Origin of the sequence: Streptomyces sp. YIM 130001 (genome assembly GCF_003574445.1) — a bacterium.
Taxonomy (GTDB): Bacteria; Actinomycetota; Actinomycetes; order Streptomycetales; family Streptomycetaceae; genus Streptomyces.
This window is the reverse complement of the sequence record NZ_KZ984552.1, coordinates 286,794-399,369: the sequence shown is the minus strand read 5'-3', so window position 1 is coordinate 399,369 and position 112,576 is coordinate 286,794. Positions and strand designations below refer to the sequence as shown.

106 protein-coding genes, 1 tRNA gene, 1 pseudogene and 1 riboswitch (2 of these 109 only partly in view) are annotated in these 112,576 nt (G+C 71.1%); of the genes and pseudogenes, 51 read left to right on the top strand and 57 right to left on the bottom strand.

Annotation, left to right across the window (positions count from 1 at the left end):
* On the bottom strand, positions 1–93 hold the 5' end (the start) of the coding sequence (locus tag DSC45_RS11755; protein ID WP_119289833.1) for a VIT1/CCC1 transporter family protein. 579 nt of this gene lie to the left of the window's left edge; the window shows 93 of its 672 coding nt (coding positions 1–93); the start codon lies at positions 91–93; the stop codon falls past the left edge of the window.
* A gap of 286 nt (positions 94–379) precedes the next feature.
* Here DSC45_RS11755 and DSC45_RS11750 point away from each other — a divergent pair, with 286 nt between their 5' ends.
* The 4 genes from DSC45_RS11750 (at position 380) to DSC45_RS11735 (ending at position 3,365) form a co-directional block, all read left to right on the top strand.
* Positions 380–1,366, top strand: a complete 987-nt coding sequence (locus DSC45_RS11750) for a DEDDh family exonuclease (RefSeq protein ID WP_119289831.1) — start codon at positions 380–382, stop codon at positions 1,364–1,366.
* Between the two features lie 63 nt (positions 1,367–1,429).
* Entirely contained in the window at positions 1,430–1,663 is a 234-nt protein-coding gene (locus DSC45_RS11745; protein WP_119289984.1) for a hypothetical protein, read from the top strand.
* 81 nt (positions 1,664–1,744) lie between these two features.
* The gene (locus tag DSC45_RS11740; RefSeq protein ID WP_119289982.1) at positions 1,745–2,533 is read left to right on the top strand and encodes an SURF1 family cytochrome oxidase biogenesis protein; all 789 of its coding nucleotides are present in this window, start codon (positions 1,745–1,747) and stop codon (positions 2,531–2,533) included.
* A 76-nt stretch (positions 2,534–2,609) separates the two neighbouring features.
* Positions 2,610–3,365, top strand: coding sequence for an SDR family oxidoreductase (locus DSC45_RS11735; protein WP_119289829.1), 756 nt, complete (start codon positions 2,610–2,612; stop codon positions 3,363–3,365).
* 59 nt (positions 3,366–3,424) lie between these two features.
* On the opposite strand, the gene amaP is transcribed toward DSC45_RS11735, so the two are convergent.
* The 5 genes from amaP to DSC45_RS11710 are packed head-to-tail and all read right to left on the bottom strand — an operon-like array spanning position 3,425 to position 5,751.
* Positions 3,425–4,003: an alkaline shock response membrane anchor protein AmaP gene (amaP, locus tag DSC45_RS11730; RefSeq protein WP_119289827.1), complete on the bottom strand. Its 579-nt coding sequence runs from the start codon at positions 4,001–4,003 to the stop codon at positions 3,425–3,427.
* 3 nt (positions 4,004–4,006) lie between these two features.
* Positions 4,007–4,681, bottom strand: a complete 675-nt coding sequence (locus DSC45_RS11725; protein ID WP_119289825.1) for a DUF6286 domain-containing protein — start codon at positions 4,679–4,681, stop codon at positions 4,007–4,009.
* Positions 4,678–5,028 (bottom strand): Asp23/Gls24 family envelope stress response protein, encoded by a 351-nt coding sequence (locus tag DSC45_RS11720; RefSeq protein WP_119289824.1) that lies wholly within the window; start codon positions 5,026–5,028, stop codon positions 4,678–4,680. The genes DSC45_RS11725 and DSC45_RS11720 overlap by 4 nt, the downstream gene beginning before the upstream one ends.
* Positions 5,028–5,213: a hypothetical protein gene (locus DSC45_RS11715; RefSeq protein ID WP_119289822.1), complete on the bottom strand. Its 186-nt coding sequence runs from the start codon at positions 5,211–5,213 to the stop codon at positions 5,028–5,030. The genes DSC45_RS11720 and DSC45_RS11715 overlap by 1 nt, the downstream gene beginning before the upstream one ends.
* Before the next feature lie 40 nt (positions 5,214–5,253).
* Entirely contained in the window at positions 5,254–5,751 is a 498-nt protein-coding gene (locus DSC45_RS11710; protein WP_240434581.1) for an Asp23/Gls24 family envelope stress response protein, read from the bottom strand.
* An 87-nt stretch (positions 5,752–5,838) separates the two neighbouring features.
* On the opposite strand from DSC45_RS11710, the gene DSC45_RS11705 reads away from it, so the two are divergent.
* Positions 5,839–6,588 carry a nucleopolyhedrovirus P10 family protein gene (locus DSC45_RS11705; protein ID WP_119289820.1) on the top strand — a complete coding sequence of 250 codons (750 nt, stop codon included), beginning with the start codon at positions 5,839–5,841 and terminating at the stop codon, positions 6,586–6,588.
* 10 nt (positions 6,589–6,598) lie between these two features.
* Here DSC45_RS11705 and DSC45_RS11700 read toward each other — a convergent pair whose 3' ends face one another.
* The 3 genes from DSC45_RS11700 to abc-f form a co-directional block, all read right to left on the bottom strand.
* Positions 6,599–7,414, bottom strand: coding sequence for an enoyl-CoA hydratase/isomerase family protein (locus tag DSC45_RS11700; protein ID WP_119289818.1), 816 nt, complete (start codon positions 7,412–7,414; stop codon positions 6,599–6,601).
* Positions 7,415–7,522: 108 nt separating this feature from the next.
* Positions 7,523–7,744 (bottom strand): helix-turn-helix domain-containing protein, encoded by a 222-nt coding sequence (locus tag DSC45_RS11695; RefSeq protein ID WP_205571304.1) that lies wholly within the window; start codon positions 7,742–7,744, stop codon positions 7,523–7,525.
* 365 nt (positions 7,745–8,109) lie between these two features.
* Positions 8,110–9,708 (bottom strand): ribosomal protection-like ABC-F family protein, encoded by a 1,599-nt coding sequence (abc-f, locus tag DSC45_RS11690; RefSeq protein WP_119289816.1) that lies wholly within the window; start codon positions 9,706–9,708, stop codon positions 8,110–8,112.
* A gap of 336 nt (positions 9,709–10,044) precedes the next feature.
* Here abc-f and DSC45_RS11685 point away from each other — a divergent pair, with 336 nt between their 5' ends.
* Together DSC45_RS11685 and DSC45_RS11680 are read left to right on the top strand one after the other, a co-directional pair.
* Positions 10,045–10,935: a KPN_02809 family neutral zinc metallopeptidase gene (locus DSC45_RS11685; RefSeq protein WP_119289814.1), complete on the top strand. Its 891-nt coding sequence runs from the start codon at positions 10,045–10,047 to the stop codon at positions 10,933–10,935.
* A 121-nt stretch (positions 10,936–11,056) separates the two neighbouring features.
* Complete coding sequence (locus DSC45_RS11680) at positions 11,057–11,467, top strand: VOC family protein (protein ID WP_119289813.1); 411 nt, start codon at positions 11,057–11,059, stop codon at positions 11,465–11,467.
* 38 nt (positions 11,468–11,505) lie between these two features.
* On the opposite strand, the gene DSC45_RS11675 is transcribed toward DSC45_RS11680, so the two are convergent.
* The 3 genes from DSC45_RS11675 to DSC45_RS11665 form a co-directional block, all read right to left on the bottom strand.
* The gene (locus DSC45_RS11675) at positions 11,506–12,930 is read right to left on the bottom strand and encodes a hypothetical protein (RefSeq protein ID WP_162929191.1); all 1,425 of its coding nucleotides are present in this window, start codon (positions 12,928–12,930) and stop codon (positions 11,506–11,508) included.
* Positions 12,931–13,110: 180 nt separating this feature from the next.
* Positions 13,111–14,238: an alpha/beta hydrolase family protein gene (locus tag DSC45_RS11670; protein ID WP_119289808.1), complete on the bottom strand. Its 1,128-nt coding sequence runs from the start codon at positions 14,236–14,238 to the stop codon at positions 13,111–13,113.
* Between the two features lie 111 nt (positions 14,239–14,349).
* Complete coding sequence (locus DSC45_RS11665; RefSeq protein ID WP_119289806.1) at positions 14,350–15,045, bottom strand: class II aldolase/adducin family protein; 696 nt, start codon at positions 15,043–15,045, stop codon at positions 14,350–14,352.
* A 291-nt stretch (positions 15,046–15,336) separates the two neighbouring features.
* Between DSC45_RS11665 and DSC45_RS11660 the strand changes: the two genes are divergently transcribed.
* The 7 genes from DSC45_RS11660 (at position 15,337) to DSC45_RS11630 (ending at position 24,131) form a co-directional block, all read left to right on the top strand.
* Complete coding sequence (locus DSC45_RS11660; protein WP_119289804.1) at positions 15,337–16,599, top strand: inorganic phosphate transporter; 1,263 nt, start codon at positions 15,337–15,339, stop codon at positions 16,597–16,599.
* 39 nt (positions 16,600–16,638) lie between these two features.
* Positions 16,639–16,860, top strand: coding sequence for a hypothetical protein (locus DSC45_RS11655; protein ID WP_119289802.1), 222 nt, complete (start codon positions 16,639–16,641; stop codon positions 16,858–16,860).
* Between the two features lie 160 nt (positions 16,861–17,020).
* Positions 17,021–17,152, top strand: a riboswitch (cobalamin riboswitch).
* A 151-nt stretch (positions 17,153–17,303) separates the two neighbouring features.
* Positions 17,304–18,338 (top strand): cobalamin biosynthesis protein, encoded by a 1,035-nt coding sequence (locus DSC45_RS11650; RefSeq protein ID WP_119289800.1) that lies wholly within the window; start codon positions 17,304–17,306, stop codon positions 18,336–18,338.
* Positions 18,335–19,909 carry a cobyric acid synthase gene (locus DSC45_RS11645; protein ID WP_119289798.1) on the top strand — a complete coding sequence of 525 codons (1,575 nt, stop codon included), beginning with the start codon at positions 18,335–18,337 and terminating at the stop codon, positions 19,907–19,909. The genes DSC45_RS11650 and DSC45_RS11645 overlap by 4 nt, the downstream gene beginning before the upstream one ends.
* Positions 19,910–19,958: 49 nt before the next feature.
* On the top strand, positions 19,959–22,109 hold the full coding sequence (locus DSC45_RS11640) for a putative cobaltochelatase (protein ID WP_119289796.1): 2,151 nt from the start codon (positions 19,959–19,961) through the stop codon (positions 22,107–22,109).
* Positions 22,109–22,708 (top strand): cob(I)yrinic acid a,c-diamide adenosyltransferase, encoded by a 600-nt coding sequence (gene cobO / locus DSC45_RS11635; RefSeq protein WP_119289795.1) that lies wholly within the window; start codon positions 22,109–22,111, stop codon positions 22,706–22,708. The genes DSC45_RS11640 and cobO overlap by 1 nt, the downstream gene beginning before the upstream one ends.
* A gap of 28 nt (positions 22,709–22,736) precedes the next feature.
* Complete coding sequence (locus tag DSC45_RS11630) at positions 22,737–24,131, top strand: cobyrinic acid a,c-diamide synthase CobB (protein WP_119289976.1); 1,395 nt, start codon at positions 22,737–22,739, stop codon at positions 24,129–24,131.
* A gap of 25 nt (positions 24,132–24,156) precedes the next feature.
* Here DSC45_RS11630 and DSC45_RS11625 read toward each other — a convergent pair whose 3' ends face one another.
* Complete coding sequence (locus DSC45_RS11625) at positions 24,157–24,903, bottom strand: ZIP family metal transporter (RefSeq protein WP_119289793.1); 747 nt, start codon at positions 24,901–24,903, stop codon at positions 24,157–24,159.
* A 101-nt stretch (positions 24,904–25,004) separates the two neighbouring features.
* On the opposite strand from DSC45_RS11625, the pseudogene DSC45_RS36295 reads away from it, so the two are divergent.
* Both DSC45_RS36295 and cobC read left to right on the top strand, forming a co-directional pair.
* Positions 25,005–25,319: pseudogene (locus DSC45_RS36295) on the top strand (precorrin-3B C(17)-methyltransferase); the annotation flags it as partial.
* Between the two features lie 42 nt (positions 25,320–25,361).
* Entirely contained in the window at positions 25,362–26,876 is a 1,515-nt protein-coding gene (gene cobC, locus DSC45_RS11620) for an Rv2231c family histidinol phosphate aminotransferase CobC (protein WP_240434592.1), read from the top strand.
* Here the strand turns inward: cobC and DSC45_RS11615 are convergent.
* The 3 genes from DSC45_RS11615 to DSC45_RS11605 all read right to left on the bottom strand — a co-directional run bounded on the left by DSC45_RS11615 (position 26,848) and on the right by DSC45_RS11605 (position 29,623).
* On the bottom strand, positions 26,848–27,267 hold the full coding sequence (locus DSC45_RS11615) for a group I truncated hemoglobin (protein WP_205571303.1): 420 nt from the start codon (positions 27,265–27,267) through the stop codon (positions 26,848–26,850). The two genes, cobC and DSC45_RS11615, sit on opposite strands and share 29 nt — an antisense overlap.
* A gap of 124 nt (positions 27,268–27,391) precedes the next feature.
* The gene (locus tag DSC45_RS11610) at positions 27,392–28,348 is read right to left on the bottom strand and encodes an SCO1860 family LAETG-anchored protein (RefSeq protein WP_240434580.1); all 957 of its coding nucleotides are present in this window, start codon (positions 28,346–28,348) and stop codon (positions 27,392–27,394) included.
* Positions 28,349–28,531: 183 nt separating this feature from the next.
* Positions 28,532–29,623, bottom strand: a complete 1,092-nt coding sequence (locus DSC45_RS11605) for an amidohydrolase family protein (RefSeq protein WP_119289787.1) — start codon at positions 29,621–29,623, stop codon at positions 28,532–28,534.
* A 78-nt stretch (positions 29,624–29,701) separates the two neighbouring features.
* Between DSC45_RS11605 and DSC45_RS11600 the strand changes: the two genes are divergently transcribed.
* The 5 genes from DSC45_RS11600 to thpD all read left to right on the top strand — a co-directional run bounded on the left by DSC45_RS11600 (position 29,702) and on the right by thpD (position 34,609).
* Entirely contained in the window at positions 29,702–30,802 is a 1,101-nt protein-coding gene (locus DSC45_RS11600; RefSeq protein ID WP_119289785.1) for a pyridoxal-phosphate-dependent aminotransferase family protein, read from the top strand.
* Positions 30,803–31,158: 356 nt separating this feature from the next.
* Positions 31,159–31,734, top strand: a complete 576-nt coding sequence (gene ectA / locus DSC45_RS11595; RefSeq protein ID WP_119289783.1) for a diaminobutyrate acetyltransferase — start codon at positions 31,159–31,161, stop codon at positions 31,732–31,734.
* An 86-nt stretch (positions 31,735–31,820) separates the two neighbouring features.
* Positions 31,821–33,089: a diaminobutyrate--2-oxoglutarate transaminase gene (gene ectB / locus DSC45_RS11590; RefSeq protein ID WP_119289781.1), complete on the top strand. Its 1,269-nt coding sequence runs from the start codon at positions 31,821–31,823 to the stop codon at positions 33,087–33,089.
* Positions 33,090–33,145: 56 nt separating this feature from the next.
* Positions 33,146–33,556, top strand: coding sequence for an ectoine synthase (locus tag DSC45_RS11585; RefSeq protein WP_119289779.1), 411 nt, complete (start codon positions 33,146–33,148; stop codon positions 33,554–33,556).
* Positions 33,557–33,709: 153 nt separating this feature from the next.
* On the top strand, positions 33,710–34,609 hold the full coding sequence (gene thpD, locus DSC45_RS11580) for an ectoine hydroxylase (protein WP_119289777.1): 900 nt from the start codon (positions 33,710–33,712) through the stop codon (positions 34,607–34,609).
* 103 nt (positions 34,610–34,712) lie between these two features.
* Here thpD and DSC45_RS11575 read toward each other — a convergent pair whose 3' ends face one another.
* The 3 genes from DSC45_RS11575 to DSC45_RS11565 all read right to left on the bottom strand — a co-directional run bounded on the left by DSC45_RS11575 (position 34,713) and on the right by DSC45_RS11565 (position 38,298).
* Complete coding sequence (locus DSC45_RS11575; protein WP_119289775.1) at positions 34,713–35,765, bottom strand: aminotransferase class V-fold PLP-dependent enzyme; 1,053 nt, start codon at positions 35,763–35,765, stop codon at positions 34,713–34,715.
* A gap of 119 nt (positions 35,766–35,884) precedes the next feature.
* On the bottom strand, positions 35,885–36,640 hold the full coding sequence (locus DSC45_RS11570; RefSeq protein ID WP_119289773.1) for a DsbA family oxidoreductase: 756 nt from the start codon (positions 36,638–36,640) through the stop codon (positions 35,885–35,887).
* A 128-nt stretch (positions 36,641–36,768) separates the two neighbouring features.
* Positions 36,769–38,298, bottom strand: coding sequence for an aldehyde dehydrogenase family protein (locus DSC45_RS11565; protein WP_119289771.1), 1,530 nt, complete (start codon positions 38,296–38,298; stop codon positions 36,769–36,771).
* Between the two features lie 114 nt (positions 38,299–38,412).
* On the opposite strand from DSC45_RS11565, the gene DSC45_RS11560 reads away from it, so the two are divergent.
* The 6 genes from DSC45_RS11560 (at position 38,413) to DSC45_RS11535 (ending at position 44,363) form a co-directional block, all read left to right on the top strand.
* On the top strand, positions 38,413–39,186 hold the full coding sequence (locus tag DSC45_RS11560) for an IclR family transcriptional regulator (protein ID WP_119289769.1): 774 nt from the start codon (positions 38,413–38,415) through the stop codon (positions 39,184–39,186).
* Positions 39,186–39,656: a GNAT family N-acetyltransferase gene (locus DSC45_RS11555; protein WP_119289767.1), complete on the top strand. Its 471-nt coding sequence runs from the start codon at positions 39,186–39,188 to the stop codon at positions 39,654–39,656. The genes DSC45_RS11560 and DSC45_RS11555 overlap by 1 nt, the downstream gene beginning before the upstream one ends.
* A gap of 126 nt (positions 39,657–39,782) precedes the next feature.
* Positions 39,783–40,859, top strand: coding sequence for a hypothetical protein (locus DSC45_RS11550; protein WP_119289765.1), 1,077 nt, complete (start codon positions 39,783–39,785; stop codon positions 40,857–40,859).
* A complete protein-coding gene (locus tag DSC45_RS11545) occupies positions 40,859–42,151 on the top strand; it encodes a sensor histidine kinase (protein ID WP_162929190.1) in 1,293 nt (430 codons plus the stop codon). The genes DSC45_RS11550 and DSC45_RS11545 overlap by 1 nt, the downstream gene beginning before the upstream one ends.
* Positions 42,148–42,813, top strand: a complete 666-nt coding sequence (locus tag DSC45_RS11540) for a response regulator transcription factor (RefSeq protein WP_119289763.1) — start codon at positions 42,148–42,150, stop codon at positions 42,811–42,813. The genes DSC45_RS11545 and DSC45_RS11540 overlap by 4 nt, the downstream gene beginning before the upstream one ends.
* A 104-nt stretch (positions 42,814–42,917) precedes the next feature.
* Positions 42,918–44,363, top strand: a complete 1,446-nt coding sequence (locus DSC45_RS11535) for a peptidoglycan D,D-transpeptidase FtsI family protein (RefSeq protein ID WP_119289761.1) — start codon at positions 42,918–42,920, stop codon at positions 44,361–44,363.
* A 77-nt stretch (positions 44,364–44,440) separates the two neighbouring features.
* On the opposite strand, the gene DSC45_RS11530 is transcribed toward DSC45_RS11535, so the two are convergent.
* From DSC45_RS11530 to DSC45_RS11520, 3 genes are read right to left on the bottom strand one after another with little or no spacing between them, the layout of a single operon-like run.
* Positions 44,441–45,019 carry a TIGR03086 family metal-binding protein gene (locus DSC45_RS11530; protein WP_119289759.1) on the bottom strand — a complete coding sequence of 193 codons (579 nt, stop codon included), beginning with the start codon at positions 45,017–45,019 and terminating at the stop codon, positions 44,441–44,443.
* Positions 45,020–45,058: 39 nt separating this feature from the next.
* Positions 45,059–46,219 (bottom strand): hypothetical protein, encoded by a 1,161-nt coding sequence (locus DSC45_RS11525; RefSeq protein ID WP_119289757.1) that lies wholly within the window; start codon positions 46,217–46,219, stop codon positions 45,059–45,061.
* Positions 46,216–47,181 carry a 5-dehydro-4-deoxyglucarate dehydratase gene (locus DSC45_RS11520; RefSeq protein ID WP_119289755.1) on the bottom strand — a complete coding sequence of 322 codons (966 nt, stop codon included), beginning with the start codon at positions 47,179–47,181 and terminating at the stop codon, positions 46,216–46,218. The genes DSC45_RS11525 and DSC45_RS11520 overlap by 4 nt, the downstream gene beginning before the upstream one ends.
* A 356-nt stretch (positions 47,182–47,537) precedes the next feature.
* Here DSC45_RS11520 and DSC45_RS11515 point away from each other — a divergent pair, with 356 nt between their 5' ends.
* From DSC45_RS11515 to DSC45_RS11480, 8 genes are all read left to right on the top strand, one after another.
* Positions 47,538–48,362: an NAD-dependent epimerase/dehydratase family protein gene (locus tag DSC45_RS11515; protein WP_119289753.1), complete on the top strand. Its 825-nt coding sequence runs from the start codon at positions 47,538–47,540 to the stop codon at positions 48,360–48,362.
* 374 nt (positions 48,363–48,736) lie between these two features.
* Entirely contained in the window at positions 48,737–49,501 is a 765-nt protein-coding gene (locus tag DSC45_RS11510) for a DeoR/GlpR family DNA-binding transcription regulator (protein ID WP_119289751.1), read from the top strand.
* 105 nt (positions 49,502–49,606) lie between these two features.
* Positions 49,607–50,968, top strand: a complete 1,362-nt coding sequence (locus DSC45_RS11505; protein WP_119289749.1) for an ABC transporter substrate-binding protein — start codon at positions 49,607–49,609, stop codon at positions 50,966–50,968.
* Positions 50,965–51,909, top strand: coding sequence for a carbohydrate ABC transporter permease (locus DSC45_RS11500; RefSeq protein ID WP_119289747.1), 945 nt, complete (start codon positions 50,965–50,967; stop codon positions 51,907–51,909). The genes DSC45_RS11505 and DSC45_RS11500 overlap by 4 nt, the downstream gene beginning before the upstream one ends.
* Positions 51,906–52,802 carry a carbohydrate ABC transporter permease gene (locus tag DSC45_RS11495; protein WP_240434579.1) on the top strand — a complete coding sequence of 299 codons (897 nt, stop codon included), beginning with the start codon at positions 51,906–51,908 and terminating at the stop codon, positions 52,800–52,802. The genes DSC45_RS11500 and DSC45_RS11495 overlap by 4 nt, the downstream gene beginning before the upstream one ends.
* Positions 52,799–53,788 (top strand): zinc-dependent alcohol dehydrogenase family protein, encoded by a 990-nt coding sequence (locus DSC45_RS11490; RefSeq protein WP_119289745.1) that lies wholly within the window; start codon positions 52,799–52,801, stop codon positions 53,786–53,788. Before DSC45_RS11495 ends, DSC45_RS11490 begins: the two co-directional genes overlap by 4 nt.
* A gap of 82 nt (positions 53,789–53,870) precedes the next feature.
* Positions 53,871–54,095 (top strand): hypothetical protein, encoded by a 225-nt coding sequence (locus DSC45_RS11485; protein WP_119289743.1) that lies wholly within the window; start codon positions 53,871–53,873, stop codon positions 54,093–54,095.
* A gap of 96 nt (positions 54,096–54,191) precedes the next feature.
* A complete protein-coding gene (locus tag DSC45_RS11480; RefSeq protein WP_119289742.1) occupies positions 54,192–55,463 on the top strand; it encodes a TerD family protein in 1,272 nt (423 codons plus the stop codon).
* Between the two features lie 81 nt (positions 55,464–55,544).
* Here the strand turns inward: DSC45_RS11480 and DSC45_RS11475 are convergent, their stop codons facing one another.
* The 3 genes from DSC45_RS11475 to DSC45_RS35680 all read right to left on the bottom strand — a co-directional run bounded on the left by DSC45_RS11475 (position 55,545) and on the right by DSC45_RS35680 (position 58,514).
* Positions 55,545–56,186, bottom strand: coding sequence for an HAD family hydrolase (locus tag DSC45_RS11475; protein ID WP_119289740.1), 642 nt, complete (start codon positions 56,184–56,186; stop codon positions 55,545–55,547).
* 281 nt (positions 56,187–56,467) lie between these two features.
* Positions 56,468–58,072, bottom strand: coding sequence for a TROVE domain-containing protein (locus DSC45_RS11470; protein ID WP_119289738.1), 1,605 nt, complete (start codon positions 58,070–58,072; stop codon positions 56,468–56,470).
* A 376-nt stretch (positions 58,073–58,448) separates the two neighbouring features.
* Positions 58,449–58,514, bottom strand: a tRNA-Arg gene (locus DSC45_RS35680).
* 166 nt (positions 58,515–58,680) lie between these two features.
* Between DSC45_RS35680 and DSC45_RS11465 the strand changes: the two genes are divergently transcribed.
* Positions 58,681–59,448, top strand: coding sequence for an SDR family NAD(P)-dependent oxidoreductase (locus tag DSC45_RS11465; protein ID WP_119289736.1), 768 nt, complete (start codon positions 58,681–58,683; stop codon positions 59,446–59,448).
* Between the two features lie 102 nt (positions 59,449–59,550).
* On the opposite strand, the gene DSC45_RS11460 is transcribed toward DSC45_RS11465, so the two are convergent.
* Positions 59,551–61,029, bottom strand: a complete 1,479-nt coding sequence (locus DSC45_RS11460) for a hypothetical protein (protein ID WP_119289734.1) — start codon at positions 61,027–61,029, stop codon at positions 59,551–59,553.
* A 277-nt stretch (positions 61,030–61,306) separates the two neighbouring features.
* Here DSC45_RS11460 and DSC45_RS11455 point away from each other — a divergent pair, with 277 nt between their 5' ends.
* The gene (locus tag DSC45_RS11455; protein ID WP_119289733.1) at positions 61,307–63,169 is read left to right on the top strand and encodes an endonuclease/exonuclease/phosphatase family protein; all 1,863 of its coding nucleotides are present in this window, start codon (positions 61,307–61,309) and stop codon (positions 63,167–63,169) included.
* 43 nt (positions 63,170–63,212) lie between these two features.
* Here the strand turns inward: DSC45_RS11455 and DSC45_RS11450 are convergent, their stop codons facing one another.
* Positions 63,213–63,902: an antibiotic biosynthesis monooxygenase family protein gene (locus DSC45_RS11450; protein WP_119289731.1), complete on the bottom strand. Its 690-nt coding sequence runs from the start codon at positions 63,900–63,902 to the stop codon at positions 63,213–63,215.
* Between the two features lie 125 nt (positions 63,903–64,027).
* Here DSC45_RS11450 and DSC45_RS11445 point away from each other — a divergent pair, with 125 nt between their 5' ends.
* Both DSC45_RS11445 and dapA read left to right on the top strand, forming a co-directional pair.
* Complete coding sequence (locus tag DSC45_RS11445; RefSeq protein WP_119289729.1) at positions 64,028–64,756, top strand: VOC family protein; 729 nt, start codon at positions 64,028–64,030, stop codon at positions 64,754–64,756.
* Between the two features lie 97 nt (positions 64,757–64,853).
* Positions 64,854–65,738, top strand: coding sequence for a 4-hydroxy-tetrahydrodipicolinate synthase (gene dapA / locus DSC45_RS11440; protein ID WP_119289968.1), 885 nt, complete (start codon positions 64,854–64,856; stop codon positions 65,736–65,738).
* Between the two features lie 403 nt (positions 65,739–66,141).
* Here the strand turns inward: dapA and dapD are convergent, their stop codons facing one another.
* The 3 genes from dapD to DSC45_RS11425 form a co-directional block, all read right to left on the bottom strand.
* Positions 66,142–67,131 (bottom strand): 2,3,4,5-tetrahydropyridine-2,6-dicarboxylate N-succinyltransferase, encoded by a 990-nt coding sequence (gene dapD, locus DSC45_RS11435; RefSeq protein WP_119289727.1) that lies wholly within the window; start codon positions 67,129–67,131, stop codon positions 66,142–66,144.
* Between the two features lie 64 nt (positions 67,132–67,195).
* Positions 67,196–67,735 carry a TetR/AcrR family transcriptional regulator gene (locus DSC45_RS11430; RefSeq protein ID WP_119289726.1) on the bottom strand — a complete coding sequence of 180 codons (540 nt, stop codon included), beginning with the start codon at positions 67,733–67,735 and terminating at the stop codon, positions 67,196–67,198.
* On the bottom strand, positions 67,735–68,055 hold the full coding sequence (locus DSC45_RS11425; RefSeq protein ID WP_119289724.1) for a DMT family transporter: 321 nt from the start codon (positions 68,053–68,055) through the stop codon (positions 67,735–67,737). Before DSC45_RS11425 ends, DSC45_RS11430 begins: the two co-directional genes overlap by 1 nt.
* A gap of 187 nt (positions 68,056–68,242) precedes the next feature.
* Between DSC45_RS11425 and DSC45_RS11420 the strand changes: the two genes are divergently transcribed.
* Complete coding sequence (locus DSC45_RS11420) at positions 68,243–69,271, top strand: DUF7847 domain-containing protein (protein ID WP_119289722.1); 1,029 nt, start codon at positions 68,243–68,245, stop codon at positions 69,269–69,271.
* Here the strand turns inward: DSC45_RS11420 and DSC45_RS11415 are convergent.
* From DSC45_RS11415 to DSC45_RS11375, 9 genes are all read right to left on the bottom strand, one after another.
* The gene (locus tag DSC45_RS11415) at positions 69,202–70,845 is read right to left on the bottom strand and encodes a carboxylesterase/lipase family protein (RefSeq protein WP_119289720.1); all 1,644 of its coding nucleotides are present in this window, start codon (positions 70,843–70,845) and stop codon (positions 69,202–69,204) included. The two genes, DSC45_RS11420 and DSC45_RS11415, sit on opposite strands and share 70 nt — an antisense overlap.
* A gap of 148 nt (positions 70,846–70,993) precedes the next feature.
* Positions 70,994–71,329: a metal-sulfur cluster assembly factor gene (locus tag DSC45_RS11410; RefSeq protein WP_119289718.1), complete on the bottom strand. Its 336-nt coding sequence runs from the start codon at positions 71,327–71,329 to the stop codon at positions 70,994–70,996.
* A complete protein-coding gene (sufU, locus tag DSC45_RS11405; RefSeq protein ID WP_119289716.1) occupies positions 71,326–71,799 on the bottom strand; it encodes a Fe-S cluster assembly sulfur transfer protein SufU in 474 nt (157 codons plus the stop codon). Before sufU ends, DSC45_RS11410 begins: the two co-directional genes overlap by 4 nt.
* Before the next feature lie 16 nt (positions 71,800–71,815).
* On the bottom strand, positions 71,816–73,084 hold the full coding sequence (locus DSC45_RS11400; protein WP_119289714.1) for a cysteine desulfurase: 1,269 nt from the start codon (positions 73,082–73,084) through the stop codon (positions 71,816–71,818).
* Positions 73,081–73,845, bottom strand: coding sequence for a Fe-S cluster assembly ATPase SufC (sufC, locus tag DSC45_RS11395; protein WP_119289712.1), 765 nt, complete (start codon positions 73,843–73,845; stop codon positions 73,081–73,083). The genes DSC45_RS11400 and sufC overlap by 4 nt, the downstream gene beginning before the upstream one ends.
* Positions 73,846–73,853: 8 nt before the next feature.
* A complete protein-coding gene (locus tag DSC45_RS11390; RefSeq protein WP_119289711.1) occupies positions 73,854–74,171 on the bottom strand; it encodes a non-heme iron oxygenase ferredoxin subunit in 318 nt (105 codons plus the stop codon).
* On the bottom strand, positions 74,171–75,349 hold the full coding sequence (gene sufD, locus DSC45_RS11385; RefSeq protein ID WP_119289709.1) for a Fe-S cluster assembly protein SufD: 1,179 nt from the start codon (positions 75,347–75,349) through the stop codon (positions 74,171–74,173). The genes DSC45_RS11390 and sufD overlap by 1 nt, the downstream gene beginning before the upstream one ends.
* A gap of 60 nt (positions 75,350–75,409) precedes the next feature.
* Complete coding sequence (gene sufB / locus DSC45_RS11380) at positions 75,410–76,834, bottom strand: Fe-S cluster assembly protein SufB (protein WP_119289707.1); 1,425 nt, start codon at positions 76,832–76,834, stop codon at positions 75,410–75,412.
* A complete protein-coding gene (locus DSC45_RS11375) occupies positions 76,831–77,601 on the bottom strand; it encodes a helix-turn-helix transcriptional regulator (protein WP_119289705.1) in 771 nt (256 codons plus the stop codon). The genes sufB and DSC45_RS11375 overlap by 4 nt, the downstream gene beginning before the upstream one ends.
* A 168-nt stretch (positions 77,602–77,769) precedes the next feature.
* Here DSC45_RS11375 and DSC45_RS11370 point away from each other — a divergent pair, with 168 nt between their 5' ends.
* From DSC45_RS11370 to DSC45_RS11360, 3 genes are all read left to right on the top strand, one after another.
* Complete coding sequence (locus DSC45_RS11370) at positions 77,770–78,693, top strand: ABC transporter ATP-binding protein (RefSeq protein WP_119289704.1); 924 nt, start codon at positions 77,770–77,772, stop codon at positions 78,691–78,693.
* Complete coding sequence (locus tag DSC45_RS11365) at positions 78,690–79,457, top strand: ABC transporter permease (protein WP_119289702.1); 768 nt, start codon at positions 78,690–78,692, stop codon at positions 79,455–79,457. Before DSC45_RS11370 ends, DSC45_RS11365 begins: the two co-directional genes overlap by 4 nt.
* Before the next feature lie 97 nt (positions 79,458–79,554).
* Positions 79,555–80,541 carry a COX15/CtaA family protein gene (locus DSC45_RS11360; RefSeq protein WP_205571309.1) on the top strand — a complete coding sequence of 329 codons (987 nt, stop codon included), beginning with the start codon at positions 79,555–79,557 and terminating at the stop codon, positions 80,539–80,541.
* A gap of 33 nt (positions 80,542–80,574) precedes the next feature.
* Here the strand turns inward: DSC45_RS11360 and DSC45_RS11355 are convergent, their stop codons facing one another.
* The 3 genes from DSC45_RS11355 to DSC45_RS11345 all read right to left on the bottom strand — a co-directional run bounded on the left by DSC45_RS11355 (position 80,575) and on the right by DSC45_RS11345 (position 83,190).
* Positions 80,575–81,684: an amidohydrolase gene (locus tag DSC45_RS11355; RefSeq protein ID WP_119289698.1), complete on the bottom strand. Its 1,110-nt coding sequence runs from the start codon at positions 81,682–81,684 to the stop codon at positions 80,575–80,577.
* A gap of 116 nt (positions 81,685–81,800) precedes the next feature.
* Positions 81,801–82,139 carry a hypothetical protein gene (locus DSC45_RS11350; protein ID WP_119289696.1) on the bottom strand — a complete coding sequence of 113 codons (339 nt, stop codon included), beginning with the start codon at positions 82,137–82,139 and terminating at the stop codon, positions 81,801–81,803.
* A 94-nt stretch (positions 82,140–82,233) separates the two neighbouring features.
* Positions 82,234–83,190, bottom strand: a complete 957-nt coding sequence (locus DSC45_RS11345; RefSeq protein WP_162929189.1) for a heme o synthase — start codon at positions 83,188–83,190, stop codon at positions 82,234–82,236.
* Positions 83,191–83,494: 304 nt separating this feature from the next.
* Here DSC45_RS11345 and tkt point away from each other — a divergent pair, with 304 nt between their 5' ends.
* Genes tkt through pgl form a run of 5 tightly spaced genes read left to right on the top strand, consistent with a single transcriptional unit; the run spans position 83,495 to position 90,086 of the window.
* Positions 83,495–85,582, top strand: a complete 2,088-nt coding sequence (tkt, locus tag DSC45_RS11340; protein ID WP_119289692.1) for a transketolase — start codon at positions 83,495–83,497, stop codon at positions 85,580–85,582.
* 43 nt (positions 85,583–85,625) lie between these two features.
* Positions 85,626–86,744, top strand: coding sequence for a transaldolase (gene tal, locus DSC45_RS11335; protein ID WP_119289690.1), 1,119 nt, complete (start codon positions 85,626–85,628; stop codon positions 86,742–86,744).
* A 5-nt stretch (positions 86,745–86,749) separates the two neighbouring features.
* A complete protein-coding gene (zwf, locus tag DSC45_RS11330; RefSeq protein ID WP_119289688.1) occupies positions 86,750–88,288 on the top strand; it encodes a glucose-6-phosphate dehydrogenase in 1,539 nt (512 codons plus the stop codon).
* Positions 88,285–89,304 (top strand): glucose-6-phosphate dehydrogenase assembly protein OpcA, encoded by a 1,020-nt coding sequence (gene opcA, locus DSC45_RS11325; RefSeq protein WP_119289686.1) that lies wholly within the window; start codon positions 88,285–88,287, stop codon positions 89,302–89,304. Before zwf ends, opcA begins: the two co-directional genes overlap by 4 nt.
* Positions 89,301–90,086 carry a 6-phosphogluconolactonase gene (gene pgl / locus DSC45_RS11320; protein ID WP_119289684.1) on the top strand — a complete coding sequence of 262 codons (786 nt, stop codon included), beginning with the start codon at positions 89,301–89,303 and terminating at the stop codon, positions 90,084–90,086. Before opcA ends, pgl begins: the two co-directional genes overlap by 4 nt.
* A gap of 93 nt (positions 90,087–90,179) precedes the next feature.
* Here the strand turns inward: pgl and pgi are convergent, their stop codons facing one another.
* From pgi to uvrA, 13 genes are all read right to left on the bottom strand, one after another.
* Positions 90,180–91,832 carry a glucose-6-phosphate isomerase gene (gene pgi / locus DSC45_RS11315; RefSeq protein ID WP_119289966.1) on the bottom strand — a complete coding sequence of 551 codons (1,653 nt, stop codon included), beginning with the start codon at positions 91,830–91,832 and terminating at the stop codon, positions 90,180–90,182.
* Positions 91,833–91,913: 81 nt separating this feature from the next.
* Positions 91,914–93,107 (bottom strand): MFS transporter, encoded by a 1,194-nt coding sequence (locus DSC45_RS11310; protein WP_240434591.1) that lies wholly within the window; start codon positions 93,105–93,107, stop codon positions 91,914–91,916.
* Positions 93,108–93,306: 199 nt separating this feature from the next.
* Positions 93,307–93,642: an RNA polymerase-binding protein RbpA gene (locus tag DSC45_RS11305; RefSeq protein WP_078077905.1), complete on the bottom strand. Its 336-nt coding sequence runs from the start codon at positions 93,640–93,642 to the stop codon at positions 93,307–93,309.
* A gap of 169 nt (positions 93,643–93,811) precedes the next feature.
* Entirely contained in the window at positions 93,812–94,042 is a 231-nt protein-coding gene (secG, locus tag DSC45_RS11300; RefSeq protein ID WP_119289682.1) for a preprotein translocase subunit SecG, read from the bottom strand.
* A gap of 180 nt (positions 94,043–94,222) precedes the next feature.
* Positions 94,223–94,999 (bottom strand): triose-phosphate isomerase, encoded by a 777-nt coding sequence (gene tpiA / locus DSC45_RS11295; RefSeq protein WP_119289964.1) that lies wholly within the window; start codon positions 94,997–94,999, stop codon positions 94,223–94,225.
* Positions 95,000–95,015: 16 nt separating this feature from the next.
* Positions 95,016–96,227: a phosphoglycerate kinase gene (locus DSC45_RS11290; protein ID WP_119289680.1), complete on the bottom strand. Its 1,212-nt coding sequence runs from the start codon at positions 96,225–96,227 to the stop codon at positions 95,016–95,018.
* Between the two features lie 113 nt (positions 96,228–96,340).
* Positions 96,341–97,345: a type I glyceraldehyde-3-phosphate dehydrogenase gene (gap, locus tag DSC45_RS11285; RefSeq protein WP_119289679.1), complete on the bottom strand. Its 1,005-nt coding sequence runs from the start codon at positions 97,343–97,345 to the stop codon at positions 96,341–96,343.
* 198 nt (positions 97,346–97,543) lie between these two features.
* Positions 97,544–98,545 carry a DNA-binding protein WhiA gene (whiA, locus tag DSC45_RS11280; protein WP_119289677.1) on the bottom strand — a complete coding sequence of 334 codons (1,002 nt, stop codon included), beginning with the start codon at positions 98,543–98,545 and terminating at the stop codon, positions 97,544–97,546.
* Positions 98,536–99,552 (bottom strand): gluconeogenesis factor YvcK family protein, encoded by a 1,017-nt coding sequence (gene yvcK / locus DSC45_RS11275; RefSeq protein ID WP_119289675.1) that lies wholly within the window; start codon positions 99,550–99,552, stop codon positions 98,536–98,538. The genes whiA and yvcK overlap by 10 nt, the downstream gene beginning before the upstream one ends.
* Positions 99,549–100,445, bottom strand: a complete 897-nt coding sequence (gene rapZ, locus DSC45_RS11270) for an RNase adapter RapZ (RefSeq protein ID WP_240434578.1) — start codon at positions 100,443–100,445, stop codon at positions 99,549–99,551. The genes yvcK and rapZ overlap by 4 nt, the downstream gene beginning before the upstream one ends.
* Before the next feature lie 35 nt (positions 100,446–100,480).
* Positions 100,481–102,559 carry an excinuclease ABC subunit UvrC gene (uvrC, locus tag DSC45_RS11265; RefSeq protein ID WP_119289671.1) on the bottom strand — a complete coding sequence of 693 codons (2,079 nt, stop codon included), beginning with the start codon at positions 102,557–102,559 and terminating at the stop codon, positions 100,481–100,483.
* A 176-nt stretch (positions 102,560–102,735) separates the two neighbouring features.
* Complete coding sequence (locus DSC45_RS11260) at positions 102,736–103,167, bottom strand: Rieske (2Fe-2S) protein (protein ID WP_119289962.1); 432 nt, start codon at positions 103,165–103,167, stop codon at positions 102,736–102,738.
* Positions 103,168–103,325: 158 nt separating this feature from the next.
* Entirely contained in the window at positions 103,326–106,292 is a 2,967-nt protein-coding gene (gene uvrA, locus DSC45_RS11255; protein WP_240434577.1) for an excinuclease ABC subunit UvrA, read from the bottom strand.
* A 190-nt stretch (positions 106,293–106,482) separates the two neighbouring features.
* Here uvrA and DSC45_RS11250 point away from each other — a divergent pair, with 190 nt between their 5' ends.
* The 3 genes from DSC45_RS11250 to DSC45_RS11240 all read left to right on the top strand — a co-directional run bounded on the left by DSC45_RS11250 (position 106,483) and on the right by DSC45_RS11240 (position 108,960).
* A complete protein-coding gene (locus tag DSC45_RS11250; protein ID WP_119289667.1) occupies positions 106,483–107,169 on the top strand; it encodes a maleylpyruvate isomerase family mycothiol-dependent enzyme in 687 nt (228 codons plus the stop codon).
* A 9-nt stretch (positions 107,170–107,178) separates the two neighbouring features.
* Complete coding sequence (locus tag DSC45_RS11245; RefSeq protein ID WP_119289665.1) at positions 107,179–107,835, top strand: MBL fold metallo-hydrolase; 657 nt, start codon at positions 107,179–107,181, stop codon at positions 107,833–107,835.
* Between the two features lie 63 nt (positions 107,836–107,898).
* Positions 107,899–108,960, top strand: coding sequence for a S66 family peptidase (locus DSC45_RS11240; protein WP_119289663.1), 1,062 nt, complete (start codon positions 107,899–107,901; stop codon positions 108,958–108,960).
* Between the two features lie 140 nt (positions 108,961–109,100).
* Here DSC45_RS11240 and DSC45_RS11235 read toward each other — a convergent pair whose 3' ends face one another.
* Both DSC45_RS11235 and DSC45_RS11230 read right to left on the bottom strand, forming a co-directional pair.
* Positions 109,101–111,542 carry an RICIN domain-containing protein gene (locus tag DSC45_RS11235; protein ID WP_119289961.1) on the bottom strand — a complete coding sequence of 814 codons (2,442 nt, stop codon included), beginning with the start codon at positions 111,540–111,542 and terminating at the stop codon, positions 109,101–109,103.
* A 228-nt stretch (positions 111,543–111,770) separates the two neighbouring features.
* A protein-coding gene (locus DSC45_RS11230; protein WP_119289661.1) for a TerC/Alx family metal homeostasis membrane protein crosses the window boundary here: on the bottom strand, positions 111,771–112,576 show its 3' portion. The gene runs 205 nt beyond the window's last position; only the last 806 of its 1,011 coding nucleotides appear in the window; the start codon falls outside the window, past its right edge — the gene reads right to left on this strand; its stop codon occupies positions 111,771–111,773.

Sequence of the window (112,576 nt, the reverse complement as noted above, 5' to 3'; positions counted from 1 at the left end):
ACCCGCGACACCGACCACCAGGCCCGCGGTGGAGACGATGCCGTCGTTGGCCCCGAGCACGCCTGCCCGCAGCCAGTTCAGACGGGTACTCATGGCCCCGCCGTGGTCCTCGGCGTGCCCGGACGGATCGCTCACCCGGGGAGGGTCTCACGCACGGCGGGGGCAGCCGCCGGATCCGGTGCGGGTGTCATCGCGTCCCGCGCACCGAAACCTCACGGGACCGCGAGCCCTGCCCGGCCGAACTCGTAGCTCGGGGAGGGCAGTTCGGCCTCGCCCTCCCCCGCGCGGGCGGCCGGCGCTTCGTGGTCCCCCGTCTCACGAGGCCGGCACGGCCGGGTGGGGTCGGTGGTGTCAGAGGCGGGCCGTATCCTCAGTGACCATGCTCGAAGACCACCCGACCGCAGCCCCTTGGCCGGCCGCCTACCCGACCGGATACGCGGTCGTCGACGTGGAGACCACCGGCCTGGCCCGGCACGACCGCATCGTGTCGGCAGCCGTGTATCAACTGGACGCCCACGGCGAGGTCGAGGACCACTGGTACACCTTGGTCAATCCGGAGCGGGACCCGGGGCCGGTCTGGATACACGGCCTGACGAGCGCGGAGCTGGCCGGCGCACCACTCTTCGGCGAGATCACCGAGGAGTTCTCGGCCCGCCTCGCGGACCGTGTACTCGTCGCACACAACGCGGTCTTCGACTGGTCCATGATCGCCCGGGAGTACGCGCGCGCGGAGCGCACCGCCCCGGTGAGCCAGCGCCTGTGCACCATCGCCCTGTCCAAGGAGCTCGGACTCCCGCTGCCCAACCACAAGCTGGAGTCCCTGGCCGCGCACTTCGGCGTCGTGCAGCAGCGCGCGCACCACGCCCTCGACGACGCCCGGGTGCTCGCCGAGGCCTTCCGGCCGAGCCTGCACGCCGCGGCGGGCGGCGGCGTGCGGCTGCCGCTCCTGGAGTGCCTCCCGCTCACCGAGTGGAGCGCGAGCCCGCCCCCGGCCCGCATCGGACGCCAGTCCTCGTACGGCAGTTGGCGTCCTTCCCGGAAGCGGCCGGCCTGCCCGTACCCCAACCCCGGACGCTACGAGACGGACAAACCACTCAAGCAGGGCATGCGGGTGGCCTTCTCGGGCGACACCTCGGTGGAGCGCGAGCTCCTCGAGGACCGGGCGATCGAGGCAGGACTGCACGTCGCCACCAGCGTCTCCCGCCTCACCAGCCTCCTGGTGACCAACGACCCGGACGCCGGCACCTCGAAGACCGTCAAGGCCAAGTCGTACGGCACCCCGATCATGGACGAAGCGGCCTTCGGCCAACTGTTGCGCGACGTGTCTCCCGCCGAGAAGCTGCCGGCCCGGCCGTCAGACGGGTGATTGTCCGACCGCACCCCGCATGCCGACCGCACCGGGCACTGCGGGCGGCCGACCCTGTGGCGCATGGCACGTTGTGAAGTCTGCGGAAACGACTACGGCATGTCCTTCGAGGTGCACGCGCAGGGCGCGATGCACGTCTTCGACTGCTTCGCCTGCGCCATCCACCGGATGGCACCGATCTGCGAGCACTGCCGGGTCCAGGTCATCGGGCAGGGCGTCGAGGTGGAGGGGCGCTGGTTCTGCGGCGCCCACTGCGCCCGCGCGGAGGGGAAGGTGGGCATCGTCGACAAAGTCTGAATCCCCCGCGGCCGGCCCCGGCGGGCCGGACCCGGCACCCCTCCCGGCAGGCACCCCATGGCCGAGTTGTACGGTCATGGGGTGTACCGCTTCCTGTTGTCCCGGCAGTGGGTGATCGTCACCCTCGTCGCCCTCGTCCTCATCCCCGTGATGATCGAGCTGGGTTTCTGGCAGCTGCACCGCCACCAGAGCCGCGTCGCGCAGAACGGCCTGATCGCGAAGAGCCTCGACGCGAAGCCGCAACCCGTGGAACGCCTCACCGCCCCCGGCCACACCGTCCCGCGCGCCGACTACTGGCGTCCGGTGACCGCCAGGGGCACCTTCGACACCGAGCACGAGGTCGTCGTACGCCGCAGGACCAACGCGGACGACCGGGTCGGCGCCCAGGTCCTGACCCCCTTCGTCCTGGACAGCGGCCGGGTGCTGCTCGTCAACCGCGGCTGGGTGGAGTCCGCGGCGGACCAGCAGGCCTACCCCAAGGTTCCGCCGCCCCCGAAGGGCGAGGTCACCCTGACCGGCCGTCTCAAGGCCGACGAGACGACCGACGCCAGCGGCATCAAGGACCTGGCCGGCCTGCCGCCTCGTCAGACCATGCTGATCAACAGCGAGCAGCAGGCCAAGGAACTCGACCGCACGGTCCTCGGCGGTTACGTCGAGCTGATCACACCGAAGCCGAACGACGGCTCACCCGAGCTCGTCCCCGAGCCGGACCACGACTCCATCGGCAATCACATGGCGTACGCGGTGCAGTGGTGGCTGTTCACCGCGGGCGTCCCGGCCGGCTGGATCATCCTGGTACGCCGCGAAGTACGCGACCGCAGTGAACGGCCGGCCGAGGAAGAACCCGAACCGGCGACCGCTCCGGCCTGAGCAGCAGCCCGCGGCCGGCGTCTCACAGGACAACCGCCCTCGCGACCCGCGGGGCGCACACGGCAGGATGGTGCCCATGGATCTTGGACTGAAAGACCGCGTCTACGTCATCACGGGTGCCACCCGGGGCCTGGGCAACGCGACCGCCCATGAACTGGTCGCCGACGGAGCGAAGGTCGTCATCAGCGGACGCGACGAACAGCGCGTCGCCGCGGCCGCGGCCGACCTCGGTGACGGAGCCGTCGGTGTCGTCGCCGACAACGCCGACCCGGCGGCGGCCGAGTCGCTGATCGCCACCGCCAAGAGCCGCTTCGGCCGGTTCGACGGTGTCCTGATCAGCGTCGGCGGTCCGGCCCCCGGTTCGGCCGCGGACAACACCGACGAGCAGTGGCGGTCTGCCGTCGACTCGGTGTTCCTCGGCGCGATCCGGGTCGCCCGTGCGGCTGCCGCCGAACTCGGCGAGGGCGGCGTGATCGGTTTCGTGCTCTCCGGCTCGGTGTACGAACCGATCGCGGGACTGACCATCTCCAACGCCCTGCGCCCGGGCCTCGCCGGCTTCGCCAAGTCACTCGCGGACGAACTCGGTCCCCGCGGCATCCGCGTGGTCGGCGTGCTGCCGGGCAGGGTCGACACCGACCGGGTGCGCGAGCTGGACGGTCTCGCGCCCGACCCGGCCGCCAACCGCGCGGCCATCGAGTCGCGGATCCCGCTGCGCCGCTACGGGACGCCCGAGGAGTTCGGACGCACCGCCGCGTTCCTGCTGTCACCCGGCGCCTCGTATCTGACCGGGATCATGGTGCCGGTGGACGGCGGCGCACGGCACGGGTTCTGAAGCCGGGAGGTGGCCGCCCCTGAGTGGCGGCCACCCCCCGAAGTTCCGGCGGTCCGGCGTCAGTTGACGCGCTCGGCCCGGTGGCGCACCGCGCGCATCCGGACCTCCGCCGGGAGCTCCGCGAGCCCCGCCGAGTCCCGGGCGCGTGCCACCGTCTCGGCGCTCAGCCTGTGCAGGGTGTCGGCGGGCTCCGCGTGCGCCTCCAGGAGCAGCCGGATCCGGGCGCGCGGCTCGGTGCGCCGGCCGGTCAGCGCCACCCTGGCACGCGCCACCCCTTCGACGGCCTCCGCGTCACCGGCCAGTACGGACTCCATGGCCGGCCCGCGCAGCAGCGCGCCCTCGCCGTCACCGCTGTCGACCAGCACCTCGCGGAGCCTGCGGCGCCGCGCCTGGGCGAGCAGCCACCACAGCATCAGGATCACCAGGACCGCCAGGGCGGCGATGACCGCCGGCCACCAGTAGCCCTCGTCCCGCCACCGGGTGCGTGCGTCGTCGCCGAGCAGCACGTCGCCCTGGCCGTCGTAGACCCACCAGGACGGCAGTCCGGCGCCGAGTCCCGTGGCGAGCACCGCGCCGCCGAGGACGAGCAGCACCAGGCCCGCGAGGGCGAGCACGATCCGGTTGACCGACTTCAGCATGGCTCAGCCCTTCCTTCCCGGGCGGGTGACCGACACCGCGAGGTTCAGGCCGTGCGCCAGGCCGAGCCGGCCGAGGCCGGCACCGACCGCGGTGTCCAGATCGGCACGTACGTCGTCCAGTTCGCGGAAGTGCGAGACGGCCTTGACGTCCACCTTGCGCCGCTTGACCTTGACACGTACGGACTGCACGCCGGAGACCTGCATGGCGCGGTCGCGAAGCACCAGGGCCGCGGCGTCCCGGTCGAGCCAGGACCGCACGCCGGGGTTCGCGCTCGCCATCGGCAGCACGTCACGGCGACCGGGAGTGAGCGCGAGGATGAGCAGCCAGAGCCCGATCGCGGCCGCGGCGGCCGCACCGGCAAGGACGGCCACGTCGTCGAGCCGGCGCTCCGCCAGCTCCTCGGCCAGCGTGCGCCGCCAGGCCATCGCCGGCCGGTCCGCGCGCACCGCGGCCACGTCGTACAGGAGCAGCCCGGCCGCGCCGAGCACCAGCAGGCCGAGCAGGGTGGCCGGGATCCTCCGCGTCGACCACAGGCGGCGGCGTTCACCCCCGTCCGCCGGGGTGAGCACCGGGGTGTAGGAGGCGGCCGAGGCCGACTGGTCGAACTCCGGGCCGTCCTTCTCGATCACCGGCAGCGGCCGGGTACCGCCCGCCGGTGTCTCAGGGGCCTCGCTCATCGGGTCCTCCCCCGGTCCGCGCCGCGCGAGTGTGCCGAATGGAGCCGCTCCACCGAGACGGTGACCTCGGGCACCTCCATCCCCGCCAACGCCTTTACCCGCTGGGCGACTTGACGACGCACGGCACCGCACTGCCGGCCGATGTCAGCGGGGTACTCCAGCTCGAGGCTGACCCGGACGCGGGCCGTGCCGTGCTGCACCGACACGGTGGCGAGCGGGGCCTGCCCGTCCTCGGGCACACCGGACGGCAGCGCCTCGCGTGCCGCCCGTGCGGCGATCTTGGCGACGACCCGGTCGGCGATCCGGGTCGATCCGCGTTCGGCGGGCTCGACCGTCAAGGACGTCACTAGCGCCGCCGGTCGTCGCGCGTCCGGAAGAGATCACCGGGCTCGAGGTCCCCGTCGACGTAGCGGCCGACCAGAAACCCGATCGCCCCGAGTGCGGCGACGAGCAGAAAGGCTCCGAACCCGCCGAAGTACGCGGCGAATCCGAGACCCATGCCGGCGATCAGGCCGACCAGTGCCATGCTCATCGCGGCCTCCTGGCTACGTGGACGGACCGTGCCGAGCGGTTCACTGGAGCCTGCCCTCCGGCTCGTCGTCGTCCTCCTCGTCGGGCAGCTTCACATCGCCGACCGCGATGTTCACCTCGACCACTTCGAGGCCGGTCATGCGTTCCACCGCGGCGATGACGTTCTCCCGTACGGCACGGGCCACGTCGCCGATGGACACGCCGTAGTCGACGACGATCTCCAGGTCGAGCGCGGTCTGCACCTCGCCGACCTCCGCCTTGACGCCGCGGCTGACCGACTTGGCGCCGCCGGGCACCCGGTCGCGTACCGCGCCGAAGGTACGTGAGATGCCGCTGCCCATCGCGTGCACGCCGACCACGTCACGAGCGGCGAGCCCGGCGATCTTCTCCACCACCCCGTCGGCGATGGTCGTACGGCCACGGCTCGCGGGGTCGCCGCCGCCTCGTTTGGTGGGGCCGGTGCGTGTGCTGTCACCGGACAGGGTCTTCGCGCCCTGCTCGCTGCTTCCGGACGTGCCGCGCTCTGCTGTGTCTGCCATGGCGTCGTTCCCTTCGGGGTTGCACTCCTCAGCTCACCGTAAGCGCGTGTTCCCGATATCGCTCCGGGGATGCGGCAGGCTGGGGCAATGACGGTTGACCGATGGACCCTGGCGGTGCGGCAGCAGCTGGGCCTGGGGCGTCTGCTGCCGTTGGGCGGCGCGGCGGACGGCACCTGGATCACCGAGCAGGCGGCGTCCCGCGTACTGCGCGAAGCCGCCTCCCGGGTGGCCGGCGTACGGCTGGAATCGCTGCGCCTGGACACGTCCGGTACGGGGGCGGAGCCCGCGGTACCGGCACCGCCGAGTTCGCTGCCGCCCGGGCCGCTGCGCCTGGAAGCGGACTTCTCGGCGACGACCCGTGAACCGCTGCCCGCGGCCGCGGAGCGCCTGCGGGCAGCACTGACCGCGGCGGCCGACCACCGCCTCGGCCTCGCGCTCCTGACGGCGGACCTGCGGGTGACGGCGCTCGAGGACGAACTGGCGGAGCAGGCAGCGGCCGACACCGGTACGGGGCCGGAAGACTCCGCGGACGGGCACGGTGACGGCGACGGCACGGCCGGGGTGGCAGCGGCCGTCCTCGCCGTACCGGGCGTGGCCGAGCTGACCGGGGTGCTCGGCGGGCGGGGGCGCGCGGTGCACCTCACCGAGCACGGCGAGGGCGACACCTCCACCTCGCTCCCTCGCCGCCACCTCCGCATCGAACTGGCCACCACGAGCGACCACCGCGCGCTCGACGTGGCCCTGGCGGTACGTCAGGCAGCGACGGCAGTGCTGCCTGACAACCCGACTGCGGCGGTCGTCATCACGGCCGTGCAGCGGTCGTCACCACAGCCCTGAGAGCGCGCGCTCAGTCTCCGAGCCCCGCGAGATCCCGAAGCCGCCGGCCCTGTGCCGCCCGCTCGGCGTTCCGCTGCTCCTCGTACGTCCGCCCGGACACTCCTTGCAGCAGCGCCTTCGTCTCGATCACCGCGTCCCGCGGCGCGGCGAGCAGTGCGCCGGCCAGGTCCTGGACCGCGGCGTCGAGTTCGGCGGCGGGCACCGCGATGTTCGCGAGCCCGGTGCGCGTCGCCTCGTCCGCGTGCACGAAACGGCCGGTCGCGCAGATCTCCAGGGCACGGGCATAGCCCACCAGGGAGACCAGGGGATGCGTACCGGTGAGGTCGGGGACCAGACCGAGGCTGGTCTCGCGCATGGCGAACTGCACGTCGTCGGCGACGACGCGCAGGTCACAGGCGAGTGCCAGCTGGAATCCGGCACCGATGGCGTGCCCCTGGACGGCCGCGACGGTCACGATGTCGCTGCGCCGCCACCAGGTGAACGCCTCCTGGTACTCGGCGATGATCGCGTCGAGTTCGGCCTCCGGCCCACGGGCCATGTCGAGGAACGACGGCTCCCCGTCGAAGCCCTCGGGCGTGAAGGCCTGCCGGTCGAGTCCCGCGGAGAACGACTTGCCCTCGCCGCGCAGCACCACGACACGGACCGTGCCGGGCAGCAGACGCCCGGCCTCGGCCAACGCGCGCCACAGAGCGGGGCTCTGGGCATTGCGCTTGGCGGGATGGGTCAGCGTCACCGTCGCGACGGCGTCGTCGACGGTGAGACGGACACCGTCCCGGTCGAGTACGGCTGCGGATTCGGTCGTCGATTCGGTCTCGGACGAAGCCATGGGTGCCTCCGGTGAGCTGCGGCAACTAAGTGACCGCAGAGTAACCACCCGGCCGGTCGTCGGACCGACCGGGTGGTCTCTCACCGGAAAGCGATGAGCAGACCGCCGTCAGGCGCTGGTGGTCTTCTTGCCCCGCGTCGCCCCGCCGCGTCCCCGCAGCGTGACACCGGACTCGCTGAGCATCCGGTGAACGAATCCGTAGGAACGGCCCGTCTCCTCGGCCAGCGCCCGGATGCTCGCACCGGAGTCGTACTTCTTCTTCAGGTCTGCCGCGAGCTTGTCGCGCGCGGCGCCGGTAACCCGGCTGCCCTTCTTCAGAGTCTCGGCCACCCGTGCCTCCTCGTGGGAAGTGCGCTCTGGACTTCTCATGATCACCCCTCCCGGGCTTCCTGGCCACCCATTCGGCAAGGTCCGTACGCAGAGCTACGGCGCCCGGCAGTCGGTCACCACGAGCGGAACGTCCGCGTCCGGGCGACCTTCCCGCGTACCGCCGAACGGGTTGACGCACGAAGGTCCAGGTCAGGACCGGCGCCGGGAACGGCAGCCGGCGCCGCGCGGGCGCGACCGCCGAAACGGTGAACTGCGCGCCCAGGTACGAGGCCGTCTCACACAGATGAAGGATCACGCATCGGGCGAATGATCCAGATGGAGTTGATCACGCATTCGGTCCGGTGGTGACCACCGGATCCGGGCCGTCAGGCGAGGGCCACCAGATCCGCGTAGTCCGCGCCCCACAGGTCCTCGACACCGTCGGGCAGCAGGATGATGCGCTCCGGCTGCAGCGCCTCGACGGCGCCCTCGTCGTGGGTGACGAGGACGACCGCGCCCTTGTACGTGCGCAGCGCGCCGAGGATCTCCTCGCGGCTGGCCGGGTCGAGGTTGTTGGTCGGTTCGTCGAGCAGCAGGACGTTGGCCGAGGAGACGACCAGGGTGGCGAGCGCGAGCCGGGTCTTCTCGCCACCGGACAGAACGCCCGCGGGTTTGTCCACGTCGTCGCCCGAGAAGAGGAACGAACCCAGCGTCTTGCGCACCGCGACCAGGTCGAGGTCGGGGGCGGCCGAGCGCATGTTCTCCAGGACCGTGCGGTCCGGATCGAGAGTCTCGTGCTCCTGGGCGTAGTAGCCGAGCTTGAGGCCGTGGCCTTCGAGGACCTCGCCGGTGTCCGGCTTCTCGGCGCCTGCAAGGAGCCTGAGGAGCGTGGTCTTGCCCGCGCCGTTCAGGCCGAGGATGACGACGCGTGAGCCCTTGTCGATGGCCAGGTCGACATCGGTGAAGATCTCGAGCGATCCGTACGACTTCGACAGGCCCTCCGCGGTCAGCGGCGTCTTGCCGCAGGGCGAGGGATCGGGGAAGCGGAGCTTGGCCACCTTGTCGGACTGCCGGACCTCCTCGAGGCCGGAGAGCAGACGCTCGGCGCGCTTGGCCATGTTCTGCGCGGCCACGGTCTTCGTGGCCTTGGCGCGCATCTTGTCGGCCTGCGTGTTGAGCTGGGCGGCCTTCTTCTCGGCGTTCTGCCGCTCGCGCTTGCGGCGCTTCTCGTCAGCCTCGCGCTGCTGCTGGTAGAGCCGCCAGCCCATGTTGTAGATGTCGATCCCCGAGCGGTTGGCGTCGAGGTAGAAGACCTTGTTGACCACGGTCTCGACGAGGTCGGCGTCGTGGGAGATCACGATGAAGCCACCGCGATAGCTGCGCAGGTAGTCGCGCAGCCAGACGATCGAGTCGGCGTCGAGGTGGTTCGTCGGCTCGTCGAGCAGCAGGGTGTCGGCGTCCGAGAACAGGATCCTGGCCAGCTCGACGCGGCGTCGCTGACCGCCGGAGAGCGTGTGCAGCGGCTGGCCGAGCACCCGGTCGGGCAGGCCGAGCGCGGCGGCGATGGTGGCGGCCTCGGCCTCGGCGGCGTAACCGCCCTTGGTGAGGAACTCCGTCTCCTGGCGCTCGTACTGGCGCAGGGCCTTGTCGCGGGTGGCGCCCAGGCCGTTCGCGATGCGCTGCTCGTTCTCCCGCATCTTGCGGATCAGGCTGTCCAGGCCGCGGGCGGACAGGACGCGGTCGCGCGCGAGGACCTCGAGGTCGCCGGTGCGTGGGTCCTGGGGCAGGTAGCCGACCTCGCCGGAGCGGGTGATGGTGCCGCCGGCCGGTACACCCTCGCCTGCCAGGCACTTGGTGAGGGTGGTCTTGCCGGCGCCGTTGCGCCCGACGAGGCCGATGCGGTCGCCCTTGGCGACGCGGAACGAGGCGTTCTCGATGAGGATTCGGGCGCCGGCGCGCAGCTCGATGTTGGATGCGGTGATCACGGGGGTTCCAGACTCCGGGGCAGAAGAAGAGGGCGGCGGACTGACGGTGGTCGGTGCCGGGGCTCGCCGGAGGGCGGCCCGCGCGGCACGAGCGGTCGGCGCCGCTAATGCACGAGGAGAATGGCCATGCGTCAACTCTACCGGGGGCGTGCAACCGCTTTTCCCGCCGGCCCGCGCGCGGGGACCCCGTTCGGACCGAGCCCGGGACCGGGGCGGATCCCTCGTTCGGACGCGCCACACGCCCCGACGCGCTGCGGACGGACCAGTATGAAATGGCCGATACGCGGCGGGAGCGGCCCATCGCCGCTCCGGGACGGAGCAGAGGGTGGTGCACCCGTGCAGTTCGACGACGATGCCCGTCTGGACACGGGGGAGGTTCAGGATGCCCGCGGCGGTGGGCGGATGCCCGGCGGGAAGGCGGTCGGCGGCGGGCTCGCCGGCATCGTGGTGCTGCTGCTCGGGCTCTTCCTCGGCGTGGGGCCGGACAATCTGGGCCTGAGTTCCGGGAACGAGGAGCCCGGCACCACGGCCTCCAGCGCGGCCCAGATCCAGGAGGACTGCCGGACCGGGCAGGACGCCAACGCCCGCGCCGACTGCCGCACGGTGGCCGTGGTGAACAGCGTCCAGGACTACTGGAGCCGGGCCTTCCCGCGGCAGCGCTCCGGCTACTCGCCCGCGCCGACGGTGTTCTTCACCAACCGGGTGAGCACGGCCTGCGGAGCGGCGACCTCCTCGGTCGGCCCGTTCTACTGCCCGGGCGACCGCAAGGTCTATCTGGACCTCGGCTTCTTCGACGAACTCCGCAGCACCTACGGATCCAGCGGCGGTCCCTTCGCAGGGGCGTACGTGGTGGCGCACGAGTACGGACACCACATCCAGAACCTCGAGGGCACGCTGAAGCGCTCGCAGGACGGCCGGACCGGGCAGAACAGCAACGCGGTCCGGGTGGAACTGCAGGCGGACTGCTACGCCGGGGTATGGGCGAAGCACGCGACGACCACGCCTTCGGAGACCACGGGCCGGCCGCTGATCACCGAACTGACCGACCAGGACATCAAGGACGGCCTGGACGCGGCGGCCGCGGTCGGCGACGACCGCATCCAGGAGCGTTTCCAGGGGCGGGTCAACCCGGAGTCCTGGACGCACGGGTCCGCGAAACAGCGCCAGCAGTGGTTCTACGAGGGGTTCAGCACCGGGGACGTGGCGCGGTGCGACACGTTCCGGTGAGCGTCCCCCGCACCGCGCGGGGAGTGTGTCCGCGGGCTCCGGTCAGTGGCACTGCGCGTTGTCAGACCCCGGTGCCAGACTTGTGACCCAGGCCACTTTCCGGCATTCGACCAAGGGAGGAATGATCAGCATGCCGCAGTCTCCGAGCATTGTCCCGACCCTTCTCTACACGGACGCCAAGGCGGCGATCCAGCAGCTCACCGAGGCTTTCGGACTCACCCGAGCCGCGGTCTACGAGAACGACGAAGGCCAGGTCGCGCACGCCGAGCTCACCTATGGGAACGGCATGGTGATGCTCGGCAGCAAGGGCCACGGCGGTGCGTTCGACGAAGCGTCGGCGGACGCGGGGCCCAGCAGTGTCTACATCCGGGTGGACGACGTCGACGCGCACCACAAGCGGGCGGCGGAGTCGGGCGTGGAGATCCTGATGCCGCCGACCGACCAGGACTACGGCTCACGGGACTACATGACCCGCGACCTCGAGGGGAACATCTGGAGCTTCGGCACGTACGCACCCCAGGTCGAGGGGTAGACGACGTCTCCGCCGGGCCGCCGGCCCGCGGAAGAGGTTCAGGCGCCGCCGGTGTGGACCTGGAAGGCGGCACGCCGCACGGCCTTGGACAGTGCCGGGTCGGGATGGGCCGCGGCGAGCGCGACCAGGACCTGGACAGTGCGCGGGTGCCCCACCCGGCGTACCTCCTGCAGCAGGGCCGGCACCGTGCCCTGGGGCGCGGACTCCAGGTGACGGACCAGGAGTTGGGCCTCGCCGTGGTCGGCGACGGCCGCCGCCGTGTCGACCCAGAGCCAGGTCGACTCCGCACGGCTCAGCACCGCGTGCACGTCCTCGGGGTCGGCGCCCTCGTACTCGGCGAGCCAGAGCAGGGCGTACGGACGCAGTGAGGTCCGGTCGGCGGCCGCGCGTACTTCGGGCTCCGCCGGTGCGCCGACCACACGCAGTGCCTCGAAGGCGAGCCCGCGCAGCAGGGCGTCGTCGCCGCGCGCCGCGTCGAGGAGTTCGGTGACGGCGCTGCCGACGGGGCGGGCGGCCAGCCAGGCACGGTATTCGGCGCGGGCCGAGCCCGGGCCGAGGCGTGCGCAGCCGCGGAGCATCTCCTCCGCGGACTGTTCGATGTTCCCGGCGGGGCTCTGGGCGGCGACGATGATCTGCTCGAGCTTGACCCACACCGCCCAGCTGCCGAGCGGAGTGAGGGTGGCCTGGCCCTCGCCGAGGGTGAGGGCGCCGACGGAGGCGAGGCTGTACAGGGCCCAGTCGAGGAGCGGGGCGAGCAGCGAGGCCTCGGGCTCCTCGGCCACCGACTGCTCGGGGTGCGGGCCGAAGGGGATCTCGCAGCGCTCCGTGCGCAGTTCGAAGACCCGCTGCTCGAGCAGATCGAGCAGCTGCGGCATGGCGACGGGCCCGTCCGAGAGCTGCAGCAGGGAGAGCACCTGGGGCATCGCCTCGATGACCTCCCCCACCGCGGCGGCGGGCTGCTCCTCGGGCGCCGGGTGGACCAGGGACCAGGCGTCGAAGAGGGCCACCCAGCCGCGCAGTACTGCCGAGTCGTCCCGGTCCCAGGCGCGCAGTCGCCAGCCGGGGCGCGCGGTGCTGCCGTGCACCTCGACCAGACCGGCCAGGCGGGCGGTGTCCCAGTCGGCCCTGATCTGCTTCTCCGTCAGGTCGAGCTCGGCCGCGGCCCGTTCACAGGTCGCGTCGGAGAGCGCGCCGCCCGGTGTGGGCGGCGGGGGTGCGGTGGTGTCCGCTGCGCGCGGCCTCGTCCGGTGGCTGCGCGTCGTATCGGCCCAGCGGGCGATCCTGGCCGCTCCCGCGAGCCCCTCGCGTGCCATACGCGCGAGCACGGTCTGGACGGGGGTGCCCTCGGGAGGGCGGGGAGCGGGGCGGCGGGTGCGGGGCACCGGCACCGCCCGTGAGGCATCGGCGAGGGGTCGTGGGCGGACCAGTCGGAGCCTGGAGTCGCGCGGGTTACGGGACGTCACGGGGGCAGTCTTCCCGGTCACGGGTCGAAAGCCCAAACGGAATCGAACCTTGCGCTTTCCGCTCGGCAGCTCGGGTGGCGCACAGACGCGCCCCGACCGGCCGGAACGGGGCCCGTGACGTCGCGGTCCGGCCGAGCGCCGCCCACGCGACCGGGCGGGGCCGCGCGTCCGCGCCAGGGGCTACATCAGGGGTGTGAGGAAGCGGCGCAAGGTCTCTTCGTACTGTGCCGGGCCGGCGTTCCACATCGCGCCGTGCGGGGCGTCGGTGACCTCGTGCAGCGAGACCAGATCGGGCCGCCGGGCGGCCAGTTCGACCGAGAGGCCGTACGGGGCGAGGCTGTCGCCGGGGCCGTGGAAGATCAGGGTCGGTACGCGCAGCGCCGCCGGGTCGAGCGCCTCGGCCAGTCCGTCGCTGTGCACCCCGGTGCTGCCCTGGGCCGCGCGGACGGCGAGCGGCAGCAGAGCCCCTGGAGTACGCCGGCCGGAGGCCAGGGCCCGCAGGGTCGCCTCCCAGTCGAGGACCGGTGAGTCGAGGACGAGTCCGCTGATGCGGCCGCGCAGTCCGGAGTGGGCGGCCGCGCGCAGGGCCATCGTGGCTCCGGTCGACCAGCCGTGCAGGACCACGCGCTCGGCGCCGTGGCCGATCGCGTAGCGGATGGCCGCGTCGACGTCGCGCCATTCCGATTCGCCGAGATGGCCGAGGCCGTCCGGCGACTTCGGGGCTCCTGGATCGCCCCGGTAGGCGAGGTCGAGCACCGGGAACCGCTGACCGTGCAGGAAGTCGAGGACGACCATCGGGTGCTCGCGGGTGGTACCGAGCCCGTGCAGGGTGATCACCCAGGTGTCGCGGGCACCGGGCACGAACCAGGCGGGCAGGGTGCCGAGTTCGCCCGGGATCTCCACTTCGGCGTACTCCAGCCCGAGGGCCGTGAGGGGGTCGCCGACGTGCACCTGCGGGGTGAGGCGCACCTTCGCTCCGGGCAGCAGCGTGCCCCGGGTGACACGCTCGAGCCGCCGCACCACCGTGTCCGCGGTGTGAGCGGCGGCCTCGACGACGGGACCGGTCACCGCGTGGCTGTCCTCCCCGCTCAGTCCGTAGGTGCCGGGGCGCAGTGAGGCGAGGGACCGGGTGAGGGTGACCTGGCCGGCGGCGGTGGCGTGCACGGTGAGCCGTGGTTCGGTGGGCAGTGGTCGGCCGGAGGGGTTGCGCAGCGCGGCATCGCCGGCGAAGCGGCCGGCGGCGAGCAAGGCCGCGCCGGCTCCGAGGACTGCGGTGACGGCCGCGGCCGTTGCTGTTGCGGGGCGCACCGCTCCAGTGTCGTCGTGCGGGGGCCGGGCGGCCAGTGGGCGGGGGCCGGCTTCTGTCCGGTGAGGCCTCCGGGGCCCGGCCGCTTCGTACGGCCGGAGCGCTCTGCGCGGTCAGCGTTGCCCGTAGCCGCGCAGCTTCTGCCCGGCGTCGTGCAGCTGGGAGGGTGAGAGGAGGGTCGGGGTGCGGCCGGGGGCCGAGGTGGCGGTGAGCCAGAGGCGGCAGAGCCACTCGAGTTGGGCGGTGCGGTCGTAGGCCTGGTCCAGGGTGTCGCCGTAGGTGACCGCTCCGTGGTTCTGCAGCAGACAGCCGGTCCGCTCGTGCAGGGCGCGGAGCATGCCGTCGGCGAGCTCCGCGCTGCCGTAGAGGGCGTACGGGGCGACGCGAACGGGTCCGCCGAGGGCGGCGGCCATGTAGTGGATGCCGGGGAGTTCGGGGACGAGGGTCGATACCGCGGTGGCGTGCACCGCGTGTGTGTGGACGACCGCTCCGGCGTCGGTGTGGCGGTAGATCGCCAGGTGCAGCGGCACCTCGCTGGTGGGTTCGAGGCTGCCGAGCACTCGGCGGCCGTCGAGGTCGATCCCGAGGGCGTCCTCGCGGCGGAGGCGGTCGTAGGGCACTCCGCTCGGGGTGACCAGGACGGTGTCGCCCACCCGGACCGAGACGTTCCCCGAGGTGCCGACGACGAGGCCCTCGGCGGCCGTTCGGCGGGCGGTCGCGACCAGTTCGTCCCAGGCCCGCACGATCGTCCCGTCCCCCGGGGCGGGGGATTTCCCTCGGTCCGCCTGCCACTCGCCGATGTCACCCATGCGCCGATCCTGTCAGCCCGCCGGCGCGAGCGGGACGCGGCCGTTCCACCCGGCGCTGGCAGCGGGTGATCAGAATCTCTTCGGCGGCTCGATGTGCGGCCCACTCGGTTCGTCCGAGACCCTTTGAAGCCCGCCGTTCCCGACGCGTGAGCACCGGGAACGGAGCCGGAACGGAAGCGGAGTGGAGGCGCCTCATATTGGGACACCACAGCGCCCGACCCAGTTCATCTTCCGTTCACCCTGGTTACCTACGTTCGCCGAGCCACTGACGCCGAACGATTGCCTGGGTAAATGGAACACATCACGCTGCTGCTCGCGATCGTGATCGTGACGGCTCTCGTGTTCGATTTCACGAACGGTTTCCACGACACCGCCAACGCGATGGCGACCACCATCTCGACCGGCGCAATGAAGCCCAAGGCCGCGGTGGCCATGTCCGCCGTGCTGAACCTGGTCGGTGCCTTCCTCTCCGTGGAGGTCGCCAAGACGATCTCCAGCGGCCTGGTCCAAGAGGACGGAATCCGACCCGAAGTCATCTTCGCCGCCCTGGTGGGCGCGATCCTGTGGAATCTGCTGACCTGGCTGGTCGGTCTCCCCTCCTCCTCCTCGCACGCGCTGATGGGCGGTCTGATCGGCGCCACCATCGCGTCGATCGGCGTCAGTGGTGTCAACGGCGGAGTCGTCGTCACCAAGGTCCTGATCCCCGCCCTGGCCGCCCCGCTGGTGGCCGGTTTCGCGGCGTTCCTCGCCGCCCGGCTCACCTACAAGCTCGGCAAGAACGTCGGCCGGAAGTCCTCCGAGAAGGGCTACCGCACCGGTCAGATCGCGTCCGCCGGACTGGTCTCGCTCGCCCACGGCACCAACGACGCGCAGAAGACGATGGGCATCATCACCCTGGCCCTGGTCGCCGGAGGCGCGCTCGCGCCCGGGTCGAACCCGCCGGTCTGGGTGATCGTCTCCGCGGGTCTCGCCATCGCGCTCGGCACCTACCTCGGCGGCTGGCGCATCATCCGCACCATGGGCAAGGGCCTCACCGACCTGCAGCCGCAGCAGGGCTTCGCCGCCCAGACCAGCGCCGCCGCGGTCATCCTCTCCTCGTCGAACCTCGGCTTCTCGCTGTCCACCACGCACTCCTGCTCGGGTGCCGTGATGGGGGCGGGGCTCGGCCGCAAGGGCGGCGTGGTCCGCTGGTCGACCGCGAGCCGGATGTTCGTGGCCTGGGGTCTGACCCTGCCGGCCGCCGGACTGGTCGCCGCGGGCGCCGAGTTCGTGGCCCGGCAGGGCGACTGGGGCATCGCGGTGGTGGCCGCGTTCCTGATCGGCTCCTGTGCCGCCATCTGGTTCATCTCCCGCCGCCAGGTCGTCGACCAGCACAACGTCAACGAGCCGGAGCCGGCGACCGAGGAGGAGCCCGCCGGTGTGGTGACCACGGCCGTGGCCGCAGTCACCCCGCCGCCCGCCGGTGCCGCTTCCGAGGAGTCGGCGGCCGAGCCGGTCCCCGCCTCAGCAGGCGCCGTCACCGAACCCGCGGCGCAGGCCAGGGCGACGGTCTGAGTGCGGCCGAGCCGCAGGACTAGATAAGGAAGCAGCAGCATGGACATCGACTGGGCAGCACTCGGCTCCGTCTTCGGCGTCAGCCTCGTGGCCACCGTCGGCCTCGTGACCCTCTTCACCCTCGGCATCGCCGGTCTCTCCAAGCAGGAGGCGGCAGTCGAACAGGGCGGCTCCGCAGCCCTCGCGCGCACCGGTGCCTACGCCTGCTTCGCCCTGTGCGCGGCAGCGGTGGCCTACGGCATCTATCTGATCGTCGCCTGACCGCACTCGCACGCCGTGTCGCCCCGCCTCCGGCCCCTTCCGGGCAGGACGCGGGGCGGTCGGCTGTGGGGCTCGGCACACTCTTCCACCGCAGGTCAACGACGAGTTGACGGGCATTCGAACCCCGTGGTGAACTTCGCGGGCCATATACGGCGGCAGGAGAGGAAGCCGGTGCGAATCCGGCGCGGTCCCGCCACTGTCACCGGGGAGCTCTCCCCCACACCGGAAGTCACGGCCCGCAACGGCGGGTTGGAAGGCCGGGGGAGCTGCGGATCCGGGAGCCAGGAGACTCACGTCGCCGTGTTCGTCGAACCAGGGCGCGGACCCTGAGTGAGGACACATCGCGATGCCGGGCTGCCCGTCCCCCGCTCCCTCGAGTACGCGCATCGAACCACGCCCGCACGCACCAGCGGTCCACCGAGGCGTATCGGCGGTCTGACCCCGTGCGTGCCGATCGCATTTTCGCGTACGGCGCCACCGCGGGCCTGCTCGGCGACCTGCTGTTCGGCGATCCACGCCGGATGCATCCGGTCGCCGCGTTCGGGCGTGCGGCGGGTGCTGTCGAGCGCGTCCTGTGGCGCGACCACCGCGGCTGGGGCGCGCTGCACACCGCAGTGTGCGCCGGTGGCGCGGTCGCTGCCGCGGCCCTCGCACAGCGAGCCGTGCGCCACTCCCCCGGTGCCTCTCTCGCGCTGACCGGAGCCGCCACCTGGGCCGTCGTCGGCGGTACTTCACTCGGCCGGGAGGCTCGGGCCGTCGCCGCCGCCCTGGAGGCCGGGGACATGGAGGTGGCCCGCGAGCGTCTGCCTCATCTGTGCGGCCGCGACCCGGCCGCCCTGGACGGCCCCGGCATCGCGCGTGCGGTGGTCGAGTCGGTCGCCGAGAACACCTCCGACGCCGTGGTCGGCGCGCTCGTGTGGGGCTCGGTCGCCTCGGTCCCGGGCCTGGTGGGCTTCCGCGCCGTGAACACCCTGGACGCGATGGTGGGCCACAAGTCGCCCAAGTACCGCCGCTACGGCTGGGCTTCGGCCCGTACCGACGACGTGGCCGGCCGGCCGGGCTCGCGGTTGACCGCGGCGCTCGCCGTCGTCGCGGGCGGCGATCCGAGCGGGGCCGTGCGGGCCTGGCGAGCGGACGCGCGGCGTCACCCCAGCCCCAACGCCGGTCCGGTGGAGGCCGCCTTCGCGGGCGCGCTCGGCGTACGGCTCGGAGGGACTCTGTCGTACGGCGGGCGGACCGAGCACCGGCCGGTCCTGAACGCGGGCGGGCGCGAGGTGACCGTGGCCGATGTGGAGCGTGCGGTGCGGCTATCGCGCCGGGTGGGGTTCCTCGCCCTCGGGGTGTGTGTGGCCGGGCGGTCGGCGGCGGGGTGGCTGACGTCGGCCACGCGCGCGAGGAGGGGCGTTTCGGCGTCCACGCGCGCGTGGAGCACGGATCCGGCTTCGGCCCACGCACGACCTCGGGAAGGACGGTCATGACGGGTGGCGGGCTGCTGATCGCGGGGACCACGTCCGACGCGGGCAAGAGTGTGGTCACTGCGGGCATCTGCCGCTGGCTGGCCCGCAAGGGCGTCTCCGTCGCGCCGTTCAAGGCGCAGAACATGTCGCTCAATTCGTTCGTCACCCGGGAGGGCGCCGAGATCGGACGGGCGCAGGCCATGCAGGCGCAGGCCGCGCGCGTGGAGCCGACGGCGCTGATGAACCCCGTGCTGCTCAAGCCCGGTTCGGACCGCAGCAGCCAAGTGGTCCTGCTCGGCAAGCCGGTGGGCGAGATGAGCGCTCGCGGCTTCTTCGGAGGCACGCAGCGGGCGCCCGGCGGGGACGGACCTTACGGCGGACACCGGGAGGGACTGCTGGACACGGTCGTCGACTGCCTTGCACAGCTGCGGAGTTCCTACGACGCGGTGATCTGCGAGGGCGCCGGCAGCCCGGCGGAGATCAACCTGCGGCGCACCGACATCGTGAACATGGGCATCGCCCGTGCCGCACGGTTCCCGGTCGTCGTGGTGGGCGACATCGACCGCGGTGGTGTCTTCGCCTCGTTCTTCGGCACGACCGCCCTGCTGTCCGCCGAGGACCAGGAACTGGTGGCCGGTTACCTGGTCAACAAGTTCCGCGGGGACGTCTCGCTGCTCGAACCGGGCCTCGACATGATGACGCGGCTCACCGGCCGCCGGACCTACGGCGTCCTGCCGTACGCCCACGGCCTCGGCATCGACGAGGAGGACGGCCTGCGGGTCTCGCTGCGCGGGACGGTGCGGGAGTCCGTGGTGGCCCCGCCGGCCGGCGAGGAGGTGCTGCGGATCGCGGTGTGCGCCGTGCCGCTGATGTCGAACTTCACCGATGTCGACGCTCTCGCGGCCGAACCGGGCGTGGTGGTCCGCTTCGTGGACCGCCCCGAGGAACTGGCCGACGCCGACCTGGTCGTGCTGCCCGGGACCCGCGGCACCGTACGGGCCCTGGAGTGGCTGCGCGAGCGCGGGCTCGCGGACGCGGTGGCGCGCCGGGCCGCCGAGGGGCGTCCGGTCCTCGGCATCTGCGGCGGATACCAGTTGCTCGGCGAGCGGATCGAGGACGAGGTCGAATCTCGGGCGGGCACGGTCGACGGTCTCGGACTGCTGCCGCTGCGCGTGCGGTTCGCGGTGGACAAGACCCTCGCCCGGCCCGTCGGCGTCGCCCTCGACGAGCCCGTCGAGGGGTACGAGATCCACCACGGCGTCGCCGATGTGCGCGGCGGGGACGCCTTCCTGACCGATACCGAAGGGCGGCCGCTGGACGGCTGCCGGTCGGGGGCCGTGTGGGGCACCCACTGGCACGGCTCCCTCGAGTCGGACGCGTTCCGGCGGGCGTTGCTGCGCGAGGTCGCCGCCGCCTCGGGCCGGCGCTTCGTGCCGGCGCCCGACACGTCCTTCGGGCAGCTGCGGGAGGAGCAGTTGGACCGGCTCGGCGATCTGATCGAGGAGCACGCGGACACCGCGGGCCTCCTGCGGCTCATCGAGTCCGGCGCACCCGTCGGACTGCCGTTCGTCGCTCCGGGGGCGCCCCGCTGACCGTGCCGCGTGTGCCGCCCGTACCCACTTCCCTAGGAGTGACTCCGTCATGAACACCCCGTATCCGTTCACCGCGATCGTCGGTCAGGACGATCTGCGGCTCGCGCTGCTGCTCAACGCGGTCAGTCCGGCCGTGGGCGGCGTGCTGGTGCGCGGTGAGAAGGGCACCGCCAAGAGCACCGCGGTGCGCGCGCTCACCGCCCTGCTGCCGGACGTGGACGTGGTGCCCGGCTGCCGCTTCTCCTGCGACCCCGCGGCGCCCGACCCGGGCTGCCCGGACGGCCCGCACGACGGCGCCGCCGGCACGGCTCGGCCCGCCCGGACGGTCGAACTGCCCGTCGGCGCCTCGGAGGACCGGCTGGTGGGCGCGCTCGACATCGAGCGGGCGCTCGCGGAGGGCGTGAAGGCCTTCGAGCCGGGTCTGCTCGCCGCGGCGAACCGCGGGATCCTGTACGTCGACGAGGTCAATCTGCTCCACGACCACCTGATCGACGTGCTCCTCGACGCCGCCGCGATGGGTGCCTCGTACGTGGAGCGCGAGGGTGTGTCCGTACGGCACGCGGCGCGTTTCCTGCTGGTCGGCACGATGAACCCCGAAGAGGGCGAACTCCGGCCGCAGTTGCTCGACCGCTTCGGCCTCACCGTCGAGGTGGCCGCGTCCCGCGAGCCCGACCAGCGCGTCGAGGTGGTGCGCCGGCGCCTCGCGTTCGAGGACGACGCCGAGGTGTTCGCGGCGCGCTGGGACGCCGACGAGGCGCAGCTGCGCGAGCGGATCGTGTCGGCCCGCGCGCTGCTCGCGGAGGTTCGTCTCGGGGACGGTGCGCTGCGGCAGATCGCGGCGACCTGCGCGGCGTTCGAGGTGGACGGCATGCGTGCGGACATCGTGATGGCGCGTACGGCGACCGCGCTGGCCGCCTGGGCCGGCCGCACTGACGTGGACGTCGAGGACGTGCGGCAGGCCGCGCTGCTGGCGCTGCCGCACCGCAGGCGCCGCAATCCGTTCGACGCTCCGGGGCTGGACGAGGAGTTGCTCGACGACACACTGCGGGAGTCCGCGGACGACGAGCCCGATGAGGAGCCCGGCACGCCGGACGGCGACGACGAACCCGACGGCGGGCCGGACGGGGACGGCGGGCCCGGTGGCGGTGGCGGACAGCCGCCCGCCGACGCCCCGCAGGGACCGCCTCCCACCGACGGGGCCTCCTCAGCCGAGGCACCGGAGGCCCCGGAGGAGCGCGAGCCCGCCGACGCGCCCCGAGCGGACGCGTCCGACGACTCGGGTGAAGGCGCCTCACCCGGGAACGCGGCCGCCGAGCAGGGCGCCGTGTCCGCGGGCGAACCGTTCCGCGCGAAGCTCCTGAGTGTGCCGGGGACCGGCGCGGGCGCCGCGGGCCGCCGCTCCAGGGCCCGTACGGAACATGGCCGAACCACCGGCGCCCGCCCGCCGCGGGGTCGGCTCACCAAGCTGCATCTCGCCGCGACACTGCAGGCGGCCGCCCCGCACCAGCGGGCCCGCGGCCGCTCCGGACGCGGTCTGGAGGTGCGGCGCGACGACCTGAGGCAGGCGACCCGAGAAGGCCGCGAGGGCAACCTCGTGCTCTTCGTGGTGGACGCCTCCGGGTCGATGGCCGCGCGGAAGCGGATGAGCGCCGTCAAGGGTGCGGTGCTCTCGCTGCTGCTCGACGCCTACCAACGCCGGGACAAGGTCGGCCTGGTGACGTTCCGCGGCACCGGCGCCGAGGTCGTCCTGCCGCCCACCTCGTCGGTCGACGCCGCGGCGGCGCGCCTGGAGTCGGTGCCGACCGGTGGCCGTACCCCGCTGGACGCCGGGCTGCTCAAGGCGCACGACGTGCTGCGGGTGGAACGGCTGCGCGACCCGTCGCGGAGGGCCCTGCAGGTCGTCGTGACGGACGGCCGGGCCACCGCCCCTGGCGTGCGCGGTACGCAGGTGCCACGCGCGCGCGTGGCCGCCGGTACGCCCGCCGACCCGTGGGACCGGGCGCGCCGCGCGGCGCGCCTGCATGCCTCCGAGGGAACCGCCTCGGTGGTCGTGGACTGCGAGACCGGCCCGGTGCGGCTCGGCCTCGCGGGGCTGCTCGCCCGGGAGTTGGGCGGCAGCGCGGTGACGCTGGACGAGCTGCGCGCCGAGTCGATCACCGCATTCGTCAACGACGCACGAGGAACCAGGAGGGCCGCCTGATGCCACAGGGAAAGCCTGCCGTCGTCCCGGACGACGGACTCACCACGCGGCAGCGCCGCAACCGCCCGCTGGTGTTCGTGCACACGGGCATCGGCAAGGGCAAGTCGACGGCCGCGTTCGGGCTCGCCATGCGGGCCTGGAACCAGGGCTGGCCGGTCGGGGTCTTCCAGTTCGTGAAGTCCGCCAAGTGGAAGGTCGGCGAGGAACGCGCCCTGCGGGTGCTCGGCGACTCCGGCGAGGGCGGCACGGTCGCCTGGCACAAGATGGGCGAGGGCTGGTCGTGGGTGCAGCGCGACAGCCAGTACAGCAACGAGGAGGCCGCCCGCGAGGGCTGGGAGCAGGTCAAGCGCGACCTGGCGGCGGAGACGTACCGGCTGTACGTCCTCGACGAGTTCGCGTACCCGATGCACTGGGGCTGGGTGGACCCGGACGAGGTGGTGTCCGTACTGCGCGAGCGGCCCGGCAACCAGCATGTGGTGATCACCGGCCGCAACGCCCCCGACCGGCTGATCGACTTCGCGGACCTGGTGACCGACATGTCGAAGGTCAAGCACCCGATGGACGCCGGGCAGAAGGGCCAGCGGGGCATCGAATGGTGACGGTCCGACGAGCGGTGACGACGCCGTGGTGACGACAGGACGGGGCGGCGGCACGTCCACGGCATCCGTACCGCGGCTCGTGATCGCGGCGCCTTCGTCGGGTGCCGGCAAGACCACCGTCGCGACGGGGCTGATGGCGGCCTTCACGGAGGCCGGGTACCGGGTCTCGCCGCACAAGGTCGGGCCCGACTACATCGACCCCGGCTACCACGCTCTCGCCACGGGCCGTCCGGGCCGCAACCTGGATGCGTACCTGTGCGGTACGGACATGATGGCGCCGTTGTTCGCGCACGGCGCCCAGGGCTGTGACCTGGCCGTCGTGGAAGGCGTGATGGGCCTGTACGACGGGGCGTCGGGGCTCGGTGATCTGGCGTCCACGGCGCAGCTCGCCGCGCTGCTGCGGGCCCCCGTGGTCCTGGTCGTGGACGCCTCCTCGCAGTCGCGTTCGGTGGCGGCCCTGGTGCACGGGTTCGCCTCCTGGGACCCGACGGTGCGGATCGGCGGGGTGATCCTCAACAAGGTCGGCTCGGACCGGCACGAGGAGCTGCTGCGCGACGCGCTCGGCGGCAGCGGCGTACCGGTGCTCGGGGTGCTGCGCCGGGCTCCGCGGGTCCGCACACCGTCCCGGCACCTGGGCCTTGTGCCGGTCGCCGAACGGCAGCCGGATGCCGTCGAGTCGGTACGGGCGACCACCGCGCAGGTGCGCGAGGGCTGCGACCTGGAGGCGCTGTTCGCGCTCGCCCGCAGTGCGCCCGACCTGCCGGACGCCGCATGGGATCCGTACGGGGCGCTGGGCGCGGGCGAGAGTCCGCGCGCGGGCGTGCGTCCCGTGGTGGCCGTGGCGGAGGGCCCGGCGTTCACTTTCTCGTACGCCGAGCACCGTGAACTGCTCACCGCCGCGGGCGCGGACGTGGTGCCCTTCGACCCGCTGCACGACGAGGGCCTGCCCGAGGGGACGCGGGGCCTGGTGGTCGGTGGCGGCTTCCCCGAGGTGTACGCCCCCGAGTTGTCCGCCAACGCGCCGCTCCGCCGGGCCGTGAGCGCCCTGGCGCGCACCGGTGCCCCGATCGCCGCCGAGTGCGCGGGACTGCTGTATCTCTCGCGCTCCCTGGACGGTGCGCCGATGTGCGGCGTGCTCGACGCCGAGGCGCGGATGACGGACCGTCTCACCCTCGGCTACCGGGACGCGGTGGCGGTGGCGGACAGTCCGCTGGCCGTGACGGGCAGCCGGATCCGGGGGCACGAGTTCCATCGCACCGCCGTGGAGCCGGGCGCGGGCGACACCCCGGCGTGGGGCATGCACCGGCCGGAGCGGCGGGTCGAGGGGTTCGTGCAGGACGGCGTGCACGCCAGCTATCTGCACACGCACTGGGCGGCGAGCGCGGACATCGCGCGCCGTTTCGTCGAGCGGTGCGCGACGTGAGGTCGTACCACCGCTGCCCGGGCCGTCATTCGGCGATCCCCACCACCAGCCAGACGAAGCCCACTCCGGTGACCGTGCACAGCAGGGTGGGAGCAGTGGGGTGGTCGTGATGCGCCTCGGGGAGGATCTCGGCGGCGGCGAGATAGAGCAGGGCGCCGCCGAAGAAGCCCAGATAGCTGCCGAGCAGTCCCACCGGCAGTGTGAGAAGGAGCGTCGACGCGGCGCCCACGACCGGGGCGGCCGCCGCCGCGAAGAGCATGGCGAGCGCTCTGCGGCGCGCGTTCCCGTACAGCCGGGTGAGGGTGTACGTGTTGAAGCCGTCGGCGAAGTCGTGGGTGATGACCGCGAGGGCGACGGTGAGGCCCATCGTCTCGCCCGCCTGGAACGCGGCCCCGATGGCGACGCCGTCCATCAGGCTGTGCACGACCATGGCCCCGGCAGCGGTCAGCCCCACCTGGGGCACTCGCTCGGCACCCGCATACCCGTGCCCGTGCCCTTCTCCACCATGACCCGCTTGGCGTACGGCGAGCAGCCGCTCCACGCAGTGCGCGGTGAGGAATCCGGCGACGAACAGCAGCAACGCCCTCGGCACACCGAGGAACTCCTCACCGGCCGCCTCGAGCGCCTCGGGCAGCAACTCGAGGCCGACCACCCCCAGCATCAGGCCGCCGGCCAGGCCGAGCACCAGGTGCCTGCGGTCGGTGACGCGCTGCGCCGCCCAACCGCCCACCAGTGTCATCAGGAACGCGCCGAGCGCGACGAACACCGCCATGGCTTCTTGCTAGTGGATCGAACTGCCCGGTGCACAACCAGAATTCACCCGTAACCTTCCCGGCGGCCCGCGTCGGCCGCCGGAGGCGAAGGAGTAGTTGAGTGATCGGCCTGATCTGCGGCACCGCCGCCGGCACTCCTGTGCGCGACCGCCTCGCAGCCGTCTGGCCCGCACGCGCGCGCGTGTACGACGGTCCGGTGCGGGACGCCGCGGCGCGCGCCTTCGCCGAGTGCCGGCAGGTCGTCTGCGTCCTGTCGCCGGCGGAAGCGGTACGGCTGGCCGCTTCGGTGCTCGCTGCCGGGGCCGAGTCACCGGACCTGGTCTGCGTCGACGAGTCGGGCCGTGCTGCCGTCCCGCTGACGGCGGCGGCCGGCGCAGCGGCACTCGCCACCCAGGTGGGCGAGATCCTCGGGGCATCCACGGCCACGGGGACGGATCCGTCCGATGCCGCGCCGCGAATACGGCGGTCGCACCCGGACGGCGCGGGCTCGGTCGAGCCCGGACCGCCGTCGGTGGTCGTCGGCGTCGGTGCGCGTCGTGGCGCGACGGTCGACGTGGTGCTGCGGCTCGTCCTCGACACGCTCGACGAGGCCGGACTGGATCCGCTCGAGGTGGCCGAGCTGGCCACGGTGGACGGCAAGTCGGAAGAGCCCGCACTGGTCGAGGTCGCACGGAAGCTGGGTGTGCCGCTGGTGACCCACCCTGCGGGCCGGCTCGCCGGCGTGGCCGTACCGCATCCGTCCCCCGCACCCGTCGCCGCCGCGGGCACGCCGTCCGTCGCGGAGGCCGCCGCGCTCGCCGGAGGCGGCGAACTGCTCGTCCCCAAGCGGAAGTCCGGCGGCTCCGCGGCCACGGCCACCTGCGCGGTGGCCCGCAGGCACGCTCCGGTCGCCGCGGTGTCCGGCCCGGCGACTGCGACTGCGACTGCCTGCCCCGGTGTCCACGATCTGCGGCATCACGGCGATGCGGAGGTGCGCGACGCCGGCCTCACCGACCTCGCCGTCAACGTACGGACGGGGACGCCGCCCGCCTGGCTCCGCGAACGTGTCGCCGCCTCCCTCGACTCGCTCGCGGCCTATCCGGACGGCCGCCGCGCCCGCGAAGCGGTCGCCGGGCGGCACGGACTCCCCGTGGAACGCGTGCTGTTGACCGCCGGAGCGGCCGAGGCGTTCGTCCTGCTCGCGCGGGCCCTGAGGCCTCGGCGTGCGGTGGTCGTCCATCCGCAGTTCACGGAGCCGGAGGCCGCGCTGCTCGACGCCGGGCACCACGTGGAACGCGTCCTGCTCGACGCCGCGGACGGCTTCCGCCTGGACCCGGCCACCGTCCCCGAGGACGCCGACCTGGTGGTCGTGGGCAACCCGACCAACCCCACCTCGGCCCTGCATCCGGCCGTGAGCCTGGCCGCGCTCGCCCGGCCGGGCCGCACCCTCGTCGTCGACGAGGCGTTCATGGACGCCGTTCCCGGCGAGCGCGAGGCGCTGGCCGGCCGTCAGGACCTGCCCGGACTGGTCGTACTGCGCAGCCTCACCAAGACCTGGGGCCTGGCGGGCCTGCGGATCGGTTACGTCCTGGCGGAGCCCGGCCTGCTGACCGAGCTCGAACGGGCCCAGCCGCTGTGGCCGGTGTCCAGCCCGGCGCTCGCGGCGGCCGAAGCGTGCGTCGAGCCGCACGCCCTGCAGGAGGCCGAGCGGGCGGCCGGCCGGATCGCGGCCGACCGGGCCCATCTGCTCGCCGGGCTCGGCGGGTTGACCGGCGTGCATGTCGTCGAGCCGGCCGAAGGCCCGTTCGTCCTGATCCGCCTGGCGCAGGCGGCGCGGGTACGTGAACGGCTGCGCGCGGACGGTTTCGCGGTGCGTCGCGGCGACACGTTTCCCGGCCTCGGCCCCGAGTGGCTGCGCCTCGCGGTCCGCGACCGGACGACGACGGAACGCTTCCTGCGGGCCCTTAGGGACGCGCTGGCACCGGGCGCCTGAACGAGCCCCGGCCGACTGCGGCTGCCGCCCACGGTCGCGCGACGACGTCGGGCTCGAGTGGCGCCGCCCCGGCGATCGAGCCGACCGTGGCCGCGTCGGCCCCCGTCAGTTCGAGCGCCGCGACCAGATGACCGAGTACGCGGTCGAAATCCTCCGAGCTGACGTCGATCCCGCTGTGGGTCCGGCGCATCGCCCGCCCGGTGTACGGGCGGCCCGACCCGAGCGCCCGGCCCACGAACGCACGCTGGTGCCGCTTCAGCACGGCCAGGTCGACTCCGGTGAAGTACCCGGCCGACTGCGGGTCGGCCGGCACACGTTCGTAGAACAGGTCCACCGCTGCGGCGACCGCGTCCTCACCGCCGATGCGCGGATAGATCGTCACATCCGCCATGCGCCCTGACGGTATCGGCGATGCCCTGCCCGCCGGAACGCACGTGCGCTGCACGTTCCGGCGGGCACGGCATGGCGTAACGCGGCGGGCCGCACCGGCCCGCCGCGCTCACCGGTCAGCCCCGTCAGCGGTGCTGGCGCCGCCTGGCCAGCACCACGGCTCCGCCACCCGCGGCGAGCAACGCGACGGCGCCGCCCGCCAGATACGGGGTGGTGGAGCTGCCGCCGGTCTCGGCGAGGTCGGCCCGCTCCGGCTGGGCGGCCGACTGGGGCTTCACGCCGCCGGCCTCCTTCGGCTCGGCACGCTTCTCGTCACCGGCCGGCTGCTCCGCCTCCTCGGCGGGCTCGCGGTGCTCCGCGGCAGGCGTCTCGCAGGTGGCCCCGGCGAGCGTCACGGTGCCGTCGACCTCGGCGACATTGAGTTTGAGCGGGTTGAGCGAGACCTTGAGTTCGAGCGCGGACGCCGCGGCCGTACGCGAGGTGGTGTGCTTCTTCGACAGGTCCAGGCGCACCTCGCCGATGCCGGGCACCTTGATCAGGGTCGGGCCGCCGGTCGACAGGGTGACCTTCTTGCCGAGCACGTTCACCGAGCCCAGCAGGTTGGCCTCGGCGACGGGCCGCTCCCCCGCCTTGCAGACGGCCTTCGAGCTCACCTGGCCGAGGTCGACCAGCGGCAGTCCGGGCAGGCCCGGTACGTTCACCCGCGCCCGAGCGAGCTCCGTACGCCCCTCGGCGACACCGCCCTTCACGGTGGCCTTGGCGCTGGCCACGTCCGCGCGCAGCACGCTGAAGGGCTTGCCCGCGTCGACTCCGTCGAGCCGGGCGGACAGCGCGGTCTTCTCTGCGCTGTGCGGCGCGCTGACCTCGTTCAGGGAGGTGCGCAGCGGGACCTGGACGGTCTTGTTGAGCAGGGAGATATCAAGTCCGGTACGGAGCACGACCGCACCCGCCTTGCCCGCGTCGCCGCCCGTGGCATGGGCGGGCACGGCAGCGGCCAGGGCCGCGGGACCGGCGGCCAGGACCGTCGCGACGCCGACTGCGGACAGCCTGCGTGCGGGCATGCGGAAGGTATTGCTGATCAAGGTGGGACCCCCACAGGAGACATGGTGCCGGGGCGGGTGCACGCTGGGACGGCGCGCGACGCCTCGGCCTCGGTACCGGAATCCTCACCTACGGAGAGTGAACTGGTGTCTGCATGACGTGAGTTCACCCCAACGTGGCGTTTCCGTCCGGGCGTTCGAGAATCCGCTCGAGCGGGGCGGAACTCAGCGCACCACGATCCCGTTCACCACGATCCCCCGCGGAACGGCCAGCGCCCGTACGTCGGCCCGCGGATCGCTGTCGTAGACCACGAAGTCGGCCGGTGCGCCCTCGCTGAGCCCTGGGCGGTCCAGCCACGCGCGTGCGGCCCAGGTGGTGGCGGAGAGGGCGGCGAGCGGCGGGATGCCGGCCCGGGTGAGTTCCACGACCTCCGCGGCCGCGAGCCCGTGCGCGAGGGAGCCGCCGGCGTCCGTGCCGACGAAGACGGGAATGCCCGCGTCGTAGGCCGAGCGCACGGTGTCGTAGCGGCGTGCGTGCAGGCGTCGCATGTGGTCCGCCCAGACCGGATACTTCTCCTGGCCGCCGGCCGCGAGTCCGGGGAAGGTCGCGATATTGACCAGTGTGGGGACGATCGCCACCCCGCGTTCGGCGAACAGCGGGATGGTGTCGTCGGTGAGCCCCGTCGCGTGCTCGATGCAGTCGATACCGGCTTCCACCAGGTCGGCGAGCGAGTCCTCCGCGAAGCAGTGTGCGGTCACCCGGGCACCCAGCCGGTGCGCCTCGGCGATCGCGGCCTGCACGGCGCCGCGCGGCCAGCAGGCCGAGAGGTCGCCCGTGCCCCGGTCGATCCAGTCGCCGACGAGCTTGACCCAGCCGTCGCCGCGGCGGGCCTCCTGGGCGACGTAGGCGACGAGGTCGTCCGGCTCGATCTCGTGGGCGTAGTTGCGGATGTAGCGCCGGGTGCGGGCGATGTGCCGGCCGGCCCGGATGATCTGCGGCAGGTCGTCCCGGTCGTCGATCCAGCGGGTGTCGGACGGAGAACCGGCGTCCCTCAGGAGCAGCGTCCCGGTGTCACGGTCGGTGAGCGCCTGCTTCTCCGCGACATCGGCGGAGACCGGACCGTGCGCGTCGAGACCGACGTGGCAGTGGGCGTCGACCAGGCCGGGAAGCACCCATCCCTGGACGGTACGGACGTCACGGGCCGCGACCGGCCGCTCGTAGGAGATCCGCCCACCGATCACCCAGAGTTCGTCGACGACCTCGTCGGGCCCGACGAGCACCCGCCCTTTCACGTGCAGCACGGCCTGATCACTCATGTACGGCAGCGTAGAACGCACTCGGTACGCTCGACGCGGCAGCCGGACAAGATTTCGACAGAAGAAGAGAGCTCCACCGTGACCCACCCCTTCCTCGACCTGTCCCCGCTCAGCGCCGCGCACTTCGCCTCGATCGAGGACCGGGTGGCCCGGCTGCTGCGTACCGAACAGGACGTCCTGATCACCCAGGGCGAGGCACTGCTCCCGCTGGAGGGCTGTATCCGCTCGGCGGCCCGCCCCGGCCGTACCGCCCTGAACGTGATCACCGGGCCGTACGGCCAGACCTTCGGCAACTGGCTGCGCGACTGCGGCGCCGACGTCGTCGACCTGGCCGTCCCGTTCCACACGGCGGTGACCGCGGAGCAGGTGGGCAACGCGCTGGCCGAGCACCCGGAGATCGACTTCGTCTCCCTGGTGCACGCCGAGGCGGCCACCGGGAACACCAATCCGGTGGCCTCGATCGGCGAGGTGGTCCGCGCGCACGGTGCCCTGTTCATGCTGGACGCGGTGGCCTCGGTGGCGGCCGAGCCGCTGCTCCCGGACGCCTGGGGCGTGGACCTGTGCGTGATCGGCGCGCAGAAGGCGATGGGCGGTCCTGCCGGGGTGTCCGCCGTGTCGGTCAGCGAGCGCGCGTGGGAGCGGATCTCGGCGAACCCGCAGGCGCCGCGCCGTTCGTACCTGTCGCTGCTCGACTGGAAGGAGCGCTGGATCGACGGCGGCCGCAAGGCTCTGCTGCACGCTCCGGCGCAGCTGGAGATGCTGGCGCTGGAGGCTTGTGTGGAGCGTATCGAGTCGGAGGGCCTCGACGCCCTCATGGCCCGGCACGCGACGGCCGCGCGGGCGACCCGGGCCGGTGCCGAGGCGCTCGGCGGTGGCCTCGCCCCGTACGTCCACGAGGCACGGGACGCGGCACCGGTGGCGACCACGCTGCGGGTGCCCGCGGAGGCCGACGCCTCGGAGCTGGTCGCGCGGGCGCTCGCGGCGGACCCGGTGCTGCCCCTGGTGGCCGGTGGCGGTGCGCTCGCGAAGGAGATGATCCGGGTGAACCACTACGGGCCCGATGCGACCCGAGGTGTGGTGCACGCGAGCCTCGCCGCCCTGGGCGCCGCACTCGGTGAAAGCGGATTCGCCGTCGATCTCGAGGCTGCTCGCCGGGCCGTCACGGATGCGTGGGCGTAGGGCAAATTCAAGTCCTGGCAGGTTGCTCGGGACCCCATACTCAACTAGATTCTCACGAATACGGGAAGCGGCCTTTTACGAGCAGCTTCCCGTATTCTTCTGCCCGGTTTCCCCGTGCCTAAACACCGAGATTCCAGGACTGTCAAACCTCGTAATTCGGACGCGTCTCGCGGGAGTTACGAGCTTGTGACCGACTCCACATGACGTCCGGTTCCTCCGGTAATTCCCGTACACACAGGGGCATTTCGCCGCCGAGCCGCGCGCTCGCGCACCCCCGCGTGATAACACAGTGCCCCCGTTTACGTAACCCCTGGCCGCGATGCAATTTCGATTTTCGGTGGGTAAATTCAATCTGCATGACCGCCGCACAAGCAGACCTTGCACGTGCCCGAAGCGATTTCCCCGATCCAGGAGATAATCCTGGGAACTCGAGGACCTTGCGGCTCGAACGCCCGGAGGTGAAGGACGGGGCCGCATGCTGGAGGATCGCTCGCGATTCCAAGACCCTCGATCTGAACTCGTCCTACAGCTATCTGCTGTGGTGCCGTGACTTCGCCGGTACCAGCGTGGTGGCCCGCGTCGGAGACGACCCCGAAGGCGAGCCGGTCGGTTTCATCACCGGCTACATCCGGCCCGAGCGACCCCGCACCCTGCTGATCTGGCAGGTGGCTGTGGACGAGTCGCAGCGCGGCCGCGGACTGGCCGGCTCCATGCTCGACGAACTGACCTCCCGGGTCGCACACCGCGAAGGGCTGACCACCCTGGAGACGACGATCTCCCCGGACAACAAGGCTTCCCAGCGCCTGTTCACCTCCTTCGCCGAGCGCCACGGAGCGTCCGTGGACCGCGAAGTGCTCTTCCCCGCCGAGCAGTTCCCGGACGGGGGCCACGAGCCAGAGGTGCTGTACCACATCGGCCCGCTCACCTTCTGAAGCGCGCCGACGCGGCCGCCCGGCCGACCACCGAGAACCGACCGCCCAGAACCCCCACGCCATTCATCTCCCAGGAGGAGATCGCTGTGACCATCACCCAGCCGGACCTGAGTGTCTTCCAGACCCTGGAGTCGGAGGTGCGCAGCTACTGCCGCGGTTGGCCCACCGTCTTCGACCGGGCCCAGGGCAGCCGCATGTACGACGAGGACGGGCACGAGTACCTCGACTTCTTCGCGGGCGCAGGCTCGCTGAACTACGGGCACAACAACCCCGTCCTCAAGCGCGCACTGATCGACTACATCGAGCGCGACGGCGTCACCCACGGTCTCGACATGTCGACGACCGCGAAACGCGCCTTCCTCGAGTCGTTCCAGAACACGATCCTGCGCCCGCGTGACCTGCCGTACAAGGTCATGTTCCCGGGCCCGACGGGCACCAACGCCGTCGAGGCCGCGCTGAAACTGGCGCGCAAGGTCAAGGGCCGCGAGTCGATCGTGTCCTTCACCAACGCCTTCCACGGCATGTCGCTCGGCTCGCTCGCCGTGACCGGCAACGCCTTCAAGCGGGCCGGCGCCGGCATCCCGCTGGTGCACGGCACCCCGATGCCGTTCGACAACTACCTGGACGGCCGCACTCCGGACTTCATCTGGTTCGAGAGCCTCCTCGAGAACTCCGGCTCGGGCCTCAACAAGCCCGCGGCCGTGATCGTCGAGACCGTGCAGGGCGAGGGCGGCATCAACGTCGCCCGCGCCGAGTGGCTGCGTCAGCTCGCCGACGTGTGCAAGCGCTGGGACATGCTGCTCATCGTCGACGACATCCAGATGGGCTGCGGCCGGACCGGCGGCTTCTTCTCCTTCGAAGAGGCCGGTATCGTCCCGGACATCGTCACCGTTTCGAAGTCGATCAGCGGCTACGGGCTGCCGTTCGCACTGACCCTGTTCAAGCCGGAGCTCGATGTGTGGGAGCCCGGCGAGCACAACGGCACCTTCCGCGGCAACAACCCGGCGTTCGTGACCGCGGCCGCCGCGCTGGACGCCTACTGGGCCGACGGTCAGATGGAGAAGCAGACCCTCGCCCGCGGCGAGCAGGTCGAGGCCGCCCTCCGGGCGATCCGGGCGGAACACCCGGAAGCCACCAAGGAGTTCCGCGGTCGCGGTCTGGTCTGGGGCCTGGAGTTCCACGACAAGGAGCGCGCGGGCAAGGTCGCCAAGAGGGCGTTCGAGCTCGGCCTCCTGATCGAGACCTCGGGTCCCGAGAGCGAGGTCGTCAAGATGCTGCCGGCGCTGACCATCACGCCGGACGAGCTGGACGAGGGTCTGCGCACGCTCGCCCGCGCCGTACGAGAGACAGCCTGACCCGAACGCACGACCGACCCGGCGCGCGTACCGTAGGAGAAAAGGAACAACTCACTGTGATCGTCCGTTCGTTCAAGGAACTCGAAGGCACCGACCGGCACGTCAAGTCCGCGTCCGGCACCTGGGAGAGCAAGCGCATCGTGCTCGCCAAGGAGCGCGTGGGATTCTCGGTCCACGAGACCATCCTGTACGCGGGCACCGAGACCGACATGTGGTACGCGAACCACATCGAGGCGGTCGTGTGTACCAAGGGCGAGGCCGAACTCACCGATCGTGAGACCGGAAAGAAGTACACGATCACGCCGGGCACGATGTACCTGCTCGACGGGCACGAGAAGCACACCATGCGGATCAAGGACGACTTCCACTGCATCTGTGTCTTCAACCCGCCGGTGACCGGTCGTGAGGACCACGACGAGAACGGCGTGTACCCCCTGCTCACCGAGCCGGAGCCGGACGCCGTCTGACAGAACGGCCTCGGCAGACAACTACATGGCCCACAGCCGCGCAGGGCGCCGCGGCTGTGGGGCCCACCTGAGACTCCCCGCCCGTCCCCCGTGAGGGGGACGGGCGGGGTACATCCCGAACAGGGCCGTACGAGAGGAGAGGCAGGCAACACCATGACCACCGCACCCGAGCGCACAGCCGACCTGTACCCGACCCGAGGCGCCACCGAGGTCCTCACCGAGCGCCAGGACCCCGTCGTGTGGTCCGAGCCGGGTACCGAGGGGCCGTTCACGGCCACGGAACTGTCGGCGTTCGACAGGGACGGCTTCTTCCAGGTCGACGAGCTGGTCCCTGAGGGCGAACTGGGTATCTACCAGGCGGAGCTCGACCGTCTGGCCCAGGACCCCGCGATGCGCGCCGACGAGCGCTCCATCGTGGAATCCCGCTCGCAGGAAATCCGTTCGATCTTCGAGGTGCACAAGATCAGCGAGGTCTTCGCCAAACTGGCGGCAGACCCGCGCGTCGTCGGACGAGCCCGCCAGATCCTGGGTTCGGACGTCTACATCCACCAGTCAAGGATCAATGTGAAGCCCGGCTTCGGCGCCACCGGCTTCTACTGGCACTCCGATTTCGAGACGTGGCACGCGGAGGACGGGCTCGCGAACATGCGAACCGTATCCGTGTCGATCGCGCTCACTCCGAATTACGCGTACAACGGCAGCCTGCTCCTGATGCCGGGTTCGCATCACACGTTCCTCGGCTGCGAAGGCGCCACGCCGAAGGACAACTACAAGCGGTCCCTGCAGATGCAGGACGCCGGTATTCCGTCCGACGAGGCACTGATCAAGCTCTCGGACCGGTTCGGTATTTCCCAGTGGGTCGGCGAGGCCGGCTCTGCCGTGCTGTTCGACTGCAACACGATGCACGGCAGCGGGGACAACATCACACCTTTCCCGCGGAGCAATGTCTTCTTCGTGTTCAACAGCGTCGAGAACACTGCTCAGGAACCCTTCTCGGCTCCCGTCCGGCGCCCCGAGTACATCGGTGCCACTGACTTCACCCCGGTGCGGTGAAGCTTTCGCGGTGAGCCTGTGATGTGACGATTGGCCCGGTTCCCCACGAGGGAGCCGGGCCAATCGTCACTCACGGCCCGCGGCAAGCCCTGGCTCCGGGGGTTCAACCGGCCAGCACGTCGAGCAGTCGGTCCACGTCGGCGGTGGAGTCGTAGAGGTGGAACGAAGCCCTGAGCGCGCCCGCCCGGTCGGAGATCTCGATGCCGGCGGCGCTCAACTCGCCCTGGCGGTGGCCGAGTCCGGGCACCGAGACGATCGCCGACCCCGGGGCGGGCACCGGGGTGTGGCCGAGCGCGGCGAGGCCGTCGCGGAAGCGGTCGGCGAGTGCCACGTCGTGGGCGCCGATCGTGGCGGCACCGATGCCTTCGATCAGGGCGAGCGAGTGGCGGGCGCCGGTGTAGCTGAACAGGCTGGGGCTGATGTCGAACCGTCGTGCGGAGTGGGCCAGTTCCTCGACGGGGCCGTAGCAGCTGTCCCAGGGATGCTCGCCCGCCACCCAGCCGGCGAACACCGGGGTGAGGTCGCCGAGGTCGTCGGGCACGGTGAGGAAGGCGACGCCGCGCGGGCAGAGCAGCCATTTGAAGCCGACGGCGACCGTGAAGTCGACGGCATCCGCGTCCAGCGGCCGCCAGCCCGCGGACTGGGACACATCGACGAGCGTGCGTGCTCCGTGGGTACGGGCCGCCTCGCCGACCGCCGTGAGGTCGGCGACGCGACCGTCGGCGGACTGAACGGCGCTGCAGGCGACGAGAGCCGTGCCCGGGCGTACGGACTGCGCCAGGTCTTCCAGTGGCGCGGTACGCACCTCGAGGTCGGCACGGATGTGGAACGGCGTGACCAGCGAGCTGAAGTCCGCCTCGGCGACGAGGACTTCGGCACCCGTCGGCAGCGAGGCGGCTATCAGCCCGGCGTACACCGCCACGGATGCGCCCGCTGCGACGCGGCGCTCGGACACCCCTGCGATCCGGGCGAAGGCGGCCCGGCTCGCCTCGACGTCGGCGAACATGTCGGTCGGCGCTCCGGCCGCGGAGGCCGCTACGGCCTCCTGCATGGCCTGCACTCCGGCCTGCGGGATCAGGCCGGAGCTCGCGGTGTTGAGATACGTCGACCGCGGCGCGAAGGCGGTGCCTCCGAGCCTCTCCAGGGAAGTCTCCATGTCTCCACTGTGCTGCCGGGCCGACCCCTCGTCCATTGCCAGTTTCTGCGTGGTGGGCCCAAGCGGTGCTTATGTATCGGCCCTGACCTGCACCTTCGTCGTCGCCGCTGTGGAGCGTGTCAGCCGGCTGTCCCTGTCGCTGCGGTGGTCGTGGTGTCCGAGGCCGCGGGCACCTCGCAGCCGTCGGGGCCGCAGGCGTCCGCCGAGTCGTCCGTGGATCCGACGGTGCGCAGCGGAGCGCGCTCGCCCCAGGCCTGCTCGAGTGCCTGGGTGAAGACCTCGGCGGGCCGGCCGCCGGAGACGCCGTAGGTACGGTCGAGTACGAAGAACGGCACGCCGGTGGCGCCGAGTTCGGCCGCCTCGCGCTCGTCGGCGCGGACCTCGTCGGCGTACGCGCTCTCGTCGGCGAGCACCGACCGTGCCTCCGCCTCGTCGAGTCCGGCCTCGACGGCGAGGGCGAGGAGCACCTCCGGGTCGTACACGGAGCGCTCCTCGGCGAAGTTCGCCCGGTAGGCGAGATCGAGGAGCTGCTCCTGGCGGCCGCGGGCCTTGGCGAGGTGGAGCAGGCGGTGGATGTCGAAGGTGCTGCCGTGGTCGCGGCCCTCGGTCAGATAGCCGAGGCCCTCGGCGCGGGCGTTGGAGGCGACATGCTCCTCCATGGCGCGTGCCTCTTCGGGGCTGCGCCCGAACTTCCGCGCCAGCATGTCGAGGACGAGACCGGTGTCGCCCTTGGCCCGGTCCGGGTCGAGCTCGAAAGAACGGTGCACCACCTCGACCCCGTCGCGGTGGGCGAAGGCCGCGAGGCCCTGCTCGAAGCGGGCCTTGCCTATGTAGCACCACGGGCAGGCGATGTCGCTCCAGATCTCGACGCGCATGTCTTTCTCTCCGGACTCGTCGGGGCGCAGGTGACCCCTGCGCCCTGATCCAACGCGGCCGTGGGCATGCGCATTCCCGGCCGGGCCCGTACGGCGGCGGAGCCCGGCCGGGAGTTCTCAGGGGCCGGTCAGCCGCTCTCCGGGCCGACTCGGCGGGGCAGGCCCAGCGGGTTGTCGTCGCGCAGTTCCGGCGGAAGCAGGGCGGCCGGAGTGCCCTGGTACGAGACCGGGCGCAGCCAGCGCTCGATCGCGGTGGAGCCGACCGAGGTGGAGGTGGAGGTGGTCGCCGGGTAGGGGCCGCCGTGCTGCTGGGCGGGGGCGACGGCGACGCCGGTCGGCCAGGCGTTGACGAGGATGCGGCCGGCGAGCGGGGTCAGAGCGGTGAGCAGGGCGGCGCCGCGTCCGGTCGGGTCGCTCTCCTCGACGGCTGCGAGGTGCACGGTGGCGGTGAGGTTGCCGGGCAGTCGTGCCAGTACGGCTTCGACCTCGTCCTCGGAGCGGTAGCGGGCGACGACGGTGACGGGGCCGAAGCACTCCTCGAGGAGCAGGTCGTGCGCGCCCTCCTCGGTGAGCCGTTCTGCGTCGACGGTGAGGAAGCCCGCGCCGACGGTGTGCTCGCCGCCCGAGCCCGGGGTCACCGGTGCGTCCACGCCCGGCAGTGCGGCGCGCTCGGTGACGCCCGCGACGAAGGCGTCGCGCATCCGGTGGTCGAGCAGGACGCCGGCCTCGACCTCGCTGACCTCGTGGGTGAGCGTCTTGACCAGCCGGTCGCCGGCGGCGGAGGCGGGTGCCAGGACGAAACCGGGCTTCGTGCAGAACTGGCCGACGCCGAGTGTCACGGACCCGGCCAGGCCGGTGGCGATCTGCTCGGCGCGCTCCGCGGCGGCCGCCTCGGTGATCACGACGGGGTTGAGCGAGCCGAGTTCGCCGTGGAAGGGGATGGGCCGTGGGCGGGCGGCCGCCGCGTCGAAGAGGGCGCGTCCACCGCGTACCGAACCGGTGAATCCGGCGGCGGCGACGAGCGGGTGGCCCACGAGTTCCACGCCCGCGTCGAAACCGTGCACGAGCTGGACGACGTCCGGTGCGACGCCGGTCTCCTCGGCGGCTCGGTGCAGGGCGGCCACGCAGAGCTCTGAGGTAGCGGGGTGGTCCGGGTGCACCTTGACCACCACGGGACAGCCGGCCGCGAGGGCGCTCGCGGTGTCGCCGCCGGGCACCGAGAAGGCGAGCGGGAAGTTCGAGGCGGCGTAGACGGCGACGACGCCGAGCGGCACCTTGTAGCGGCGCAGGTCCGGCCAGGGCGGCGTCTGGTTCGCGTCGGCGTGGCTGATGACGACGTCGAGGAAGGCGCCCTCGTCCACGGTGTCCGCGAAGGACCTCAACTGGTAGGTGGTGCGGGCGAGTTCACCGGTGAGCCGGCCGGGACCGAGGGCCGACTCGGCGTCGGCCGCCTCGATGACGTGGGCGGCGGCCTCGTCGAGCCGGTCGGCGGCGGCGCGCAGGAAGGCGGCCCGGGCGCTCCGGTCGGCGAGCGAGTGGCGGGCCGCGTGGGCGGAACGTACCGTCTGGTCGACCTCCTGGCGTGTGGCCTCGACCGCAACCTGCTCCCGCTGCTTCCCGGTTCGGGGGTCGACGCTCCAGACTGGTGCTGCTGCCACGGCCGTTCCTCCAGATGTGATGCCACCCACCAGGCTGTTCGATATGCTGAACAGCGTCTCTGATGCTGAACTGCCTCGGAGGCTATGCGTAGGCGAACGAAGGGGTCAAGGGCGATGTCGGGTGCCGATACGGGCGGCGGAGCGCAGGTCAAGTCGGCCGTACGGACGGTGGAGTTGCTCGAGTACTTCGCGGGCAGGCCCGGGATGCACGCGCTGGCCGCGGTGCAGGAAGCAGTCGGGTACCCGAAGTCCAGTCTGTACATGTTGCTCCGCACTCTGGTGGAGCTCGGCTGGGTGGAGACGGACGCGACGGGCACCCGGTACGGCATCGGCGTCCGCGCGCTGCTCGTCGGCACCTCCTACATCGACGGCGACGAGGTGGTGGCCGCCGCACGTCCGACCCTCGACCGGCTCTCCGACGACACCACGGAGACCATCCACCTCGCCCGGCTCGACGGCGTCAACGTGGTCTATCTGGCGACCCGTCAGTCCCAGCACTATCTGCGTCCGTTCACCCGGGTCGGCCGCCGGCTGCCCGCGCACTCGACCTCGCTCGGCAAGGCGCTGCTCGCCACGTACAGCGACGAGCAGGTGCGCAAGATGCTGCCGGAGACGCTCACGCCGCTGACCGAGCACACCCTCACGGACCGGGAGGCGCTGATCGAGGAGCTGCACGCCGTCCGCGAGCAGGGCTTCGCGGTGGACCGCGAGGAGAACACGCTCGGCCTGCGCTGCTTCGGCGTCGCCATCCCCTACCGGACCCCGGCCAGGGACGCCATCAGCTGCTCGGTGCCGGTCGCCCGCCTGACGCCCGGGCACGAGCAGATGATCAAGGACGCCCTGTTCGACGCCCGCGACCGGCTGACGCTCGCCACCAGGAGGCTCTGATGGATGTCCTGCTCCGACCGGTCCACGACAGTGATCTGCCGGTCCTCTTCCGGCAGATGAACGATCCGGAGTCCCAGCAGGTGGCCGCGTTCGTCTCCGAGAAGTACGCCGACCGCGACCTGTTCGACGCGCACTGGCGCCGGCTGCGCACATCGGACTCCGTGGTGGCGCGCACCGTACTGCTCGACGGCGACGTGGTCGGCAGCGCCGGGGTGTACGGGGAGCCGGGCGAGCGCGAGGTGACGTACTGGATCGACCGCTACTACTGGGGCCGCGGAGTGGCGACGGCCGCCCTGTCCGCGCTGCTCGGCCTGGAGCCGGAGCGGCCGCTGTACGCGCGGGTGGCCGCGGACAACATGGGCTCGCTGCGGGTCCTCGCCAAGTGCGGGTTCCAGGTGACCGGGGACGACCGCGGTTATGCGCACGCACGCGGCGAGGAGATCGACGAGCGTGTACTGCGGCTCGGCTGAGATCAGCCCTCCCCCGGCCGGCCATCGGCCCGGTGCGGGAGCGGCGGCCTCGCCTCCCCCGCCCGGCGGAGGTGGTTCGCCCTCCGGCAGGAGGTGCTCGGCTCCGTGCGACGCCAGCGTGGACACATGACTTCCACCGCTCCGAAACCGCTCACCGACGCCGCACCTGCCGCGGCGCCCGACACCCCGCCGCCGCTCGGCCGGACCCGCCGGATCCTGCGGGCCGTCGCGATCGCCGGCTGCCTGCCGTACCTCGTACTGAAGATCATCTGGGTCGCGGGCGGCGAGATCGGCATTCCGCCGGACAGTTCGCTGCTCGAACACCGCACGACGATGGCCCTGGCCAACGCCGGCACCGTCCTGATGGACGGCGCCGTGATCGTCCTCGTGCTGCTGCTCACCCGGCCCTGGGGCCTGCGGGTGCCCGCCTGGCTGCTCGTCGTTCCGCTGTGGATCGCGAGCGGGCTGCTGTCCCCGATCGTGGCGGGCTATCCGCTGCAGATGGTGGTCCGGCTGTTCCCCGGTGCTCCGGAGAGCGGCACGACCGGGGCCTCGGAGCCGTTCCTCGACGACTGGGTGTTCGCGGTCGTCTATCCGGGCTTCATCGTCCAGGCGCTGGCACTCGGCAGCCTGTTCGTGCTCTACGCCCGGGACCGCTGGGGTCATCTGTGGCAGGGGCGGCTGCGCGATCTGCCCCGGACACCGACCGGGCCTGCGCAGCGGATCACCGCCTGCGCCGTGGCCCTGCTGACGCTCCTGCCCGTCTCGATGCATCTGGCCTGGGTGGCCGGTTCGAGGTCCGGCCTGCACCCGTCCCGGGCGGACGAGTACACCCGCGACTCCGCCGTACTCGATCTCGTCTATGTGGGCTTCTCGGTGGCGACCGTCGTGGGCGTGCTGCTGCTTGCCTTCCCGCGGGGCCGGTCGCTGCCGGTGAGGGTGCCGCTCGCGCTGGCCTGGGTGGGCTCCGGCGCGCTCGGCTGCTGGGGCGGCTGGATGCTCGTCACCTCGCTCGCCGCGGTCGACGACCTCACGCAACAGCCGACCCCGGTGGTGCAGCTGACCTACGCTGTCCAGATGATCGTCGGGATGCTCGTGGCCGCCTTCGGCGCGTACTTCTTCGCCGAACGGGCCGCTGCCGAACGGACCTCGACCGGTCGGCCGCCGCACCTCGTCACCGTCCCGGCCGGCTCCACCCGCTGATGACCGTCTCGCTGCGGCTGTGCGGCCGGTGGCTCTTCGGACGGCAGGCCCGCCTGCGCTGGGTGCACCTGGTGCTCGGCGGGGCCCTGCTGATGCCGTACTTCCTCGTCGGCTCGGTCTTCGTGGGACCGCTGCTCGGCGGGGAGGAGCCGATGTTCGGCTCGATGCGGGCGCAGTTCATCTCCTACGCGGCGGCGCTGCCGCTGGTGGCGCTCAGCGCGCTGGTCTTCCCGCTGGCCCGGCCGCTGTCCGTGGCGGCGGTACGGACGATGTGCGGGGTACGCGACGAGCTCGCGGAGGGGCCCGCGCGCTCGCGGGCCGCGCGGGTGCGGACCTCGGCCTGGTTCACGCTGCACCTGGGGATCGGGGCGCTGATCAGCGGTATGACGCTCGCGGTTCCGCCCTTCGCGGTGTTCCTGCTCGCGGTGCCGGTGTTCAGTGGGCTGCGGGACTCCCGGTTCGGTGCGCCCGGAGTCTTCGAGCATCTCTGGGCCGTGCTGCTCGCCCCCGTGGCGGGCGCGGTCTTCCTGGTGCTGCTCGCCGCGTGCGCGGCCACGGCAGGGACGCTGCTCGCCCGTTGGGCCCCGCAGCTGCTGGCACCCGCGCCCGCCGACCGGCTGGCGGCGGCGGAGGAACGCGCCGCGGAGCTCGCGGTGCGCAACCGGCTCGCGCGCGAACTGCACGACTCGGTGGGCCACGCGCTCAGCGCGGTCACGCTGCAGGCAAGCGCCGCCCGCCGGGTCCTGGACTCCAACCCCGACTTCGTGCGCGAGGCGCTCTCGGCCATCGAGGACACCACCCGCCGCACGGTGGGTGAACTCGACGCGGTGCTCGGCCTGTTGCGCGAGGGCGACGAGACGGGCGAGGGCCCCGACCCGGCGCCCGCGCCGACCCTGGAGGCCGATCTGGACGGCCTGCTCGCCCGTACCCGGGCCGCCGGTTTGCCTGTCGAGGCGTCGGTCGGACCCGGCGTGGACCTGGCCGCCCTGCCCGCGCTCGTGTCCCGTGAGGCGTACCGGATCGTGCAGGAGGGGCTGAGCAATGCGCTCAAGCACGCGGGGTCGGTACCGGTGACCGTGCGCATCGCCCGCACGGAATCGGCCCTCGAGATCGTGGCGGAGAATTCGCTGCCCGCGACGCCGACGCCGACGCCGACGCCGCGGGAAGGCGGCGGCCGCGGGCTGCCCGGCATCACCGAGCGCGCCCGCCTGCTCGGCGGTACGGCCACGGCGGGCGCCGCCGACAGCCGCTGGAGACTGTGCGTACACCTGCCCCTGGGAGGACCCCGATGAAGACCCCTGACGGTGCGCCGATCCGGGTGGTGCTCGCCGACGACGAGCGCATGGTGCGTACCGCTCTGCGGGCGATCCTGGAGGCGGAACCGGAGTTCGAGGTGGCCGGCGAGGCGTCGACCGGCGCGCAGGCGGTGTCCGTGGTCCGCGAGCTGCGCCCCGACGTGGTCCTGATGGACGTACGGATGCCCGAGGTGGACGGAATCCGGGCGACCGAGCAGATCCTCCGCACGGTCGCGGAGCCGCCGCGGATCGTGGTGGTGACGACCTTCGAGAACGACTCGTACGTGTACGACGCGCTGCGCGCCGGTGCCTCCGGGTTCCTGCTGAAACGGGCGGATGCCGACGAACTGGTACAAGCCGTGCGTCTGGTGGCGCGCAGCGACTCGCTGCTCTTCCCGGCGGCGGTGCGCGCGCTGGCCGCCCAGCACGCGGCCGCCCGTCGGACGGCGCCCGCGTGGGTGGCGCGGCTGTCCGGACGGGAGGCCGACGTGCTGCGCCTGATGGCTACCGGACTCACCAACGCGGAGATCGCGGACCGGATCGGGGTGGGCCCCGCGACCGTGAAGACCCATGTCGCGTCCGTCCTCGCCAAGACCGGCACCCGGGACCGCACGCAGGCGGTCATCGCCGCCTACGAGGCGGGCTTCGTCGGCGGCTGACCACGTCGGCCCGTCGGGACGGACGCGGCACCCGGCATGAGAGGTTTCTGAAAAAGTGCCCGGCCGGGAACGCGATGGCTCGTCCGGATCGTCCCCACAGTGGGATGAACAAGATGATCAGGCGCGCCTCGGTCTTCTCGCTGCTCCTGGTGCTCTCGTTGTTGGTGAGGGCGACCTGGGTGCAGTTCTACGAAGGCGAGGCCCTCGCGGACAACAAGAAGAACCGGCGGAACGTCATGGAGACGTATGCGAACCCGCTGGGCGACATCGTGGTGGCCGGAGAGGCCGTCACCGGATCGGAGCGGACCACTGGCAGCGACCTCGCGTACAAGCGCACGTACCGGGACGGCTCCCTCTACTCGGCCGTCACCGGCTACACCTCGCAGGTGTACGGCGCCACCCAGCTCGAGGGCATCTACCAGGACGTGCTCGACGGCTCCGACTCCCGCCTGAAGAACCCCCGCGAGGCGATCACCGGCGAACGGGCGGGCCCGGGCGACGTGGTGACGACCATCGACCCCGCGGTGCAGAAGGCCGCCACCGAGTCGCTCGGCGGCAAGAAGGGCGCCGCGGTGGCCATGGATCCGCAGTCCGGCCGGATCCTCGGCATGGTCTCCACCCCGTCGTACGACCCCTCGCGCATCAGCGGGAGCACGGACGGCGACGCCTGGAAGAAGCTGACGGGCGACGAGGACAAGCCGATGGTGAACCGGGCATTGCGCCAGCCGCTGCCGCCGGGCTCGACCTTCAAGCTGGTGGTGGCCGCGGCGGCACTCGAGGAGGGTCTGTACGACTCGGTGGACGAGCGCACGGACAGTCCGGATCCGTACACCGCCCCCGGCACCACCACACCGGTCACCAACGAGAACCGTTCGGCGCCCTGCGAGGACGCGACGCTGCGGACAGCCCTGCAGTACTCCTGCAACACCGTCTTCGGCAAGCTCGCCGTGGACCTCGGGCAGGACAAGGTGGCCGCGATGGCGGAGAAGTTCGGCTTCAACGACGAGGAGCAGGACGTCCCCGTGAGGGCCTCGGAGAGCAGCTACCCGTCGGGCATGGACAAGCCGCAGACGGCTCTGAGCGGCATCGGCCAGTTCGAGGTGACGGCCACCCCGCTGCAGATCGCCATGGTGAGCGCGGCGCTGGCGAACGGCGGGGAGCTGGTGGCTCCGGACATGGTGGACCGGGTGACGGACTCCGGCGGTGACGCTCTGGAGAACCACGACGACCCGGACACCACGCGGGTGGTGAGCGAGCGCAATGCCGAGCAGCTGCAGTCCGCCATGGAGACGGTCGTCGACAAGGGCACCGGCAGCAACGCACGGATCCCCGGGATGACCGTGGGCGGCAAGACGGGAACCGCGCAGCACGGCGAGCGCAACGAGAACACTCCGTACGCCTGGTTCACGTCCTACGCGACGAACTCGGACGGCGAGCAGGTCGCGGTCGCGGTGATCATCGAGGACTCGGACGCGGCCCGCACCGAGGTCAGCGGCAACGGCCTCGCGGCGCCGGTCGCCGAGGCGATGATGCGGGCGGCCCTGGACTGACCGACGCGCTGCCGGGTGCGGCCGTCAGGCCGCCGTCCAGTCCGGGCGGCGGCCTGACGTGCTGCCGGGTGCGGCCGTCAGGCCGTCCAGTCCGGGCGGCGGCCGCTGAGGCCCACCACACGGTCCAGGATCGGTGCGTCCTCGGGAACCGGCACGATCGGGCCGAACATGCCCTCGCGGTCCGGCCCGTCGGGCGAGGCGGCGAGCAGGGCGCGGGCGATCTCGAGACCCGCCGGATCCGGTGCGTACGGCTGGCCGGTGGCACGAGCCAGGTCCCAGCCGTGCACGACCAGTTCGTCCATGGCGACCTGTCCCGCCACGGCGCCCGGCAGCTCGACGCCGCCCGCGCGGGTGTCACCGGTCCAGGCCTCCGGTGCACGCCACGCCTCGGCCAGTTCCTCGAGATTCTTGGCGAGTTCCGCCCGCCATCCGGGCCCGATGTCCGGCTGCACCGTGTCGGGGCTGGTGTCCATCGGTCCGAGGTCCTTGCGCGCGGCGTCCCGGAAGGCCGCGGCGAGCATCGTCAGATGGCCGAGCAGATGACGTACGGCAAGGTCCTCGCAGGGTGTGGGAGCGGCCAGTTGATCGTCCCGCGTGCCCTCGGCGAGCTGGGCGATGACGCGGGTCTGGGGTCGGAAATCCACGGTCTCATTCATACCGGTGGAGACTCACGCGGGCTACGGAACTCATCGGTCCTACGCCGACGGGAGCTGTTCCCGCACAAGCTCCAGATCCGCATCGGACGCGAGCCCGGCGTGATAGAGCCGCAGTTCCGTCGCACCGAGCCCCGCCGCTGCCTCCGCGTCTGCGCGCAGTGTGCCGGGACTCCCGCCCATCCCACTGACCACCGTCAGATTCGCCGCGAGCACCGCGCCCGGCACCCGCTGCTCCGCGAAGGGCGCGAGCAGACCGGCTCCGCCCGTACAGGGCACCACCACCCCGTCGGCGACCGACAGGACGTGGTCCGGCGCGACGCCGACGTTGGCGCCGCAGGCCCGCACGGCGGGATCCGCGTGCAGCAGTACCTGGAATCCGGCGGGCGCCGCCGCCCGCACCGCCGCGACCACCTCGTCCTGCAGGGAACGCGCGACGCGTGCGCGGAAGTCCAGTACGGCATCGGCGAGTTGTGCGTCCCCGAGCAGCGCCTCGACCGTCGCACGGGCGGGGTCCGCGCCACGCCACAGCGGTTCCAGGCCACGGCGTACGGCGATCGCGAGCCGGTCCGCCTCGATGCCCGTGTCGGCGTAACCGGCACGGCAGTGCGCGCAGAAGCACAGCGACATCAGGTACCGGCCGGCGTCCCCCGGGTCGGTGCCGGCGGTCTTGTCGTGGGCGTGCAGGTGCGCGAGGCCGTACCAGCCGCAGGACTCCAGCTCGGTGCCGCGCGCGCCGGGCCGCACCGCGGACTCGGCGGCGAGCTCGGTGAGGTACGCGCGGGTGGCGGGCTGGGCGATACAGGGTGCCCACGGGTAGCGGTCGCCGTAGGCGTTGGTGACCGAGGTGTCGGGGTGTTCGGCGCCGAGCCGTGAGTTGTGGGCGAGCACCACCCAGCTGTGCACCTCGAGTCCGGCCGCCTCGAGAGCGGCTGTCGCCGTGCCGTACGCGTCACCGGGGGCCCAGTCGCCCGCTGGGTACGGCCGGAGCATGCGGCCGGCCCAGCGGGGTCCCGGCGGGTAGAGGACGGCGGCGTGCTCGGCGGTGACGATGCGGTGGCCCGGGTGGCGCGGAGTGAGGGCGCGGACGGAGTGGTACGCGGCGGCGAGCGTGACCTGCCGTACGCCGAGTCCGGCGATGCGGTCCGCGGCGTCCGGGTCGCCGTTGACGTCCCACGGGTAGACGAAGGCGGCGGCTCTCACCAGGAGGCCCCCGTCGCGGCCGTGGCCGTTTCCGCGATCAGCTTCCGGCCCTGCCGGACGAGGCGGGCCAGCTCCTCGATGTGCTCGTCCGGCGGCTCGTGCAGGGGCGACCGTACGTGGCCGACGTCCAGGCCGCGCATTCGCACACCGGCCTTGACCAGCGACACGGCGTATCCCTTGCCGCGGGCGCGGAGTTCGACCAGCGGCCGGTAGAAGCCGTCGAGGAGGCGGTTCGCGGTCACGTCGTCGCCCGTGTTGAGGGCGCGGTGGAAGGCGAGGGCGATGTCGGGGGCGAAGGCGAACACGGCGGAGGAGTACAGGAGTACGCCGATCCCGCGGTAGGCGAGGCTGGTGAGCTCGGCGGTCGGCAGGCCGTTGAAGTACAGCACATCCTCAAGTCCGGCCGCGCGTACGGCACTTACCGTGCGCTGCATCAGATCGAGGTCGCCGAGGCCGTCCTTGAAGCCGATGATCCGCGGGTGGCGGGCGAGTTCCACGACGGTCTCGGGGGTGAGGACGGCGTTGTCCCGCTGGTAGACGACGACGTCGAGCGGTGTGGCCTCGGCGAGCGCGGTGAAGTGGCGGATCAGCCCCTCCTGCGCGGCGAACACGAGGTACGGCGGCATGGCGAGCAGTCCGTCGGCGCCGGCGTCCTGGGCGAGGCGCGCGAAGTGCAGGGCGAGCGCGGTGCCGTAGCCGGCTCCGGCGACCACCGGCACCCGCCCCTCGGTCACCTCGACCGCCGCCGCCACGCAGTCCCTGAACTCCTCGGGCGTGAGCGCGTGGAACTCGCCGGTGCCACAGCACGCGAAGACCGCGGCCGCGCCCGCGTCCACGCCCTCGCGCACGTGCCTGCGGTAGGTGTCGAGGTCCACGGAGCCGTCGGGTCCGAAGGCGGTGACCGGGAAGAACAGCGGCCCGCTGGGGATGCTGAGCCGGGCGGCGAGAGGGGCTGATGTCACGGACTCTCCCTGGGCAGCGGCGGACCGGCGCGCGTTCCGGGGAAGGGTCGGGCGTCCCGGACAAGCTCCGTGCACGTTTCTGATCCGCGTCCATATTTCTGAACTCGCTCACGCTAAGACGCGTCCCGGGTGACGGTCAAGCCGCGGTACGCGCAACTCATCAGCGATTTCCGAGCACTTCGCGCACCCCGCCCCGGCCTCTTGACCGGGTCATGTGCGACTCCCTAGCGTTGTCCACGCATGTGAATGACGTACCTGAATATGTCTCCGCCGGCGGCTCGCTCGCGCCGGCTCCGCGTCACCCGCCGGAGCCACGCGACCGCATCCGTCACCGGACTCGCCCCGAGGAGAACCCGATGCCCGCACCCCGCACCGTTCTGCTCACCGGCGCCGCGGGCGGCCTCGGCACCCTGATGCGCGGCCTGCTGCCGGCGTACGGCTACGAGCTGCGGCTCCTCGACGCCCGGCCGGTCGAGGGCGAGCCCGACGCGATCACCGCCGATCTCGGCGACCGCGACGCGATCAGGGAAGCCGTACGGGGCGTCGACGCGATCATCCACCTGGCGGGCATCTCCCTGGAAGCCCCGTTCGAGAAGATTCTTCGGTCGAACATCGAGGGCACGTACCACCTCTACGAGGCGGCCCGCGAAGAGGGCGTCGAACGCGTCGTGTTCGCATCCTCGAACCACGCCGTCGGCTTCACCCCGCGCCCGCGCGGCGCGTCTCCGCTGCCCGCGCCCGCACTGATCCCGATCGACACCCCGCGCCGCCCCGACACGTTCTACGGCCTGTCGAAGTCCTTCGGCGAGGACCTGGCCCAGCTGTACTGGGACCGCCACGGACTGGAGACGGTGTCCGTACGGATCGGCTCCTGCTTCCCCGAGCCGACGTCGGTGCGGATGCTGTCGGTGTGGATGAGCCCGGCGGACGGCGCTCGGCTCTTCCACGCGGCGCTGACCGCCGAGGGCGTCGGGCACACCGTGGTGCACGGCTCGTCCGCCAACACCCGCCTGTGGTGGGACCTCGACTCGGCGCGCGCGCTCGGATACGAGCCGACGGACGACTCGGAGCCGTACGCCGCTCAACTCATCGCGGATCAGGGCGAGTTGGACGACAAGAACCCGGACCACGAACACCTCGGCGGCCACTTCTGCACGAACCCGCCCATCTGGCCGTACTGACCCGCAACGCCCTCGTACCGGACCCCGCGACACATCCGTCACGCCCGCGCCGGGCCCGGGAGCCGCACACCGCCGCCGACCCGTCGAGCCTCTCCGCACCCCGCCTCCGACCTGCCGGAACAGGCAACGGGCAGCAAACGGGCAGCCGCATCCGGGTATTCGGGCACGCCGATATCCCTGCCTGCCGCCCCTCCCTGTTCGTCGCGGGCGCCACTGCGGGCAAACGGGCAGATCCGGTCAGGATCGACTCCGTGCGGGCCCTGTCAACCCGGCCTCAGGCGCTGTACAACTCTCCTCACAGGCCCGAACGGGCACATCCGGGAAGCGGGACTCCCCGAACGTGCCCGCCGACCACACGAGGAGAGGAGCAGGCGGTGAACGCGGAGGAACGACAGCGGGAGATCGTCCGGGCGGCACGGCGCGCAGGCAGCGTCGACGTCAACGACCTCGCAGACGAACTCGGCGTCGCCAGGGAGACGGTCCGCCGCGATCTGCGTGCACTGGAGGACCACGGCCTGGTCCGGCGCACCCACGGCGGCGCGCACCCCGTGGAGAGCGCCGGCTTCGAGACGACGCTCGCCTACCGCACCACCGTGCACGTCCCGGAGAAGCGCCGGATCGCGACGGCCGCCGCCGAACTCACCGGTGACGCGGAAACCGTCTTCGTCGACGAGGGGTTCACGCCGCAGCTGATCGCCGAGTCACTGCCGCGCGACCGTCCGTTGACCGTACTCACCGCCTCGCTCGCCACCGCGGGCGCGCTGTCCCGGGCGGAGAACGAGTTCACGGTGCTGCTGCTCGGCGGGCGGGTGCGTCCCGGAACGCTCGCCACCGTGGACCACTGGACGGCCAAGATGCTCGCCGGGTTCGTCATCGACCTCGCCTTCATCGGGGCCAACGGCATCTCCCGCGACCACGGCCTGACCACCCCCGACCCGGCGGTCAGCGAGGTCAAGTCGCAGGCCATGCGGGCCGCCCGGCGCCACGTGTTCGCCGGGGTGCACACCAAGTTCGGCGCGGTGAGCTTCTGCCGGTTCGCCCGCGTCGGCGACTTCGAGGCCATCGTCACGGACACCCAGCTGCCCGCCGCCGAGGCACATCGCTACGCCCTTCAGGGCCCCCAGGTCATCCGCGTCTGACCCGACCATCTCCCGTACTCCCCCATCGCTCGCGGGCGGCACCGGCCGCCGGCCGGCCTGCGCACGCCCGGATCCGACTCCCCCAACCCCCGTTCAGGAGCGTTCATGCGAACCAAGGGCCGATTCCGACCACGCGCCCCGATCGCGCTAGCAGCCACCGGCGCGCTGCTGCTCTCCGGCTGCTGGACCGGCGCCGGCGGCACCGGCTCGGGCGGTGACGCCATCGACGTACTGATGGTCAACAACCCGCAGATGGCGGAGCTGCAGAAGCTCACCGCCAAGCACTTCACCAAGAAGACCGGGATCAAGGTGAACTTCACCGTGCTGCCGGAGAACGACGTCCGCGACAAGATCAGCCAGGACTTCGCCAACCAGGCCGGCCAGTACGACGTCGCCACCCTCAGCAACTACGAGATCCCGATCTACGCCAAGAACGGCTGGCTGCGCGACCTCGACGGCTACGTGTCCAAGGACGCCGGCTTCGACCAGAAGGACATCCTGCCGCCCATGCGCCAGTCGCTGACCGGCGAGGACGGCAAGCTCTACGGCGAGCCCTTCTACGGCGAGTCGTCGTTCCTGATGTACCGCAAGGACGTCTTCGACAAGGCCGGCCTGAAGATGCCGAAGAAGCCCACCTGGCAGCAGGTGGCCGACCTCGCCGCGAAGGTGGACGCCTCCGAGGACCGCATGAAGGGCATCTGCCTGCGCGGGCTGCCCGGTTGGGGCGAGCTGACCGCGCCGCTGACCAGTGTGGTGAACACGTTCGGCGGCACCTGGTTCGAGAAGGACTGGACGGCGAAGGTCGACTCCCCCGAGTTCAAGAAGGCCGTGGACTTCTACGTCTCCCTGGTCCGCAAGCACGGCCAGTCCGGCGCCGCCCAGTCCGGCTACGCGGAGTGCCTCAACAACCTCACCCAGGGCAAGACCGCCATGTGGTACGACGCCACGGCCGCAGCCGGCTCCCTCGAATCGGCCAACTCCCCGGTCAAGGGCAAGATCGGCTACGTACCCGCGCCGGTGAACCGCACCGAGAGCTCCGGCTGGCTCTACACCTGGGCCTGGGGCCTGCAGAAGGCCTCCCCGAACCCGGACAAGGCCTGGAAGTTCATCTCCTGGGCCTCCAGCAAGGAGTACGAGGAACTGGTGGGCAAGGAGATCGGCTGGGCGAACGTCCCGGCGGGCAAACGCGCTTCGACGTACAAGAACCCCGAGTACCGCAAGGAGGCCGCCGCCTTCCAGGACGTCACCCGCGCCGCCATCGCGGACGCCCGGCCGCGTGATCCCGGCGTGCAGCCGCGGCCCGCGCCCGGCATCCAGTTCGTCGGAATCCCCGAGTTCACCGACCTGGGCACCAAGGTCTCGCAGGAGATCAGCGCGGCCATCGCGGGCCGCCAGTCCGTGAACAGCGCGCTGTCGAAGTCCCAGCGCCTCGCCGAGGAGATCTCGAAGGAGTACGAGGGCCGATGACCGCCACCGCCGCTCCCCCGTCCGGCACCGACACCGATGCCGCCGTACGCGCAGCCAAAGCACCGAGCCGGCTTCGCGCCTGGGCCACCAGAGGCCCGCTCCTGCCCGCCCTGATCTTCATGATCGTGGTCACCCAACTGCCGTTCGTGGCAACGCTGGTGATCTCGTTCTTCGACTGGAACGCGCTGTACCCGGACGCCCGCAGCTTCGCCGGATTCGGCAATTACGCGGAGGTCCTCACCGACCCCGACCTGCGCAAGTCGGTGTTCACCACCGTGCTGCTCACGGCGACCGTGGTGCTGGCCAGCCTGGTGCTCGGGCTTGCCCTCGCTCTGCTGCTCGACCGCAAGTTCCGCGGACGCGCGGCGGTGCGCACGCTGCTCATCGCGCCGTTCCTGCTCGTCCCGGTGGCTGCGGCCCTGCTGTGGAAGCACGTGCTCTACAACCCCGAATACGGCCTGCTGAACGGCCTGTTGAACTGGGTGGGCGGTCCGCAGCCGGACTGGGTGTCGAACACTCCGCTGCTCGCGATCGAGGTCTCCCTGATCTGGCAGTGGACTCCGTTCATGATGCTGATCCTGCTCGCCGGGCTGCAGAGCCGGTCCCCCGAACTCCTGGAGGCCGCCCGTATCGACGGCGCGTCGAACGTCCAGATCTTCCGCCACATGACGCTGCCGCATCTGCGGCGGTACCTCGAACTCGGCGCGTTGCTCGGCTCGATCTACATCGTTCAGAACTTCGACGCCGTGTTCACCATCACCTCGGGCGGACTCGGCACCGCCAACCTGCCGTACACCGTCTACCAGAGCTTCTACCAGGCACACGAGAACGGTCTGGCCTCCGCGGCCGGCGTGCTCGTCGTCATCGGCTCCCTGATCATCGCGACCTTCGCCCTGCGCGTGGTGTCGTCCCTCTTCCGCGAGGAGGTGTCCCGCGCATGAGTACCACCGCACCCACCACCCCGGCGCCGCCGGCGACCATCGGAGCGCGACGCACCCCGGGTCGTCCCCCGGCACGGCGTCGTAGCACCGCACTCGGGCTGCTCGCCTGGCTGGCCGGCATCGTCTTCGTCCTGCCGCTGGCCTGGATGACGCTGACGTCGTTCCACTCCGAGGAGGACGCGGCGACCAATCCGCCGTCCGTCGCGGCCTCGCTCACCCTCGACGGGTACCGCGAGTTCTTCGGCGCCGCGGGCGGCGCCAGCCCCTGGCCCGCGCTGATCAACTCCACGGTGGCGTCCGTGGCTTCGACCCTGTTCGTCCTGGTGCTCGCGCTGCCCGCGGCGTACGCGCTTTCGATCCGGCCGGTGAAGAAGTGGACGGACGTCCTGTTCTTCTTCCTGTCCACGAAGATGCTGCCGATCGTCGCCGGACTGCTGCCGCTTTACCTGTTCGCCAAGAACACCGGGATGCTCGACAACATCTGGCTCCTCGTCGTGCTCTACACCTCGATGAACCTGCCGATCGCGGTGTGGATGATGCAGTCGTTCCTGGCCGAGGTGCCGGTGGCCGTCATCGAGGCGGCGCAGATCGACGGGGCCAGACTGCCCACGGTGCTCGCCCGGGTGGTCGCGCCGATCGCGGCACCCGGTATCGCCGCCACCGCTCTGATCTGTTTCATCTTCAGCTGGAACGAGCTGTTGTTCGCCCGGGTGCTGACCGGCGTCGTCGCCCAGACCGCACCCGTCTTCCTGACCGGCTTCATCACCAGCCAGGGCCTGTTCCTGGCGAAGGTGTGCGCCGCGTCCCTCGTGATCTCCCTGCCGGTGCTCGCCGCGGGGTTCGCCGCCCAGGACAAACTCGTCCAGGGCCTGTCCCTTGGAGCCGTGAAGTGAAAGCAGCCGTCATCGAGTCCGTGGGCAAAGCCGTCGTCTCGGAGGTTCCCGACCCCACCCCGGAGCCCGGGCAGGTGGTCGTCGAGGTCGCGGCGTGCGGACTGTGCGGCACCGATCTGCACATCCTGCAGGGCGAGTTCGCGCCCACGCTGCCGATCGTGCCGGGGCACGAGTTCGCCGGTGAGGTGGTCGCCCTCGGCAGCGGGGTCACCTCGGTCGCGGTCGGCGACCAGGTCGCCGTCGACCCTTCCCTGTACTGCTACGCCTGCCGGTACTGCCGCCAGGGGCACAACAACCTCTGCGAGCGGTGGGCGGCGATCGGCGTCAGCACCGCGGGCGGCGCCGCCCAGTACGCCGTCGCCCCCGAGGCGAACTGCGTGAAGCTCCCCGACCACATCCGCACCGCCGACGCCGCGCTGATCGAGCCCCTGTCCTGCGCGGTGCGCGGTTACGACGTCCTGAACTCCCGGCTCGGCTCGCACGTCCTGATCTACGGTTCGGGCACGATGGGCCTGATGATGCTGGAGCTGGCCAAGAAGACCGGCGCCGCGAGCATCGACGTGGTCGACCTGAACCCCGAACGGCTCGCCACCGCGAAGCAGTTGGGCGTCAGCGGCTCCGCCTCCGGCGCGGACGAGCTGGACCGGCCGCAGGGCTGGGACGTGGTCATCGACGCCACCGGCAACGCGGCGGCGATCCAGGACGGGATCGGCCGGGTCGCGAAGGCCGGCACCTTCCTGCAGTTCGGCGTCGCCGACTACGCGACGACGGCCACCATCGAGCCGTACAAGATCTACAACCAGGAGATCACCATCACCGGCTCGATGGCCGTGCTGCACAGCTACGAGCGGGCCGCCGAGCTCTTCGCCGGCGGGGTGCTCGACCCGGACCTCTTCATCAGCGACCGGATGCCGCTCGACTCCTACCCGGACGCCCTGGCACGGTTCGCCTCCGGTGTGGGCCGCAAGATCGTGGTGGTGCCGTAACCGCCGCGCGTCGGACGCTCGGCCCCGGTGCCGCCGGAAATCCGGTGTCGCCGGGGCCGTCGCCGTCCGTACTCTTCCGGCCATGGGCAGACCCCGGGGATTCAGTTACGAGCAGCTCGGTGACGGCAGTGTGGCCATCACGCATCAGGGACGTGCAGCGGGCACCCTGCGTGGCGCCCGGGCCGACAAGTTCCTCGCGGAGGTCGCCTCCGGCGACGCCCAACTGGTGATGGCCCGCTGGACCGGCGCCTACAAACACGGCAATGAACGTGCGGCCCGCAACCATCCGCGCAACCGCCGCCGCTGAATCTCCGCCGGGCGCCCCGAACGAGTGAGTCTGCACGGTCGGCGTAGGTAAGGGAACGGTAAAGCGGGGTCGTTCGTTACCCCCGTCATGACAGCTATGACCCCCGGCTCGAACATCCCCCTCGCCACCGCCCGCGTAGCGGTGGACGTCGCCGCCCCGGTGCGGCTCGACGTATCGAGCCTGCTGCTCACCGCCGACGGCAAGGTGCGCTCCGACGACGACTTCATCTTCTACAACCAGCCCTCGGGCCCCGGTGTGACCTACCGCTCGGGCGGTGGCTCCGCGCCCGATGCGATCGTCGTGGACACCGCGGCGGTACCGGCAGGCATCGAGCGGATCGTGGTGACCGCGAGCCCGGACGCGGCAGGCCAGTCGTTCCAGGGCGTCGAACCGACCGCGACGGTGCGGAACGCGGACGACGGTGCCGCACTCGCCACCTTCACCCCGCCGCAGCTCGGCGCCGAGACGGCGCTGGTCGTCGTCGAGGTCTACCGGCGGGGCGGCGCGTGGAAGGTCCGCGCGGTCGGACAGGGCTATGCGAACGGCCTGGCGGGCATCGCCACCGACTTCGGTGTCAGCGTCGACGAGCCCGCACCGGCCGCCCCTGCGCCCACTCCCACGCTGCAGACCCCGGTCGCACCGCCGGCGCCTGCTGCCCCTGCGGTCGACCCGCGAGTCGCTCCGCCCGCCGCCCCGGTACCGCAGACACCGCCCGCGCCCGCCCCGCAGGCCGCGGCCCCGCCCGCGCCCGCCGCTCCGCAGGCTCCCGCCGCGCCGGCGCCGGGCGCAGGGAAGATCAACCTCGACAAGGGGCGGGTCAGCCTCCAGAAGAACCAGACGGTGTCCCTGGTCAAGGGCGGCAGCCCGCTGCTCTCCCAGGTGCGGATGGGCCTCGGCTGGGAGCCGGCGTACCGGGGCAAGGACATCGACCTGGACGCCTCGGTCATCGCCTACGGCCCGCAGCGCAACCACATCGAGAGCTGCTACTTCGGCAAGCTGACCATCCTCGGCGGCGCGGTCCAGCACTCCGGGGACAACCTCACGGGCGAGGGCGCGGGTGACGACGAGACCATCACGGTCGACCTCGGCCGACTCCCGCAGGAGGTCAGCGGCCTGGTCTTCACGGTCAACTCGTTCTCGGGCCAGAAGTTCACCGAGGTGGCGAAGGCGTACTGCCGCCTCATGGACGCCGCGACGGGCGAGGAACTGGTCCGGTTCGACCTGACGAACGCCGAGGCGCAGACCGGCGTGATGATGGCGAAGCTGGTCCGGCAGTTCTCCGGCGAGTGGGACATGACGGCGATGGGCGAATTCGTGAAGTCCCGCACGGTGCGCGGGATGGTCAAGCCCTCGGCCCGCGCGCTCTGACCACGGCGCCACAGCAGTCGGTACGCAACGGCCCCCGGTTCCTCGCCAGTCGAGGAACCGGGGGCCGTTCGCTGCGGAAGCTCACTCCGCCACGGCAGCCGCCAGCTGGGTCAGGCTGTCGATCCGCCAGTCCACGGCGGCCACCACGTCCGGGTCCTCGGCCCACAGGTGGCCCCACGGGCCGCGCCGCAGATGGGCGGTACGCAGTCCGGCCTGCCGGGCCGGGAAGATGTCCTCGGCCGGATGGTCCCCGACGTACAGGGTCTCCGCCGGGCCGGCCTGCGACACCTCGAGGACCCGCTCGAAGAACGACGGATCCGGTTTGGCCACGCCCCAGTCGCCGGAGGTCACGACCAGGTCGGCCGGCAGGTCGAGGTCGCGGAGCAACTCGGCGGCCCGGGCCGATGCGTTCCCCGCGACGATCACGCGATGGCCTGCCTCGCGCAGCCCGCCGAGGGCGGGGCGTACGTCGGGATACAGGTCACGCTCGTCGAGGTACTCGCCCCGGCCCGCGGACTCCCGGGCGTGGTACGCGGCGGCGACGTCCATGTCCGGGCTGAGCAGCCGAAGGGCGTCGTCCTGCTCGCGTCCCTGGGCGGCGACCGCTCCGACGAGGCAGGAGACGGTGTGGCCCGGCACGCCCAGCCAGTCGGCCCACGAGGCCCAGTAGCGGTCGTCCTTGGTGAGGGTCTCACCCACGTCGAACACGATGGTCTCAATCATCGTCCGCAGCGTACGGGGGACCCGGCCCCTAGAGGTGCATATGCGCGGAGTCAGGCGATTAATCCCTTTCGTGTCCCTCTACGGCACCACGCCGGCCTCCCTTTCGGACTGTCTCCGCCCGGGCGGAGGGCCCTGGAAGCCACGCGCCGGACGGCGCCCCTGGAGCGCTCCCGACATCGGCCTGGCGGCCTCGCCCTCAATCGCCGGACGGTCTCAGGGTGCCGGATCCCGCCCGGGAGGAGCCGGTCCGGCGCCCGGCGCCGGACCGGCGGAAGGACCGCTCACGCGGCGGAGCCGCCCGCGTCCCGGGAGAGCCACGGCCACGCGGCGTCGCGCCCGGCCTCGAGCAGCGCGACCATACGGAACGCCGCATCGGAGAGCCCCCCGAACACATGCCGCTTGTCACCCCCGGCAGGCCCGTGGCCCACCCGGTACCCGGCCAGGTTCCACGTGTACACCGGCACCCCCGCGGGGATCAGCTCCGTCGGCCCGCGCCCAGCGGATCCGTACTGCTCGTCCGTGACGATCAACACCCGTTCGTGCCGGGCGAAGTGTCGCCGCACCGCACCGCTCGTGTCCGTACCGCCGAGGTTGTGGAACCGTCCCAGCACCTTCAGGACGGACTCCCCCGTCCGGTACTTCACCGCCGCACTCGACGAACCGAACTCGACCAGGTCCGCCTTCGCCGCGCGCAGCGCCAGCGCCGTGCCGAAGACCGCCGCCGCATCCGCCCGCGTGAGCTCGGACCGGTCGGACAGCCGCGAGAAGAACATCGAACCGGAGCGGTCCACCAGGACCAGCGTGCGACCCGGCAGCGACGGAACGTTCCCGAGCGAGTGGCCGAGGGCCTGCTCGAGCGGGTACGACCAGCGCAGCGAGGGCGCGTGCTGATATGCGGCGAGGTAACGGAAGGGGAACTGCCGCGACTTGGCGACTTCCGCCGGGTCCGCGATCTTCCGCGCGACGGTCGCCGCGACCTCGTCCGAGACCCCGGCCTCGTCGAAGTTCCGCAGGTTGCGAACCAGCGCCATGGTTCCCATCGACGGGATGACAGCCTCCCACGCCGCCGCGTCCATGGGCCCCTGCAGCCAGCCCGCAAGCGCCTCCCAGGTGAACCCGGCCGCCGCGAGCCGCTCCGCGCCGCCGGGCCCGGTGACCACACCGCGCCGCTCGGCGACGGGCAGGGCCATCAGCTCGCGGTGCGCGCGCAACGTCCGGTCCCGGGCGGGCGGTTCGGCCGTCTCCGGGTGGTGCCGGCGGTCCAGCGCGTACCGGAACAGTTCGCCCTGCCACGGCTTGGCCGCGTCGGGGGCGGCGTGCACCACGTTGAGGACGTCGCCGAAGCGGTACCCCTTCGTCGCGGTGTCGTACTTGAGCAGGGACCGGGCGTGGTAGAGGCGCCGCGCCGCATCCGCGATGCCGCGCTTGACGGGCTTGGGTACGTTGCGGCCGTGGCGGCCGGTCCAGTAGGCGAGCAGCTCGCCGGGCTCGTCGGGACGGCGCAGCACGGAGGCGATGACCTGACGGTTCGCCGGGCCCGCCTGCACGCCGCTGTCGAGGCGCGCCTTGACGTATTCGGCGGCGCCGACCAGCGAGGCCGTACGCAGCCGGCCCTCGGTGCGCATCCAGCCGAGCAGGCCGGCGGTCCACTCGGGGTCCTGGACGGCGAGACGCCGCACGAGCGCGGTGAACCGGTCGTCGCGGTCGCCGCCGGACTCGTAGAAGGTCTGCTGGGAGACGAAGTTGGCGACGGCGAGCAGAAAGAGTTCCGAGCGAGCGTCGCGGAGGTGTCCGCGGCCGCCCTGGTGGGTGCGCGCGGTACGTCCGGACGTGTGCACCGCGGAAGTGGGGCCCTGCCGGGCCGCCTTGGCGTTGAAACGCGCCATGAGAATTCCCCCGAATTCCGAACGATGAATCGTGCAGGACGATCGGGGGAGGTTTTCACGCGGGAATGCCCGAGGACTTGGAGGCGGCGACGGACTTGTGCCGGATGCTCGTCCACCGAGCTGCATCGACCATGGCCGATGGCGGGATTCGAACCCGCGGCCTTCCGGACCGTGAAGTAACCGTTGCCTTCGCACCGGGCACCCCGCGCTCGAACCTCCCGAGATCCATGACGGCTGCGGCACATTTCAGGAAAGGAAGTAGCCGCCGCCTGCGCACCGGGAGGTGCACGAGGTTCATGCTGTCCAGAGTTCAAGGCCGGCGGAACCGACTGTGTGGTGCTCTGCCACTGAGCTACTCCGGCACGTGAATACCGGAGGCGGGATTCGAACCCGCGACCGCCCCATTAGAAGTGGAAGTAGGTCCTGCCTTCGCACCTGGACGAGAATTACCTTAGGGCGCCGATACCGAGCGGCGCCAAGGGTTTTGGGCCGGTGCTCGAGCCGGCCCGCGCGGTAACCGCGCCCACCCGGATGCGGGACAGCCGCCCCCGCCCGCGTATAAACGTCGAACCGGCCGAAGCACTCCGTACACCGAGGGGCCCACAACCATGACATTCACAGCTACCGGCCGCCGCGTCCTCGTGACCGGCGCCGCCCGCGGTCTCGGCCGCGCCGTGGCCCGGGCCTTCGCCGCGAACGGCGACCGGGTGGCCGTCCACTACGGGACGCGGCGCACCGCCGCCGAGGAGACCCTGGCGGCCCTCGACGGCGCCGGCCACGTCCTGGCCGGCGGGGACCTGACGGATGCGACAGGGGCGCGGGAGGTCTTCGAGCAGGCGCGGACCGGCCTCGGCGGGGTGGACGTCCTGGTCAACAACGCCGCGGTGAACCTGCCGCATCCGCTGCCCGAGACGTCGTACGAGGAGTGGTCGGCGCTGTGGCAGCAGCACGTGGCGGTCAATCTGCTGGCGACGGCGAACCTCAGCCATCTCGCGGGCCGACGGATGATCGAGCAGGGTTGTGGCGGACGGATCGTCAACGTCGGCTCGCGCGGCGCCTTCCGGGGCGAGCCCGACCATCCGGCGTACGGCGCCACGAAGGCGGCGGTGCACGCGCTCGGGCAGTCTCTCGCGGTGTCGCTCGCGCCCTACGGGATCGGGGTGGCTTCGGTGGCTCCCGGCTTCTTCGGTACGGAACGGGTGGCGCACCGGCTCAGCGGCGCCGAGGGCGAGGCGATCCGCGCGCAGAGCCCGTTCGGCCGGGTGGCGGAAGCATCCGAGATCGCGGCCGCCGTGCGCTGGCTGGCGTCACCGGAGGCGGAATGGTCCTCGGGCACCGTCCTGGACCTGAACGGGGCCTCGTACCTGCGGACCTGAGGCGGGGGCACGGCAGCAGGCCAGGCAGGAACGGACGGGCGGAGGCTTCAACAGCCTCCGCCCGTCCGGGAGTCACTCCGGGCGTACCGGCGTATACGCGCCTCAGCGACCGCCGTGCGAGCGGGCCTTGAACGCCGCCTTGCGGGCTTCCTTGGCGACCTTCTTGTCCGGGTGCAGCCGGCCCATGGCCTCGAGCACGTCGGCGGTCGCGGGGTGGTCGACCCGCCACGCGATGTCGAAGAAGCCGCTGTGCTGCTCGGCGAGACCCTCGACCAGGCCCTGCAGCTCCTCGGAGTTGCCCTCGGCCTGAAGCTGCGCTGCCACCGTGTCGACGGTGAGCCAGTACACCATCTCCTCGGGCGGCGGCGGGACGTCGGACGCCCCGTGTTCGGCGAGCCAGACGCGGGCGAGTCCGCCGAGCCGGCCGTCGTCGAGCACCTCGCGCAACGCGGGCTCGGCCGCGCTGCCGGTGAGTGACAGCGCCTGCTGGCAGAGGAGCCTGCGCAGTGGTGCGGCCTCGTCGTCGCCGTGTGCCGCGGACAGGAGTTCCCGGGCGGCGGTGAGCGGGTCGCGGCCGGAGAGCCAGAGTTCGGTCTCGGCGCGGGCCGCCTCCGGCGGGAACTCGGCGGTGGCGGCGAGCAGCGTGTCCGCGCCCTTGTCGGCGAGGTCGCCGACGGCCGGGGCGTCGACGCCCGCCTCGAGCATGCGGGCCCGTACTCCGTACAGACCGAGCGGGGTGAGCCGGACCATGCCGTAGCGAGAGATGTCCTCGTCGTCCCCGTCGAGGGGGTCCGGGTCGTCTCCGGCCTCGGCCATCAACTCCTCGTCCACCGGGCGGAATTCGACGAGTCCGGTGGGTTCGAGCATCCGGAACTGGTCGTCGAGCCGCATCATCGCGTCGGAGACCTGCTCCAGGACGTCGTCCGTGGGCTCGCCCATGTCCTCGGGCACGATCATCGAGGCGGCGAGCGCGGGCAGCGGCACCGCGTCCGTCGGGGACTCGCCGGTGGCACCCTCGCCGACGGTGAGCAGGTAGAGGTTGCCGAGGATGCCCTCCAGGAAGTCGGCCTCGGCCTGCGGATCCCAGTCGAGCTGCCCCAGGTCGATGTCGCCGCCGTCCTCGATCGCGCCGAGGATGTCCTCCAGGTCGGGCGCGGTGGCGTCGGCGAAGACGGTGTCCAGGGCGCCGAGCCAGAGGCCGAGCACGTCCTCGGGGCTGCCGGAGGTGACCGCGGCGAGGTCCTCGCCCGCCGTGACGGTGCCGTCGCTGTCCTGGCCGTCCTCGCCCGCGCCCTCCTCGCCGTCGGTGACGTCGACGAGTCCGATGTCGACAGCCACCCGCCAGGCCTCACTGGCGTTCGCCGGGCCGTCCTCGTCGTCCTCGGCGAAGCCCAGGTGCGCGGCGGCGGCCGGAAGCTGCTCGTCGACGAGTTCCCCGCCGGCCCCGACCCGGGTCTCCGGCCCGGCCCAGCGGGCGATGCGCACGGCCCTGGCCAGCAGGGGCGAGGCAAGGGCGTCGCGGGCCAGCTGCGCCTCGGGCTGCAGCCGCACCGGCGGCAGGGACGCTGGTTCTGCGGACATCTGCGGGGTCTCCTTGCGCATACGGGGTCGGGCGGGGCCCAGCGTAGACGGATTTCGCCCCAAACGGCCCACTGGTCCGGGGGATCCCCTCTTCCGGGAACGGCCGGCCGCGCACGTGCCGTCATGACGTTCCCGATCCGGACGGCCGCCGCCGGTGACGTTCATGTTCCGGTCGGGGCGCGTACATCGCGCGTCCCTTGACAACTCCCCTGGCCACACAAGAGATTGACGCGCGTAGAACTCCCCAGGCCCCCCTCACCCCACACGGAGTCCCTCGATGCCACGCCGTACTCTCACCGCGTCCACGACCCCCGGCGGCCGTTCCGCGGCCGTCGCCGCCGTCGTCACGACCGCTCTCGCGGCCGGGCTGCTCACCGCGGCGGGTGCCGGCTCCGCCACGGCGGCGGGCCCTGCCATCCACGACATCCAGGGCTCCACCCGTCTGTCCCCGTACGCGGGCAAGCAGGTGTCCGAGGTGGCCGGGATCGTCACCGGCGTGCGGGACTACGGATCGCGCGGGTTCTGGATCCAGTCGGCCGACGGCGACGGGGACGACGATCCGGCCACCAGCGAGGGCCTGTTCGTGTACACCGACGCGAAGCCGGCCGTCGCGGTGGGCGATGCGGTCCGGGTCTCGGGCACGGTGACCGAGTACGTGCCCGGCGGCGCCGAATCGGGCAATCAGTCGCTCACCCAGATAACGAAGCCGACCGTGACCGTGTCCTCCTCCGGCAACGAACTGCCGCGCGCGGCCGTCATCGACGCCCGCTCGGTGCCGGACGCCTACGCGCCGGAGGGCGACCCCGACGACGACGGGAGCATCAACTCCCTTCCACTGCGCCCGCGTTCGTACGCCCTCGACTTCTACGAGTCTCTCGAGGGCATGAACGTGACGGTCAAGTCCTCCCGGGTCACGGGCGCCACCGACCCGTACGACGAGCTGTGGGTCACGGTGAAGCCCGGCGAGAACCGCAACCGCCGCGGCGGCACGGTCTACGGCGACTACACGGCGCAGAACGGCGGACGGCTGCAGATCCAGTCGCTGACGCCGGTCGACGAGCAGCCGTTCCCGAAGGCCGATGTCGGTGACCGTCTCGCGGGCGGCACCGAGGGTCCGCTGGACTTCAACCAGTTCGGCGGCTACACCCTGACCGCCCGCACCCCGGTCACCCTCGAGAGCAAGGGCCTGGAGCGCGAGCGGACCCGCCCGCAGCGCAAGGGCGAACTGGCCGTCGCCACCTACAACGTGGAGAACCTGGACGCGGGCGACCCGCAGGAGAAGTTCGACGCACTCGCCGACGCGGTCGTACGCAATCTGGCGAGTCCCGACGTCCTCGCCCTCGAGGAGATCCAGGACGACAACGGCGCGACCGACGACGGCACGGTGGGCGCCGAGGCCACCCTGAAGAAGTTCACCGCGGCCATCGAAGCGGCCGGCGGTCCCGCGTACGCATGGCGCGGCATCGACCCCGAGGACAAGAAGGACGGCGGCGAGCCGGGCGGCAACATCCGGCAGGTCTTCCTCTTCAACCCCGAGCGGGTGTCGTTCACCGACCGGCCGGGCGGCGACGCCACCACCGCCACGGACGTGGTGCGCTCCAAGGGCCACGCGGCACTGACCCACTCCCCCGGGCGGATCGACCCGGCGAACGCGGCCTGGAAGGACAGCCGTAAGCCGCTCGCGGGCGAGTTCAGCTTCCGTGGGCGCAGCGTGTTCGTGGTCGCGAACCACTTCGGCTCGAAGGGCGGCGACGAGGCGCTGACCTCGCACCACCAGCCGCCGAACCGTGTCTCCGAGGCCCAGCGTCTGCTGCAGGCCACGTCGGTGAACACCTTCACCAAGAAGATCCTTCAGGCCGACCGGAACGCCGACGTCCTGGTGCTCGGCGACATCAACGACTTCGAGTTCTCCGCCACCACCGAGGCCCTCACCGACGGCGGGGCGCTACGCGCGGCGGTCACCTCGCTGCCGAGGTCCGAGCGGTACTCGTACATCTACCAGGGCAACAGCCAGGTCCTCGACCAGATTCTGACCAGCCCGTCGATCGGCCGTTTCTCGTACGACAGCGTGCACATCAACGCCGAGTTCGCCGAGCAGAACAGTGACCACGACCCGCAGGTGCTCCGCTTCAGGCCGTGATGCGGCGAGGAGAGGGCGGGTGCCGGCCGCACCCGCCCTCGCTTCACCGAGGGCTGAGACTGATGGCCGGCACGTAACGCCTGACCGTGCTGCGGACCAGTCCGGGGAAGTGCTGGACACGGTGCCAGGCGTCGGTCGCCGACCCGACTCCGCGGCCCGGGGCGGCCAGTGCCGCGATATGGGCCCGCTCGCTCTCCCACTCGGCGTAGTTGAGCACGCGGGTGCCGTCGACACCGGTGTGGAAGTGGGCTCCGATACCGCCCGGGAGCGGCTCGTCCGCGTCCAGCGCGTCGAAGACCGCGTCGACCCAGTCGCGCTGCCGCTGATGGTCGGGGCCGTCGAACTCCACCTCCACGGTGACGATGCAGCCGGGCCGCGGGGATCCGTCGGCCGGTGCGCCACGGCGGTACAGCTCGTACTTGTACAGGGCCACGCGCTCGATGCCGGGGACCGCCGCGTCGATCTCCGCGTTGCGGTCGGGGCGGCCGGTGCGGACGAAGTCGTCGTAGGCGTCGTTGTCCTGCCACTGCGAGTAGTGCATCAGGGTGTCTCCGTCGGTGCCGGTGTACACGCTGTAGGAGAGCAGCCCCGCGTGGGGCCAGGGCCTGGACCGCCAGGTGCGGGCGACGGCGGCACGCTGACGTTCGGGGGTGCCCACACGCCAGGTGCTGTTGAAGACGAGTCCGTCGCCCGGCTTGCCGATACGGGGCAGGAGATCGGTGCGTACGGACATGGCGGGCTCCTCGGTTTCGGGAGGGGACGGGCGGTCTGCCGTCCGGTGATCGCCATCCTGAGACTTGAACCTTGGTTGAAGTCAATCCCCGAGAGTCCGGAGTTGAGTAAGGGTACCCTTACTCGATGACACCTCCCGCCGAACACCCCGCGTTCGACCACCTGTTGCACTATGTGCCCGACGTCCCGGAGGCCGTCGCCGCGTACCGCGCCACCGGACTCCCCGCGCACACCAACGAGGCGATGCCCGGCTTCCACAACGGCGGCTGGCGCCTCGACACCCGATACGTCGAGATCCTGACCGTCACCGATCCGCAGGCCGTGCGCACCTCGCTCTTCGCACGCGGCGTGGAACTGCTGCGACCCGCGATCGAGGCACTGCCCGGCCCGGCGGGTGCGATCACGTTCGCGGTGAACGTCGACGACGCCCGCGCCACCGCCGCACGGCTGCGCGCGGCCGGGCACGAGGTCGCCGAGTTCGAGGTCGAACTGGCGGAGCACGGGGTGTCGTTCGTCGAGGTGTTCGTCCTGGACGGACCCCCGTGGCACCCGTTCTTCATCACCTACGACCCGCCGCGCGACGCACTGCTCGCCGCGGTCGACCCCGACGCCTTCGAGCGCGGCCCTCACGACCTCACGGGCCTGGTCGTCTCGGCGCGCGACCCCCGTGCCGCAGCCCGGGACCTCGGCGAACTGATCGGGATCGAACCGACGGGTTCCTCCCTGCAACTCCCCGGCGCGGCAGTCCACTTCGAGAAAGGCGACCGCGAGGGCCTGACGGCGGTCACGGTCAGCGGTGACGGGCCGGCGCCGGCCGTGGACGTCGAGGGCCTGGGCGTGCGCTTCGGCCCCTGACCGGCTCTCGGATCCGCTCCACCTCGTAGCAGAGCTACGCACCCCACGGAAGCATTTTTAAGTGGAGCTGAAGAACCGGAAGACCGACACTGTCGACATGAACCCACCCTTCGGCCGCGCCCTCTGCGCGATGATCACGCCCTTCACCGAGACACTGGACCTGGATACGGACGGCGCGCAACAGCTCGCCATGCGGCTCGTGGACCAGGGCTGCGACGGCCTGGTCCTGTCCGGCACCACCGGCGAGTCGGCCACTCTGAACGACAGCGAGAGGTCCACGCTCGTCCGCGCGGTGTCCGAGGCCGTGGGCGAACGGGCCACCGTGGTCGCCGGAATCGGCAGCGCGGACACGGCGCACACCGTCGAGCAGGCGCGGACGGCCGAGCAGGCGGGCGCGGACGGGCTGCTCGTCGTCACGCCGTACTACACACGTCCGCCGCAGGACGCGGTCGCCGCGCACTTCACGGACGTCGCGGACGCGACGGGCCTGCCGGTGCTGCTCTACGACATCCCGCGCCGCACCGGAACCCGCATCGAGCCGGACACCTTGCTGCGCCTGGCGGAACACCCGCGCATCGTCGGCGTGAAGGACTGCGCCTACGACCTGTTCGGCACCCAGCGAGTGATGGCCGGCAGCGACCTGGCGTACTACCCGGGCTGCGAGGAGTACATCCTGCCGCTGTACGCACTCGGCGGTGCCGGCTTCATCAGCACGGTCGCGAACGCCGCACCGGCCCGGCTCCGTGCCGTCCTGGACGCCTTCGACGCCGGCGACACCGCACACGCGGCGCTCCTGCAGCGTCGCGCCCTGCCCCTGATCCACCTGATGATGTCCGCGGGCCTACCCGGCACCGTCACCGCAAAGGCGCTCCTCGACGCCCTCGGCCTCCCCGCAGGTCCACCCCGCCCACCCCTGCGCCCGGCCTCGCCGGACCGCACCCACGAACTCGTCGCCGCCCACCAGCAGTTGACCACCGCCTGACCCGACCCGCTGTGCGCCGCAGCGACGGACAGGCACACTCTGGGCATGTGGACGCGCGTACTGACGGTCTCGGCCTCGCTGGTGCCCTGCGCCGTAGTGGGCGGAGCAGCAGGGGCCTGGATTCTCGGCGACTCCTGGAGCGAGGGAGCCGTGAGGGGGGTTGTGCCCGCGCTGGCGGCCTGGGCCGGGATGGGGATCCGAGCCGGAGCACGCCGCGGCCGGACTGCGCAACTCGGCACCCGGGGACAGGCGGCACGGCAGGCCCCACGCACGCCCGAGCGCCCTGCCGGGCCTGGACCGCGGAAGAGCGCTCATCGGTGACCGGCCCGTCCAACTGCCGCCGTTCCAGCGGCAGTTCGAGGTCCCGGTCGAGCAGGCGGCCGCACCTCGCGGCCGCCAGTGATCAGTTGTTGCTGTGCAGGACGTCGTTCAGGCCGCCCCAGACCGCGTTGTTCGGGCGGGCCTCGACGGCGCCGGTGACCGAGTTGCGGCGGAAGAGGATGTTGTCGGCTCCGGAGAGTTCGCGGGCCTTGACGATCTCGCCGTCGGGCATCGTGATCCGGGTGCCGGCCGTGACGTAGAGGCCGGCCTCGACCACGCACTCGTCGCCGAGCGCGATGCCGATGCCCGCCTCGGCGCCGATCAGGCAGCGCTCGCCGATCACGATGCGCTCCTTGCCACCGCCGGAGAGGGTGCCCATGGTGGAGGCGCCGCCACCGATGTCCGAGCCGTCGCCGATGACGACGCCCGCGGAGATCCGGCCCTCGACCATGGAGGTGCCGAGCGTGCCCGCGTTGAAGTTCACGAAGCCCTCGTGCATCACCGTGGTGCCCTCGGCGAGGTGCGCACCGAGCCGGACACGGTCGGCGTCGGCGATACGGACGCCCTTCGGCGCCACGTAGTCCGTCATCCGCGGGAACTTGTCGACGCTGGTGACCGACAGGTGCAGTCCGGCGGCGCGGGCGTTCAGGCGGACCGTCTCGAGCTGGTCGACGGCCACGGGGCCGAGCGAGGTCCAGGCGACGTTGGGCAGGAAGGCGAACTGGCCGTCCAGGTTCACGCCGTGCGGCTTCACCAGGCGGTGCGAGAGCAGGTGCAGACGCAGGTACACGTCGTGCGCGTCCAGCGGCTTGTCGTCCAGCGAGCCGATGACCGTACGGACCGCGATGATGCGGACGCCGCGCAGCTCGTCCTCGCGCAGGGCCTTGGCCGCGCCCGCGCCGAGCAGTTCGGCCGCGCGCTCGGCGGTCAGCTGCTCCGTGCCCGCCGGGCCGGGGGCCTCGGAGAGCTCGGGGGCGGGGAACCAGGTGTCGAGGACGGTGCCGTCGGCGGCGACGGTGGCGAGCCCGGCAGCGGCGGCGCCGGTGGTGCGTGTAGCAGTCGTGTCGGTCATGAGCGCCAACCTAACCGGCCCGCACCGGCCGAGGCGAACCGGTCTCACCGTCCGGGCGGCCCGCTCAGCCCCGCAGCACCCGCCCGTACATCTCCCGCGCGTACGCCTCGTCGAAGTCGCTGCCGGTGAGCAGGACCTGCAGGCAGATGCCGTCGACGAGGGCGACCAGGGCGCAGGCCGTGACGGCGTCGGTGCGCTGGGCGAGCAGGTCGGAGAGTTCCGTGCACCACTCGGCGGCGACGGGGCGCAGCGCGGGCCGGCGCAGCGCGGCCAGGTAGAGCTCGTACTCCAGCTCCGTGCTCGCGCGCTCGCCACCGAGCCATTCGGCCGTCACGAGGGCCAGCTCCTCGGCGAGGTCGCGGCGGGGGTCCTCGAAGGCGCCCTGACTCCTGACCGCCTTGGCGAAGCCCTCGTTGGTCTGCCGGAGCGCGGCCACCATCAGATCGTCGAGATCCTTGAAGTGGTACGTGGTGGAGCCGAGCGGCACGTCCGCCTCGGCGGCGACGGAGCGGTGGGTGAGCCCCGCGATGCCCGCGCGGCCGACCACCCGGATCGCCGCGTCGATGATCCGCTGCCGCCGCTCCGGGTCGTAGCGCCTGGCCATCAGTGCGCACCGCCCAGGTTCAGCAGGACGACGCCGCCGATGACCAGGGCGATCCCGGCGAGCTTGGCGGCGTTCGCGCTCTCGCCGAGGAAGATCACGCCGATCACGGCGACCGCGGCGGTGCCGACGCCGGCCCAGATCGCGTAGGCGGTGCCGACCTGCATGGACTTCAGGGCGTGCGCGAGCATCGTGAACGCCAGGACGTATCCCGCGACCGTGCCGAGCGAGGGCCACAGCCTGGTGAAGCCTTCGCTGTACTTCATCGCCGTAGTGCCGGCGACCTCCGCCGCGATGGCCGCGGCCAGCAGTCCGTATGGCATACGTACGAGAGTACACATCGTTGCGTACACCTGTACACAACGATGCACGGATCGGCCGCACCCGTGCCAGGACCGGCCCACCGGCAGCCGAACGCGTGGCCTAATATGACCCGCCATGTCGCACAACTCAGGGTGGGGACCCCAGAATCACTACGGACCTCCTGGTCCGTACGGACCGTTCTGGGGGATGACTCCACCCCCGCCGCCTCCGCCGAAGCCCGGTGTCATACCGCTCGCACCACTCGGCATCAACCACATCTACGGCGGCGCCTTCGCCACCCTGCGCCGGTACGCCGGACCGCTGTTCGGCGTGACCGCCGTCGCCTACGCCGCGCTGATCGCCCTCGGCATCGGCCTGCTGGCCCTCGTGTACGCGTTCCTGGGCGACGATCTGCGCCGGTCGCTCAGCGATCTGCTGGAGTCGGGAGACGCGCCCTCGTGGGCCGAGGTACGAACCGGCCTCGGCACCCTGGCCGTGACCTGGGGCGTGACCATGCTCGCCTCGTTGATCGTCAACTCCTTCGTCATGGCGGCAAGCCCGACGGTCGTCGAGCACGCCGTGGTCGGGCGGCGGACGACGTTCGGCGCGGTCTGGCGGAAGGCCTGGCGGCGCACTCCTGCCGTGCTCGGCGTGACGTTCCTGATGTACCTGATGATGCTGGCCGTGATCGTGGTGTTCGCGCTGCTGATGGTCGGCATGGTCCTGTCCGTGGCCTCGCTCGGCGAGAGCACCTTCCCGGTCGGGCTGCTGTTCCTGCTCCTGCTCGTCCTGGTGCCGCTGGCGGTCTGGCTGATGGTGCTGGTCAGTCTCGCTCCGGCCGCGGCCGTACTGGAATCCGCAGGTCCGCTGCGCGCGATCCGGCGTTCCGCCCATCTGATCCGCGGCGCCTGGTGGCGGACGTTCGGCATCCTGCTGCTCACCATGGCGATGGCCGCCATCGCCATGTACGCGATGCAGCTGCCGCTGATGCTCGCAGGACCCGACCCGGTGGCGTACCAACCGGACGCGAGCACCCAGCCCGACGTCTCCGAGATCTACGCCCGGATGGTGCCGGACCTCGGCATCGCCTTCGTCGTCGTGCTGCTGGTCAGCTGGGTGGTGCAGTTGGTCGCTGCCGCCTTCGTCCAGCTGGTGACCACACTGCTCTACGTGGACCGGCGCATCCGCACGGAGGGCCTCGCCGACGCGCTGGCCGAGTCGGCGGCGCCGCGCTGAGGCCTGCCGGAGCGCGGCGGCCCACCGGCCGAGGCGCTCACCGGACTCCCCCACGCTCCCAGCTCCCGGTCGCGCAGGCCGTGAACCACCTCGGGTCCGTCACCGCCGAAGACCCGGACCGGATGCGAGGAGTCCCAGGCCGGCCAGCCCGGATCGCCCGAGGCGGCGAACCGGACCCACGCACCGTGCAGCGTGTCGGCCAGGGCCTGGGGGGCGCCCGGCCCGGTCAGCATCTCGGCCTCCGGGGCGCCCAACGTGTCGAAGACAAAGCCCAGTTCGAGGGCGTGACAGGCGCCGAGTCCGGCGATTCCGGACGGCCAGGCGAACTCGTAGACATGGGCGGGGGTCCGGCCGATCCGGGCGTCCGCGAGGGCGCGCAGCGGGCGGCGCAGCAGATGGTCGGTGACCAGCCCGCCGATGCGGTCGCCGGTCGGGACCGCGGGCAGGGCCTCCCGATAGCCGCGCGGCACGCGGGGACCTACGCCGCAGCGCAGCGCCACGGCCACATCGGCGAGCGGTCCGAGCCGGCCGATGCGGTCCCCGAGTCCGGTCGGCGAGAGCCAGAGGCGGTGCTCGTCACCGGTCCACCCCAGGAGCAGGTCCACGTCCCTCGCCGTCGAGCCGTCGAGCAGTGCGTCCAGCGGGTCGCGCGGCACCACGTCGCCGTCGACGACGATCCCGAACCGTGGTCCGCCGAGCAGCGGGCTCCCGTACTTCCCGGCCCGTCCCTGGGCCGCGAGCAGCCGCGCGCGATCCACCGCGGCGAAGGCCCGTGCGATGGCCGGCACACCGAGCTGCCCGGCCATCCGTCGCACCATCCGGCGGGACGCGTCCCACGGCACGGCCTCCGGCGCGCCGCTCCCCAGCACGGCACGGCGGAAAAGCCCGCGGGAGGCAGGACTGCCGAGGAGCGCGCCGATACTGATGGCGCCCGCGGACTCCCCGAAGACGGTCACGGCGGCCGGATCCCCGCCGAAGGACGCGATGTTCTCCTGCACCCAGGTCAGCGCGGCCAGCTGGTCGCGCAGGCCCGCGTTGGCCGGCGCGTCCGGGAAGAGGCCGTAACCCTCCACGCCCAGGCGGTAGTTGAGCGACACCAGGACCACGCCGTCGCGGGCGAAGGCGGCACCGTCGTACACGGGGACCGCCGACGAACCCCGGGTGAGGGCGCCACCGTGGATCCACACCATGACCGGCAGCCGCGCCGCCGGGGACGGGTCGGGGGTCCAGACGTTGACGGTGAGCCAGTCGTCGCCCGGAATCGCCGGGTCGCTGAGCAGTTCGGCGAAGGCCGGCGCGTACGGCAGCTTGGGCGGGGTCGGCCCGAACGACCCCGCGTCCCGGACGCCGTCCCAGGGCTCGACCGGCTCCGGGGGCCGAAAGCGCAGGGCACCGAGCGGCGGCCGGGCGTACGGGATCCCGCGGAAAACGGCGATCCGCGCCTCGGCCGGACTCCCCGCCCGCCCCTGGGCCGTCTCGTGGCGGCCGCGCACCGCGCCCGATCGCGTCCTGACCACGGGTCCCTCGATCGGGTCGCGGTGCCCGCCAGTGTGTTCGCCCCGTTCGAGCCTCATGGGCCCTTTCTACCGGGCGTCGCATCCGGTGTCGCGTGCAAGGGCGAACCGCACGCGGACCGGGAAACACGTCGGGCCCTGCACCGGCATCGGTGCAGGGCCCCATGCGGTCACCCCTGGGGGCGACCGCATCGCGGACTTGTCCGTCTCAGACGTTGAACCCGAGCGCGCGCAGCTGCTCGCGCCCGTCGTCGGTGATCTTGTCGGGGCCCCACGGCGGCATCCAGACCCAGTTGATCCGGAGCTCGTTGACGATGCCGTCGGTGGCGGACTTCGCCTGGTCCTCGATGACGTCGGTCAGCGGACAGGCCGCGGACGTGAGCGTCATGTCGATCGTGGCGATGTTGGCCTCGTCCACGTGCACGCCGTAGATCAGGCCCAGATTGACGACGTCGATACCCAGCTCGGGGTCGACGACGTCGAGGAGGGCCTCACGGACCTCTTCCTCGGAAGCGGGTTTCAGCGTCGCGGTCTCGTCGCTCATGCGGTGTTCCTCACAGCGTTGTCACGGCCCTCGCCGAGGGCCTGGGCCGTCGCGTCCTTCCACGCCATCCAGCTCAGCAGGGCACACTTCACTCGGGCCGGGTACTTGGAGACCCCGGCGAACGCGACCGCGTCCTCCAGTGTCTCCTCCATGGCGTCGTCCGGCTCGATCTTGCCCTTCGACTGCATCAGTTCCAGGAACACGTCCTGGATCCGACGGGCCTCGTCCAGCTCCTTGCCGACGAGCAACTCGTTGAGCACCGAGGCGCTGGCCTGGCTGATCGAGCAGCCCTGGCCCTCGTAACTGACGTCCTCGATGCGCGAGCCGTCGTACTTCACCCGCAGCGTGATCTCGTCGCCGCACGTCGGGTTGACGTGGTGCACCTCGGCGTCGCCGTCGCGAAGACCGCGCCCGTGCGGGTGCTTGTAGTGGTCCAGGATCACGTCCTGGTACATGGAGTCCAGCTTCACCTGTCAGCCCAGTCCCTCAGCCGAAAAAGTTCCGTACGTGCTCCAGGCCGTCGACCAGGGCATCGACCTCGGCCGGCGTGGAGTACAGATAGAACGACGCTCGCGTGGTCGCAGGAATTCCGTACCGCAGGCAGACGGGCCGTGCGCAGTGGTGTCCGACCCGGACGGCGATGCCCTGCTCGTCGAGCACCTGGCCCACGTCGTGCGGGTGGATGTCGCCGAGCGTGAAGGAGATCGCCGCGCCGCGGTCCTCGGCCGTGACAGGGCCGATGATCTTCAGATCGGGGACCTCGAGCAGCCGCTTCACCGCGTACTCGGTGAGCGCGTGCTCGTGCTGCGCGATCCGCTCCATGCCGATCGAGTTCAGATAGTCCACGGCCGCGCCGAGCCCGATGGCTCCCGCGATCGGGGGCGTACCAGCCTCGAACTTGTGCGGCGCGGGCGCGTAGGTCGACGAGTTCATCGACACGGTCTCGATCATCTCGCCGCCGCCGAGGAACGGCGGCAGGTCCTCGAGCAGCTCCTGGCGTCCCCACAGCACGCCGATGCCGGTGGGACCGCACATCTTGTGGCCGGTGAAGGCCACGAAGTCGGCCTGCAGCGCCTGCACGTCGAGCGGCATGTGCGGCGCGGCCTGCGAGGCGTCGATGCACACCAGGGCGCCGACCTCCTGGGCGCGGCGCACGATGGCCTCGACCGGGTTGTGGGTGCCCAGGATGTTCGAGACGAGCACGAAGGAGACGATCTTCGTCTTCTCCGTGATGACCTCGTTCAGGTTGGACAGGTCGAGACGGCCGTCGTCGGTGAGGCCGAACCACTTCAGCTTCGCGCCGGTGCGCTGCGAGAGCAGCTGCCACGGGACGATGTTGGAGTGGTGCTCCATCTCCGTGATGACGATCTCGGTCTCGTGGTCGACCCGGTAGGGCTCGTCGGCCCAACCGAGCATGTTGGCCACGAGGTTGAGCGACTCCGAGGCGTTCTTGGTGAAGATCACCTCGTCGCGGCTCGGCGCGTTGATGAACTCCGCGACCTTGTCACGTGAGCCCTCGTAGAGCGCCGTGGCCTCCTCGGCGAGGACGTGGACACCGCGATGCACGTTGGCGTTGTGCTGCTCGTAGTACTCGGTGATGACATCGAGCACCTGGCGCGGCGACTGGGACGTCGCCGCGTTGTCCAGGTAGACGAGCTTCTTGCCGTCGTGGATCTCCCGGTCGAGGATCGGGAAGTCCTTGCGGATCGCCTCGGTGTCGAGGAGGCCGGAGAGCCCCTGGTGGGCCACAGTCACGCGGATACGCCACCCTTCGTGTACTTCTCGTAGCCCTCGGCCTCGAGCTCGTCGGCCAGTTCGGCGCCGCCGGACTCGACGATCTTGCCCGCCGAGAAGACGTGCACGAAGTCGGGCTTGATGTAGCGCAGGATGCGCGTGTAGTGCGTGATCAGGAGCGTGCCGACCTCGCCGCTCTCGCGGACGCGGTTGACGCCCTCGGAGACGGTGCGCAGGGCGTCCACGTCCAGGCCGGAGTCGGTCTCGTCGAGGACCGCGATCTTCGGCTTGAGCAGTTCGAGCTGAAGGATCTCGTGGCGCTTCTTCTCACCGCCGGAGAAGCCCTCGTTGACGTTGCGCTCGGCGAAGGCCGGGTCCATGTTGAGCCGCTCCATGGTCTCCCTGACCTCCTTCACCCAGGTACGCAGCTTGGGCGCCTCGCCGCGGATCGCGGTGGCCGAGGTACGCAGGAAGTTGGAGACGGAGACGCCGGGGACCTCCACCGGGTACTGCATGGCGAGGAAGAGGCCCGCGCGTGCGCGCTCGTCGACGGTCATCTCGAGGACGTCCTCGCCGTCGAGGGTGACGGTGCCGCCGGTGATCGTGTACTTGGGGTGACCCGCGAGGGAGTAGGCGAGCGTCGACTTGCCGGAGCCGTTCGGGCCCATGATGGCGTGGGTCTCGCCCTGCTTCACGGTCAGGTCGACGCCCTTGAGGATCTCCTTCGTGGCGTTGTCGGCCTCGACGGTGACGTGCAGGTCGTGGATTTCAAGCGTTGCCATGGGTTGCCTCAGGACTCCTGGGAGAGGGAGACGAGCACGTCGTCCCCTTCGATCTTTACGGGGTATACGGGGACGGGGCGCGTCGCGGGAAGGCCGGACGGCTTGCCGGTGCGGAGGTCGAAGCTGGAGCCGTGCAGCCAGCACTCGATCTGGCAGTCCTCCACCTCGCCCTCGGAGAGGGAGACGTTCGCGTGCGAACAGATGTCGTTGATCGCGAACACCTCGCCCTCGGTACGGACGACCGAGACCGGTGTGCCGTCGAGTTCCACCCGCTTCGGGGTGTCGTCCTCGAGGTCACCGAGTCCACAGGCGCGTACGAATGCCATCAGACGGACGCCTCCAGCTCATCCTCGATCTTGCCGATCAGGCGCTCCTCGATGTCCGGGACACCGATCTGCTGGACGAGCTCGGCGAAGAAGCCGCGCACGACGAGCCGGCGGGCGTCCTGCTCGGGGATGCCACGGGCCATCAGGTAGAAGAGCTGCTCGTCGTCGAACCGGCCGGTGGCGCTGGCGTGGCCCGCGCCGACGATCTCGCCGGTCTCGATCTCGAGGTTCGGCACCGAGTCGACCCGGGCACCGTCGGTGAGAACCAGGTTCCGGTTCATCTCGTAGGTGTCGGTGCCCTCGGCCGCGGCCTCGATGAGGACGTCACCGATCCATACGGCGTGCGCGTCCTCGCCCTGCAGCGCGCCCTTGTAGACGACGTTGGACTTGCAGTGCGGGACGTTGTGGTCGACCAGGAGGCGGTGCTCCTGGTGCTGGCCGGAGTCCGTGAAGTACAGGCCGAAGAGCTCGGCCTCGCCGCCGGGGCCGGCGTACTGCACGCGCGGGTGCAGGCGGACCACGTCGCCGCCGAAGGTCACGACGACCGACTTGAAGGAGGCGTCGCGGCCGAGCAGGGCGTTGTGCTGGGAGACGTGCACGGCAGTGTCGTCCCAGTCCTGCACAGAGACCACGGTGAGCTTGGCGCCGTCGCCGACCAGGAAGTCGACGTTGGCGGCGCGGACGGCGTCACCGGTGTGGTCGATGATGATGACGGCCTCGGCGAAGGCGCCGACGTCGAAGACGGTGTGGCCGTAGGTGGTGCCGCCCTCGCCGTGCAGGGTGACCCGCACCGGCTCGGTGAGCACCTGCTCCTTGGGCACCGAGACGACCGTGGCCTTCTCGAAGGCCGAGTACGCCTGGGCGGCGACCCGGTCGACGGGGGTGCCGGCCTTGCCGACGCGCTCGTCGTCACGGCCGACCGCGTCGACGGTCACGCCGTCGGGTGCGGCGATGTCGACCTTCAGCGTGCCGTCGCCCTTCGCCGTGCCGTCGTGCAGGCCCTTGAGCCGCTCGAGCGGGGTGAAGCGCCACTCCTCCTCCCGGCCGTGCGGGACCGGGAAGTCGGCGACGTCGAAGGACGGGGGCGCGCTCATGCGCGTGGCGACGGTGGACTCGGCGGCCACCGCCACCGCGCCGGCGGTGGTGGAGCCCACCGAGAGATTCTGAGCCTCAGCCATGGCTGTCGTAGTGCTCGCTTTCTTGTACCGAAGTGGCTTGCTGCGAAGGGTGGCCGACGGTCAGCCGACGGCGCCTTCCATCTGCAGCTCGATCAGCCGGTTGAGCTCGAGGGCGTACTCCATGGGCAGTTCCTTGGCGATCGGCTCGACGAAGCCGCGCACGATCATCGCCATCGCCTCGAACTCGGTCATGCCACGGCTCATCAGGTAGAAGAGCTGGTCCTCGGAGACCTTCGAGACGGTCGCCTCGTGCCCCATCGACACATCGTCCTCGCGGACGTCCACGTAGGGGTACGTGTCCGAACGGGAGATGGTGTCGACCAGCAGCGCATCGCACAGCACGTTGGACTTCGCGCCGGGTGCGCCCTCGCCGATCTCGATGAGGCCGCGGTACGAGGTACGGCCGCCGCCTCGCGCCACCGACTTGGAGACGATGTTGGACGAGGTGTTCGGGGCCATGTGGACCATCTTGGCGCCGGCGTCCTGGTGCTGGCCCTCGCCCGCGAAGGCGATGGACAGGGTCTCGCCCTTGGCGTGCTCGCCCATCAGGTAGACGGCCGGGTACTTCATGGTGACCTTGGAGCCGATGTTGCCGTCGACCCATTCCATGGTCGCGCCCTCGTAGGCCACGGCGCGCTTGGTGACCAGGTTGTAGACGTTGTTCGACCAGTTCTGGATGGTCGTGTAGCGGCAGCGGGCGCCCTTCTTGACGATGATCTCGACGACCGCGGAGTGCAGCGAGTCCGACTGGTAGATCGGCGCGGTGCAGCCCTCGACGTAGTGGACGTAGGCGTCCTCGTCGACGATGATCAGCGTCCGCTCGAACTGGCCCATGTTCTCCGTGTTGATCCGGAAGTAGGCCTGCAGCGGGATGTCCACGTGCACGCCCTTCGGCACGTAGATGAAGGAGCCGCCGGACCAGACCGCGCTGTTCAGCGAGGCGAACTTGTTGTCGCCCACCGGGATCACCGTGCCGAAGTACTCCTTGAAGAGCTCCGGGTGCTCCTTGAGCGCGGTGTCGGTGTCCAGGAAGAGAACGCCCTGCTCCTCCAGGTCCTCACGGATCTGGTGGTAGACGACCTCGGACTCGTACTGGGCGGCGACGCCGGCGACCAGGCGCTGCTTCTCCGCCTCCGGGATGCCGAGCTTGTCGTAGGTGTTCTTGATGTCCTCGGGCAGGTCCTCCCAGGACTGGGCCTGCTTCTCGGTGGACCGTACGAAGTACTTGATGTTGTCGAAGTCGATGCCGGAGAGGTCGGAGCCCCAGTTCGGCATGGGCTTCTTCTCGAAGAGCTTCAGGCCCTTGAGGCGGAGCTTGGTCATCCACTCCGGCTCGTCCTTCTTGGACGAGATGTCGCGGACGACGGCCTCGCTCAGACCGCGCTTGGCAGCGGCACCAGCGACGTCGGAGTCGGCCCAGCCGTATTCGTACTTGCCCAGGCCCTCGAGCTCAGGGTGCGCCGTCTCCTCGATGGGGAGAGTCATGCGGGGTTCCTCCCGGCCGTGCTTGCAGTGGTGGTCTTGGTGTCGGGCTGTGACTCGGTACGGGGAATGAACGTGGTGCACACGCCGTCCCCGTGGGCGATGGTGGCCAGTCGCTGCACGTGGGTGCCGAGCAGCGAACCGAAGAATTCGGTCTCCGCCTCGCAGAGCTGCGGGTACTGCTCGGCCACATGAGCGACCGGGCAGTGGTGCTGACACAGCTGCTCACCCTGCTGCCGGCCCGGTGCGCTACGCGCAGTAGCAGCGTACCCGTCGGCCGAGAGTGCCTTGGCCAGGGCCATCGCACGCTCCTCGGGGGCAACGGCGTCGATGATCCGCCGGTACTCCTCGGCCTGGGCGGCGAACCTGGCGCGGGCGAAGGCGGCTACCGCGGCCTCGCCCGCCTCGCCGCCGCCCGCCGACCGGGAGATCCAGCCGATGGCCTCGGCGGCCAGCTTGTCGTAGGACTGGTCGAAGGCGTCCCGGCCGCAGTCGGTCAGGGCGAACACCTTGGCCGGGCGGCCGCGTGTGCGCGCACCGTAGACGCGCTGCTCACGGGGTTCGACCACGGCGTCGGTGACCAGTGCGTCGAGGTGCCGGCGGACTGCGGCCTGGGTGAGGCCGAGGCGCCCGGCGAGCTCGGAGACGGTGGACGGCCCGTGGTCCAGGATGGAGCGCGCGACACGGTTGCGCGTGGAGCGCTCACCGGTCCCGAGTTCGTCCTGAGGGGTGCTCCTGGGGAGCTCCCGAGCCTCGCCAACGTTTTTCACAACGCCATTGTTGCGTAATTCCTCCGGCCGCGACAACCCGCGTCTCATTCCGCTCCGGTGTCGTCGATCACTTAGGGTCACCTAATTTCCTGGCCGCCACGGGGCTACGGCAAGGGCGGCCGGGGCCGGTGTTCCAGGGCCTCGTACCGCGTACCTAGACTTCGCGGCATGCGTGAAGAGCCCGTCGTCCAGGTACGCGGCCTGGTGAAGCGGTACCGGAGCAAGACCGCCGTCGACGGCCTCGACCTCACGGCCGGGCAGGGCATCACCGCCGTGCTCGGCCCGAACGGCGCGGGTAAGACCACCACCGTCGAGGCGTGCGAGGGCTATCGCAGGCCCGACGCCGGCGCGGTGCGGGTGCTCGGCCTCGACCCGATCGCGGACGCGCCACGCCTTCGCCCGCAGATCGGCGTGATGCTGCAGTCCGGGGGCGTGTACTCCGGTGCCCGCGCGGACGAGATGCTCCGGCACATGGCCCGTCTGCACGCCCACCCGCTGGACGTCGACGCGCTCATCGACCGTCTCGGCCTCGGTTCCTGCGGCCGTACGGCCTACCGCAGGCTCTCCGGCGGACAGCAGCAGCGGCTCGCACTCGCCATGGCGGTCGTCGGCCGCCCGGCCCTGGTCTTCCTCGACGAACCGACCGCCGGTCTCGACCCGCAGGCCCGCCGGGCCACCTGGGATCTCGTACGCGATCTGCGCGCGGACGGTGTCTCGGTCATCCTCACCACGCACCACATGGACGAGGCCGAGCAGTTGGCCGACGACGTGGCCATCATCGACGCGGGCCGGGTGATCGCCCAGGGCAGCCCCGAGGAGCTGTGCCGCGGCGGCGCCGAGAACACCCTGCGCTTCAGCGGCCGGCCGGGCCTCGACGTCGCGGGCCTGCTCAAGGCGCTGCCGATGGACACCGAGGCCGCCGAGCTCACCCCGGGCTCGTACCGCGTCAGCGGCAGTATCGACCCGCAGCTGCTGGCCACCGTGACCTCCTGGTGCGCGCAGCACGGCGTGATGCCGGACCGGATCGCGGTCGAACGGCACACCCTGGAGGACGTCTTCCTGGAGCTGACCGGCAAGGAGCTGCGTTCATGAGTGCCGGAACCTACGCCCCGCGGCCCGGTGCCGCGCCCCTGGGCCGCATGATCGCGGCGCAGGCCGCCCTCGAGACGCGGATGCTGCTCCGCAACGGCGAACAGCTGCTGCTGACCGTGGTGATCCCCTCGCTCCTCCTGGTCCTCTTCTCGACCGTGGACGTGGTCGACACCGGCTCGGGCGAGCCGGTGGACTTCCTGACCCCCGGCGTCCTCGCCCTCGCCGTGCTGTCGACGGCCTTCACGGGGCAGGCCATCGCGACCGGCTTCGAGCGGCGCTACGGCGTCCTCAAGCGGCTCGGCACCTCTCCGCTGCCACGCTGGGGACTCATGGCCGCGAAGACCCTGGCCGTCCTGGTCACCGAGGTCCTGCAGGTGGCGCTCCTCACCGTGATCGCCTTCGCCCTCGGCTGGTCACCGCACGGCAGTCCGTTCGCGGTCCTGCTGCTCCTGGTCGCCGGTACCGCCGCGTTCTCCGGGCTCGGCCTGCTGATGGCGGGGACCTTGAAGGCCGAGGCGACGCTGGCCGCGGCGAATCTGGTCTTCCTGCTGCTTCTGGTCGGCGGCGGCGTCATCGTCCCGCTGGACAAGTTCCCGGACGCCGCGCAGGCGGTACTCGGGCTGCTGCCGATCGCGGCGCTGTCGGACGGCCTGCGTGCCGTACTGCAGGACGGCGCCTCGCTCCCCTGGCGGGACCTGGGCATTCTCGCCGTCTGGGCGGTGGTGGGACTCGGCGCCGCAGGGCGCTTCTTCCGCTGGGAGTGACACGGCGGCCTGCGGGCGGTCCGGCACGGTCCGTCCCGGGATGCCACCCGCGTGAATTCATGCACAAGGACCCGCTTAGCATGGGGCCGTGCCTCAGCTGACCCGTACCGACGCTGCGCAGGGCCTGCGCAATCCGCTGGCCTACATCGCCGAACGCTGGACCCCGAGCCCCGCCGTCGTGCGGCGCGCGGCGGCCGGCGCGCTGGTGATGATGGTCGTCATCGTGGTGACCGGCGGCGCGGTCCGCCTGACCGGTTCCGGGCTCGGCTGCCCGACCTGGCCCAAGTGCACCGACGAATCCCTGACAGCCACCCACGAGATGGGCCTGCACGGCGTCATCGAGTTCGGCAACCGGATGCTGACGTACGTCCTGTGTGCGGCGGTCGGCTGGGCGATCATCGCGGCCCGGTCGCAGAAGCCGTGGCGGCGCAGTCTGACCCGGCTCGGCTGGACGCAGTTCTGGCTGGTGATGGGGAACGCCATGCTCGGCGGCATCGTCGTCCTGGTCGGCCTCAACCCGTACACCGTCGCCGCCCACTTCCTCCTGTCGACCGCGCTGATCGCGGTGGCCACGGTGATGTGGCAGCGCACCCGGGAGGGCGACGGCGAGCCCCGGCCGCTGGTCGGCCACGCGATCCGCCAGCTGGTGCGGGTCATGGTCGCGGTGACCGTCCTGTTGATCATGGTGGGCACCGTGGTGACGGGTGCCGGGCCGCACGCGGGTGACTCGAGCGACGTGGCGCGGATGCCGGTCGACTGGGAGATGGTCAGCAAGGCGCACGCGGTGCTCGCCTGGATCGTCGTCACGCTGACCTTCGCGCTGTGGTTCGTACTCAAGGCGGTGGACGCTCCGCGCGGTCCGCTGCGGGCCACCCGGGATCTGTTCCTGGTGCTCCTGGCGCAGGGTGTCATCGGGTATGTCCAGTACTTCACGGACCTGCCGGAGGTTCTGGTCGGCGTCCACATGCTCGGGTCCTGCCTGGTGTGGATCGCGGTCCTGCGGGTCGCGCTGTCCTTGCGCGAGCGGCCTCGGGCGACCGCGGACGTACCGGCGCAGGCGGACCCCGCACTGACCTCGGCCTGACCCGCCCCGGGCGCGGCATTGCCGGCCGGCCCGTCAGGCGCCCGGACCCTCCGGCAGTCCGTACACCCGCCGTGCGTTCTCCGCGGCAAGCATTCGCGCCACTCTGCCGGCATCCGTGGCGGACCAGGCACCGTCGGCCACCAGAGCATCGAGCAGCCGGCCGAGGGCGCCCGCGAACGACCGGGCCGCCACCACGTGCAGCTCGGGCAGCGCCCTCGCGCCGCTGGAGAAGAGCAGCTTGCCGAACGGCGCGAGGTCGAGCAGCTCCGCGAGCAACGGCTCCGCCCGTGCCCCCGTACGGGCCAGTGCACGCCCCAAATCGGCGTGGACGTGCGGGAATTCGGCGGTCAAGCCGACCGCGGGCGCGTCCTGCGGGCCGCGCGGCAGCAGCACCAGATCCGTGCCGAGCCCTGCCGTCTCGCGGGCGAACGCGGCGGCCCGCGAGCCCGGATCGGGCCCGTCGAGCAGCAGTTGGAGAGGGCGGCCGGTGCCCACGGCGATCCAGAGCAGATGGCGCAGCAGCACCGGATCGTCGAGGCCACGGGAGGGCCCGACGACGGTTGCGCGCCGTTGGAGGCGCCGGCCCGCGGCCCGGGAGACCTCGGCCGCGTCCGGCGGCTCGGGGCCGACGGCGAGCCCGTGGCGTACGCCCGCGACGGAGGTGAAGGCGACGGCGTGGGAGGCGGCCGCGTGGACCGACTCGGCGAGGTTGGCGAGGAAGGACTCGACGGTGCCCGAGGTGGCGGCGACCTGTTCGGCGAGCAGTTCGAGCCGCACGACCTCGTGGGCCTCGGCGTCCGACGCCGAGGCCATCTCCCCCGGCCCCGTGAGGTCCCCGTCCGACCCGGTGTCGACCAGGAAGGCGCCGATGCCGCTGCCCCGCAGAAGTCTGCGTCCGGACTCGATGACGCCCAGTTCGCGGCGGCGGGCCAGATAGTGCGCCGGCGGGCAGTGCGGCTCGAGTCCGAGCAGCGGCGGACACCAGCGGCGTACGGCGAATCCGGCCCAGGTGTCGAAGAAGGTCGTGCCCGGCGCAGGCGGGCCGCCGCCCCGGCCGAGCTGGGCCTCGAAGGTCCCGAGGCCCAGTTCCGTACGGAGCACGCCGTGGCAGTACTGGTCCACCAGCTGCGGCGTCTCGATCATCCGGGCTCCCGTGGACGGTCCGTCTCCTGCGGGGGCTGTCGCAGCCCCCTACGGTCCTAACGGGTGAACACGCTCACAGGTGTTGGCCTCCGGGCGGTCCGAGCGACCGACCGCCCTCAGCCGCCGATCTGGATCCCGGCCATCCGCTTCCACTCGTACGGCCCGGTCTCGACCTTGGCCGCGAAGTCCCCGTCGAGGTCCTCGTGCAGGGTCACGCCGGCCTTCTCCACGGCGCTGCGCGCGATCCGGTCGCTGGGCTCAACGATGTCGCCCCAGCCGCCGTCCTCACCGACCAGCACGATGCGCACCCCGCGCTCACCGACGTACGCGATCTGCGCCTCCACGCCTCCGTGGGCCTGGGCGAACGCGCCGATCCGCTTGGCCAGTCCGGCCACCCGGCGCTCGTCCTTCGCCGACGGGGCCGACCCCTCTGCAACCGCTTCAGTCTCTGCCATGCACAGGATGCTACCGAGCGGTAGCGAACGCGGCGACGGGTGGTGGGCGTGGCCTGGGCCACGTCCGCCACCCGTCGAGGGAATTGCCGCGCGCTCAGCGCAGGAAGGGGTCGATCGCGACCGCGAGGAACACCAGCGAGACGTAGGTGATCGACCAGTGGAAGAGCCGCATCTCCTTGAGCTTGCCGCCCGTCACACCGGACTTGGCCCGGGACTGCAGCGCGTGCGCCTCCCAGAGCCACAGACCACCCGCCGCGAGCGCCACGGCGGTGTAGAACCAGCCGGTGTAGCCGAGCGGCGTGAGCAGCAGTGAGACACCCACCATCACCCAGCTGTAGATGACGATCTGACGCGCGACCACCTTGTTGGAGGCGATCACCGGAAGCATCGGGACGCCCACGCGCGCGTAGTCGTCCTTCACCTTCATGGACAGCGGCCAGTAGTGCGGCGGCGTCCAGAAGAACATCACCATGAAGAGGATGACCGCGGCCCAGGACATCGAGTCGGTCACCGCGGACCAGCCGATGAGGACCGGAAGGCAGCCGGCGATGCCGCCCCAGACGATGTTCTGGGAGGTGCGCCGCTTGAGGATGATCGTGTAGACGACCACGTAGAACATCGAGGCGCCGAGCGACAGCCAGGCCGAGAGCCAGTTGACGAGCAGTCCGAACCAGAGGGTCGAGACCACCGCGAGGGTGATGCCGAAGACCAGGCCCTCGCGCGGGCTGACGATGCCGGTGACCAGCGGGCGCTGCCTCGTACGCTCCATCAGGGCGTCGATGTCCCGGTCGATGTACATGTTCAGGGCGTTTGCGCCGCCGGCCGAGAGGTACCCGCCGACACAAGTGGCGAGCACCAGCCAGAGGTTGGGCACGCCCTGTTCGGCCAGGAACATCACGGGGACGGTGGTGATGAGCAGCAGCTCGATGATGCGCGGCTTGGTCAGCGCGACGAAAGCGAGAACACGGTCCTTCGCGGACCAACGAGCCTGACTCGCCCCGACTTCGCCCGCGGCCTCGGTACCCCCGGGACGGGATTCAACGGCCGTCACGCACACCCCTGACAGAGACTCCCAGCAAGCCCACCTCATTAGCCGTCAGACATGAAGACCGGGTAAAAGCTCGCGCGTACCTCGCCACTCTAGACGTTGGCCGTGCTCGCCTCCTCGCGGGGGTCGGCTCGTGTTGGCACGCAGGTCCGGACCCACGGGGACGCGCTCCGGAGGCGAAGGCGGGCAGCTCCCGGCAGTCTGTAATGAGGCGAAAATCAGGCCGCTTCCGCGGCGGTAGGCTCGACAGCGCCCGGCGCACACATGTCGCCGGATACAGACATGTGGAGAGGAGCCCTGAACCAGGGTGAGCACCAAGCCGACGACCACAGACCTCGAGTGGACCGATCTGGATCAGCGTGCCGTTGACACGGTGCGGGTGCTGGCGATGGATGCCGTGCAGAAGGTGGGCAACGGACATCCGGGTACGGCAATGAGTCTGGCTCCGGCCGCGTACACCCTGTTTCAGAAGGTGATGCGGCACGACCCCACCGATGCCGAGTGGGTGGGCCGCGACCGGTTCGTCCTGTCCGCCGGACACTCCTCGCTGACGCTGTACATCCAGCTGTACCTGGCCGGGTACGGCCTCGAGCTCGACGACCTGAAGGCCTTCCGCACCTGGGGTTCGAAGACCCCGGGCCACCCGGAGTACGGCCACACCACCGGCGTCGAGACCACTACGGGGCCGCTCGGCCAGGGTGTGGCGAACGCGGTGGGCATGGCGATGGCCGCCCGCTTCGAGCGCGGCCTGTTCGACCCGGACGCACCCGCGGGCGAGTCGCCGTTCGACCACATGGTCTACGCGATCGCCGGTGACGGCTGTCTGCAGGAGGGCATCTCCTCGGAGGCGTCGTCGCTGGCGGGTCACCAGAAGCTCGGCAACCTCGTTCTGCTGTGGGACGACAACCACATCTCCATCGAGGGCGACACGGAGACCGCGGTCTCCGAGGACACCCTGAAGCGCTACGAGGCCTACGGCTGGCACGTGCAGCGGGTGGAGCAGCTGGAGAGCGGCGATCTGGACCCCGCCGGTCTGTTCGCGGCCCTGGAGGCGGCCCGCGCCGAGAAGGAGCGGCCCTCGTTCATCGCCGCCCGCTCGATCATCGCCTGGCCCGCGCCGAACGCGCAGAACACCGAGGCCGCGCACGGCTCGGCGCTCGGCGACGACGAGGTCGCCTGGACCAAGCGGATCCTGGGCTTCGACCCGGACAAGTCCTTCGAGGTCTCCGACGAGGTCATCGGTCACACCCGGCTCGCCGCCGAGCGCGGCAGTCAGGCGCGGGAAGGCTGGGACAAGGCCTTCTCCGTCTGGCGCGACGCCAACCCCGAGCGGGCCGCGGCCTTCGACCGGATGCAGGCCGGCGAGCTGCCCGAGGGATGGCAGAACCTGCTGCCCGAGTTCGAGACCGGTACCTCGGTCGCGACCCGTGCGGCGTCCGGCAAGATCCTGCAGGCGCTCGGCGGGACGATCCCGGAGCTGTGGGGCGGCTCGGCCGACCTCGCGGGTTCCAACAACACCACCATCGACAAGACGAGTTCGTTCCTCCCCGCGGGCAACCCGCTGCCGGAGGCGGACCCGTACGGCCGCACGGTGCACTACGGCATCCGTGAGCACGCCATGGCCGCCGTGCTCAACGGCGTCGCGCTGCACGGCCCGACCCGCGTCTACGGCGGCACGTTCCTGGTGTTCTCCGACTACATGCGCAACGCCGTGCGCCTGTCGGCCCTGATGCACCTGCCGGTCACCTACGTGTGGACGCACGACTCCGTCGGCCTCGGCGAGGACGGCCCGACCCACCAGCCGGTGGAGCACCTGGCCTCGCTGCGCGCGATCCCCGGCCTGAACGTGGTGCGTCCCGCGGACGCGAACGAGACCGCGGTGGCCTGGCGCGAGGTACTGAAGCGCTACACCAAGGAGTTCGGCAAGGGCGCCCCGCACGGCCTGGCCCTGACCCGTCAGGGAGTGCCGACGTACGACCGCAACGAGGACGCGGCGCGCGGCGGTTACGTGCTGGCGGACGCCGAGGGTGGCGCCCCGCAGGTGATCCTGATCGCCACCGGTTCCGAGGTCCAGCTGGCCGTCGCCGCACGCGACGAGCTGCAGGCCGACGGTGTGCCGACCCGTGTGGTGTCGATGCCGTGCGTCGAGTGGTTCGAGGAGCAGGACCAGTCGTACCGCGAGCAGGTGCTGCCGCCCGCGGTGAAGGCCCGCGTCGCGGTCGAGGCCGGTATCGGTCTGACCTGGTACCGCTATGTCGGTGACAGCGGCCGGATCGTGTCCCTGGAGCACTTCGGCGCCTCCGCCGACGCGAAGACCCTGTTCCGCGAGTTCGGCTTCACCCCCGAGCACGTCGTCGCGGCCGCCAGGGAATCCCTGCGCGCCGCGCAGCGCTGACGCCCGTACAACGACCTTTGATCAACTAGGAGATGCAATTTCCATGACAGACGCACTCAAGCGCCTCTCCGAGGAGGGCGTGGCGATCTGGCTGGACGACCTGTCCCGCAAGCGGATCACGACCGGTGACCTCGCCGAGCTGATCGACCAGCAGCACGTCGTGGGCGTCACGACCAACCCCTCGATCTTCCAGAAGGCGATCTCCGGTGGCGACGGTTACGAGCAGCAGCTCGCCGACCTCGCCGCCCGCGGTGTGACGGTCGAAGAAGCCGTACGCATGATCACCACGGCGGACGTACGAGACGCCGCGGACGTGCTGCGTCCGGTCTTCGACGCCACCGGCGGCAAGGACGGCCGGGTGTCGATCGAGGTGGACCCGCGCCTCGCGCACAACACCAAGGCCACCGTCGCGGAGGCCAAGCAGCTCGCCTGGCTCGTCGACCGGCCGAACACGTTCATCAAGATCCCGGCCACCCGGGCGGGCCTGCCGGCGATCACCGAGGTGATCGCCAAGGGCATCAGCGTCAACGTCACGCTGATCTTCTCGCTCGAGCGCTACCGCGAGGTGATGGACGCCTACCTGGCCGGTCTGGAGAAGGCCAAGGCCGCCGGCCTCGACCTCGACAAGATCCACTCGGTGGCGTCGTTCTTCGTGTCCCGCGTGGACACCGAGATCGACAAGCGTCTCGACGCCCTCGGCACCGAGGACGCGAAGGCCGCCCGCGGCAAGGCCGCCCTGGCCAACGCCCGACTCGCCTACCAGGCCTACGAAGAGGTCATCGGCGGCGACCGCTGGAGCGTCCTGGACCGGGCCGGCGCCAATGTGCAGCGCCCGCTGTGGGCCTCGACCGGCGTCAAGGACCCCGCGTACAAGGACACGCTGTACGTCGAGGACCTGGTCGCGCCGAACACGGTGAACACCATGCCGGAGGCCACTCTCGAGGCCACCGGCGACCACGGCACCGTCTCGGGCAACACCATCGCCGGCACCTACGAGCAGGCCCGCGCCGAGCTCGACGCCGTCGAGAAGCTCGGCATCGGTTACGACGAGATCGTGCAGCTGCTCGAGGACGAGGGCGTGGAGAAGTTCGAGGCGTCCTGGAACGACCTGCTCAAGTCCACCGAGGCGGAGCTCAAGCGCCTCTCCCCGTCGGAGGGCTGACCGCCTTGTCCCCCGAATCCGCGAGCGGCACCAATCCGCTGCGTGACGCATCGGACCGACGGCTCCCGCGTATCGCGGGGCCGTCGGGCCTGGTGATCTTCGGCGTCACGGGCGACCTGTCCCGCAAGAAGCTGATGCCCGCGGTGTACGACCTGGCCAACCGCGGCCTGCTGCCGCCCGGCTTCTCCCTCATCGGCTTCGCCCGCCGGGAGTGGCAGGACGAGGACTTCGCGCAGGTGGTGCACGACGCGGTGAAGGAGCACGCGCGCACCCCCTTCCGCGAGGAGGTCTGGCAGCAGCTGATCCAGGGCATGCGGTTCGTGCAGGGCGACTTCGACGACGACCAGGCCTTCGAGACGCTCAAGTCCACGATCCAGGAACTGGACAAGGCACAGGGCACGGGCGGCAACTTCGCCTTCTATCTGTCGGTGCCGCCGAAGTTCTTCCCCCAGGTCGTCCAACAGCTCAAGAAGCACGGTCTGGCCGACCAGCAGGACGGATCCTGGCGGCGTGCCGTCATCGAGAAGCCCTTCGGCCACGACCTCGCCTCGGCCCGCGAGCTGAACGCGATCGTGCACGAGGTGTTCGGCCCGGACCAGGTCTTCCGGATCGACCACTACCTGGGCAAGGAGACCGTCCAGAACATCCTGGCGCTCCGCTTCGCCAACACCCTCTTCGAGCCGATCTGGAACAGGTCGTACGTCGACCATGTGCAGATCACCATGGCCGAGGACATCGGCATCGGCGGCCGGGCCGGCTATTACGACGGCATCGGCGCGGCCCGTGACGTGATCCAGAACCACCTGCTGCAGCTCCTCGCCCTCACGGCGATGGAGGAGCCCGCCTCGTTCGACGCGGACGCGCTCGCCGCCGAGAAGACCAAGGTGCTCGGCGCGGTCCACCTCCCCAAGGACCTCGGCAAGCACACCGTCCGCGGCCAGTACGCGGCCGGCTGGCAGGGCGGCGAGAAGGTCATCGGGTATCTGCAGGAAGACGGCATCGACGCCAAGTCGAAGACCGACACCTACGCCGCGGTCAAGCTGACCATCGACAACAGGCGTTGGGCCGGGGTGCCGTTCTATCTGCGCACCGGCAAGCGTCTCGGCCGGCGGGTCACCGAGATCGCGGTGGTCTTCCAGCGGGCGCCGCACTCCCCCTTCGACCACACGGCGACCGAGGAGCTCGGGCACAACGCCCTGGTCATCCGGGTCCAGCCGGACGAGGGCGTGACCATGCGCTTCGGTTCGAAGGTGCCCGGCACCTCGATGGAAGTGCGGGACGTGTCCATGGACTTCGCGTACGGCGAGTCCTTCACGGAGTCCAGCCCCGAGGCGTACGAGCGGCTCATCCTCGATGTGCTGCTCGGCGACTCGAACCTGTTCCCGCGCACCGAGGAGGTCGAGCTGTCCTGGCAGATCCTCGACCCGGTCGAGGAGTACTGGGACCGCAACAGCAAGCCCGCGCAGTACCCGGCCGGTACGTGGGGGCCCGTGGAGGCGGACGAAATGCTCGAACGAGACGGACGGAGCTGGCGTCGGCCATGAAGATCGACCTCACGGACACCACCTCGAGCAAGGTGAACAAGGCCCTGGTGCAGGGTCGCCGTGCGATCGGCACCCCGGCCGTCGGCATGGTGCTCACCCTGGTCATCGTCACCGACGAGGAGAACGCGTACGACGCTCTGAAGGCGGCGAGCGAGGCGTCGAGGGAGCACCCCTCGCGCACCCTGGTCGTCATCAAGCGCGTCTCTCGTTCGCCGCGGGACCGCACGGGATCGCGCCTCGACGCGGAGGTCCGGGTCGGCGCTGACGCGGGCACCGGCGAGACGGTGGTCCTCCGGCTGTACGGCGACGTGATCAACCACGCCCAGTCGGTGGTCCTGCCACTCCTGCTGCCGGACGCCCCGGTGGTGGCCTGGTGGCCGGTGAACGCACCGCTCGATCCGGCGAAGGACCCCCTGGGCGCGCTGGCGCAGCGGCGGGTCACGGACACCTACGCGGCCGAGCAGCCCATTCACGAACTGACCGCGCGCGCGGAGGCGTACACGCCGGGCGACACCGATCTGTCGTGGACGCGGATCACCCCGTGGCGTTCGATGCTGGCGGCCGCGCTCGACCAGGTGACCTGCCGGGTCACCGCTGTCGAGGTGGAGGGCGAGGAGTTCAATCCGAGCTGTGAACTGCTCGGCATGTGGCTCTCCGACCGGCTCGGTGTCCCGGTGAACCGCACGCTGTCCTCCGGTCCGGGGCTCACCGGGGTGCGACTCGAGACGGACTGCGGGCCGATCGTGCTCGACCGGGCCGACGGTTCGCTCGCCACCCTCTCGATGCAGGGCCAGCCGGACCGCGCGGTGGCGCTCAAGCGCCGCGAGACGGCCGAGCTGATCGCGGAGGAGCTGCGGCGGCTCGACCCGGACGACACCTACGCCTCGGCTCTGAAGTTCGGTGTGGAGCGGCTCGGTGGGCCGCCCGCTTCGACGGACAGTGCGGAGAAGGCGGCGCAGGCCACCCCGGCGAAGAAGGCGGCGAAGGCCCCGGCCAAGAAGGCGGCCGGCAAGTGAGTACGGTCCCCCAGCTCGTCGTCCACCGGGACAAGGAGCTCATGGCGCAGGCGGCCGCAGCCCGCCTGATCACGAAGATCGTGGACGCCCAGTCCGCCCGTGGTTCGGCCTCGGTCGTGCTGACGGGTGGGCGTAACGGCAACGGCCTGCTCTCCGCGCTCGCCGCCGCGCCCGCGAGGGACGCCGTGGACTGGGGCCGGCTCGATCTGTGGTGGGGCGACGAGCGCTTCCTGCCGGACGGCGATCCGGAGCGCAACGTCACGCAGGCCCGTGAGGCGCTGCTCGACTCGGTCCCGCTCGATCCGGCACGGGTGCACGCGATGCCCGCGTCGGACGATCCCCGCGGCTGGGACGCGGACACCGCGGCGGAGGCCTACGCGGCCGAACTCGCGGACGCGGCACGGCCGGAGAACCATGCGAGCGTGCCCGCCTTCGACGTCCTGCTGCTCGGCGTCGGGCCGGACACCCACGTCGCGTCGCTGTTCCCGGAGCACCCGGGGGCCCGCGAGAGCGAGCGCACGGTGATCGGCGTGCACGGTGCGCCGAAGCCTCCACCGACCCGGATCTCCCTGACCCTGCCCGCGATCCGGTCGGCCCGTGAGGTCTGGCTTCTCGCGGCCGGCGAGGACAAGGCGAACGCGGTGGCGATGGCCTTGTCCGGCGGGGGCGAGGTGCAGGCGCCCGCCGCGGGCGCACAGGGCCGCGCGCGGACGCTGTGGCTGCTGGATTCGGCCGCCGCGGCCCGGCTGCCGCGTGACCTGTATCCGCCGGCCTCTCCCTGACCGCGAGGGCTCGTACGGCACGACGGCCCGGCGCCGCGGCCCCCGGGAGGGGACCGACGGCGCCGGGCCGTTCGCTTGTACGGTCTGCCGGGGTCAACGCCCCCGCAGCGCGCGGTACTTGGCGACCAGAGCCTGGCTCGACGCATCGAGACCGGGGACGTCCGCGCCCTCGGTGAGCGCCGGCTCGACACGCTTGGCGAGCACCTTGCCGAGTTCGACGCCCCACTGGTCGAAGGAGTCGATGTTCCACACCGCGCCCTGCACGAACACCTTGTGCTCGTAGAGGGCGATCAACTGCCCGAGCACGGACGGGGTGAGGGCGCGGGCGAGCACGGTGGTCGTCGGGTGGTTGCCACGGAAGCTCTTGTGCGGGACCAGTTCCTCGGGCACGCCCTCGGCCCGTACCTCGTCCGGCGTCTTGCCGAAGGCGAGGGCCTGGGTCTGGGCGAAGAAGTTGGCCATCAGCAGGTCGTGCTGGGCGACGAGACCGGGCGTCAGATCGGCGACGGGCTCGGCGAAGCCGATGAAGTCCGCCGGGATCAGCTTGGTGCCCTGGTGGATCAACTGGTAGTACGCGTGCTGGCCGTTGGTGCCCGGGGTGCCCCAGACGACCGGGCCGGTCTGCCAGTCCACCGGGTTGCCGTCGCGGTCCACCGACTTGCCGTTGGACTCCATGTCCAGCTGCTGCAGGTACGCGGTGAACTTGGACAGGTAGTGCGAGTACGGCAGGACGGCGTGCGACTGCGCGTCGAAGAAGTTTCCGTACCAGATGCCGAGGAGGCCGAGCAGCAGCGGCGCGTTCTCCTCGGGCGGCGCGGTGCGGAAGTGGTCGTCGACCAGGCGGAATCCGTCGAGCATCTCGCCGAACTGCTCACGCCCGATGGCGATCATCAGGGAGAGACCGATCGCGGAGTCGTACGAGTAGCGCCCGCCGACCCAGTCCCAGAACTCGAACATGTTGGCCGTGTCGATGCCGAACTCGGCGACCTTCTCGGCGTTGGTGGACAGCGCGACGAAGTGCTTGGCGACGGCGTCCTGACCGGCGCCGAGACCGGCAAGGAGCCAGTCGCGGGCCGAGGTGGCGTTGGTGATGGTCTCGATGGTGGTGAACGTCTTGGAGGCGATGACGAAAAGCGTCTCCGCCGGGTCCAAGTCCCGTACGGCCTCGTGCAGATCGGCCCCGTCCACGTTCGACACGAAGCGGAAGGTGAGGTCGCGGGCGGTGAAGGCGCGCAGTACCTCGTAGGCCATCGCGGGGCCGAGGTCGGAGCCGCCGATGCCGATGTTCACGACGTTCTTGATGGGCCGGCCGGTGTGGCCGGTCCAGGCGCCGGAGCGGATCCGGTCGGAGAAGTCGCCCATCCGGTCGAGCACGGCGTGCACACCCGGGACGACGTTCTCCCCGTCGGACTCGACGACCGCGTCGCGCGGCGCGCGCAGCGCGGTGTGCAGGACGGAGCGGTCCTCGGTGGTGTTGATCCGCTCACCGCGGAACATGGCGTCCCGCAGAGCCTCCACGCCCGTGGCCGCGGCCAGGTCTCGCAGCAGCGTCAGCGTCTCGTCGGTGACGAGCTGCTTGGAGTAGTCGATGTACAGGTCACCGACCTGGAGCGTGTAATCGGTGCCACGGTCGGGCCGCGCGGCGAAGAGCTCGCGCAGGCCGGTCTCGCCCCACTGCTCGCGGTGCTTCGCGAGCGCCGCCCACTCGGGGGTCTGGTTCAGCCTGATGCGGCTATCTGCGTTCATCCCGGACTTCAGCCTTCTCTCGTACCCGAGTACCGCGGTACCCGGGTGCACCTTGCCCCGCTGCCCTTCCAACCTAATTGATCAGACCGTGCTTCGGTCCGTCGGCGAGCTGTCCGCCGCCCTGACGACGGGCAACAGGACGGTGACGGACAGGCCGACGAGCGCGGCCGCGCACAGGGCCGGGGCGTTGAGCCCCCAGGTGGTGGCCACCACACCGCCGAGGAAGGCACCGAGCGCGCCCGCGCCGATGGTCAGCGTGCGGAAGGCGGCGCTCATCCGGCCCAGCATCTCCGCGGGGCTCCGCTCCTGCATCAGGGTCACCTGGTTGACGTTCCAGACGAGTCCCATCAGGCCGAACACGGTCAGACCGGCGAGCAGCGCCCAGACCTCCCGCACGGTGCCGATGACGAGCAGCGGTACGAACTGGACCGCACCGGCCAGGCACACGCTCCGGATCCGCCCGATGCGGGCGGCGATCCGGCCGGCGCAGAATCCGCCCGCCACGCTCCCGGCGCTGTACGAGGTCAACGCCAGGGCGTAGACCGTGTTGCCCGCGTCCAGCCAGCCCGTGACGTGCAGGACCAGGGTGGCGACCAGGGCGCCCACGCCCACGTTGCACACGGTCGTCGCGATGCACAGGGCGCGCAGCGGCGGGTCCCGCCAGAGCGTCCGCAGCCCGTCCCCGATGTCGGCGCGCAGGCTTCTCGCCGGGGCGGTGGGCGGCGCGGGGCCGGTGCCGCGCGGGATGTGTATGGAGAGGATGAGCAGGGTCGCGAGCGCGTAGGTCGCGGCGTCCACCCCGTAGGGCACCGCGACGCCGACGGCCAGGAGTACGGGCATCAGGGGTGCCGCCACGAATCCGCCGGCGACCTGCTGGCCGGTCTGCAGCCGGGCGTTGGCACTGCCCAGGGTCTCCTGCGGCAACAGGGTCGGCAGGAAGGCCGTCGCGGCATTGTCGAAGAGCGTCTGCAGTGTGGTGAGGACGAACGCCACCGCGAGGAGCAGCCCGATCGTGGCGTCACCACGGGCCACGACGACGGCGAAGGCGGCCAGGATCAGGGCACGCACCGCGTCCACCGTCCACATCGCGCGCCGCTGGTCGATCCGGTCGGCGACCGCACCGCCGAGCAGGCCGAAGAGGATCCACGGGACGTAACCGCAGGCGCTCACCAGGGCCACCAGGAGCGGTTCATCGGTGAGCGACGCGGCGAGCAGCGGCATCGCCGCATTGCGCAGGGAATCGCCGAAGCGGGAGACCACGGCGGCCGTCCACAGCCGCCCGAAACCGCCGCGTCACGCGGGCGTCACCCGCACCCCCACCGACTCCCGCACACTCACCAACTACCCCCTCCGCTTCCCTGCTTCGCACTGTAGGGGGAGGCACTGACAGCGGTCGCGGACGGCTGTGCGGCATACAACTGCGGCCGGGCACCCGCGAAGGTGCCCGGCCGCAGTTCAAGTCTTCGGTGTGGCGCTAGATTTCACCGCGCAGTTTCGCGAGCGCCTCCGCGAGGATCGCCTCGCCGTCCGCGTCACTGCGCCGCTCACGTACGTAGGCGAGGTGGGTCTTGTACGGCTCGGTGCGGGGTGGGTCCGGCGGGTTGTCCCGGTCCTGGCCTGCCGGGAAACCACAGCGCGGGCAGTCCCAAGTGTCCGGAACCTGCGCGTCGCTGGCGAAGCTCGGCACTGTCTCGTGCCCGTTCGAGCACCAGAAGGAGATGCGCAGGCGCGGTGCGGATTCGCCCCGCTCGGCTTCTCCCATCGGCCCGGCTCCGACCCGGCTTCCACGGATCGCGTTGCCACTTGCCACGGTCGTAACTCCCTGCATGACGGTGCTGCACAGCGTTTAACCGGCGGCTGCGCCACGGCTGCCCCAGTTTACGTAAGGCCCAACGCGCGTCCAGGGATTGGAGTTACACCGTCCAGGACGCCGTGCGGCCATGATAGGCCGCGTCCGCGACACCGTACGGCAGTAGGAGTCAGCTGTTCAGCTTCATCAGCAAGCCGAGCACGACAATGCACGCGAACCACAGCAGACCGACCACGACGGTGATGCGGTCGAGGTTGCGCTCGGCCACCGAGGAGCCGCCGATGGAGGACTGCATGCCGCCACCGAACATGTCGGAGAGACCGCCGCCCTTCCCCTTGTGCATCAGGACGAGCAGCATCAGCAGCCCGCTGAAGACGATCAGGGCGATCGAGAACCCCATAACCACGGCTGAACCAACTTCCTCGGACTAACCGGACAGGACGACAAATGCGGGGGCCCGGACTCCGTGTACGAAGCCACCGGGCCCCCGCAAGCCTACGCCGAGGTGGCCCGTTTGGACGACTCCCACCGCAGGTCCGGCTCCCGCCCCCGCGCAGCGGGGGCGGAGCCGGTCATTCACTCACTGGTCGCGGAACCTGACGATCTTGACGAACTCCTCCGCGTCGAGCGCGGCCCCACCGATCAGGGCACCGTCCACATCGGGCTGCGCCATGATCGCCGCGACGTTGCCGGACTTCACGGAGCCGCCGTACTGGATACGGACCTGGTCGGCGAGCTCCTGCGAGTACAGCTCGGCGAGGCGGCCGCGGATGGCGCCACAGACTTCCTGAGCGTCCTCCGGCGTCGCCACCTCGCCGGTGCCGATCGCCCACACCGGCTCGTAGGCGATGACGATGGACTCGGCCTGCTCGGCCGGAATGTCCTGCAGCGCACCGTCGACCTGGGCGAGGGTGTGCGGGATCTGCTGCTGCGCCTTGCGGACGTCGAGCCCCTCACCGACACACAGGATCGGGGTGAGCCCGTGCCGGTAGGCGGCCTTGACCTTGGCGTTGCAGACCTCGTCGGTCTCGTCGTGGTACTGGCGGCGCTCGGAGTGGCCGATGGCCACGTACGTGCACTGCAGCTTCGCCAGCATCGGGCCCGAGATCTCGCCCGTGTAGGCGCCGGAGTCCTGCGCGGAGACGTCCTGGGCGCCGTACTTGATCTTGAGTTTGTCGCCGGTCACCAGGGTCTGCACCGAACGCAGATCGGTGAAGGGCGGCAGGACGGCGACCTCGACGGCCTCGTAGTCCTTGTCGGCGAGCGCGAAGGCGAGCTTCTGGACGTGGGTGATGGCCTCGAGGTGATTGAGGTTCATCTTCCAGTTGCCCGCCATCAGCGGGGTGCGCGTACTCAGCTGGGTCGTCAAGGGGTCAGTCCTCCAGTGCGGCGAGGCCGGGGAGCGTCTTGCCCTCGAGGTATTCGAGGGACGCCCCACCGCCGGTCGAAATATGTCCGAAGGCATTCTCGTCGAAGCCGAGCAGTCGCACGGCAGCGGCCGAGTCTCCACCACCGACGACCGTGAAGGCCGAGGAGTCGAGCAGGGCCTGGGCTACGCCGCGAGTGCCTTCGGCGTAGTCGGGGTGCTCGAAGACGCCCATGGGGCCGTTCCAGAAGACGGTGGCCGCGTCGGCGAGCTTCGAGGCGTACAGCTTGCGGGTATCCGGGCCGATGTCGAGACCCATCAGGCCCTCGGGGATGGCGTCCGCGGAGACGGTTTCGGGCTTGCCCGGCGCCTTGGTGCTGAGGTCCGGGAACTCCGCGCTGACGACGACGTCCACGGGCAGCACGAACTCCACGCCCTTGTCCTCGGCACGGCGCAGATAGTCCTGGACCACCGGAACCTGGTCCTCCTGCAGCAGCGAGGTACCGACCTCGTAGCCCTGGGCCTTGAGGAAGGTGTACGCCATTCCGCCGCCGATCAGGATGCGGTCGGCCTTGTCCAGGAGGTGGTCGATCACACCGAGCTTGTCGGAGACCTTGGCACCGCCGAGGACCACCGCGTAAGGGCTCTTGGCCTCGTCGGTGAGCTTCTTGAGCACGCCGACCTCGGTGGCGATCAGGTAACCGGCCGCGTGCGGGAGCCTGGCCGGAAGGTCGAAGACCGAGGCGTGCTTACGGTGCACGGCGCCGAAACCGTCACCGACGTAGGTGTCGGCGAGTTCGGCCAGCTGGTCGGCGAAGGCGCCGCGTTCGGCGTCGTCCTTCGAGGTCTCGCCCGCGTTGAACCGCAGGTTCTCGATGACCGCGACCCTGCCGTCGTCGAGGCCCGCCACGGTGGCGCGTGCGGAATCGCCGACCGTGTCGGTGGCGAACGCGACGTCGGCGCCGAGGAGTTCACCGAGGCGCGCGGCGGCGGGGGCCAGCGAGAAGGCGGGGTCCGGCGCGCCCTTCGGCCGGCCGAGGTGGGAGGCGACGACCACTCGGGCGCCCGCGTCCGCGAGGGCCTTCACGGTGGGCACCACCGCGCGGATGCGTCCGTCGTCGGTGATGGTGGTGCCGTCCAGCGGCACGTTGAGGTCGGCGCGGACGAAGACTCGCCGTCCGGTGACGCCTTCGGCGAGAAGTTCGTCGATGGTCTTCATGGGGTGTGGACTCCTTGAGAGCGTCGGACACAGGCAACAGGGCCCGGGCCGCGCGGCGTTGCGCTGCCCGAGCCCTGTGCTCACATCGAGGTGCCTGCCGTATCAGCTACGGCTCAGAGCTGGCCGCCGACGAAGGTCGTGAGGTCCACCAGACGGTTGGAGTAGCCCCACTCGTTGTCGTACCAGCCGACGATCTTGACGCTCTTGCCCTGAACCATCGTCAGGGAGGAGTCGAACGTGCAGGAAGCCGGCCAGTTGACGATGTCCGAGGACACGATCGGGTCCTCGGTGTACTCGAGGACGCCCTTGAGCTGGCCCTCGGCCGCCTTCTGGAAGGCGGTGTTGACCTCGTCCTTGGTGACCTCGCGCTCGAGCTCGATGACCAGGTCGGTGACCGAACCGGTCGGGACCGGCACGCGCATGGCGATGCCGTCGAGCTTGCCGGCGAGCTCCGGGATGACCAGCGCGGTCGCCTTGGCGGCGCCCGTGGTGGTCGGAATGATGTTCTCCGCGGCGGCACGAGCGCGGCGCAGGTCCTTGTGCGGGAAGTCAAGGATGCGCTGGTCGTTCGTGTACGCGTGAACGGTCGTCATCATGCCCTTGACGATGCCGAAGTTCTCCAGGAGAACCTTGGCCATCGGCGCCACGCAGTTGGTGGTGCAGGAGGCGTTGGAGATGACGTTGTGCGTCGCGGGGTCGTACTGGTCCTGGTTGACGCCCATCACGATGGTGATGTCCTCGTCCTTGGCCGGAGCCGAGATGAGGACCTTCTTGGCGCCGCCCTGGATGTGCTTCTCGGCGTCGGCCTTCTTGGTGAAGATGCCGGTCGACTCGATGACGATGTCGACACCCAGGTCACCCCAGGGGATGTCCGAAGGGTTGCGCTCGGAGAGCACCTTGATGGTGTGTCCGTCGACGGTGATGGTGTCCTCGGTGTGCGACACCTCCGACTTGAGCCGGCCCAGAATCGTGTCGTACTTCAGCAGGTGGGCAGTGGTCGCGGTGTCACCCAGGTCGTTGACGGCAACGACCTCGATGTCCGCACCCTGCTCCTTGAGAGCCCGGAAGTAGTTGCGGCCGATTCGACCAAAGCCATTGATGCCTACGCGGATCGTCACGAACCGATCTCCTCGTTGGTGCGCCGGCTTGTCCGCCGGCGAGCTGTATGGGATGTCCCCGACCGCCTCCGACCCTACCTCTCCATGGCCGGTGCAGTGACATCGAGCGAGGGCCGGAAACGCCCGACGGGCCGTACCCCTCAGTAGGGTCACGGCCCGTCGGGCGGTGATGCGTCTTCCGCGGCGCGGAAGGGCCGGTCAGCCGGCCATGTTGTCGGCCATGCTGTCGGCCATCTCCTCGGTCAGGGTGGACTCGGTGCTCGGGATACCGAGGTCCTGCGCCCGCTTGTCGGCCATCGCCAGGAGGCGGCGGATACGGCCGGCGACCGCGTCCTTGGTGAGCGGCGGATCGGCGAGCGCACCGAGCTCCTCGAGCGATGCCTGCTTGTGCTCCATTCGGAGGCGTCCGGCCGCTGCCAGGTGCTCGGGCACCTCCTCGCCGAGGATCTCCAGGGCGCGCTGCACGCGGGCGCCTGCGGCCACCGCTGCGCGGGCGGAGCGGCGCAGATTCGCGTCGTCGAAGTTGGCCAGGCGGTTGGCGGTGGCACGGACCTCGCGGCGCATCCGCCGTTCCTCCCAGGCCAGTACCGACTCGTGGGCGCCGAGCCGGGTGAGCAGCGCGCCGATCGCGTCGCCGTCGCGGACCACGACGCGGTCCACGCCGCGCACCTCACGGGCCTTCGCCGGGATGCTCAGCCTGCGGGCCGCGCCGACCAGGGCGAGCGCCGCCTCGGGCCCCGGGCAGGTCACCTCGAGCGAGGACGAACGTCCCGGCTCGGTGAGCGAGCCGTGCGCCAGGAAGGCGCCGCGCCAGGCAGCCTCGGCGTCGCAGGTGGCACCCGAGACGACCTGCGGGGGCAGTCCTCGGATGGGCCGGCCGCGGCCGTCCACCAGACCGGTCTGCCGTGCCAGCTGGTCACCGCCCGCGACCACCCGTACGACGTAGCGGGAGCCGCGGCGCAGTCCGCCGGCCGCCATCACCATGAGCTCCGAGCTGTGCCCGAAGATCTCCAGGATGTCCTTCTTGAGGCGGCGGGCCGCCATCGCCGTGTCCAGCTCCGCCTCGATCACGATGCGTCCGCTGACCAGATGGAGCCCGCCGGCGAACCGGAGAATCGCCGAGACCTCTGCCTTTCTGCAGCAGGTCCGGGTGACGGGGAGCCGGGAGACTTCGTCCTTCACCGCTGCCGTCATCGCCATGGGCCGATCCTTCCATGCATCCGAAAAATACGGTCGTACGCGGCGGCCAGCAGCTCCGGGTCGTGCTTGGCGCTGCTGTCAGGCGCGGCGACCGGGGCCAGCTCGACTGCCGCACCGAGACGCTTCGCGGACTCGCTGAGCGATTCCGTGTCACGTACGGCGGCCTGATCGGCCAGCACCACGTCCAGGGCGAGTTTAGGGGCGTGTCGGGCCAAAACCTCCAAATGACGCTGCGGAGAAAAGCCTTCGGTTTCACCGGGTTGTGGCGCCAGGTTCAACGAGAGCACTCGGCGGGCCTTGGTCTCGGTGAGCGCGTCGAGCAGTTCGGGCACCAGGAGGTGCGGAATCACCGAGGAGAACCAGGAGCCGGGGCCGAGCACCACCCAGTCCGCGTCGAGCACGGCCGCGACCGCCTCGGGTACGGCGGGCGGGTCGTTCGGCACCAGGTGTACGGACTGGACCTCGCCCGTGGTCAGCGCCACATTGGCCTGGCCGCGGACCGTGCCGATGTGGTCCGGGTGCTCCGGGTCGTGCCCCCGTACGAGGGCCTGGAGCTCCAGGGGCACCGCGGACATCGGCAGCACCCTGCCGTGCGCGCCGAGCAGGGTGCCCACCAGGTCGAGTGCCTGGACGTGGTCGCCGAGCTGCTCCCACAGGGCGACGATCAGCAGATTGCCGACCGCGTGCTCGTGCAGATCGCCGCCCGACTGGAACCGGTGCTGGATGACCCGTGACCAGGTCTGGCCCCAGTCGTCGTCACCGCACAGGGCGGCGAGGGCTTTGCGCAGGTCGCCCGGGGGCAGTACGCCGAGCTCGTCGCGCAGGCGTCCGCTGGAGCCGCCGTCGTCGGCGACGGTCACCACGGCGGTGAGGTCACCGGTGATGCGGCGCAGCGCGGCGAGCGACGCCGACAGGCCCATACCGCCACCGAGCGCGACGACCTTGGGCTGCGCGCCCCGTCTGCGGCCGAGTCGGTTCGGACGGATGCGCCGGACGTTCGGTTTCACTCGCGCCCCATGTCCCGGTGGACGACGACCGTCTCGACGCCCTCGGAGGCGAGGCGCGCGGCGAGCTTCTCGGACATCGCCACGGAGCGGTGCTTGCCGCCGGTGCAGCCGACCGCGATGGTCACGTAGCGCTTGCCCTCGCGCCGGTAGCCGGTGGCGATCAGGTGCAGAAGCTCCGAGTACTGGTTGAGGAATTCCTTGGCGCCGGGCTGGTCGAAGACGTAGTCGGACACCTCTTCGCTGAGTCCGGTGAAGGGGCGCAGCTCCGGGACCCAGTGCGGGTTGGGCAGAAAGCGGCAGTCGACGACGAGGTCGGCGTCGACGGGCAGGCCGTACTTGTAGCCGAACGACATGACGGTCGCCCGCAGTTCCGGCTCCTCGTCGCCCGCGAACTGGGCGTCCATCTTGGCGCGCAGCTCGTGCACGTTGAGGCTGGAGGTGTCGATGACCAGGTCGGCGTCGCCGCGCAGTTCGCGCAGCAGGTCACGCTCGGCGGCGATGCCGTCGGTGATGCGGCCGTCGCCCTGCAGCGGGTGCGGGCGGCGGACCGATTCGAAGCGGCGGACCAGGGCGTCGTCCGACGATTCGAGGAAGACGATCCGGCGGGTGACGTGCTTCGCCTGGAGGTCGGCGAGGGACTCCCGCAGATTGTCGAAGAAGCGGCGGCCACGGACGTCGACGACGACGGCGATACGCGCCACATTGCCCTGGGACCGGGCTCCGAGCTCCACCATGGTGGGGATCAGCGCCGGCGGCAGGTTGTCCACGACGAACCAGCCGAGGTCCTCCAGACACTTCGCTGCCGTGGACCGGCCTGCTCCGGACATCCCGGAGATGATGACCAGCTCGGGGATGGCCGCTTCGCCGGCCTCGACGGTCGTGCCCGTACCCACCTGTGTTCCGCCTTCGTCTCGCTCTGTCTGCTCTGTCACTGCTGTGGCCCCCGTTCGTCCGAGGTGCCCGCGGACACGGGTGCCTCGTCTTCGATGATCTCTCCTGTCGCGGTGTTCACCGCGGGAGCGGCCGGTGCCGCCCCGGCGAGGGCCGCGGTGATCGTCTCGGCCGTCTTGCGGCCTATCCCCGGGACCTCACAGATCTGCTCGATTGTCGCGGACCGCAGCTTCTTCACCGAACCGAAATGCTTGAGCAGGGCCTGCTTGCGGCTCTCTCCGAGGCCCGGCACCGCATCGAGCGGACCGGACCGGAAGCGCTTGGAGCGCTTGGAGCGCTGGTAGGCGATGGCAAACCGGTGAGCCTCGTCGCGGACCCTCTGCAGCAGGTACAGGCCCTCGCTGGAGCGCGGCAGGATGACCGGGTCGTCCTCGTCGGGGACCCAGACCTCCTCCAGACGCTTGGCGAGGCCGCAGACCGCCACATCGTCGATCCCGAGTTCGTCGAGCGCCCGCTTGGCGGCTGCGACCTGTGGCTGTCCGCCGTCCACCACCAGGAGCTGCGGCGGGTAGGCGAACTTCTTGGGACGGCCGTCCTCCTCGACGAGGCCGCCCTGCTCCGGATCGGTGTCGTCCCGTGCGACCGGCGGATTGTCCGCGGGGCCGGAGACGGGTGCGGCCGCCTGCTCGGCCTCGTCCGCCCACTCCCCCGTCTTCTCCTTCTCCGAGAGGTAGCGCCGGAAGCGGCGGGTGATCACCTCGTGCATGGAACGGACGTCGTCCTGGCCCTCGAAGCCCTTGATCTGGAAGCGGCGGTACTCGCTCTTGCGTGCCAGGCCGTCCTCGAAGACGACCATGGAGGCCACCACGTCGTCGCCCTGCAGGTGCGAGATGTCGAAGCACTCGATGCGCAGCGGTGCGCCGTCCAGGTCGAGGGCGGCTGCGATCTCCTCCAGGGCGCGGGAGCGGGTGGTCAGGTCGGAGGCGCGCTTGGTCTTGTGCAGGACCAGGGCGTGCTGGGCGTTGCGCCCCACGGTCTCCATCAGGGCCCGCTTGTCGCCGCGCTGCGGGATACGGAGGCTGACGTTCGCACCGCGGCGCTGGGTGAGCCACTCCTGGACCGGGGCGAGCGGCTCGGGCAGCGCCGGGACGAGGACCTCCTTGGGTACGGCGTCGCCGCTCTCCTCGCCGTACAGCTGCTGCAGGGCGTGCTCGACCAGATCGGCGGTGGTGACCGCCTCCACCTTGTCGGTGACCCAGCCGCGCTGGCCGCGCACCCGGCCTCCGCGGACGTGGAAGATCTGTACGGCCGCCTCCAGCTCGTCCTCGGCGAGGGCGATCAGGTCGGCGTCGGTGGCGTCGGCGAGCACCACGGCGCTCTTCTCCATCGCGCGCTTGAGCGCCTCGATGTCGTCGCGGAGCCGTCCCGCGCGCTCGTACTCGAGCTCCTCGGCCGCGTCGGCCATCTCCCGCTCGAGGCGGCGCAGGTACGCACCGGTGCGGCCGGCCATGAAGTCGCAGAAGTCCTCGGCCAGTTCACGGTGCTCCTCCGGACTGACCCGGCCCACGCACGGGGCCGCGCACTTGCCGATGTAGCCGAGGAGGCAGGGGCGGCCGGTGCGTGTCGCGTTCTTGAACACGCCTGCCGAGCAGGTGCGGACGGGGAAGACCCGCAGCATCAGGTCGACCGTCTCGCGGATCGCCCAGGCGTGGCCGTAGGGGCCGAAGTAGCGCACGCCCTTCTTCTTGGCTCCGCGCATGACCTGGACGCGGGGGAAGTCCTCGTTCAACGTGACCGCGAGATACGGATAGCTCTTGTCGTCGCGGTACTTGACGTTGAACCGGGGGTCGAACTCCTTGATCCAGGTGTACTCCAGCTGCAGCGCCTCGACCTCGGTGGAGACCACCGTCCACTCCACGGATGCGGCGGTGGTCACCATCGAGCGGGTGCGCGGGTGGAGGCCCGCCAGGTCCTGGAAGTAGTTGGCGAGGCGCTGTCGCAGGCTCTTCGCCTTGCCCACGTAGATCACCCGGCGGTGCTCGTCGCGGAACTTGTAGACCCCCGGGGAGTCGGGGATCTGTCCCGGCTTGGGGCGGTAGCTGGAGGGGTCGGCCATGCTTGCCACCCTACTTGCGGCCACCGACAGGCGAGCCTGGGTGAGGGGTCGGTACGGCGATGCCGGACGGGTGCGGATCCGGCTGCCGCTCGGGACGCCGCGGAGCGCTGACCGGCGAGGGGTGCGGCCGGGAAGCATGCGGGCCAACGGGGCCGTGGGCCGCGGTGGTTGCGAGGTCAGGCCTCGGGGCCGACGATCAGCTTGCCGTCCTTCTCGCGGACCTCCACCGGGTTGAGCGGCACGGTCGCCGGGCCCTTGAGGACCTCGCCGGTGCGGACGTCGAAGCGGCTGCCGTGGCAGGGGCAGTTGCCCTCGCTCTTCTCGATCTTGTCCAGGACGCAGCCGGCGTGCGTGCACTGGGCGCTGAACGCCGTGTACTCGCCCTCGGCGGAGCGGCTGACCACCATGCGCTCGTCCCGGTAGAGCTTGACGGCGCCGGGTTCCACGGCGTCCGCGGCGCCGAGGTCGACCGGCGCCGTCGGCGTCGGCTCCTTGGCGTGCCCGACCTTCGAATCCGTCGAGCAGGCGGCCGCTCCCAGGCCCGCGGTCCCCGCGAGGGCGGCGCCCTTCAGCACGGTACGGCGGGCGGCGGACGGGCGGCCGGGCATGGATTCTCCCCTGGTCAAGCGGTCGAGTCCGTGGGCCGGCCGATCGCCGGCACGGACGGATCCGACGATACCGGCACGGATCACGACGGCAGCCGCCGGGCCGGGCCTCCTCCGTGGGAGGCCCGGCCCGGCGGCCGTACGACGACGAGCGGCAGGGGTCAGCTCCTGCGCTTTTTCGCCGCCGGGGCCTTCTTGGCCGGCGCCTTCTTGGCGGCGGTCTTCTTGGCTGCGGAGGCCTTCTTGGCCGTACCGCGCCCACCGCCGGCCGCCCCTTCGCTCATACGGTCCGGCGTGATGATCCCGCGCAGGAACTTGCCGGTGTGGCTCGCCGGGGTCCCGGCCACTTGCTCCGGAGTGCCCTCGGCGATCACTAGGCCGCCGCCGACGCCGCCTTCGGGGCCCATGTCGATGACCCAGTCCGCGGTCTTGATCACGTCCAGGTTGTGCTCGATGACGATCACCGTGTTGCCCTTGTCGACGAGTCCGGACAGCACGCTGATCAGCTTGCTGATGTCCTCGAAGTGCAGGCCTGTCGTCGGCTCGTCCAGGACGTAGACCGTGCTTCCCGTGGAGCGCTTCTGGAGCTCGCTGGCCAGCTTGACGCGCTGCGCCTCGCCGCCGGAGAGCGTCGGTGCGGGCTGACCGAGTCGCACGTACCCGAGCCCTACCTCGTTGAGCGTGCGCAGGTGGCGGGCGATCCTCGGGACGGCCTCGAAGAAGTCGAGGGCCTCCTCGATGGGCATGTCCAGGACCTCGGCGATGGACTTGCCCTTGTAGTGCACCTCGAGCGTCTCGCGGTTGTACCGCGCACCGTGGCAGACCTCGCACGGGACGTAGACGTCCGGCAGGAAGTTCATCTCGATCTTGATCGTGCCGTCGCCCGAGCAGTTCTCGCAGCGGCCGCCCTTCACGTTGAACGAGAAGCGGCCCGGCAGATAGCCGCGGACCTTCGCCTCGGTGGTCTCGGCGAAGAGCTTGCGGACGTTGTCGAACACGCCTGTGTACGTCGCCGGGTTGGAGCGCGGGGTGCGGCCGATCGGCGACTGGTCGACGTGGACGACCTTGTCGATGAGGTCGTCGCCCTCCACGCGCGTGTGGCGGCCCGGCACGGTGCGGGCGCCGTTCAGCTCGCGGGCCAGGTGCGTGTACAGGATGTCGTTGACCAGGGTCGACTTGCCCGAGCCCGAGACTCCGGTGATCGCGGTCAGGACACCGAGCGGGAAGCTCACGTCGACGTCCTGGAGGTTGTTCTCCCGGGCGCCGTGCACCGTCAACTGCCGGTTCGGGTCCACCGGGCGCCGGATCTCCGGAATGGCGATGGCCCGCTTGCCCGACAGGTACTGGCCGGTGATCGACTCGGGGGTGTCGAGCAGCTCCTTCAACGGTCCGCTGTGGACCACCTTGCCGCCGTGCTCGCCGGCTCCCGGGCCGATGTCCACGACCCAGTCGGCGACCTTGATGGTGTCCTCGTCGTGCTCGACGACGATCAGTGTGTTCCCCATGTCCCGCAGACGGACCAGGGTTTCGATCAGTCGGTGGTTGTCCCGCTGGTGGAGACCGATGGACGGCTCGTCGAGTACGTACAGGACGCCGACCAGGCCCGAGCCGATCTGGGTGGCCAGGCGGATGCGCTGGGCCTCACCGCCGGAGAGGGTGCCCGCGGCGCGGTTCAGCGAGAGGTAGTCGAGGCCGACATCGACGAGGAAGCGCAGGCGCTCGTTGACCTCCTTGAGGACGCGCTCGGCGATCTTCTTGTCGCGGGCGTTGAGCTTGAGCTTGGCGAGGAACTCGGCGCACTCGCTGATCGACATCGCCGAGACCTGCGCGATGGACTTCTCCATCACGGTGACGGCCAGCACGATCGGCTTGAGCCGGGTGCCCTCGCAGGTGGGGCAGGGCACCTCGCGCATGTACCCCTCGAAGCGCTCCCGGCTGGCGTCGCTCTCGGCCTCGGAGTGCCGCCGCTTCACGAACGGGACGGCGCCCTCGAAGGGGGTCGTGTAGACCCGCTCCCTGCCGTACCGGTTGCGGTACCGCACCTCGATCTGGGTCCGGTGGCCGTTGAGCAGGGCCTTGCGGGCACGCTGCGGCAGGGCGCCGAAGGGGGTGTCGGTGCTGAAGCTGAGGGCGTCGGCGAGGGCTCCGGTGAGCCGGCCGAAGTATTCCTTGGCGTGGCCGTGCGACCACGGGTGGATCGCGCCCTCTTCGAGCGACTTCTCCTCGTCGGGGACGATCAGCTCCGGGTCGACCTCCATGCGGGTGCCGATGCCGGTGCAGTCCGGGCAGGCGCCGAAGGGCGAGTTGAACGAGAAGGAGCGCGGCTCCAGCTCCTCGAACGACAGGTCGTCGTAGGGGCAGTAGAGGTGCTCCGAGTACATCCGCTCGCGCTCGGGGTCGTCCTCGGGCAGGTCGACGAAGTCCAGCACGACCATGCCGCCCGACAGCCCGAGCGCGGTCTCCACCGAATCGGTGAGCCGGCGCTTGGCGCTCTCCTTGACGGTGAGGCGGTCGACGACCACCTCGATGGTGTGCTTCTCCTGCTTCTTGAGCGTGGGCGGCTCGCTGAGCTGGATGGTGGCGCCGTCCACACGCGCGCGGCTGTAGCCCTTGGTCTGCAGGTCGTTGAAGAGGTCGACGAACTCGCCCTTGCGCTCGCGCACGAGCGGCGACAGGACCTGGAAGCGGCTGCCCTCGGGCAGCTTCAGGACCTTGTCGACGATGGCCTGCGGCGACTGGCGCGAGATCGGACGACCGCACTCAGGGCAGTGCGGTTTGCCGATACGGGCGAACAGCAGCCGCAGGTAGTCGTAGACCTCGGTGATGGTGCCCACCGTCGAGCGCGGATTGCGCGAGGTGGACTTCTGGTCGATGGACACCGCCGGGGACAGGCCCTCGATGAAGTCCACATCGGGCTTGTCCATCTGCCCGAGGAACTGACGGGCGTACGAGGACAGCGACTCGACGTAGCGGCGCTGGCCCTCGGCGAAGATGGTGTCGAAGGCGAGCGAGGACTTCCCCGAGCCGGAGAGGCCGGTGAAGACGATGAGCGAGTCACGCGGGAGATCGAGCGAGACATTCCTGAGGTTGTGCTCGCGCGCGCCACGGACGATGAGACGGTCGGCCACGCCGGTCCGCACCTTTCTTGAGAGAAGCGGGGGCGAGGCCCCCTCCCGACAGACTATTGGGGGTGCCGCCTCAGCAAGGGACTACTGACTTCGAATTGACTCCTCCAGCGAGCCTATAGCACGTGCATTCGATTTGCGGACACCGTCCACCGCCTTCACCCGATCGTGTGGCCGGACTATCGTCGTTGCCATGAGTGATCATGTGCGCGACCTGGACCTTGTACATGAGGCGACCGAGCGGCTGCTCACCGCAGCGGCCAAGAAGGACGAGACGGCTGTCACCGGCTCCTCCCGACTGCCTGCCTGGACCCGCGGTCACGTCCTCGCCCACCTCGCCCGGAACGCGGACGCCCTCGTCAACGTACTGGCGGGGCGCCCGATGTACGCGAGCGCCGAGGCACGCGACGCCGAGATCGAACAGGGCGCGCACCGACCGCTCGCCGAGCAGCTGGACGACGTGCGCGAGACTGCGGCCCGCTTCCAGCATGCCGCAGCCGAGTACCCGGACTGGACCCGTTCCGTGGAACTTCGTGGTGGCGTCACCGACACCGCGTCCCGGATCCCCTTCCGCCGCCTCATCGAGGTGGAGCTGCACCACGTCGATCTCGGCATCGGGTACGAGCTCGAGGACCTGCCCGCCGAGTTCACCGAGCGCGAGATCGCGTTCCTCGCCGACCGGTTCGCGGGCAACGCCGCGGTCCCCCGGATCCAGATCACCGCGAACGGCGTCGGCCAGTGGTCCACGGGCCGGCCGGACGGCGACGCCGTCTCCGTGATCGGCCCCGCGGCGGACGTACTGGGCTGGCTCGCGGGGCGCCGCGAGGGCGCGGGCCTCGAGTGCGACGGCCCCCTGCTGCCCGTACTGCCGTCTCTGTAGGCTGCCGACATGACGTACAGCGGAGCGGTGAAGGTCGGCGGGGCGGCGGACGTCCACGAGTTGGCGGACCTGATGATCTCGAAGGTCGCGGTCGGCCCGATGAACAACAACGCCTATCTGCTGCGCTGCCGGGCCACCGGCGAGCAGCTGCTCGTGGATGCGGCGAACGAGGCGGAGACCCTGCTGCGCCTGATCGGCGACGACGGCATCGCGTCGGTCGTGACCACGCACCGGCACGGGGACCACTGGGGAGCGCTGGAGGCCGTCGTCGGTACGACCGGCGCGCGGACCTACGCGGGCCGCTACGACGCCGAGGGCATCCCGGTTCCGACGGACGTCCCGGTGGAGGACGGGGGCACCGTCACGGTCGGCGAGGTCTCGCTCACCGCGCGGCACCTGGTCGGACACACTCCGGGCTCCATCGCCCTGGTGTACGACGACCCGCACGGGCACCCGCACGTCTTCACCGGCGACTGCCTGTTCCCGGGAGGCGTCGGCAACACCTGGGGCGACCCGGAGGCCTTCGCCCGCCTCCTCGGCGACGTGGAGACGAAACTCTTCGACGTGCTGCCGGACGAGACCTGGGTGTACCCGGGCCACGGCGACGACACCTCGCTCGGCGCCGAGCGCCCGCACCTCGCCGAGTGGCGCGAACGCGGCTGGTAACCCGCGTCCGCGGGCGGCTAATTGACGGGCGTACGGTCTTGTTCCGGCCGTACGCTGCGCCGCATGACGCACCCGCAAACGCCCGTGCCCGTATATCCGCCCAAGCCTGTGCCAGGTGACCGGATCGCCGTGGTCTCGCCCTCCGGCGGACTGTGCGAACTCTTTCCGGCGCCGTACGAACTCGGCCTGGAGCGCCTGCGCAAGGACTTCGGCCTGGAGCCCGTGGAGTACCCGACGAGTCGCAGGCTCGGCACCGGCCCGCAGGAGCGCGCGGACGATCTGCACGCGGCGTTCGCCGATCCCACGGTGAAGGCCGTGATCGCGAGCATCGGCGGGGACGACCAGATCACCGTGCTGCCGTATCTGGACCGCGAGTTGATCCGCGCGCACCCCAAGCCGTTCTTCGGATACAGCGACAACACCAATCTGCTCGCCTATCTGTGGAACACGGGCGTGGTCGGGTTCCACGGTGGCAGTGTGATGGTCGAGCTGGGGCGCCCGGGTGCCATGGACCCGCTCACCGAACGGTCCCTGCGGGCCGCCCTGTTCGAGCCGGGGCCCTACGAGCTGCGGCCCGCGGAGCGCTACCGCGATGTCGACCGGTCCTGGGACGACCCGGCCACGTTCGCGTGCGAGCCGGAGACCTGGCCGGCGGACGGCTGGATCTGGCACCAGGGCGAGCGGGTGGTGGAAGGACGCTCCTGGGGCGGCAGCGTGGAGATCCTGTCCTGGCTGCTGATGGCCGACCGGGAGATCGCTGCCGACCTCTCCGTGTACGACGACTGCGTGCTGTTGCTCGAGACCTCGGAGGAACTGCCGCCCGCGGAGGACGTTTTCCGGATCCTGCGGAACATGGGCGAGCGGGGTCTGCTCCGCCGTTTCCCCGCGCTCCTGATGGGCCGCGCCAAGGCCTGGTCTCTGCAGGTGCACAACGACGCCGAACAGAAGGCGCGTTACGCGCGCGAGCAGCGCGAGGCGGTGCTTCGGGCGCTCGGCACCTACGCCCCCGAGACGATGGCGGTCTTCGACGTCGACCTGGGCCACACCGACCCGCAACAGGTGATCCCGTACGGCGGCACGGTGCGGGTGGACGGTCCAGGGCGGCGTATCACCGTCACGTACTGAGGCACCTCGCGCGCGTGGAGGGCATTTTCGCCCTCCACGCGCGCGTGGCTCTCGTTCAACGGGCCTCGTTCCCCGACCCCGTCTGCGGACCTTGCTGTTGGGCGCTCAGCGACGCTTTGAGACGCAGTCGAGCGGGTCGTTCAGACGAGCTTCCAGAGGTGGTCGTCCGTGCCGTTGTCCTCGTACTGGACGACCTGAGCGCTGTTCGCCGTCGACATCTCGTCCACGCCGAGGACCTTCTCGCTGTGCCGGTTGCGGATGCGATACCAGCCGTCGCCGCTGTCCACCAGCTGCCAGAGGTGGTCGTCGGAGCCGTCGTCCGTGGCCTGCACGGCCGGCGCGCCGTTCGCCGTCGAGGCCCCGTCCACGGCGAGCACCTTGCCGCTGTAGCCGTTGCGGATGAGGTACCAGCCGCTCCCCTGGTCGACCAGTTGCCAGGCGTGGTCGGAGGTCCCCGCGTTGTCGAACTGCACCACACGCCCGCCGTCGTCGAGGGACATCTCGTCGACGGCGAGGACCTTGTCGCTGTGCCGGTTCAGGATGCGGCGGTACGGCGGTTCCGGCGTCCAGCGTCGGCCGTCCGGAGTGGCCGTGGGGAAGGCCGTCAGGCGCAGCCGGGCAGCCCCCATCGGGATCAGGGTGACGGTCTCGGCCTCCGCGGCGCCGCGGGCCGGAGATTCCTGCAGCGGCGCGACCACGTGCTCGGCGTCGGCCACCCACTCCTCGATCCTGCGGGCCTTGGCGGTGATCGTCACGGGCGCCCCGTCGTGGGTGAACGGGTCACCCTCGACCGGGCCCGGGCGCTCGTCCACCCGCAGCCCCTTCAACGGCTCGGGGTCCAGGCCGTAGTTCCATGCGGTGCCCGCATGGACGGCGAGCTCGGGGAACGTGTCCGTACCTCCGGTGCGCTCGTACTCCTCACCGATACGGAGTGAGTACGTCAGCGGCCCGCGGTCGATCGAGACGGCACCGTGCTGCTTCTCCCAGGTGCGGACGGCGACGCGCTGCGGCAGTTGTACCGTGACGCGGTCGCCGTCCCGCCAGGTGCGTTCGACGCGGACGAACCGCGGTCCCGCCCCGGCCTCGACCTGCTTCCCGCCGACGGTGATCCGCGGATCGCTGCACCAGCCGGGAACCCGCAGCAGGAGCGGGAAATCGACATCGCGCGCGGTGTGCACGGTCAGCGTGACGGTGTCCTTGAAGGGATAGTCAGTCTCCTCGGTGACCGTGATCTCCGTGCTGTCCGCGCCGACCTCGGCGCGCACCTCGCAGGGCGCGTACATGGCGGCCGCGAGCCCGTGGTCGGGAGTGCTGAGCCAGAGTTCCTCGGTGAAGTAGGGCCATCCCATTCCGTAGTTGTGCGGGCAGCAGCGGTACTGGCGTACGCCCGGCTTGAAGGACTGCATCGCGAAGCCGTTCTGGAACTGGCCCTCGGTCTTGACGGCGTCGTCGAGGTCCACGCTGTTGGCACTGGTGACGTAGTGCAGCCCGCGCCCCTGTGGATCCGTGGCGGCGGGCAGCAGGTTGAAGGCGAGGTCCTCGCAGCGGTCGGCCCAGACGGGGTCGCCGGTGATCCGGGTGAGCAGCTCGTGGCTGGCCATGAACTCGACCGTGCCGCAGGTCTCGAAGCCCTGGCGCGGGTCGTCGAATCCGGGCCGGGCGTTCTCGTCGCCGGCGAACCCGCCGCCGGGGAACTGCCCGTACCTGCCGATGATGGTCTCGTAGTTGCGGTACGTGGAGCGGGTCAGGCCGGTGCCGCCTGCCCGCAGGGCGTACTGGGCCGGCTCGCGGAACCCCTGGGCGACGTTGACGTTGTGCAGGTCGGGGAAGTTGTCCACCCAGTTCGCGCCGTGCTCGTGCATCTTGTCGGCGAGTTCGAGCAGGAACGCCTCCTCGGTACGGCCGTGGAGCCAGAAGACGATGTCGAGTCCGTCGCCCCAGCGCTTGGACACCCAGCTCGAGTCGAAGGCGCTCGGGCCCTGCTCGTTCATGAAGCGCAGGAACGACAGGAGCATCGGCACGATCCGCTCGTCCCCGGTGAATTCCTCGTGGCTGCGCAGCGCCTGCATCAGCGGCAGGTACGGCCAGAAGTCGGGGCCGTCGTTGAGGGCGGTGCGCAGCACGGTCGGGCCGAAGAAGCCGTCGTCCTGACGGGTGGCGATGATCGCGTCGATCCAGCGGCGTGCGGCGGCCTGGGCGTCGGCGTCGCCGGTGAGTGCGGCGAGGTCCACATAGCCGCGCAGCCAGTACGTCAGTTCCTCCCAGCCGTCGTTCTCGGGGTGCGCCCAGCCCGAGGAGTCGATGTCGAGGTAGTCCGAGATCTCGGCGTACCGGCCGAAGAGTCCCTTGAGCAGGAGATCGAGCTGCCCGGCGAGCCAGCCCTTGGCCGCGACGCTGCCGAGGGGCAGTTTCCCGAAGGCGGTCGGGGCCAGGCGCGTTGCCTCGTCCCGCGCGGTGGGCGCTGCCCGGTCGCCGGCGGCCCGGGGCACGGCGGCGGCCGGTGAGCCGAACGAGGCGAGGAGGGTGGTGCTGCCGACGGCGAGCGCGCCGGTGTTCAGGAAGCGGCGGCGGTCGAGTGTCACGAGGCGCTCCTTCACGGTGCGGGATCAGGGGTCGAAGACTCCTGTACAACGTTGGAAAATCGCTCGCTCGGCATGACAGCACGCCCCGCAGCCACTGTCCAGGTCCATGACAAATACTGCCGCCGGGCAAGATGTCAGGGACGGTCGGAACGCAAGCCGGCCCGCCCGCACCGAAGTGCGGACGGGCCGTGCGTCGCGACCTGGATCGTCCCGGTCGGGACGGGTCGATCAGCCCTCGCCGGGCCCCTGGTTCGAGTCCGAGGACTTGGCCAGGGCCTGAGCGGAACGCTCTTCCTCGGCCTTCTTCTTGGACGCCCGCAGGCTGGTGATCGTCGTGACGATCAGCACGGCGCAGATGACGCCGAGAGAGACCGGGATCGAGATCACCGGGACATGCACGCCGTTCTCGTGCAGCGCGTGCAGGACCAGCTTGATACCGATGAAGCCCAGGATGATCGACAGTCCGTAGCTGAGGTGGACCAGCTTCTTGAGCAGTCCGCCGATCAGGAAGTACAGCTGTCGCAGACCCATCAGCGCGAAGGCGTTCGCCGTGAACACGATGTAGGGGTCCTGGGTCAGGCCGAAGATCGCCGGGATCGAGTCGAGCGCGAAGAGCACGTCGGTGGTACCGATCGCCAGCATGACGACCAGCATCGGGGTCATGACCCGCTTGCCGTTCTGCTCGATCCACAGCTTGGTGCCGTGATAGCGGTCGGCCACGCCGAAGCGCTTCTCGGCCGCCTTGAGCAGGCGGTTCTCCTCGAACTCCTCGTCCTCCTCCTCGGCCCTGGCCTCCTTGATGAGCTTCCAGGCGGTGTAGATCAGGAACGCGCCGAAGATGTAGAACACCCAGGCGAAGTTCGCGATGATCGCGGCGCCCGCGGCGATGAAGCCGGCCCTGAGCACCAGGGCGATGAGCACACCCACCAGCAGCACCCGCTGCTGGTACTGGGTGGGCACGGCGAACTTGCCCATGATCAGAATGAAGACGAAGAGGTTGTCGACACTCAGCGATTTCTCGGTGATGAAGCCGG

Excerpts from the sequence above, each read along its gene's own strand:
- DSC45_RS11750 (WP_119289831.1), top strand. The coding sequence starts at position 380 with ATGCTCGAAGACCACCCGACCGCAGCCCCTTGGCCGGCCGCCTACCCG.
- DSC45_RS11745 (WP_119289984.1), top strand. The coding sequence starts at position 1,430 with ATGGCACGTTGTGAAGTCTGCGGAAACGACTACGGCATGTCCTTCGAG.
- DSC45_RS11735 (WP_119289829.1), top strand. The coding sequence starts at position 2,610 with ATGGATCTTGGACTGAAAGACCGCGTCTACGTCATCACGGGTGCCACC.
- amaP (WP_119289827.1), bottom strand. The coding sequence starts at position 4,003 with ATGCTGAAGTCGGTCAACCGGATCGTGCTCGCCCTCGCGGGCCTGGTG.
- DSC45_RS11725 (WP_119289825.1), bottom strand. The coding sequence starts at position 4,681 with ATGAGCGAGGCCCCTGAGACACCGGCGGGCGGTACCCGGCCGCTGCCG.
- DSC45_RS11715 (WP_119289822.1), bottom strand. The coding sequence starts at position 5,213 with ATGAGCATGGCACTGGTCGGCCTGATCGCCGGCATGGGTCTCGGATTC.
- DSC45_RS11710 (WP_240434581.1), bottom strand. The coding sequence starts at position 5,751 with ATGGCAGACACAGCAGAGCGCGGCACGTCCGGAAGCAGCGAGCAGGGC.
- DSC45_RS11705 (WP_119289820.1), top strand. The coding sequence starts at position 5,839 with ATGACGGTTGACCGATGGACCCTGGCGGTGCGGCAGCAGCTGGGCCTG.
- DSC45_RS11700 (WP_119289818.1), bottom strand. The coding sequence starts at position 7,414 with ATGGCTTCGTCCGAGACCGAATCGACGACCGAATCCGCAGCCGTACTC.
- DSC45_RS11680 (WP_119289813.1), top strand. The coding sequence starts at position 11,057 with ATGATCAGCATGCCGCAGTCTCCGAGCATTGTCCCGACCCTTCTCTAC.
- DSC45_RS11665 (WP_119289806.1), bottom strand. The coding sequence starts at position 15,045 with ATGGGTGACATCGGCGAGTGGCAGGCGGACCGAGGGAAATCCCCCGCC.
- DSC45_RS11660 (WP_119289804.1), top strand. The coding sequence starts at position 15,337 with ATGGAACACATCACGCTGCTGCTCGCGATCGTGATCGTGACGGCTCTC.
- DSC45_RS11655 (WP_119289802.1), top strand. The coding sequence starts at position 16,639 with ATGGACATCGACTGGGCAGCACTCGGCTCCGTCTTCGGCGTCAGCCTC.
- DSC45_RS11645 (WP_119289798.1), top strand. The coding sequence starts at position 18,335 with ATGACGGGTGGCGGGCTGCTGATCGCGGGGACCACGTCCGACGCGGGC.
- DSC45_RS11640 (WP_119289796.1), top strand. The coding sequence starts at position 19,959 with ATGAACACCCCGTATCCGTTCACCGCGATCGTCGGTCAGGACGATCTG.
- cobO (WP_119289795.1), top strand. The coding sequence starts at position 22,109 with ATGCCACAGGGAAAGCCTGCCGTCGTCCCGGACGACGGACTCACCACG.
- DSC45_RS11625 (WP_119289793.1), bottom strand. The coding sequence starts at position 24,903 with ATGGCGGTGTTCGTCGCGCTCGGCGCGTTCCTGATGACACTGGTGGGC.
- DSC45_RS11615 (WP_205571303.1), bottom strand. The coding sequence starts at position 27,267 with ATGGCGGATGTGACGATCTATCCGCGCATCGGCGGTGAGGACGCGGTC.
- DSC45_RS11605 (WP_119289787.1), bottom strand. The coding sequence starts at position 29,623 with ATGAGTGATCAGGCCGTGCTGCACGTGAAAGGGCGGGTGCTCGTCGGG.
- ectA (WP_119289783.1), top strand. The coding sequence starts at position 31,159 with ATGACCGCCGCACAAGCAGACCTTGCACGTGCCCGAAGCGATTTCCCC.
- thpD (WP_119289777.1), top strand. The coding sequence starts at position 33,710 with ATGACCACCGCACCCGAGCGCACAGCCGACCTGTACCCGACCCGAGGC.
- DSC45_RS11575 (WP_119289775.1), bottom strand. The coding sequence starts at position 35,765 with ATGGAGACTTCCCTGGAGAGGCTCGGAGGCACCGCCTTCGCGCCGCGG.
- DSC45_RS11570 (WP_119289773.1), bottom strand. The coding sequence starts at position 36,640 with ATGCGCGTCGAGATCTGGAGCGACATCGCCTGCCCGTGGTGCTACATA.
- DSC45_RS11560 (WP_119289769.1), top strand. The coding sequence starts at position 38,413 with ATGTCGGGTGCCGATACGGGCGGCGGAGCGCAGGTCAAGTCGGCCGTA.
- DSC45_RS11555 (WP_119289767.1), top strand. The coding sequence starts at position 39,186 with ATGGATGTCCTGCTCCGACCGGTCCACGACAGTGATCTGCCGGTCCTC.
- DSC45_RS11550 (WP_119289765.1), top strand. The coding sequence starts at position 39,783 with ATGACTTCCACCGCTCCGAAACCGCTCACCGACGCCGCACCTGCCGCG.
- DSC45_RS11545 (WP_162929190.1), top strand. The coding sequence starts at position 40,859 with ATGACCGTCTCGCTGCGGCTGTGCGGCCGGTGGCTCTTCGGACGGCAG.
- DSC45_RS11540 (WP_119289763.1), top strand. The coding sequence starts at position 42,148 with ATGAAGACCCCTGACGGTGCGCCGATCCGGGTGGTGCTCGCCGACGAC.
- DSC45_RS11535 (WP_119289761.1), top strand. The coding sequence starts at position 42,918 with ATGAACAAGATGATCAGGCGCGCCTCGGTCTTCTCGCTGCTCCTGGTG.
- DSC45_RS11530 (WP_119289759.1), bottom strand. The coding sequence starts at position 45,019 with ATGAATGAGACCGTGGATTTCCGACCCCAGACCCGCGTCATCGCCCAG.
- DSC45_RS11515 (WP_119289753.1), top strand. The coding sequence starts at position 47,538 with ATGCCCGCACCCCGCACCGTTCTGCTCACCGGCGCCGCGGGCGGCCTC.
- DSC45_RS11505 (WP_119289749.1), top strand. The coding sequence starts at position 49,607 with ATGCGAACCAAGGGCCGATTCCGACCACGCGCCCCGATCGCGCTAGCA.
- DSC45_RS11500 (WP_119289747.1), top strand. The coding sequence starts at position 50,965 with ATGACCGCCACCGCCGCTCCCCCGTCCGGCACCGACACCGATGCCGCC.
- DSC45_RS11495 (WP_240434579.1), top strand. The coding sequence starts at position 51,906 with ATGAGTACCACCGCACCCACCACCCCGGCGCCGCCGGCGACCATCGGA.
- DSC45_RS11485 (WP_119289743.1), top strand. The coding sequence starts at position 53,871 with ATGGGCAGACCCCGGGGATTCAGTTACGAGCAGCTCGGTGACGGCAGT.
- DSC45_RS11480 (WP_119289742.1), top strand. The coding sequence starts at position 54,192 with ATGACCCCCGGCTCGAACATCCCCCTCGCCACCGCCCGCGTAGCGGTG.
- DSC45_RS11475 (WP_119289740.1), bottom strand. The coding sequence starts at position 56,186 with ATGATTGAGACCATCGTGTTCGACGTGGGTGAGACCCTCACCAAGGAC.
- DSC45_RS11470 (WP_119289738.1), bottom strand. The coding sequence starts at position 58,072 with ATGGCGCGTTTCAACGCCAAGGCGGCCCGGCAGGGCCCCACTTCCGCG.
- DSC45_RS11465 (WP_119289736.1), top strand. The coding sequence starts at position 58,681 with ATGACATTCACAGCTACCGGCCGCCGCGTCCTCGTGACCGGCGCCGCC.
- DSC45_RS11460 (WP_119289734.1), bottom strand. The coding sequence starts at position 61,029 with ATGTCCGCAGAACCAGCGTCCCTGCCGCCGGTGCGGCTGCAGCCCGAG.
- DSC45_RS11455 (WP_119289733.1), top strand. The coding sequence starts at position 61,307 with ATGCCACGCCGTACTCTCACCGCGTCCACGACCCCCGGCGGCCGTTCC.
- DSC45_RS11450 (WP_119289731.1), bottom strand. The coding sequence starts at position 63,902 with ATGTCCGTACGCACCGATCTCCTGCCCCGTATCGGCAAGCCGGGCGAC.
- DSC45_RS11445 (WP_119289729.1), top strand. The coding sequence starts at position 64,028 with ATGACACCTCCCGCCGAACACCCCGCGTTCGACCACCTGTTGCACTAT.
- dapA (WP_119289968.1), top strand. The coding sequence starts at position 64,854 with ATGAACCCACCCTTCGGCCGCGCCCTCTGCGCGATGATCACGCCCTTC.
- dapD (WP_119289727.1), bottom strand. The coding sequence starts at position 67,131 with ATGACCGACACGACTGCTACACGCACCACCGGCGCCGCCGCTGCCGGG.
- DSC45_RS11430 (WP_119289726.1), bottom strand. The coding sequence starts at position 67,735 with ATGGCCAGGCGCTACGACCCGGAGCGGCGGCAGCGGATCATCGACGCG.
- DSC45_RS11425 (WP_119289724.1), bottom strand. The coding sequence starts at position 68,055 with ATGCCATACGGACTGCTGGCCGCGGCCATCGCGGCGGAGGTCGCCGGC.
- DSC45_RS11420 (WP_119289722.1), top strand. The coding sequence starts at position 68,243 with ATGACTCCACCCCCGCCGCCTCCGCCGAAGCCCGGTGTCATACCGCTC.
- DSC45_RS11415 (WP_119289720.1), bottom strand. The coding sequence starts at position 70,845 with ATGAGGCTCGAACGGGGCGAACACACTGGCGGGCACCGCGACCCGATC.
- DSC45_RS11410 (WP_119289718.1), bottom strand. The coding sequence starts at position 71,329 with ATGAGCGACGAGACCGCGACGCTGAAACCCGCTTCCGAGGAAGAGGTC.
- sufC (WP_119289712.1), bottom strand. The coding sequence starts at position 73,845 with ATGGCAACGCTTGAAATCCACGACCTGCACGTCACCGTCGAGGCCGAC.
- DSC45_RS11390 (WP_119289711.1), bottom strand. The coding sequence starts at position 74,171 with ATGGCATTCGTACGCGCCTGTGGACTCGGTGACCTCGAGGACGACACC.
- sufD (WP_119289709.1), bottom strand. The coding sequence starts at position 75,349 with ATGGCTGAGGCTCAGAATCTCTCGGTGGGCTCCACCACCGCCGGCGCG.
- sufB (WP_119289707.1), bottom strand. The coding sequence starts at position 76,834 with ATGACTCTCCCCATCGAGGAGACGGCGCACCCTGAGCTCGAGGGCCTG.
- DSC45_RS11370 (WP_119289704.1), top strand. The coding sequence starts at position 77,770 with ATGCGTGAAGAGCCCGTCGTCCAGGTACGCGGCCTGGTGAAGCGGTAC.
- DSC45_RS11365 (WP_119289702.1), top strand. The coding sequence starts at position 78,690 with ATGAGTGCCGGAACCTACGCCCCGCGGCCCGGTGCCGCGCCCCTGGGC.
- DSC45_RS11355 (WP_119289698.1), bottom strand. The coding sequence starts at position 81,684 with ATGATCGAGACGCCGCAGCTGGTGGACCAGTACTGCCACGGCGTGCTC.
- DSC45_RS11350 (WP_119289696.1), bottom strand. The coding sequence starts at position 82,139 with ATGGCAGAGACTGAAGCGGTTGCAGAGGGGTCGGCCCCGTCGGCGAAG.
- tal (WP_119289690.1), top strand. The coding sequence starts at position 85,626 with ATGACAGACGCACTCAAGCGCCTCTCCGAGGAGGGCGTGGCGATCTGG.
- opcA (WP_119289686.1), top strand. The coding sequence starts at position 88,285 with ATGAAGATCGACCTCACGGACACCACCTCGAGCAAGGTGAACAAGGCC.
- pgi (WP_119289966.1), bottom strand. The coding sequence starts at position 91,832 with ATGAACGCAGATAGCCGCATCAGGCTGAACCAGACCCCCGAGTGGGCG.
- secG (WP_119289682.1), bottom strand. The coding sequence starts at position 94,042 with ATGGGGTTCTCGATCGCCCTGATCGTCTTCAGCGGGCTGCTGATGCTG.
- DSC45_RS11290 (WP_119289680.1), bottom strand. The coding sequence starts at position 96,227 with ATGAAGACCATCGACGAACTTCTCGCCGAAGGCGTCACCGGACGGCGA.
- whiA (WP_119289677.1), bottom strand. The coding sequence starts at position 98,545 with ATGGCGATGACGGCAGCGGTGAAGGACGAAGTCTCCCGGCTCCCCGTC.
- uvrC (WP_119289671.1), bottom strand. The coding sequence starts at position 102,559 with ATGGCCGACCCCTCCAGCTACCGCCCCAAGCCGGGACAGATCCCCGAC.
- DSC45_RS11260 (WP_119289962.1), bottom strand. The coding sequence starts at position 103,167 with ATGCCCGGCCGCCCGTCCGCCGCCCGCCGTACCGTGCTGAAGGGCGCC.
- DSC45_RS11250 (WP_119289667.1), top strand. The coding sequence starts at position 106,483 with ATGAGTGATCATGTGCGCGACCTGGACCTTGTACATGAGGCGACCGAG.
- DSC45_RS11245 (WP_119289665.1), top strand. The coding sequence starts at position 107,179 with ATGACGTACAGCGGAGCGGTGAAGGTCGGCGGGGCGGCGGACGTCCAC.
- DSC45_RS11240 (WP_119289663.1), top strand. The coding sequence starts at position 107,899 with ATGACGCACCCGCAAACGCCCGTGCCCGTATATCCGCCCAAGCCTGTG.